Consider the following 111,736-nt stretch of genomic DNA (forward strand, 5'->3'; position numbering starts at 1 on the left):
TAGAGGCCGCGGCGAGCGGTCCGCACCAGGGCAAGGAAACAGATGACCGCCACCGACATGATCGCCGAGCGTCCGGCTTCCGCCGCCGTCCAACACTTCGACGTGCTCATCGTCGGGGCCGGGATTTCCGGCGTCGGCGCGGCCTATCACCTGCAGACCCAGCGTCCGGGGACCAGCTTCGTGGTGCTGGAAAGCAAGGACACCTTCGGCGGCACCTGGGTGACCCACAAGTATCCGGGCATTCGCTCGGACAGCGACCTCTACACCTTCGGCTACCGCTTCAAGCCCTGGACCGGCGCGCCGATCGCCACCGCCGCCGAGATCCTCAGCTACATGAACGAGGTGATCGAGGAGAACGACATCGGCCGGCACATCCGCTATGGCCACAAGATCGTCGACGCCAACTGGTCCAGCGCCGACAATCTCTGGACCGTCGACGTGGTGCGCACGGACGGCGGCACGGCGCAGTTCACCACCAACTTCCTGTTCATGTGCCAGGGCTACTACAAGCACGATCAGGGTTACACGCCGCAGTGGGACGGCATGGCCGACTTCAAGGGCCGCATCGTCCACCCGCAGACCTGGCCCGACGACATCGACCTGAAGGGCAAGAACGTCATCGTCATTGGGTCGGGCGCCACCGCCGCCACCCTGGTGCCGAACATCGCCGACCAGACCGCCCACGTGACCCTGCTGCAGCGCTCGCCGACCTGGTTCGTGCCGGGCCGCAACGTCGACGAACTGGCCGACACCCTGCGCCAGCTCCAGATCGACGAGACCTGGGTGCACGAGATCGTCCGCCGCAAGCGCCTGTTCGACGGCGCGGCCTTCACCACGCGGGCCATGGAAGAACCTGAGGCGGTCAAGGCCGAGCTGCTCGGCGGCGTGCGCGCCTTCCTGGGCGACCAGTTCGACGTCGACAAGCACTTCACCCCCAGCTACCGCCCCTGGCGCCAGCGCATCGCCTTCATCCCGGACGGCGACCTGTTCCGCGGCATCGCCTCGGGCAAGGCCTCGGTGGTCACCGACGAGATCGAGCGCTTCACCGAGAACGGCATCCTGCTGAAGTCCGGCGAGGAGCTGAAGGCCGACATCGTCATCAGCGCCACCGGCTTCGACCTCAGCGTCATGGGCGACATCCCGTTCGCGGTCGACGGCAAGCCGGTCGACTGGTCCAAGACCGTCACCTATCGCGGCATGATGTTCACCGGCGTGCCGAACCTGGCCTGGGTGTTCGGCTACTTCCGCGCCTCCTGGACGCTGCGCGCCGATCTGATGGGCGACTTCGTGGCCCGCCTGCTGGCGCACATGCAGGACAAGGGCTTCAAGACCGTGACGCCGGCCCTGCGGCCGGAGGATCAGTCCGACGCGCTGCAGCCGTGGATCGACCCCGACAACTTCAATCCCGGCTACCTGATGCGCGGCATGCACCTGCTGCCCAAGAGCCTGGATAAGCCCGAGTGGCGCCACACCCAGGACTACTGGAACGAAAAAGACGAACTGCCGAAGGTGGACCTCGACGAACCAGCCCTCGTCTACGGTTGATCCGGCCCGCGGCGCCTCCCCTGGAGGCGCCGCTTTTCATTCAGGGCCCGGTGGCCTGAGCCGCCGACTCCGGGTTTCGCCTGATAGGCCCTCAGGCTTCGCCGCACGATCCTGCCTCCGCTTCAGGAGGCGCTCATGGACATTCTCAAGGGCTGGGTGGACGGCGCTCCGCTGCTGTTGCTGGGTGTCGTAGTGTTGCTGTTGCTGGCTGCCGGACTGGCCGTCGGCATCGCCGTCCGCCACCGCCACGACCGCGACTATCGGCGAACCGACAAGGACGACGACGGCCAGGAAGGCTATGTCGTCTCGGCGGTGCTCGGCCTGCTCGCCCTGCTGATGGGCTTCACCTTCGCCCTGGCGGTCGACCGCTTCGAGGCCCGCCGCAGCCTGGTGCTTGAGGAGGCCAACGCCATCGGCACGGCCTATCTGCGCACCCAGCTGCTGCCCCAGCCGCACCGCGAGCGGATCAGCGCCTTGCTGATCGACTACACCGAGAACCGCGTCGCGCTGGGCCAGAGCTCGGCCGCGGCGAACCCGCAGATGCTCGCCAAGAACGACCGCATCGTCACCGACCTCTGGGCCGCCACTGCGGCCGGCTTCCAGTCGGTCAAGGGACTCGACTTCTCCAGCGCCTACATCGAGAGCATGAACACGCTCATCGATCTGGACACCTCGCGCAAGGCGGCGCGGTTGGTCCGGGTGCCGACCGAGGTCTTCGTGGTGCTGGTGATCTATCTGGTCGTCACCGCCGGGGTGCTCGGCTACGTCTTTGTCGGCCGGCGCGGCCGCGCCGCAGCGGTGTTCATGCTGGGCCTGCTCTGGATGTCGATGCTGCTGATCGTCGACATCGACCGCCCGACCCGCGGCGGCATCCGCGAGAGCCAGCTGCCGATGCAGTGGACGCTGCGGACCCTGAAGACCACCCCGCCGGCGACCTACGACCGCTGGCTGACGCCGGAGGTCAAAGCCGCTCCCTAGCGGCAGCGGGTGATGGTGTCGGTCTGGCCCTTGGAGCGGATCTGCCCGCCGACCAGCACCAGGGTCTGCTCGGTGTCGGCGCAGGCCTTGCGATTGCGGCCCTTGCTCTGGACGCTCGTCACCTCGCGGCCGACCAGCCGCGCGCTCGATCCGTCGCGCGAGATCTCGACCTTGTCGATCGTCCCGCGCTCGGTCGAGGTCGCTCCGGCCAGGAACTTGGCCGCCTGGGCGCGGGCCTGGGCCAGGGTGCTGCTTCCATAGGGGATCATGCCGCCGTTCTTTACGTCGCGGGTCTGGTCCACGAACACCGCGTCCGGCGTGAACAGTGCGAAGTAGGCGTCCAGGTCGCGGGCGTTCCAGGCCGCCTCCTGCTTCTGGGCGAAGGCCCGCGCCTGCGCCTCGGTCAGCCGAGGCGCAGCCAGGGCGGGCGGCGCGATCAGCGCCGCCGCCAGCAGGAGAGGGGCCAGCCTCAGCCGCCCAGACCCAGCACGCGGGCGGCGTTGCCGCCCATCCACTTCTCGCGGACGGACTGCTTCAGCGGCAGTTCGTCGGTCTCGGCGACGAGCTGGTGCAGCGGCACCATCTGGGTGCCCCAGCCGGTGGCGAAGATGATCTTGTCCTGCAGGTTGCGCGCTCCGTAATAGATCAGCGCCTCATAGCCGGCGCCGGGCGCCAGCAGGTGCTTCACCCGCTTACAGGCGAAGTCGATGTAGACGTTCTTATGGCGCGAGGCGATGGCGCAGGCCTCGTCCACCCAAGGCCAGCCGGTCAGGCCGGCGACGATCTTCAGCTCCGGGAACCGCACCGCCACCTCGTCCAGGTACTTCGGGTGCGCATAGTCGTAGGGGCGGTCCGACAGCAGGTGCAGGCCGACCGTGATCCGCACCGGGATGTTCAGCTCGACGCACTTGGCCAGGAAGGGCCAGTAGGCCGGGTCGTTGATGTAGCGCTCCTCGCGGTAGGACGAGATCTCGAAGCCCTTGCAGCCCCACTCGCGCACGCCGCGCTCCAGCGCCGCCACCCCGTCCTCGCCCTCGTCGCCCCAGATGCGGAACCACGGGATCAGCCGGTCGGGATACTCGGCCGCGAACTTGGCGACGTCCTCGTTGCTGGCCCGGCGGCCGGCGTTGCCGACGCACGCATAGCGGACCTGGGCGGTGTCGAGCATGGCGATGATGTCGGCGTGGCTCATGGCGCGGGTCATGTCGACCTCGCACAGTTTCAGCGCCAGGCTGGTCAGCCCGTCGCGTTCCTTGGCCTCGTTGAATTGCTCGACGCTCATGCCGATCTGGGCGGCCCAGCCGGGCGCCATGTGCTGGGCGTAGCCTTCCTTGTCGAACCCGCGGCCGGACTTGATGAGCCGGACGGTGTCCTCGACCGCTTCCTTGGTCGGGGTGTCGCATTCGAAATCGATGATCATCATGGGGCGTTTCGTTCCTAATGAATCGGTGGGCCTCATGGCCCTTATGCGGCGCACCCTAGCGCGGACGACCGCGGGCGAAAGCGCAGATCGACGCGCAACCGGCCGGCGGCTAGCTTGGCTGTGGCGCAGAGGGGGACGAACAATGGTCGTGTGGAAGATGCTGATGACCCTTCTGGTCGCCGCAGCGCCGATCGCGGCGCTCGCCCAAGAACCGGCGGCGCTGGCTGTGCGCTTCGCCGAACCGAAGGCCGGCTATCGCCAGCTGGGGCCGGTCGGGCCCTACTACCCGCAGGCCGCCGCCCAGCAGCGCATCACCGGTTCGGCGCTCATCGACTGCGAGGTCGGCAAGAAGGGGGTGCTGCGGCGGTGCAAGGTTGAGCAGGAGACGCCCCAGGGGGCGTTCTTCGGCGCCGCGGCGCTGCGGATGGCTCAGACGAATTGGATCACGGCCGCCGACGCCCTGCCGACCGGCGCGAGGGCGCGCTTCCAGGTGCCGTTCGACTTCGCCCCGCCAGAGGCGCGTTGATGCGCCTCTACCTCTCCTCCTACCGCTTCGGATCAGCGGTCGATCGGCTCACGGCCGTGGTCCCGGCCGGGGCGCGGGTGGCGGTGGTGTCCAACGCCCTCGACCTGGTCCCCGACGAGTCGCGCCGGTCCTATGCCCGCAATGTCCACGACCCACTGGCCGACTTGGCGGACATGGGCTTCTCGCCGTTCGACCTCGACCTGCGCCGCTGGTTCGGAAACGCGGCGGGCCTGGAGCGCGAACTGGCCGAGGTGCAGATGGTCTGGGCGGTCGGCGGCAACGCCTTCCTGCTGCGCCGGGCCATGGCTCAGAGCGGCCTCGACGCCATCCTGCGGCGGCGGTTGGGTGAGGACAGCCTCGCCTATGGCGGCTGGAGCGCCGGGGCCTGCGTCGCCGGCTCGACGTTGCGGGGGATCGACCTCATGGACGCGCCAGGCGACGTCGCCGCCGGCTACGACCCGGCCCCGACCTATGACGGTCTAGGCCTCGTCGACTTCGTCATCGTCCCGCACTTCGCCTCCGACCACCCGGAAGCCGACGCGGCGACGATCGCCGCCGCGTGGCTGGCCGAGCAAGGCCTCGCCCACCGCACCCTGCGCGACGGCGAGGCCATCGTGCGGACGGGGGACGAGGTCGAGGTCGTGGGGCGGGCTGCTTAGAAGAAGTCCGACGCCGACAGGTTGAACACGTCCACGCCCTGAAGTTTCACAACGGTGGTGATCGTGTTCGAGTTGGTCGCGTCCGCAAACAGATAGGCGTCGCCGCCGATATTGATGGCCACGAGGTCTGCCGAATTTGACGCCAGGATGTTCGTCGCCGCCGTCACCGCCGTCGCGTAATCGGACGACGCTCCGTTGATGATCGTGCCGGTGACACCGAATGAAAGCTTGGTGAACCCTGACATGAAGCCTTCGATCGTATCGACCTCAGCCATCGACACGGGAGCGTCTCCGGGCCGCAGAGTGAAGGTGGCGTTACCGAAGGGCAGGGAGACGATTTGCTTGCCGCCGCCGAAAGTGAAGTGATCGCCAAGCCCAGTGCCGACGACGCGCTCGACGCCCGACATCGTGAGAGAGCGGTACTCGTCGATCTGCTGAGCCGCGGTGTTGCCGAGGTCTAGCGTGATCGCCTTCATCCCATACGAGCTATTGAAGATGATCGTATCGAAGCCGGCGCCTCCGAGGACGTTGACTGATCCACCTGGGACAGCGTTGTCCATGAAGAACATGTCGTCGCCGTTGCCGCCATCCAGCGTGTCGTTGCCTCGTTCGACATAGAGAGCGTCGTCGCCATCCTGTCCGATCAGGTAGTTGTCGCCTGCGTCCCCACGCAATCGATCGTTGAACTTGCTGCCGTAGACGTCCTCGACACCGACGATGGAATCCCTTCCGGCCCAATCGAACAGGTCGGTCGCCATGCCCATACTCAGGTCGACGACGACGGCGCTTGCATGGTTGTCGTAACTGACGACGTCCCAGCCGTCGCCGCCGACAATCGTGTCGAAGCCGGCGCCGCCTTCGAGGTGGTCATCCCCGCCGCCGCCCTCGAGGTAGTCGTCGCGTCCGCCGCCGCTGAGAAAGTTCGCCCCCGCGTCGCCGATCAGCGTGTCGTTGAACGCCGAGCCGTACAGGTTCTCGATCCCGCTCAGCTTGTCGCGGCCGCCGCCGCCGGTTTCCTGCCAGCCGGTCAGCGAGAGGTTCACGAGGACGGCCGAGGTCGCGTCCTCGTACGCCGCCCAGTCCACGCCGGCGCCGCCGTCTAGGATGTCGGTCCCGGCGCCGCCCAGCAGGTAGTCGTCGCCGGTCCCGCCGTTCAGGCTGTCATTGCCCTCGTGGCCGGCCAGCACGTCGCTGCCGCCGCCGCCCGACAGGCTGTCGTCGCCGCCGTAGCCATAGAGGGTATCGTCGCCCGCGCCGCCCTTCAGGACGTCGCGCGCTGACTTGCCGACCAGAAACATCGCTTGCTCTCCCACTCCACCTGCGGTGTCGGAGGGCAACCTATGGGGACATGCGCGGGCAACGATATGGTCTGCAACTCCAGCGCGACCGGCCGCTTTCGCGTGAGGAGGCGCCTTAACCCTAACGGGCCGTCCGCGGGGTGGTGACGGCGCGGCTGCGGCGCAGCTAGACTTGCCGCAAATCGGGAGGGACACGAATGGAGCGGACCAATCCGCTGGCCTGGCTGGTGCTGGCCGCATCGGTGATCGCTGGCGTCAGCTATGTCGCCTCCTGGAACCTGGCCGGCTTTCCCGAATGGGCCGCGACCGCCTGGAAAGGCGCCGGCGTGGCGCTGCTGGCGGTCTATGCCTGCCTGCGCGCGCGCAGCCTCGACGGCTGGCTGATCTGCGCGGTGATGGCGTTCGGCGCGCTCGGCGACGTGCTGCTCGAGACCCATGGCCTCAATGTCGGGGCGATCGCCTTCCTGGTCGGCCACCTCGTCGCCATCGGCCTCTATCTGCGCAACCGCCGCCGGGGCCTGACCCTGGCCGACAAGCTGCTGATCGCGGTGCTGGTGCCGGGCACGGCGATCGCCGCCTATTTCCTGCCGACCGACCGGGCGCTCGGCGGCGGCGCGGCGCTCTACTCGCTCGGCCTGGCGATCATGGCTGCCTGCGCCTGGGCCAGCCGCTTCCCGCGGGCGCTGGTCGGCCTCGGCGCGCTGATGTTCGTGGTCTCCGACCTGCTGATCTTCGGCCGGGCCGGACCGCTGGCCGGCGCGGCCTGGGTCGGGCTGGCGATCTGGGGCCTCTACTACTTCGGCCAGTTCCTGATCTGCGTGGGCGTGGTCGGCGGCCTGACTCGCGGACGACGGCTCTGACGGTCAAGCTGCGACCTTTCGGCGCCCTGCCGCCGCCCACAATCCGCCCCTTTCGCCCTCAATGCAGGGCGCTCGCCGCGGTTGCGCCGCACGGACGAGCCTGTCGCCAGGGGAGGGCGAGCCGATCACCGACGACCTGCCCCCGATCGCCCGGGCCGAGCTCGCCTTGCGCGGCTGGCTGATGCGCCGCCGCCGGCCGGTGGTGCTGGCGCTCAGCGTCGTCGTCCACGGCCTGATCGTGCTGCCGATGATCCTGGCCCCGTCCGAGCCGATCGAGCCCGAGCCGCCGCCGATGGTCGTGCAGCTGGTCGAGATCCCCAAGCCGATCCCCATTCTCTCGCCGCCGGCGCCGGATCCCGAGCCTTCGCCGGCCCCGGCCGCCGCGCCGGTCGAGACGCCTAAGCCGACCCCCGCCAAGCCGCCGCCCAAGCGCCGGCCGACCCCGCGGCCGCCGCCGCCGGAGGTCGAGACCGTTCCCGCCAGCCGCGTCGAGACCGCCAGCGTCGGCTCCGGCGTCGAACTCACCGACGCCCAGATCGCCGGCGCGGCCCGCGCCGGGTCCGGCTCGGGCTCCGGCGACGGGGCCGGCGGCGGCGAGTGCGACATGCTCCGCTGGCTGCAGGCCAAGCTGCGCCAGGACCGCCGCGTGCAGGCGGCGATGGCGACCGCGCATCGCGGCCGGCCGGTGATGGTCTGGAACGGCGACTGGGTCGTGCATCCCGGCCAGGAAGGCGGCGGCCTGGCCGCCGTGCGCGAGATCATGACCTGGGAGATCGCCTACGCGCCCGAGGCCTGCCGCGCCGAACGGGTCCGCGGCCTGGTGCTGATCTCGCTGCGCGACGGCGGCGGCGGCGCCCACATCGCGCTCGGCGACGGCGACTGGACCTGGACCGACCTGATCCACGCCCGCTCGGCGGTCACCCACGGCAAGACCCTGCGGCGCTAGCGCAAAGCCCCTCCGGCGTCGTCGCCGAAGGGGCTTTGCGGTCTACTGGATGACGACCTGCGTCGGGGCCGGCGCGTCCGGCTCCAGCTTGATGGTCACCGGGTTCGGGGTCAGGTCCTGCGAGGCGCCGGTGTAGAGGTCGACGCCCAGGCCGATCACGCCGCCGACCAGCACGTTGCCGGCGACGCCGGCCGCGCCGGCCCCGGCGGTCTTGTGGGTCACCTGCACGGTCGCGGGCTTGTAGCCCGGCTTGGTCAGGGTGGCGGTGAATTCGGATTTGCGCTTCATCTTGATGGCGCAGGGCGTGGCCGCGCACTGGTGGCCGTTGGTCGTCTCGACCTTGGCGCCCGACGGCTCGCTGTTGACGACCCAGGCGTCTTCGGAGCCACGGGTGACGGTGGCGCAGGCCGCCAGCGATGATCCTGCGCACAGAACCGCGATCAGGCGCGCGATGCGCCCGCTATGATGAGCCATGGTGTTCCCCCCCAACTCTGGCACGCCACTGTGGCGCGCAGCTTATTGGTGTGAACACTCATTGGGCGAGTTCGCCAAGATTCGGTGAATCAGAACTCGACGCCTTGGGCGATGAAGGCGCTGAACACGTCGTTGTCCGCCCGCACGGAATAGCGGGTCGTGGCGCGCGGCACGTGACCGTGCGGGCTGAGGCGGATGGCCTCGAAGAAAGCCCGGTCCGATTGCATGCCCGGGCCCTGCGACCACCGCCCCAGGGTGCGCAGGGCGACCAGCTTGTCGATCATCAGGCAGTTGGGATCGACGAAGCCGCCGCGCTCGGCGAAGCGGCCGCGGTCCGGTCCTACCGAGTCCCAGCGGTCGATCCCCAGTTCGCGGCCGGTGCCTTCCTCGACCAGCATGCGCAGGCAATACGCCCAGGTCTTGCCGTCGATCGCCGCGTGCAGGGCCGACAGGTGGTCGGGCTCCCAGCTGTTGTCATCGTCGAGATAGGCCACGTGCCGGCTATTGGCCATGAAGGTCAGGATCGAGCGCAGCGCCCCGCCGTCGGTCGCGCGATGCACCCCTCCGTGCCGGATCGAGGTCGAGTAGGGCAAGGTCAGCAGCAGCACGTCGACGTGCGCTGGCCGCCGGGCCAGCAGCTCCAGCAGCGCCGGCGGCGCGGCCGTCGGCGCATCGACGCCGATCAACACCTGGATGCGGCCGGCGAGGTCTTGGCGGAAAACCGACTCCAGGCTCGTCAGCAGCGCGGGGCGCAGCACGCTCGGGGTCACCACGGCGACGTCGTAGCGCGCCTGCGGGTCGCCGGCGCCGCCGAACCAACTCCCCAACGATCCCGATTGCATGCGACGCCCCGAACGCCGCCAGACACACGCAGCGGCGCCCCGGCCTTACAGCAAACTCGGCAAGGTGGTCACGTGCGCGCGGTCGGATCGCCGAGGTCGTGGTTCAGCCGATGGGCCTCGCGGGCCAGGGCCGCGACCGTCTCCGGCGCGATGGTCTCGCCCTGCCGCAGCACGATGCGGCCCATCTCGTACTTGCCGCCGGTCTCGACCCGCGGCTCCAGGCCGGTCAGCCGCCTGCCGCGCCAGAAGCCGAGGATCACCCTGGCCTCCTCGGCGCGGATCAGCAGCGCCGGGCCGTTCGCGAAATAGACCAGGTGACCCCACTTGATCTGCTCGTCGAAGGCGCCCGCGCCGCGCACCGCCGCGCGCAGGGCGCCGACCAGCGGCCCCTGCCAGCCCGCCAGCGCGGCGACATAGGCGTCGGGGTCGGCGGCAGGCGGGGCTTTGCGCATCGGCGGTCCTCACTCGGCGAGGAAAGCTTCGGTCTCGCGCATGAATTCGTCCAGCTTGTCGTGGTGCACCCAGTGGCCGGCGCCCTCGAAGTTCACCAACCGGGCGTTGGCGAAGTTCTCGATCCGTCCGTCTTCGACCGGGTCCGAGGCCCACGACTCCATGCCGCGCATCAGCAGCACCGGGCAGGTGATGTTGCGCCACAGCTGGTGCTGGTCGGCGTGCGACAGCCCGCCGACTCCGCCCCAGCGGGCGTGGTTGTCGAACTTCCACGAGAAGGTGCCGTCCTCGTTCTGGTGCGCGCCGTAGACGGTCAGGTGGCGGGCCTGCTGCGCCGACAGGTGCGGGTTCTCCTCGGCCATCCGCGCCGTCGCCTCGTCCAGGCTGGCGTAGCGGCGCGGCGTGCGGCCGGAGTTCTCGCGGCGGTCGGCGATCCAGTCGCGCAACCGCGCGTCGACGCTCTTCTTGGCCTGCTGCGTCATCACCTTCGGCGAGGGGCCGAGGCCCTCGATGGCGACGATCTTCTTCACCTGGTCGGGGAAGGCGCCGCAGTAGTTCAGCGAGATCCCCGCGCCCATCGAGTGCGAGATGATCGTCACCGGCGCCATCGCCTTTTGATGCACGATCTGGGCGATGTCGTAGAGATAGGCGCTCATGTCGTAGCCGCCGCCGACCGCCCAGGCGCTGTCGCCGTGCCCGCGCAGGTCCGGGGCGATGATGTGGTAGCGGTCGCGCAGCCGCTCGGCGACCCAGTCCCAGTTGCGGCAATGGTCGCGTCCGCCGTGCACCAGCAGCAGCGGCGGCGCCCCCTCGTTGCCCCAGTCGACATAGTGCAGGCGCAGGCGCTGCGAGAAGTAGAAGTGCGACGTCGGCCCGTGCATGCGAACTCTCCGTGGTCGGAACGCAGGCCCTTAGCATCCCGCGCGCGGCAGGCTCCACCGCAATGCAGAGCCGCTGATCGACGAAAGCCGCCCCCCGTACGACGAAGGAGGACAAAAACACTAATTCTTACAGCGGCTTAATTGGACTATCGGCGGTCTGGAGGCGCAAATGCCGGCGCTGTTTCAGGAGCCCCAGCTATGAAGTCCCTGCTCGCCGCCGCCGCCGCCATCGCCCTGATGGCCCCCGTCGCGGCCCACGCCGACCCGGCCGCCGACGCCCTGGCCCGCTACGTCGCCTGGCGCGGCGGCGCCCCGTTCGCCGCGGCGCAGGGCGTGGCCGTGCGCGGAACCATGGACAACGGCCGCTATCAGGGAACGCTCGAGCGCCGCATCGAGCCGGGGCGCCTGGCCGAGCACATCGCCGTCGGCTCGGCCGACATGCGCCGCGCCCTGACCGCCGACGGCGGCTGGACGATCACCTTCAGCGGCCAGGTCGAGGACGCCGGCGAGGTCGCCGCGCAGGAGGCCGCCCGCCGCCGGCTCAGCGCCTTCGACGACGCCTTCGACGGCCGCCACGGACAGGTGAGCCTCGCCCCCGACGAGACCTTGGACGGCCAGCGCGTGCAGGTGCTGCGCGTGGCCTTCACCAGCGGCGGCGCCTACGAGCTGCTGCTCGACCCGGCCAGCGGCGCGCTGCTCGCCGACCGCAGCATCGAGGAGGGCGTGCCCACCACCACCCGCTTCGCCGACTGGCGCATGGTCGAGGGCGTGCGCATGGCCTTCCGCCAGGTCCAGACCACCGAGGGCGAGCCGCTGACCCTGACCACCACCCTGACCGCGGTCGACATCGACCCGGCCCCCGATGCGGCGGCGTTCGCGCGCCCGGCCTCGCGGCGGATCTACAGCTTCCCGCAGGGCCGCGCGGCGACCGCGCCGCTGGGCTTCGAGCTTTTCCTCGGCAATCGCATCGTCATCCCCGCCGCGATCAACGGCGTCGCCACCCCGGTCATGCTCGACAGCGGGGCCGAGGTCACCGTCCTCGACAAGGCCTATGCCGAAAAGCTCGGCATCAAGCCGGACGGCCTGGTCGCCGCGCTCGGCACCGGCGGGCGCGACGTCGCCGAGCTGGCCAGCGGCGTCACCCTGCAGCTCGGCGAGGTCGAGCTGCAGGGCGTCACCGTCGCGATCATGGACCTCTCGCCGATCGCCGCCGGCATCGGCCGGCCGCTGCCGGCGATCCTCGGCAAGGAGGTGCTCAACGTCCTCACCGTCCAGCTCGACTTCGCCGGCAAGACCATCACCTTCCACGACCCTGCGGGCTACCAGGCCCCGTCCGGCGCCGTCGCCGTCCCGGTCAGCAATGTCGGCGGCCTGCACGCCATCCCGGTCTCGATCGAGGGCGCGGCCCCGGTGCTGATGCACTTCGACCTCGGTAACGGCTCGCCGATGCTGGTCTATCCCAACTACTGGAAGCCGCAGGGCATGCTGAGCGGCCGCCCGGTGTCGAAGATCCTCTCCGGCGGCGTCGGGGCCGGCGGTCCGCGCACGCGCGCCATCGCTACGGTCAAGACCATCAGCCTCGGCGGCGCCCTGGTGCGCGACGTCCCGGCGGTGTTCGGCGACGAGGACAACAGCGTCTTCAACATCGGCCACACCTCCGGCAATGTCGGCATGCCGGTGCTCAGCCGCTTTGGCCTGACCACCGACTATGCCCGTAATCGCCTGCTGTTGACCCCGCGCCCCGACGCCCTGGCCGCGCCGTTCGTCAAGGACCGCGCCGGCGCCCTGGTCCGCCCCGCCGACGGCGGTCTCACCATCGCCCTGGTCGCGCCCGGCTCGCCGGCCGAGGCCGCGGGCCTCAAGGCCGGCCAGTTGATCGTCGCCGTGGACGGCCGCCCGGCCGCCGAGCTCGGCGTCGCCGGCTACAGCGCCCTGCGCACCGCCAAGGCCGGGAGCGTGATGACCCTGACCCTGGAAGGCGGCGGCCAGGCGCCGCTGACCCTGAAGGACTACTACTGAGCCGGCGCGCTCTGCGGCAGGCCCTCGGCCGCCCGGCGCTTGATCTCCAGGGCCTCGGCCTGCTCGCCGAAGCTGCGGAGCACGCCGGGCATCACCGCGACGACGAACTGGTTCTGCACCGGATCCAGGAACGTCCCGGCCTTGGCGAACTTGTTCATGAAGCTCGCGCCCGCTGCGCTGTCCATCAGCTTGCGGGTCGCCTTGGACGGCTGGGGCGCGTTCTTGCCGCCGCTGCGCAGCCCGGCCTGCACGGCCGGATCGTTCAGGATCGCCGCCCCCGCCTTCAGCTCCTCCTCGGTGAAGTGCGGCGCCGCCGCCCGCGCCACCAGCGCCACGACCAGCTCGCGGTCGCGCACGACCTGCTGGCGGAACGCCTCGCCCAGCATCCCGCGCCACTGCGGCTGCAGCGCGAACATCCCTCCGGCCTCGGCGCTGGTCAGTCCCGCCATCACCGCGTCTTGGAAGTTCACCAGGTCGATGAACTGCCGGCTGACCTGGTCGGCCAGCGCCATCTTGGCCGCGCTCTCGGCCGCCGCCGCGCCGCCGGCCCACAGCAGGCTCGCGGCCATGACGCCGCCCACGATCGATTTTCGCATGTGTATCCCCCCAAAGCTCCAGCATAGCGTGCAGCGCCAAGCCGGGCGAGCCGTCCACCATCCCGACTTCGGCGCAGCCGAAGACCGGATGGCTCAATCGTCCCCGTCCGCCAGCCCGTTCATCCAGCGCCCCCGCGACACCCGGCCGCCGTGGTCGCCGAACAGCGGGCCCGCCTCGTCTTCGCCCCTCAGCTTCACCGGCGCGGCCCGCCCGCCCGGACGATAGTGCTTGGGCGTCAGCCGCCCCAGCCGCTCCTGAAGCCGCGCCACCTCCGCCTTGGCCGTCTCCAGCTGGGTCCAGTGGCACGAGGCGGCCACGTGTTCGATCTTCAGCTCCAGCCACATGCGCTGCTCGTCGCGCGCGGCCAGGTACAGGGCCTCGAACACCGGGAACCGCTTCAGCCAGGTGTAGACCGCCTTCAGCGACGGCATGTCCGCGCGCGCGCAGATGGCGCTCAGCGCCTCGCCGGCCGCCAGCCGCTCGCACACCGCCAGCGCCGCCTCCATCGTGAAGGTGCTCTTGCGCCCGGACCCGGCCGGCCGCCGCCGCCGCAGGCCGCGCGCGATCTCCCGCTCGCGCCACGCCGCGCGCGCCTGCGCCCACGAGGCGTCCTCCCGCTGCCGCTTGCGGGCCAGCTGGCCCCGGCAGGCGTCGTACATCGCCGCGAAGTCCCAGTGCATCTTCCGCCAGTGAAAGATGGTGGCGTAGGACGGCATGGCCGGATCGGCGGCGATCTCCCTGATCGTCAGCCCGTCGCAGATCCGCTGGCAGATCTCCCAGCCGATGTCGGGGTGGTACTGGCTCCGCTTAGCGCCGCCTTTGTGGTCGATGACGGGCAGGGGCGGGCGGGGAGAATTCATTGCTGCTCATTTTGCACCGGCGCTGCGTCGAAAGCGGACGCTTAGAGACGCTACTCGCTCAATGCTGGAGCTCACCAGAAAGCGCGGACACCCAGAGGAAGCGCGCGTCGCATAGGGCCGGACGCGCAGCGTGACGCATCTCAGGGGTGGGCCTCCAGTAGGCTCAAGATATCTTGCTTCTCCTTGTTGGGGAGGCGGATGCTCTCGAGTGCCCAAGCAAGCGCAGCGCGCACCTCAGCGCGCTTAGGAGAGCCGAAGCTGCTGTGCTGTAAATGAATCTTGGCGGCCATTAGCGAAGAGACCGAGCCAGCGACACGCCAGTGGTGCAGGAGTCTGTGGCGTTTTTCGGGAAAGAATGCAGAGTTCAATCGCGCCAGCGGCCATCGTCGAGTGCTCCTCACCGAGAGGCGCGCCACCCTATCGAGTGGACCGTTCCAATACTGCCAGTCACTTGGATGGTCGGCCAACCACTCTACCCAATCGCGGGCGACATTCGTTTTGTGGTCAAGCTCGGCGAGGGGACGAGCGTGGCGGCGGGCCCAATAGACCAGCTGGTCCGCCATGAGAAGATCCTGCACGCGGATTAGATACCCGCTCACATCATAGCGGTTGTCCGCGCTGCCGAATTCGCTGAGTCGCTCGATAAACGAACTGGTGTCGTCGGTCGGCCACCGTCCTAACCCTTCGACTTTCGGCCGAACGAATGGCGGCGGGGTGAGGCGCGCATCTACGGCCCGAACTTGCTCAAGAAGTTTTGCGACATCGTGGCCCGCGTCCCTGGCCGGACGGTTGTTCATCAGGAGCAAGGCTTTTAGATATTTCTCAATGGCGTGAAGCATGGGCCACCAGAAATCTAGATAGCGTTGGTCGAAGAACGCGCCCCTAGCGCCGATATAACTTTCATCTGCGGTGTCGAGAAACATCTCGCATGCGAATCTGTATTTCCACGCGCGTATTTCAGTCGTGGGCATTTAGATCTCAAAAAGACGTGTATTCTATAACGCATGTGTTTGCTGCAGCGTAAATATACTCAATTTTCCTGGTGTCGACTGAGCTCTCGATCGAGGCCTGTTATAATTATCTCCTTCAGACGCCCGGTCCTTGTCTCTAGCGCCAGACCTTGTAGTTCGAGTAGCCCGTCGTCTGACTTTCTCGACCCGGCGTTGGCGGCGAGGCTTCGGGTAATTGCGACAACTACGGCGGGGTTTCGCGCGCTCTCGGCGAGTTCGAACGGAATTGGCCGTACGGCGTCTAGTAAAAATATTCGTCCCTTATAAGTGTTCATGTTATAGCTGGACACTCTACCAATGAAATATCCGTTAGAAGATCGTGGTTTAAGCTCCTTCATATATTCATATGTCTGTGCGGTGAAGTGGTGGCCGAGTTTATCGGCTTCTCTACTCCTGGATGTGTCGGAAAGTTCTGCAGATTGCGCAGTTTTTGATGCAACTATAGGTCGATGCATGTCGCGGACTGCAGCTTCACACTTCTCGATTACGCTTTCGAATTTGGATTTGCTTAGCGCGGGCGTTTCAACGCCCGAGGATTGAAGGGCCTCATATTGTTCGCCAAGAGATTTGTCGTAGTCGACGTGGAAGCCGAGAGACTCAGATATCACGTAGTCGTAGGCTGATGATATTAGGTGCCCAATTGGAGTGTCCTTAGGAGCTGTACCCAAAGCGTAGGTCGCCGTTCCAATTGTGGATACTGCAGCTAGTATTTTCCAGCTCCCCGGTTGCGGCGGCTGCGAGAATATCTGTGCTCCCTTCAGGGCCGGTGCCTGGGTGATCACCTCCCCGTTTAGGACCAAGTGCGTCGTAAGCGCGAGAGATCGTTGAAATCCAAGCAACGCGATAGCGGCGTCGTAGAAGTCGAGCTCGTGTTCTTCGGCCTGATTTCCATCATAGCTCAAACTTAGAAGTACTGATGACACGCGCGCCCCCTTTTCTAAAACTATCGCGCGTGTTAGGTCTTGTTGCAATCCCAATGCCAGCTACCGCCTCAGGCAAGAGCCGCGCTGGCCGCTCTGGACCACAAACGTCGAGACATCCTCGCTCGGATGCGGTCCAGATATTGCAAATCATTCGCAACTAGCCGACTGTCCTCTCATCGGCCGCGCTCCGCGGCCGCGAAGGGGCGGAGCACAACGTGAGCAAACGTGTCTGCGTCGTCGGCGCGGGGCCGTCCGGCCTGACGGCGGTCAAGACCCTGCGGCAGGCCGGGCTGGACGCGGCAGGCTTCGAGATGTCGCCGGTGGTCGGCGGTCACTGGGTGATCGACAATCCGAGCGGCCGGGCGGCGGCCTATCGCTCGCTGCGCACCAACACCACCAAGGCGATGAGCCGCTTCAGCGACTTCGAGATGCCGCCCGAGTGGCCGGCATATCCGAGCCATGAGCAGATGCGCGCCTGGCTGGAATCTTATGTCGAGGCCTTCGGCTTCCGGGACGCGATCCACACCGCCACCACGGTGACGACGGCGCAGCCGCGCGAGGGCGGCGGCTGGGACGTGACCTTGACCGGGCCCGACGGCGCGGCGCGGGTCGAGCGCTTCGACGCGCTGGTCGCGGCCAGCGGCAGCTACTGGGACCCCAAGCTGCCGGCCTGGCCCGGCGCGTTCGACGGCGTGGTGCTGCACGCCCAGGACTACCGCGACCCGACCACGCCGTTCGACGCCCGCGGCAAGCACGTGGTGGTGGTCGGCATCGGCAACACCGGCTGCGAACTGGCCTGCGAGATCGCGGCCGCCGGGGCGGCCAGCGTGCACCTCTCGGCGCGCGGCGGGACGTGGATCCTGCCCAAGACCGTGAACGGGACCCCGGCCTCCGACGGCGCGCCGATGACCCATCCGACCGACGCGGTGATCTCGCCGCTGAACCTGCTGCCGGGCTGGGCGCGGCAGGGCGCGTTCCAGGCCATCGCCAGGCGCCGGATGGCGGCGATGTTCGGGCCGCGGATGGCGCGGCTGCAGGCGCTGGGCCTACCGGCCCCGCCGGCCCATCCGCTGTCCAAGCGGCCGACCACCTCCGACGAGATCCTCGACGCGCTGGAGAGCGGCGCGGTCAAGGCCAAGCCCGGGATCGAACGGCTGGACGGGGGCCAGGCGGTGTTCGCCGACGGCTCGTCCGTCCCCGCCGACCTGGTGCTCTGCGCCACCGGCTATCGGCTGAGCTACCCCTATCTTTCGCCCGAGGTCGCCGACACCGGCGGTGAGGACATCTCGCTCTACAAAGGCGTCGTCGCGCCCGATCGCGAGGACCTGTTCTTCGTCGGCGTCAGCCGGCCGACCGGGTCGTTCTGGCCGATCGCCGAGGCCCAGGCCCAGTTCGTCGCCGCCATGCTCAGCGGCGCCTACCGCCCGCCGTCGCGGACGGTGCGGGCGCGGCGGGCGCGGCCGATCCTCGGCGTCCACGCCTGGAGCCCGGCGATCTATGGCCAGGAGCTGCGCGACGAGCTCCGCCGCGGCCGGCGCTAGGGCAGGGGCGGCGTCGCCGGGCCAAACAAAAACCCCGCCGGCTTGCGCCCGCGGGGTTTCGTTTGCTCTCCATGACCCCGCGCCCCGGCGAACCGGGACGCGAAGCTCAAGGTCTTAGTAGCCCTGGATCTTGGCGTAGCGGTCGCGGTGATACGACTGCGAACCGTAGGCCGCCTCCGCCGCACGGGCGCGCTTCATGTAGAAGCCCGCGTCGTGGGCGTCGGTCATGCCGATGCCGCCATGCATCTGGACCATCTCGTTGGAGACCAGGTGGAAGACGTCGCCCATCTTGGCCTTGGCCAGCGAGACCAGCTCCGGCACGTCGGGGCTGCCGGCGTCGATCGCCGCCAGGGCGGCTTCGACGGCCGAGCGGGCCAGTTCCAGGTCGGTGAACATCTTGGCCGCGCGGTGCTGCAGGGCCTGGAACGAACCGATGACCTGGCCGAACTGAACGCGGACCTTCAGGTAGTCGAGGGTGGTTTCGAAGGCCTGGACCGCGGCGCCGAGCATTTCGGCGCTGACGCCCGCGCGGGCGCGGTCGAGGGTCGCTTCCAGCACGTCCCAGCCCTTGCCTTCGGCGCCGAGCAGAGCGCCCGCCGCCACTTCGACGTTGTCGAACGAGATGTTCGACACGCCGCGGCTGTCGGCTTGCTTCAGGTTCTGCTTAGTCACGCCCTTGGCGTCGGCGGGGACCAGGAACAGGCTGATGCCGTCCTTGTCGCCCGGCTTGCCGCTGGTGCGGGCCGAGACGACCAGCAGGCCGGCGGCCGGACCTTCGAGCACGAAGGTCTTCTTGCCGTTCAGGGTGTAGCCGGCGCCCGACTTCTTGGCTTCCAGCGCGACCTTTTCCGGGGCGTGGTGGGCGCCTTCGTCGACCGCCAGGGTGGCGACCAGCGAACCGTCGGCGATCTTCGGCAGGTACTCGCCCTTCTGGGCGTCGTCACCGCCCAGGATCAGGGCGCTGGCGGCGGCCAGGCCCGAGGCCAGCAGCGGCGAGGCGGTGAGCGTGCGGCCCATCTCCTCGAGGATCAGGCCCATCGACAGGTAGCCGAAGTTCGAACCGCCGAAGTCTTCCGGGATGATGACCCCGGCCCAGCCCATTTCAGCCTGCTCGTTCCAGGCGGCGGCGTCGTAGCCGAGCTCGACGCCCGAGTCGCGCATCTTGCGGAAGGCGGTGACCGGGCTCTTTTCCTGGACCCAGCTCTTCGCCGCGTCGCGGAGCATGCTCTGTTCTTCGTTCAGAACGGCCATGTCTTAAATCCTATTCTCGAAAATATCTGTGGTTGTTCTGATAGTTAGTTGTTTTGCGTCAGGTCCGGCAGGCCGAGGATGCGCTTGGAGATGATGTTGTTCTGCACCTCCTGCGAACCGCCATAGATCGTGGTGGCCTTGCCGCCGAGCCACGAGCGCACGGCGCCCAGTTCTTCGCCGGTGAAGGCGTCGCCTTCCCAGCCCAGGCCCTGGTGACCCATGATCTCGAGGGTCAGTTCGGCCTTGTCCTGCATCCAGCGGGTGCCGGCGTTCTTCATGATCGAGGTCGCCGCCGACGGGCCGGAATTGCCCTTGGCTTCCATCATCGCGCGCACGGCGGTCTGCTGGAAGGCGCGGCCGTCGATCTCGTTCAGGATGATGCGGGTGCGCAGGTCGCTGTCGGCCACGCGGCCTTGCTCGTCGACGCCCACATAGTCCTTGGCCAGCTTCGGCAGGCCGCGGCCGCCGGCATAGCCGCCGCCGCCGGCGCCCGACAGGCCCGAACGCTCGTGCTGCAGCAGGCGCTTGGCGATGGTCCAGCCGCCGTTCAGCGGGCCGACCAGGTTCTTCTTGTCCGCCACGGCGTCGGTGAAGAAGGTTTCGCAGAAGGGCGAGTTGCCGGCGATCAGCGGGATCGGGCGAACTTCGACGCCCGGCTGGTGCATGGTGAACAGCACGAAGGAGATGCCTTCATGCTTCTTCGAGGTGTCCGTACGCACCAGGCAGAAGCACCAGTCGGCGTATTGAGCGCCCGAAGTCCAGATCTTTTGGCCGTTGATCACGAAGTGATCGCCCTTGTCTTCAGCCTTGCACTGAAGAGAGGCCAGGTCAGAACCGGCGCCCGGCTCCGAGAAACCTTGGCACCACTGAAGGTCGCCACGGCAGATCGGCGGGATGTGCTCTTTCTTCTGATCTTCGGTGCCGTACTCAAGCAGAGTCGGGCCGAACATCATCACGCCCATGCCGCCGATCGGGTTGTAGGCGCCGGCGCGCTGGAATTCCTGCATGACCACGCGGCCCTCGGCCGCCGACAGTCCGCCGCCGCCGTATTCGGCCGGCCAGGTCGGGGTGCCCCAGCCCTTGGAACCCACCGCCTTGCGCCAGGCTTCCTGGTCGGCGCTGGGGTTGCTGCGCTCTTCGCGCATCATCGGGTTGGGCTTGCCCTTGAGCGAAGCGGGGAAGTTGGCTTCGACCCAGCCGCGCACTTCCGAACGGAAGGCGTCGAGATCGCCGCCGCCAAAATCTGCCATTGAAATAGTCTCCTAGAAAAATCAGGTCGTTTGAAAACTCGCGGCCGTCCGCGCCATGCGAAATGACATGGCGCAAACGGCCTGGTTCGGGATCACCCTAGTGGTTCTGCGTCAGGTCGGGGAGTCCCAGGATACGCTTGGAAATGATGTTGCTCTGCACTTCGTTCGAGCCGCCGTAGATCGAGCCGGCCTTGCCCGACAGCCAGGTGCGGACTGCGGTGCGCTCCTCCTCGCTGAAGGCGTCGCCTTCCCAGCCCAGGCCCTGGTGGCCCATGACCTCGAGGGTCAGTTCGGCGCGGTCCTGGGTCGCCTTCATGAAGGCGTTCTTCATGATCGAGGTCGCCGCCGACGGGCCGGAATTGCCCTTCGACTCCAGCGCCGCGCGGACCACGGTCTGGGCCACCGCGCGCTGGTCGATCTCGTTCAGGATGATGCGGGTGCGCAGGTCCGGATCGTCCAGGCGGCCTTGTTCGTCCTCGCCGACGTACTTCTTGGCCAGCACGCCCAGCGAGACGTTGGAGCCGCCGCCGGCGCGACCGCCGTTCATGCCGCTGCGCTCGTGCTGCAGCAGGCGCTTGGCCACCGTCCAGCCGCCGTGCAGCGGCCCGACCAGGTTTTCCTTCGGCACCTTCACGTCGGTGAAGAAGGTCTCGCAGAAGGGCGAGTTGCCGGCGATCAGGCGGATCGGACGGACTTCGACGCCCGGCTGGTGCATGTCGAAGACAACAAACGAGATGCCTTCATGCTTGCGGGTCTGGTCTGTGCGAACAAGACAGAAGATCTTGTCGGCGTATTGGCCGCCGCTGGTCCAAATCTTCGAGCCGTTGACGATCCAGTGATCGCCCTTGTCTTCTGCTTTCGTCTGCAGAGAGGCTAGGTCGGACCCGGCGCCCGGCTCGCTGAAACCTTGGCACCAGCGGATCTTACCGGTGGCGATGTCGGGGATATACTTCTGCTTTTGTTCCTCGGTGCCGTATTCGAGCAGGGTCGGGCCGAACATGCCCACGCCCATGCCGCCGATCGGGTTCACCGCGCCGATCTTGGCCATCTCCTGGGCCAGGACCCGGGCTTCGGGGCCGCTGAGCCCGCCGCCGCCGTAGGCCTTGGGCCAGGTCGGAACGCCCCAGCCCTTGGCGCCCATGCGTTCTTTCCAGACCGCCTGGTCGCCGGTGGGGGCTTCCGGGCTCATCATCGCGGCGGTCTGCGCCGCGACATCCTTGCCCAGAGACTTCGGGAAATTCGCCTCGAGCCACTCCTTGGCTTCGGCGCGGAAAGCTTCCAAATCGGGGCCGCCAAAGTCAGCCATGAAAATTCTCCCTAATAATCATTATCTTAGCGACGATTATGGTTCGCGCTCCCGTTTCCGGGCAGGTCTATGAAATCACTTGGGATCGGGAAGGCCCAGCACTCGTTTCGAAACGACGTTCAGATTGATCTCCGAAGTGCCGCCTTCGATCGAGTTGCCCTTCGAGCGCAGCCAGGTGCGGACGGCCGCCAGCTCGGGGTCTTCGTAGCCTTCGCCGCCCCAGCCGGCGCCGGCCGTGCCGAGGGCTTCGACGATCAGTTCGTTGCGGTCCATGGCCACCTTGGCGCCCATGTACTTCATGATCGAGGTCGCGGCCGAGGGGCCGTTGCCGGCCTTGGCTTCGTCGGCGGCGCGGCGGACGGTCTGCTGGAAGGTCTGCACCTCCATCAGGTGCTCGGTGATGCGCCGGCGCAGGTCGCTGTCGGCCAGGCGGCCGGTGTCGTCGAGGCCGACGTACTTGGTCGCTGCGCTCTTGACGGTCAGGGCGTTGACCGGCGCGCCGATCGAGCCGCCGCCGAGGCCGGCCGAGATGTTGTCGCGCTCGAACTGCAGCAGGCGCTTGGCCACCGTCCAGCCGCCGTTCAGCGGGCCGAACAGCTGGTTCTTGGGGACGACCACGTCGGTGAAGAAGGTCTCGCAGAACGGCGAGGTGCCGTTGATCAGCAGGATCGGGCGGACCTCGACGCCCGGCGAGGTCATGTCGATCAGCAGGAACGAGATGCCCTCATGCTTCTTCGAGGTGTCCGTCCGCACCAGGCAGAAGCACCAGTCGGCGGTGTTCGCGCCGCTCGTCCAAATTTTCGAGCCGTTCACCAGGTAGTGGTCGCCCTTGTCCTCGGCGCGGGTCTGCAGGCTGGCGAGGTCGGAGCCCGAGCCGGGCTCGGAGTAGCCCTGGCACCAGCGGACGTCGCCGTTGATGATGCCCGGCAGGTGCTGGCGCTTCAGTTCCTCGGTGCCGTACTCGATCAGGGTCGGGCCGAACATCATCACGCCCATGCCGCCGATCGGGTTGCGGGCGCCGATCTTGGCCATTTCCTCGTGCAGCACGCGGGCCTGCTGGCGGCTCAGGCCGCCGGCGCCGTGCTCGGCCGGCCAGGTCGGCACGCCCCAGCCCTTGGCGCCCATGGCCTTGCGCCAGGCCTGCGCGTCCGGCGACTCGACGCCGCCGCTGGCCTTGGCGGTCTGGGCGGCCGGATCGGCGGCCAGAGCCTTGGGGAAGTTCGCCTCGAGCCAGCTCGCCGCCTCTTCGCGGAAGGCCTGCAGGTCGTCGCCGCCGAAGTCAGCCATGGGAAATCTCGCCTCTTGAAATCAGGTCGATCAAATCAAGGACGACGCCCGAAGAACAGAGCGCCGCCGTTCACACTTACTTGGGGTCGGGCAGGCCGAGAACCCGCTTGGAGACCACGTTGAGGTTCACCTCGGAGGTGCCGCCTTCGATGGAGTTGCCCTTGGAGCGCAGCCAGCCGTGGGTCGCGGTCAGTTCCAGCGGGGTGTAGGCCTCGCCGTCCCAGCCGAGGCCTTGCGCGCCCATGGCTTCGACCATCAGTTCCGAGCGCTCCTGCGCGAAGGTCGCCGCGGCGTACTTGATGATCGAGGTCGCGGCGCTGGGGCCGCTGGAGGCCTTCGACTCCGCCGCCACCCGGGCGATGGTCTTGTAGAAGCAGTCGAAGTCCATCTTGTTCTTGGTGATCCGCGTGCGCAGGTCGGCGTCGGCCAGGGCGCCGTCAGCGTCGGTTCCGACATAGGTCTTGGCGATCTGGGCCAGGTCGCCGGCCGCGCCGCCCGCGCCGCCGCCGCCGCCGAAGCCGCCGGAGATGTTCTGGCGCTCGTACTGCAGCAGCCGCTTGGCGATCTCCCAGCCGCCGTTGACCTTGCCGACCAGGGCCGCTTTGGGGATCTTCACGTCGGTGAAGAAGGTCTCGCAGAACGGGCTCTCGCCAGAGATCAGCTGGATCGGCCGGGTCTCGACGCCGGGGGTCTTCATATCAATAAGGACGAAGGAGATTCCTTCGTGCTTTTTCGAAGTATCGGTACGGACCAGGCAGAAGCACCAGTCGGCCTTGTTGGCGTAGGACGTCCACACCTTTTGGCCGTTGATCAGCCAATGGTCGCCCTTGTCCTCGCAACGGGTCTGCAGGCCGGCGAGGTCGGAGCCGGCGCCCGGCTCGGAATAGCCCTGGCACCAGCGGATTTCGCCGCGGACGATCTTGGGCAGGTACTCCTGCTTCTGTTCCTCGGTGCCGTACTCGAGCAGGACGGGGCCGAGCATCCATACGCCGAACGAGGCCAGCGGCTGGCGGTAGCGGCCGGCGCTGAGCTCCTGGTCGAGGACGCGGGCCTCCTGCGGCGAGAGGCCGCCGCCGCCGTAGGCCTGCGGCCAGGTCGGCGCGGTCCAGCCCTGCTGCGCCATGCGCTGCATCCAGACGATCTGCGGATCGTTGGAGCCGGCGAAGGCGCGGCCGCCCCAGACCGCCTCATAGTCGGTCTTGGCGTTCGGATCGCGCAGTTCGGGAGGATAGTTGGCTTCGAGCCAGGCTTTCACCTCGCCGCGGAACGCGTCGAGATCGCCGCCGCCAAAGTCGGCCATGAATTCCTCCCGCAAACGGAACGCCTTTACGCGCGGGCACATTAGCGAGCGGCGTTGCAAGAGCAAGCAGAACGAAACGCTTGTTTGACTGAAGCGGGCGCCCCTGCCCAGGCGACAAATCACGATATATACGGGCGCCAGGGGCGGCCATTTGGAGGGCGGATGAGGTTTTGGCGCGAAGTAAAGCCGGCGGCCTTCGCCGCGGCGCCGTCAACAGCGGCCATCCTGGCCCTGCTGGCCGGGATCATGCTCCTCGCCTCGGGCGCGACGCCCACCATCCCTGACCGCTTCTTCCAGATCTACGAGATCAGCCCCGTGGTGCTGATCGAAGTCAGCCACTTCCTGTCCAGCATCCTGGGCCTGGTCCTGGTGCTGCTGGCCTTCGGGCTGCGGGCCAGGCTCGACGGCGCCTGGTGGGCGACGCTGTTCACCCTGATCCTCGCCAGTCCGCTGGCGCTGCTGAAGGCCTTCGCCTGGGAGGAAGCGCTGGCGCTGGCGCTGTTCGCCGCCCTGCTGCTGCCGTTCCACGGCGCCTTCCCGCGCAAGGCGCGGCTGCTGAGCATGGAGGTCACGCCGGGCTGGCTGATCTCGGCCTTCGCGGTGATGGTCGGCGCCGGTCTGCTGGGCCTCTGGTCGTTCCAGCATGCCGACTACGGCGACAAGCCGTTCTGGGCGGTGATGGCCGACGCCGACGCGGCGCGGGCCATCCGCGGCTGGGTCGGGGCCGCGATCCTGCTGCTGGCCTTCGGGATCTGGCGGCTGTTCGCCTCGGCCGCGACGCCCAAGGTGGTCGGCGAGGACGATCCCGAGCTGGCGCGGGTCCGCGCCGTCCTGGCCAAGGCCGAGGAGGCCGAGCCCGGCTCCAACCTGGCGCTGCTGGGCGACAAGCGGTTCCTCTTCTCGCCCTCCGGCGAGAGCTTCCTGATGTTCGGCGTCCGCGGCCGTTCGTGGATATCCCTGGGCGCTCCGGTTGGGCGCCGGGACGAGTGCATGGATCTGCTGTGGCGCTTCCGCGAACTGGCCGACGCCCACGCCGCGCGCCCAGGCTTCTACGGCCTGGACGCCGAAGACCTGCCCGACGTGGTCGAACTGGGCTTTGCGATCGCCAAGGTCGGCGAGAGCGCCGCCGTGGCGCTGGACACCTTCACCATCGAGGGCACCAAGCGCGGCAACCTGCGCCGCGCCTGGCGGCAGGCGGGCGAGGCCGGCGCCACCTTCGAAGTCGTGCCGCCCGAGCGGGTGAACGAGATCATGCCGCAGCTGCAGGCGATCTCCGACGCCTGGCTGGTGCATCACGCCGGCGGCGACAAGAGCTTCTCGATGGGCGGCTTCTATCCGTCCTACGTGGCCGAGTTCCCTGTCGGCGTCGTGCGCTTCGAGGGCAAGATCATCGCCTTCGCGACGCTGTGGATCACCGCCAACAAGACCGCGTTCTCGATGGACCTGATGCGCTACATCGAGGAAGGCCCCCGGCGGATCATGGACTACCTGTTCGTCGAGCTGATCGAATGGGGCCGGCGCGAGGGATACCAGGCGATCGAGTTCGGCATGGCCCCGCTGTCGGGGCTGGACGACCGGCCGCTGGCGCCGGTGCTCTCGCGGGTGGGGGCGCTGATCTTCGAGCGCGGCGAGGAGATCTACAACTTCCAGGGCGTGCGGGCCTACAAGGGCAAGTACGATCCGGTCTGGCGGCCGCGCTACATGGCGGCCCCGAACAAGTGGGCGATCCCGCTGCTGTTGGCCGATATGGGCCTGCTCACCTCGGGCGGAGTCGCGGGCCTGGCCAAGCGGCCGAAGAAGGTCGAAGAGACGACCGGGCTGCCGACCGCGGCGTAGGGCTTGGCCGCTCAGCGGCCGGTCTTCACCCCCAGCAGGTTCACGGCGTGGACGATCATGAACAGCGCGAATGCGCTGGCCGTCACCATGATGAAGCGCCAGGGCATCAGCCGCGGCCCTTTGAGCGGGTCGGACGGCTTCGAGCCGCGCCAGCCGGCGAAGGCGGCGAGCGCGAGCAGGACGCCGCATAGCGCCAGGGTGACGTTCAGATCCATTTTCGTGCGCCTACAGCAGGCCGATGGCGGGTGCAAAGGTGAACCCGTCATTAACGCTTAACCGCCCCTTAACCACGTTGAGGCTTGTTTTCCCTAGGGGTCCCGGCGCCATCCACAGACTTTCGCGGCTGGCCCAATATCTAGTGTTAACCTTCCGTTTACACACCAGGGATCGGTGGTAGCGTCCAGAATGGGCTGGGAGAACGATTCGATATGACGTCGGGTGCGCCCTGGAGCGTCAAGGGGATCGACCCTAAGGCGAGAGAGGTCGCGAAGGACCTTGCACGCCGGTCCGGCATGACCCTCGGCGAATGGTTGAACCGCATGATCCTCGAGGATGACGCGCCCGAGGAAATCACCTCGCAATCCTATTTCGAGGAACGTCCCGCACGTTCCGACCGCGCCTATTTCGAGACCCCGCGCGCGCCGGACGCCGCGCCGGTGACGGTGATGGAGCCGCCCCCTGGCCGCTATGAGGCGGCCCAGCATCCTGGCGATGAAATGGGACGTGTGGCGATGGCGCTCGACCGCCTGAGCGGAAAGTTCGATCGCGCCGAGCCGCGCCTGACCCCGGAATCCATTGCGGCCGAAAGCGTGCTGCGCGAAGCCATGGCCCGCATCGAGGCCGCCGAGCGCGACGCGGTGGCCGTCGCCGCCCGCTTCGAGGGCGCCGTGCAAGAGGCGCGCGCCGAGAACACCCGCCTGGCCGAACGCCTGCGCCGGGTCGAGGCGGAGGCCGCCGGCCCGCGGTCGGCCGAGGCTCTGCGCTCGCTGGAAACGGCGCTCGGCAAGGTCGCCAGCCATCTCTACGAAGGCGAAGGCCGCACCCGCGACAGCCTGCAGGCCATGGAACAGCGGATCGACCAGATCTTCGCCTCCGGCGGCGGCGATCCGGCCAGCCTGCTCGAGGAAGTGGTCGATCGCGTCGATGCGCGCCTGACCGACGCCGAAACGCGGACGTCGGAAGCTCTGGTCAATCTGGGCCAGGCGTTCGCCAATCTCGACAGCCGCATGGGCGTCGCCGAAAAGGCCGTCGGGCCCGAGGTCGAGCGCCGGATCGAGGCGCTGGCCGCGACCCTGTCTCGCCGCGTCGAGGACGTTCGCGGCGAGATCGCGAAGGGTCTGCAGGACGTCGGCGGCGGCCGCTTCGAGCGCATGGAGCGTCAGCTCGGCGAAATGGCCGAGACGGTGCGCAAGTCCGAGCAGGCCTCGGGCGAGGCCATCGAACGGATGGGCCGCGAGGTCCTGACCGTGGCCGATACGTTGAACCGCCAGGTTCAGGCCGCCGAACATCGCAGCGCCGACGCGATCGAACAGGTCGGTGGCGAGGTCGCCCGCATCGCCCAGGCGATGGAGCAACGGCTCGGCCGCTCCGAGGGCGCGCACGCCGAGGCGCTGGAGAAGCTGGGCGCGGAGATCGGCCGCATCACCGACCGCCTGACGGAACGCATCGGCAGCTCGGAGCGCCGCGCCGCCCAGGCCATCGACGACGTCGGCGAACAGGTCGCCCGCGTCAGCGAACGCATCAGCCAGCGCCAGGAGCGTTCGGCCGAGGATCTCGCCGACCGCATCCGCCAGAGCGAGGAGCGCACTGCGCGCCTGCTCGACGAAGCGCGCGAGAAGATCGACCGCAGCCTGGCCGAGTCGCATCGCCGGATCAGCGAGCAGGCCCTGGCCGCCCCCGCCCCGGCTGCGCCGCGACTGACCCGCGAGGAACCGGCCGCGACACCGTTCGACCACGATCCGTTCCGTGAACTCGGCCCCGTCGCCGCCCCCAGGCCGGAAGGCCTGGCGCTGCAGGCCTTCGCCGCGCCCGAGCTGTCGGCCGGCGCGTTCGGCGAGGCCGCGCGCGCCGCCGAGCCCGGCGAGGAAGACGTCGACCAGCCGGTCGCCGCAGAGTTCCCGCAGACCGCCAACGCGCCTGTGTTCGACGCGGTTGATTTCGAGGCCGCCGACGGCTTCGATCCGATCGAGGAGGCCGCCGCAGCGCCGGTCGAGACCGAGATCGAAGCCGAAGTCGAACTTGAGGCCGAACCCGCAGTCGTCGAGGCGGCCGTCGAGACGCTGGACGTTCCAGAGCCGCCGACGAACGCTGACCCGTTCGCCGCCGCCGCCTGGATGTCGCCGGCCGCTTCGGAGCCGGCGCCCGCGGTCGACGTCGTCGCCGAAGTCCCGGAACCGGCCGGCGCCGGGGAGCCCGCCGAGCCGAACCGTCCGCTGTCGACGCGTGAGGTCATCGAGCAGGCGCGTGCCGCCGCACGCGCCGCCTCCAGCCCAGTCGAAGCCAAGCGCAAGGGCGGCGGCAAGATCGAGAAGCTGCCCCGCAAGGAGAAGGAGGGCGGCCGCTCGCTGTTCTCCGGGCTGAGCCTGCGCAAGCGGGCGGTCGGATCCTCGTCGCTGCAGACCGCCCTGCTGGTGGCCGGCGGCGCGGCGTTCCTGAGCCTCGGTGCGGCCAGCTACTTCGTCGCCGACGGCGAACCCGGCGGCGCGCCGCCCCAGCGGGTGGCCGACGCCCTGGCGGTGTTCGCCAGCGACCAGGCCGGCGAGATCACCGGCGGCGAAGCCGACACCAGCCCGAGCCCGGCCCCTGTCCGCGCCGCCGTGGCGCTGGCGCCGCAGCCGATCACTGCGCCCGGGACCCCGGCCCCGGCCGCCGCTGCGTCGGTCGAGGACCCCGCCGCCGTGGCCAGCCTCTACGCCGAGGCGCTGCGCGCGCTGGAGAGCTCCGAGCCCGGCGGCTTGGACAAGCTGCGCAAGGCCGCGAACCTCGGCCACTCGCCGGCCCAGTTCTACCTGGCCAAGCTCTACATGGACGGCGGGTCCGGCCTGAAGAAGGATCCCGTCGAGGCGCGTCGCTGGACCGAGCGCGCGGCCGAAGGCGGCAACCGAGCGGCCATGCACAACCTGGGCATCGCGCTGGCCCAGGGGACGGCCGGGACCAAGAACCTGACCCTGGCCGCCGAGTGGTTCCGCAAGGCGGCGGATCTTGGCCTGGTCGATAGCCAGTACAATCTCGGCGTCCTCTACGAGCAGGGGCGCGGCGTCACCCAGAACGCGGCCGAGGCCTACAAGTGGTACCTGATCGCGGCCCGCAGCCGTGACGAGCTGGCGCTCGACAACGCCGCGCGCGTGCGTGCGGGGCTGTCGGCTGAAGCCCGCGCGGTCGCCGAACGGTCGGCCCAGGGGTTCCGGCCGGTGACGCCGAGCACCGCGGTCGCAGCCACGCCGACCACGTCGAGCAACGACGTCGCCACCGCCCAGCGGGCGCTGTCGCGGCTGGCCTACTACCAGGGCCCGACCGACGGCGCCGTGTCGCCGGCGCTGACCATGGCGATCGCCGCCTATCAGCGCCATCAGGGCATGGCGGCGACCGGTTCGCTCGATCCCGTCACGCTTTCGCGGCTTCAGGTCTTCACGCGGTGACGCGCGCCGGGTAAGGGGCGCCCTTGGATTTCTACCTCCCCATTGCGGAAGTCTCCGTCAACGCGCCTCTGCTGATCGCGCTGGGCGCGGCGGTGGGGTTCATCTCGGGCCTGTTCGGCATCGGCGGCGGCTTCCTGATGACGCCGGTGCTGGTGTTCCTAGGCATCCCGCCGGCCGTGGCGGTGGCCAGCGAGGCCAACCACGTCGCCGCCTCCTCGACCTCCAGCGTGATCTCCTACACCCGGCGCAAGGCGGTCGACTTCCGCATGGGTGGGGTGCTGGCCGCCGGAGGCGCGGTCGGGTCGCTGCTGGGCGTCGAGGTGTTCCGCTGGCTGCGCCTGCTCGGCCAGGCCGACCTGGTCGTCTCGCTGTCCTATCTGATCTTCCTGGGCGTGATCGGCGCGCTGATGCTCTGGGAGTCGCTGGGCTCGATCCTGCGCCGGCGTCGCGGCGATGCGCCCAAGCCGCGCAAGGACCGGCGGCCGCCCTGGCTCTACGGCCTGCCGTTCAAGGTGCGGTTCCCGCGCTCGCGGCTCTATATCAGCGTCATTCCGCCGATCCTGCTCGGCGTGTTCGTCGGCATCCTGTCGGCGATCATGGGCGTCGGCGGCGGCTTCGTGCTGGTCCCGGCGATGGTCTACATCCTGCGGATGCCGGCCGGGGTGGTGGTCGGCACCAGCCTTTTCCAGATCATCATCACCACCTCGCTGACCAGCGTGCTGCAGGCCGGCCGCAACCAGACGGTCGATGTCGTGCTGGCGACCCTGCTGCTGGTCGGCGGCGTGCTGGGCGCGCAGGTCGGCGCGCGGGCGTCGTCGCGATTCCGGGCCGAGGAACTGCGGGCGCTGCTGGCGATCATCGTGCTGGCCGTGGGCCTGCGGATGGGCCTGGGGCTGTTCTTCACGCCGTCGGAGCCCTTCGTGCTGATGGCGGGGAACGGCTGATGGCGCTCGACGCAGGCCCGCCCGCACTGCCGCCTCCGGCGCAGCCGCCGGCCGCCGTGTCGGCCGCGCTGACCACCACCAATGTGCGGGTGACCTCGAGCTTCCGCGGCGCGCGCATCGTTCTCTATGGGGCGGTGCTCGATCCCGCCCAGAAGCCCAGCGACGTGGTGGTGATCGTCCGCGGCCCGGAGGCGCCGGTGCGCATGGCGCGCAAGACCCGCATCGCCGGGGTCTGGGTCAATTCCCGGCCGGTGGTGTTCGAAGGCGCGCCGGGCTTCTACATGGCCGCCTCGACCCGCCCGCTGGACGAGATCGCCAGCTTCAGCACGCTGCGGCGGCTGGGGGCGGGGATCGACCACCTGCGGATCAACGCGCCGATGGAGCAGCGCACCGAGAGCCGCTACGGCGTGCGCGACGTGGTGGTCAGCGGGCTGGGGGCCGACTATCTCGACTGGCGACGCGCGGTGGTGCGGCTGAAGGAGGCCAGCGGCCTCTACGCCGCCGACTCCCGCGGGGTCAGCTTCGTCGACAAGGGGCTTTTCAAGGCCGAGATCGACCTGCCGACCGGGGCGCCGATCGGGGTCTATTCCGCGGACATCTACCTGTTCCAGGACGGCCAGCCGGTGTCGAACCGGACCCGCGGCCTGACCGTCGAGAAGGCCGGCGTCGAGCGGGCGCTTTACCTGTTCGCCCATCAAAGGCCATGGTCGTACGGTCTGGCTTCGGTGGCGATCGCGCTGGCCGCGGGCTGGGCCGCCTCGGCGGCCTTCCGGAGGAACTGACCGCTTGGAAACCAACGGCCACGTGCACGCCGAGACCGCCGCGCCGCGTCCCCTCTGGGTGATCGCGCTGTTCGGGTTGGCGCCGTTCCCGATCTCCGCCCTGACCTATGTCTACGGCGACGCCGACATGAGCGGGCCGGCGCTGACTGTGCTGCTGACCTGGTCGGCGATCGTGCTGGGGTTCCTGGGCGGCATCCGCTGGGGGCTGGAGAGCGGCCGGGCGAGCCCGCGCTGGACGCGGCTGGCGACCTCGGTGGTGTCGCCGACGGTGGCCTGGACGCTGATCTTCGCCCGCGGCTCGGTGGAGACCGCCTGGCTGCTGTGCGGCTTCCTGGCCGCGTTCATCCTGCAATGGCTCTACGACCACGCCGCGCCCGACGTGCCGGCCCGGTTTCCGCGGCTGATGACCACCCTGACGCTGGGCGCCTGCCTTTCGCTGGCCCTGGCGCTCGAACAGGCGATGCGGATGTAGCTAGTCGCCGGCGACGGACCGCCAACCCACGGCGTGCACCCGGCCGGCCCCCAGCGCCCCGCAGAGCGGCGGGCGCGCGAACAATCCCGAGAACGCTTCGTCGCGGATGCTGAGGCCGCCGGCATAGGCGCCGAAGGCCGGCACCACCATCCGGGCGCCGTCGGTGACGAAGCAGCGGCGGCGCACGCTGCCGCGGGAGGCGACGACGCGGGCGCAGGGATGCAGGTGGCCGGCGACCTCGCCGTCCTGGCGGCCCGCGGTCGGTTCGTGCCGGAGGATCAGGCTCTCGACGCCGATCTCGTCGGCGACCTCGCCGGGCAGATGGCGCGGGCCGTCGGCGTCGTGGTTGCCGACCACCCATATCAGCCGGGTCAGGCCCGAGAGCGCGCGCAGGCCCTCGGCGTCGTCGCGGGCCAGCCGGTCCTCGGAGGCGCGGTCGTGGAAGGTGTCGCCGAGCAGCACGACGGCGTCCGGCTGGGCGGCGACCACTTCGGCCTGCAGGCGGCGCAAGGTGTCGCGGGTGTCGTAGGGCGGCAGCATCTGGCCGCGCATGGCGTAGGCCGAGCCCTTCTCCAGGTGCAGGTCGGCGACCACCAGCATGCGCGCCGCCTCGATCCACAGCGCGCCGCTGGGCCGCAAGGTCACGGCGGTTCCGTTCAGACCGGTGCGCAGGCCGCCGCAGGGGCTGGCCGCGAAGGCGTAGGGGGCGGGGGAGGCCAGCGCGCTCACGACATCGCCTCGGCGATCAGGTCGTCCTGCGCCTCGGCCAGGATCAGCTCGCCGGCGTCGCCGGGCGAGCGCTCCTTGCCGATCTCCAGCAGGATCGGCACCGCAAACGGCGACAGGTGCTCCAGCGGCGCATGGCGGATGGCGCCCTTGATGCGGGCGAGCATCTGGCCCAGGCGGGCGACGTCGATCATGCCGGTGGCGGCGTCCTCGCGCGCGCAGCGCAGCAGCAGATGGTCGGGTTGGTGGCGGCGCAGCACGTCGTAGATCAGATCCGTCGAAAAGGTCACTTGGCGGCCGGTCTTCTCGTGACCCGGGAAGCGCCGCTCGATGAGTCCCGAGATGATCGCACAGCCCTTGAAAGCCCGCTTCATCATGAAGCTCTCGGCGAGCCAGGCCTCCAGATCGTCGCCGAGCATGTCCTCGCCGAACAGCTCGTCGAATTCGAGGCCGTCCATGGGCTTCAGCGCCCAGATCGCCATCGCGTAGTCGTTGCAGACGAAGCCGAGCGGGGCGGCGCCCAGCCGCTCCAGCCGCCGGGTCAGCAGCATGGCCAGCGTCGTGTGGGCCAGCCGGCCCTCGAACGGATAGACCACCAGGAAGAAGCGCTTCCCGCGCGGGAAGGTCTCGAGCAGCATCTCCTCGGCCGGCGGGATCAGCGACAGGTCGCGCTGGGCCTCAAGCCATTCGCGCACGTCGGGCGGCAGCACCCGCCAGTGTTCCTGGTCGAACATCAGCTCGCGCACGCGGCCGGCCAGGAAGGTCGAGAGCGCGAACTTCGAGCCGCCCCAGGACGGCATCTTCGGGTCTTTGTTGACGGCCGGGCTGACCAGCACCTCGGTCCCGGTGACCGCGACCAGGGCCCAGACCTGGCCGGCGAAGACGAAGGTGTCGCCGGGGTCGAGCATCTCCAGCATGCCCTCCTCGACCTCGCCGATCTTGCGGCCCGCGCGGCCGCGGCCCATCGAGATGCGCACCGCCAGCATGGCCGGCGAGACGATGGCCCCGACGTTGAGCCGGTGGCGCTGGGCGGTTTCGGCGTTGCGCACGGTCCAGCGGCCGTCGAGGGTCTTCACGATCCGGCGGAAGCGGTCGTAGGTCTTCAGCGCGTAGCCGCCGGTGGAGACGAACTCGACGACCTGCTCGTAGTCCTCCCAGGCGAGGTCGCGATAAGGGCCGGCGCTGGTGATCTCGTCGTAGAAGGCCACGAGGTCGAAGGGCTCGGAGCAGGCGCAGCCCATGACGTGCTGGGCCAGCACGTCGAGCGCGCCGATGCGGCTGGCCTCGCCGTCGAAGCGGTTCTCGGCGATCGCCTCGCGGGCGGCCTGGCACTCCAGCATCTCGAAGCGGTTGGCCGGCACGAACAGCGCGCGCGAGGGCTCGTCGAGGCGGTGGTTGGCGCGGCCGATGCGCTGGACCATGCGGCTGGCGCCCTTGGGGCTGGCCAGCTGGATGACCAGATCGACGTCGCCCCAGTCGATGCCGAGGTCGAGGGTCGAGGTGCAGACCACGGCCCGCAGCTCGCCCCGCGCCATCGCCGCCTCGACCTTGCGCCGCTGCTCGGCGGCCAGGCTGCCGTGGTGCAGGGCGATCGGAAGATTGTCATCGTTCAGCCGCCAGAGCTCCTGGAAGGCGAACTCGGCCTGGAAGCGGGTGTTGACGAAGACCAGGGCGGTGCGGGCGCCCTTGATGGCCTCATAGACCTCGTCCATGGCGTGCTTGGCGGTGTGGCCGGCCCAGGGGACCTTGCCCTCCGACAGCAGCATGTCGACGATCGGCGGCGCGCCGGCCGGGCCGCGGACCAAGGCGACAGCCTCGTGCGTGTCGGCGGCGCGGCCATAGCCCATCCAGCGGCGGATGACGTCGGGATCGTCGACCGTCGCCGACAGCCCCACGCGCCGCAGGTTCGGCGCGAACTGCTGCAACCGCGCCAGGTCGAGCGCCAGCAGGTCGCCGCGCTTGGAGCCGTGCAGGGTATGGATCTCGTCGAGGATCACGCAGGACAAGCTCTCGAAATAGAGCCGCGCGCCCTCCCAGGCGCAGAACAGCGCCAGCTGCTCGGGCGTGGTCAGCAGGATGTCCGGCGGCTTGACGCGCTGGCGCTGGCGGCGCGAGATCCCGGTGTCGCCGGTGCGGCTCTCGGCGACGATGGGCAGGCCCATCTGGAGGATCGGCGCCATCAGGTTGCGCTCGACGTCGACGGCCAGCGCCTTGAGCGGCGAGATGTAGAGGGTGTGGATGCCGCGCGGCGCATTGGCCGGCGGCCGCTCGGCCAGCTCGATCAGGCTGGGCAGGAAGCCGGCCAGGGTCTTGCCGCCGCCGGTCGGGGCGATGAGCAGGGCGTCGCGCCCTTCGCGGGCCTGGGCGACCATGTCCAACTGGTGCGCGCGCGGGCTCCAGCCGCGACCCTCGAACCAGGCGGCGAACCTTGCGGGCAACAGATCAGGCGGGCTCGCCGGGCTATCGGCCATGTCCCGCCTATAGCATGTTCCCGTTCCGTTTCAGCGAATTCTTGCGCCCCTGAGTCGGTGGTCGGCGTGCGCGCGGGGCGTAGACTTCGCGCCGTCACGCACAAGCTGACAGGAGCCGAGCATGTCTCAGACGTATCCGGGGGAGTGCTTTTGCGGTTCAGTAAAAATCGAGGTCACGGGCCAACCGGCAGCCATGGGCTATTGCCATTGTCGATCCTGCCGATCGTGGTCCGGCGGGCCGGTCAACGCCTTCAGTCTCTGGGAGCCATCGGCCGTAAAGGTCGTGGCCGGACAGGAATACGTGGCGACCTTCGCCAAGACCGAGATGAGCGAGCGCAAGTATTGCAGCAAGTGCGGCGGCCACCTGATGGCCAATCACCCGCCGCTGAAGCTGGTCGATGTGTTCGCCGCCACGATCCCGACGCTCGAATTCGCGCCCGGCGTTCACGTCAACTACGCCGAGACCGTGCTGCGGATGAAGGACGGCCTGCCGAAACTGAAGGACTTCCCGGCCGAGTTCGGCGGCTCCGGCGAGGCGATCGGCGAGTAAATGCGGCCGATCGGCAGGTTTTCAACGTTCCCTTTCCGTTTCCTGCCGAAAGCCGCTAGCAAGGCGGTGTGAACGCCCCGACACCGAGTCTGGATCTTGCGCCCGCCCTGGTGGTGTTGCCTGGGCCCCGGGGCGGCGTCGCCGACGCGACCGGCGGCCAGGCGATCCGCGCGCCTGACGCCCGCGATCTGCTGCAGCGCGGACCGGTGCTGGTCGCCCACGCCTCGATGACGGCGCGGCGGCTGGGTCTGAACGCGCCGCCGCGGATGCCCGGCCTGTTCGACGCCCTCGAGCTCTACGCCTTCGCCCGGCCCGCGACCTTCTGCGCGCCATCGTCGGTGGGCCTGGCGCTGGCGCTCGGCCAGCCCGAGCCGAAAGGCGCGCAGGCTCAGGCCGAGGCCTTGCGCGCGGCCTGCACGCAACTGCTGAACGAGATCGCCGCCAGCCCGCAGCCGAGCCGGGAGGAGGCGCTGGCCATCGCCGAGACGATGATGCGCGCTGGCTGGGCCTGGGGGCCCGCGGTGGTCGCCGCCCTGCGCTCGGCCCCGGTCGGCAACCAGTTCCGCACCTCGGGCCTCGACGTCTGGACCCGCATCATGGAGTGGGAGGATCAGGCGCCGCCCGGCGAGGCCAGCTCGCGCCCCATCGCCCCGGAGGACGCCGGCAAGCGGCTGGCCGAACTGCTGCAGCGCTCGGGCCTCGACGAGACCCGTCCGGCCCAGGCCGAGTACGCCCAGGAGGCGGCGTTCGCCTTCGCCCCGCGAGAGCGCGAAGGCGAGCCGCGGATGATGCTGGCCGAGGCCGGGACCGGGGTCGGCAAGACCCTCGGCTACCTGGCGCCGGCCTCGCTGTGGGCCGAGGCCAACGGGCCCTCGGTCTGGGTCTCGACCTACACCCGCGCCCTGCAGCGGCAGATCGAGCGCGAGAGCCATTCGATCTTTCCCGACCCCAAGGTGCGGGCCAAGAAGGCCGTGGTCCGCAAGGGACGCGAGAACTATCTCTGCCTGCTGAACTTCCAGGACCTGGCCAACACCGCCCAGCTCGGCGGGGCCGACCTGATCGGCATGGCGCTGACCGCGCGCTGGGCGCGCGCCACCCGCGACGGCGACATGACCGGCGGCGACTTCCCGGCCTGGCTGCCGACCCTGTTCGCGGTCCCGGCGGCGGGGCAGGCCAGCGCCGCCAACCTGGTCGACCGGCGCGGCGAGTGCGTCCACACCGGTTGCCAGCATTACCGGGCCTGCTTCGTCGAGAAGGCGATCCGCGGCTCGCGCAAGGCCGACCTGGTGATCGCCAACCACGCCCTGGTCCTGACCCAGGCGGCGTTCGACGGCGCGCGGGCCGCGCGCGGCTCGAAGGCCGACGGCGAGACCACCCAGCTCAAGCGCATCGTCTTCGACGAGGGCCACCACCTGTTCGACGCCGCCGACGCGGCCTTCGCCGCGGCGCTGTCGGGGCAGGAGACCGCCGAACTGCGCCGCTGGATCCGCGGGCCTGAGGGGCGCGGCCGCCGCGGCCGCGGGCTGGAAGCGCGGCTGATGGACATGCTGGGCGACCGCGAGGACGCGCGCGAGGCGCTGGTCTCGGCGATCCAGGCCGCCGCCGCCCTGCCGGGCGAGGGCTGGTCGGGCCGCATCGCGCCGCCCAACGGCGAGGTCAATCCGATCGGGCCGATCGAGTCCTTCCTGGTGGCGGTGATCGAGCAACTGCGCGCGCGCGCCGCGCCGTCCGACGTCGGCATGGAGTGCGCCGCGCGCCCAGCCCTGGACCTGGTCCGCGCCACCGCCCGCGACGCCGCCGTCGCCCTGGCCAAGATCGAGGCCCCGCTGCTGGCTTTGGCCCGGCACCTGGAGGACCTGCTGGACGAGGAAGCCAGCCAGATCGTCACCAGCGACCGCGGCCGGATCGAGGGGGCGCTGCGCGGCCTGGACCGCCGCTGCCGGATGCTGCTGCCGGCCTGGCGCTCGATGCTGCGGGCCATCGACGAGGACGCCGAGGACGATCCGGACTTCGTCGACTGGTTCGACGCCACCTTCCTCTATGGGCGGGTGGTGGACGCCGCGTGCCGCCGCCACTGGGTCGATCCGACCGAGCCGCTGACCAACGCGGTCATCGCCCCGGCGCACGGGGTGCTGGTGACCAGCGCCACCCTGACCGACCCGACCCTGGACGACCCGTTCGCCCTGGCCGAGATGCGGACCGGCGCCGCGCGGCTGCCGGACCGGCCCAAGACCCTGAAGCTGACCTCGCCGTTCGACTACGCCGCCAATGCGCGGGCCTATGTGGTCACCGACATCGGCCGCGACGACCCGCGCCAGGTGGCCGCGGCGATGCGCGAGCTGTTCCTGGCCGCCGGGGGCGGGGGCGTGGGCCTGTTCACCGCTATCCGCCGGCTGCGCGCGGTGCACGAGCGGATCGCCGCGCCGCTGGCCGACAAGGGGCTGGCGCTCTACGCCCAGCATGTCGACCCGCTGGAGGTGGGCGCCCTGGTCGACATCTTCCGCGCCGAGGAGGACGCCTGCCTGCTCGGCACCGACGCCGTCAGGGACGGGGTCGACGTCCCCGGCCGCTCGCTGCGGCTGCTGGCCTTCGACCGCGTGCCGTGGCCGCGGCCCGACATCCTGCACAAGGCGCGGCGCACCCGGTTCGGCGGCAAGGTCTATGACGACAACGTCGCCCGCGCCCGCATCTCCCAGGCCTTCGGCCGGCTGATCCGCCGCGCCGACGACAAGGGCGTGTTCGTGATGCTGGACGCCGCCGCCCCGACGCGGCTGTTCTCGGGGTTGCCAGAAGGCGTGCGCGTCGACCGGCTGGGCCTGGTCGAGGTGATCGAGGCGGTGACGGAGTTCCTGGGGACGGGGGCGGCGAGCTCGGCGGAGTAAGCGCTCGGTATCTTGGTCACGGCTGTTTGCTGCGCCCTGCGGGTGACCACAGGGTGTCATCCCGGAAAGCGCGTCAGCGCTTGTCCGGGACCCATTCGCGTGGCGGCGGCGGATGAGGCGTGGCCGCGCCGAGGTTTGGTCCATCCGGTGGGTCCCGGTCTTGCTTCGCAAACCGGGATGACACCTCAGAGCTACTGGCCAGCCGCCAGCCAGCCGTCTTCGCGCAGGCGGCCGACGCGGGCGCGGGAGACGGGGGCTTGCAGGCCGCCCTTGAGGCTCAGGCGGAGGTTGCGGCCGTCCTCAACCACGCCGGCGATGGCCGAGCGGGCGACCCACCAGGAGCGGTGGGTCTGGACGCCTTCCAGATCCTTCAGCCCCTCCATCGCCTGGGAGAGCGACATCAGCACCAGGGCCGAGCCCTGGGGCGTGTGCACCCGGACGTAGTGATCCTCCATCTTCAGGCACAGCACCGTGCGGCCGAGATGCGCGGGGAGGCGCTCGCGCGGGTCGGCGGAGGTCGGGTTCGGAGCGTCGGCCGCGGCGCGTGGGCGGGTCGTCCAGAGCACGGCGGCGGTGATCAGGGCGCTGATCAGCAGGCACTGGGCGTACCATTCGAGCCAATGGACCTGCCCGACTACGGGCCAGAGCCGCACGGCCAGGGCGCGGCTGACCACGGCGGGCAGGACGGCCAGCAGGGCGATCGCCGGCGGCGTCCAGAGCCACAGCGGGACGCCGCGCTGGGCGGCCCAGGCGGACAGCCGCGGCAGGGCGAAGCCGAAGGCCAGCCAGCCGATCCACAGGTTGGCGGTCCAATAGGCCATGCGCACGGGCGCCGCGCCGTTGAGGTAGCTGCCGAACGGCCCGATGGCGCCGAGGACGAGACCCAGCGCGGTCGCCGCGGCGAAGCCTATCGCCGCCGTCCGCCATTTCGCCTGATCGCCGCCCGTCGATTCCATCGGTCGACCCTAGCAAAGGCGTGACTGCGCCGCAGCCGGCTCGCCCGCCGGCGAACCCGTTCGCCCGTTCACGCAGAAGCGCTGGTCTGCAAGCGGACCGGCCGGCACACCGCGGTCGGTCAACGTCCTTTCGAGAGCCCGTCTAAATGCCGCTGCTGCCCCTGATCGCCGCCCTTGTCTTGTCGTCCGCCTCGCCTGGTCCTGTCTCGAGCCCGGCGCCAGCGCCTGCCGCGAGGCCCGCCGATGCGGTGGTGTTCTCGCGGCTGACGGTTCCCGACGGGGACGGCCCGGCCATCGAGGCTGGCGTGTGGTCGCCGCCCGGCGGGGGACGCGGCCTGCCGCTGGTGGCGATCTCGCACGGCAACGGCGGCGACTTCCGCAGCCATGAGGACACTGCGCAGGCCCTGGCCGCCGCCGGCTTCGTGGTCGCGGCGCTGACCCACACCGGCGACAACTGGCGCGACCAGAGCCGGGCGACCGACGTGGCCGGCCGTCCGCGGCAGCTGTCGGTGCTGATCGACTACATGCTGACGGCTTGGGACGGACGGGCGGCGGTCGACCCGCAGCGGGTCGGCGCGTTCGGGTTCTCGGCCGGCGGCTTCACGGTGCTGACGGCGGCGGGCGGGCAGGCCGACCTGTCGAGCATCGCCGAGCATTGCCGGGTCAATCCGGGCTTCTACGACTGTCGGCTGATCGCCGGCCATCCGGTCGCGGCGCAGGCGCCCCGCTGGAGCCACGATGCGCGGATCAAGGCCGCGGTGGTCGCCGCGCCGGCGCTGGGGTTCGCCTTCACCCGCGAGGGGCTGGCCGGGGTGACGCAGCCGGTGCAGCTGTGGCAGGCGGGGCGCGACCAGGTGCTGCCGGCGCCGTGGTACGTCGAGCCGGTCCGTGCCGCGCTGCCGGCGACGCCGGAGTTCCACATGGTCGATGGCGCGGGGCACTTCGACTTCCTGCGGCCCTGCACGCCGCAGCTGGCGGCGGCCGCGCCGGCGATCTGCGCGCCGACGCCGGGGTTCGACCGAACGGCCTTCCACGAGCGGTTCAACGCGGAGGTGGTGCGGTTTCTGAAGGCGCGGCTGTGAGGTCGGGGGTTTCCTCTCCTGCGTAGCGGGGGAGGAATATACTTAGCTTCGGCGGAAAGTTTTTCTTGCCAGCGCCAGCGGCAGATAGTTAGCTGTGTTGGAAACTATCGTTCCGAGGAGCCGAGCCGATGAGCCTGGTGCTGCACTTCCATCCGCTGTCGTCCTACTGCCACAAGGTGCTGATCGGGCTCTATGAGCGCGGGACGCCGTTCGAGGCGCGGGTGGTGGATCTTTCGCAATCGGCGGGCGGCGAGTTCAAGGCGTTGTGGCCGACGGCGAAGATCCCGCTGCTGGTGGACGGCGCGCGCGCCGTGCCGGAGACCAGCATCCAACTCGAGTATCTCGACGCCCATTATCCGGGGCCGCCGATGCTGCCGGCCGACGCCGAGGCGCGGCTGGAGGCGCGGCTGTGGGACCGGGTGTTCGACCAGTACGTGATGACGCCGATGCAGAAGATCGTCGCCGACCGGCTGCGGGCCGACGGCGAGAAGGACCCGCGCGGGGTCGAGAACGCCCGCGAGATGCTGGCGATGGCCTACGACCTGATCGAGGGACACATGGCGGTGCGGACCTGGGCGGCGGGCGAGGCGTTCAGCCTGGCCGACTGCGCGGCGACGCCGGCGCTGTTCTATGCCGGGATCATCGAGCCGTGGGGCGAGGCGCGGGCCGAACTGAGCGCCTATTTCGAGCGGCTGCTGGCGCGGCCGTCGGTGGCGCGGACGCTGAGCGAGGCGCGGCCGTTCTTCGAATACTTCCCGTACCGCGAGCTGATGCCGGCGCGCTTCCTGGAGGAGGCGTGAGCGAGGGGCTGGACCGGGTGTTCACGGCGCTGGCCGATCCGGGCCGGCGGGCGATGATCGACCGGCTGGCGGCGGGGCCGGCCTCGGCCAGCGAGCTGGCGGCGCCGACCACCCTGGCGCTGCCCTCGGTGATGAAGCACCTGGCGGTGCTGGAGGCCAGCGGCATGGTCTCCTCGCAGAAGGCCGGGCGGGTGCGGACCTACCGGCTGGCGCCCGATGCGTTCAGCGGGCTGGAGGCCTGGGTCGCGCAGCGCAAGCGGGCGTGGAACGCGCAGTTCGACCGGCTGGACGCCTATCTGGCGCAAACCAAGGATGGAGGCGGTCGATGAGGTCGGCGAGCCATACGAGCTTCGTGATCGAGCGGCGGTTCGCCGCCTCGCCCGCGGCGGTGTTCGGCGCCTGGGCCGACCTGGAGGCCAAGAAGCGCTGGTCGGACTGTCATGTCGACGAGGGCGAGACCGAGCTGACGATGGATTTCCGGCCCGGCGGCCGCGAGAGCTATCGCGCGCAGCTGCCCGGCGGGGTGAGCCAGCGGGTGGAGAAGGTGTTCTTCGACATCGTGCCCGATGCGCGCATCGTCTTCGCCTACGACGTCGAGATCGGCGGCAAGCGGCTGTCGGCCTCGCTGGTGACCGTGGAGTTCAGCGCCGAGGGCGAGGCGACCTTCATGCGGATGACCGAGCAGCTGGCCTATTTCGACGGCCACGACGACCTGGCGGACCGCATCGAAGGCACCCGAGAGGGGATCGAGCGGCTGGCGCTGGAGGTCGAGGCCGCCGGCGCCCACTGACGCCGGATCAGTGTCCGGAGCTCTTGGAGAAGACGTTGATCACCAGGACGCCGAGCAGGATCAGGCCCATGCCGACCAGGGCCGGGGCGTCGAGCTTCTGCTTGAACAGCACCCAGGCGATGGCGGTGATCAGCACGATGCCGACGCCCGACCAGATCGCGTAGCCGATGCCGACGGGCACGGTCTTCATCGAGTGCGACAGGCACCAGAAGGCGAAGCCGTAACCGACCGCGGTGACCAGGGAGGGGACCAGCCGGGTGAAGCTGTCGGAGGCCTTCAAGGCGGTGGTGGCGATCACCTCCGCGACGATGGCCAGGCCCAGCCAGACGTAACCGTTCATCCCAACTCCCTAAGTGAACTCGGCGCTTGTGCAGATCGCACGGCGGGTGGAAGCATATAGGCGGTCGGGGTCACAAGCGCCCGCTGCCAGAGGCGGGCGCCCTCACGTTTGGGAGGGCCCTAGGATGGGCAGACCAGGTTCCGGCGCCGCACGCGCCATCGCCCTCGTCGGCGCGGCGGGAGCCGGTAAGACAACCCTCATGGAAGCCATGCTGTTCGCGGCCGGCGCGATCCCGCGCCAGGGCGAGGTCGGCTCGGCCAGCGTCGGCGACGCCAGTCCCGAGGCGCGGGCCCGCGGGCAGTCGATTGAGTTCAACGTCGCCGGCTTCGAGTTCATGGGCGACCGCTATGCGGTGATCGACTGCCCCGGCTCGCCCGAGTTCGCGGGCACCGAAGACTTCGTGCTGCCGGCGGTGGATCTGGCGATCATCGTCGCCGATCCGAACCCGACGCGGGCGCACCTGCTGCAGCCGATCTTCAAGGAGCTCGAGGCGCGGCGCACGCCGCACGCGGTGTTCGTCAACAAGATCGACCAGGCGCGCGGCGGGCTGGACGAGCTGATGGCGGCGATGGCGCCGGCGTCGGGAAACCGATTGGTCGCCCGGCAGATCCCCATGGTCGAGAAGGAGCACGTGACCGGGTTCGTCGACCTGGCGCTGGAGCGGGCCTTCGTCTACCGGCCGGGGCAGCCGAGCCAGCAGATCGACCTGACCGGCGACGTCGCCGCGGCCGAGGCCGACGCGCGCTTCCACATGCTGGAGCAGCTGGCCGACTTCGACGACACGCTGATGGAGCAATTGCTGTCGGACCTCAGCCCGGAGCGGGACGCGGTGTTCGCGGACCTGGTGGCGGATCTGGCGCAGGGGCTGATCACGCCGGTGTTCTTCGGCTCGGCGCTGAACGGCTTCGGGATCCGGCGGCTGCTGAAGGCGCTGCGGCACGAGACGCCGGACGTGGTGGCGGCCGCCGCGCGCATGGGGCTGGACGGGCCGTGCAGCTACATCTTCAAGACCTCCTACGCCGGGCAGGCGGGCAAGATCGCCTATGCGCGCGTCATGCAGGGCGAGCTGGCCGACGGTCAGGAGCTGACCCTGGGCGGCGGCGACAAGGCGCGGGCTGGCGGGCTGACCAGCTTCGCCTCGCCGAGCGGCAAGAAGACCGACAAGGCCGGTGAGGGCGAGGTGGTGGCGATCGGCAAGCTGGAAGCGGCGATGCCGGGCATGGTCGCCTCGATGGACGGCAAGGCGCGCAGCCTGGCGCAGCCGGCGTTCCCGCCGGCGACGCTGTACTCGATGTCGATCTCGGCCAAGGACCGCAAGGACGACGTGCGGCTGTCGGCGGCGCTGAACAAGCTGGCGGAGGAGGACCCGGCGATCGTCATCGCCCAGGATCCGACCACCCAGGAGACCATCGTCTCCGGCCGCGGCGAGGCGCACCTGCAGGTGCTGCTGGAGCGGCTGAAACGCCGGTTCGGGGTCGAGGCGGCGACCAACCGGCCGAAGGTCTCGTACCAGGAGAGCTTGCGCAAGCCGGTGACCCAGCGCGGGCGGCACAAGAAGCAGACCGGCGGTCATGGTCAGTTCGGCGACGTGGTGCTGGAGATCAAGCCGCGGGCGCGGGGCGAGGGCTTTTCCTTCACCCAGAAGATCACCGGCGGGGTGGTGCCCAAGCAGTGGATCCCCTCGGTCGAGCAGGGCGTGCGCGACGCCATGGAGCGCGGCGCGTTCGGGTTTCCGGTGACCGATGTCGAGGTGGTGCTGGTCGACGGCTCCTATCACAGCGTCGACTCCTCGGAGATGAGCTTCCGGGCGGCGGGCCGGCTGGCGATGAGCGAGGGGCTGCGGGCCGCCGCGCCCTACCTGCTGGAGCCGGTCGAGAAGCTGATCATCCACGCGCCGCAGGCCTCGACCTCGAAGATCACCCAGGCGGTGACCGCGCGGCGCGGGCAGATCCTCGGCTTTGCGCCGCGCGAGGGCTGGAGCGGCTGGGACGAGATCGAGGTCTGCCTGCCCCGAGCTGAGCGTCAGGACCTGATCCAGGAACTGCGCGGCCTGACCCAGGGACTGGGCGAGTTCACCGCGGAATTCGACCACATGGCCGAACTGCCCGGCAGGCTGGCCGAGCAGCTAACCAAGGGCGAGCAGCACGCGGGGTGAGGAAATCCTCCCCTTCCGGTGCTCAGTGCTTGCCGCGGTCGCGGCCGAAGTTGGGCTCGGCGCTTTCCTGGCCGGCGGCGATGATGCCGCGGCGGATTTCGCGGGTGCGGGTGAACAGGTCGTAGAGCTTGTCGGACTCGCCCCAGCGGATGGCGCGCGAGAGCGCCTGGAGGTCTTCGGTGAAGCGGCCGAGGATCTCCAGCACCGCGTCCTTGTTGGCCACGAACACGTCGCGCCACATGGTCGGATCGGAGGCGGCGATGCGGGTGAAGTCGCGGAAGCCGCCGGCCGAGTACTTCATCACCTCGGCCTGGGTGACCTCCTCCATGTCGGCGGCGGTGCCGACGATGTTGTAGGCGATCAGGTGGGGCAGGTGGCTGGTGACGGCCAGCACCAGGTCGTGGTGGCCGGCGTCCATCTGCTCGACATTGGCGCCCAGCGCGCGCCAGAACTCGGCCAGGCGGCCGGCGGCCTCGATATAGGCCGCGTCGTCGCGCGGCTGGGGCGTCAGGATCACCCAGCGGTTCTGGAACAGCTCGGCGAGGCCGGCGTCGGGGCCGGAGTGCTCGGTGCCGGCGATCGGGTGGCCGGGGACGATGAAGACGTTCTCGGGCAGGGCCTTGGCGAGGGCGTCGGCGACGCTGCCCTTGACCGAGCCGACATCGGTGACGGTCGCGCCGGGCTTCAGCGCCGGCGCGGCGGCGGCGGCGGCCTGGCCCATGGCCAGCACCGGGACGGCCAGGACCACGAGGTCGGCGTCCTTGACGGCCTGCGCGATGTCGCCGGTGACCTCGTCGGCGTAGCCGAGCTCGGCGATGCGGGCGCGGTGGGCCTCGCTGGCGTCGGCGACGAAGACGTGGCCGACGGCGCCGGCCTCGCGGGCCGCGCGGATCACCGACGAGCCGATCAGGCCGCAGCCGATCACCGCCATGCGCGGATAGATCACGCTCACTGCGCGGCTCCCTTCATGAACTCGGCCAGGGCCTCGACGACGGCGCGGTTGTGCGCCTCCAGGCCGATGGTGATGCGCAGGTGGTTGGGCAGGCCGTAGCCGGCCACGTAGCGCACGATCAGGCCGCGGGCGCTGAGGAAGGCGTCGGCCTCCTTGGCGGTCTTGCCCGGGGTGGCCGGGAAGCCGACCAGCACGAAGTTGGCGGCCGAGGGCAGCGGCTCGAGGCCGAGGCCGCCCAGCTGTTGGGCCAGCCAGGGGCGCCACTGGTTCACCAGGTCGAGCGAGCGGCGCTGGAAGTCCTCGTCGCCGAGCGCGGCGACGGCGGCCAGCTGGGCCGGGATGTTGACGTTGAACGGCAGGCGGATGCGGTCGACGGCGGCGGCCATCTCCGGCGGCATGTAGGCCCAGCCGACCCGCAGCGCGGCGAGGCCGTGCAGCTTGGAGAAGGTGCGGGTGACGACGACGTTCTCGAACTCGCGGACCATCGACATGCCGTCCTCGTAGGCCGGGTCGTCGCAGAACTCGGCATAGGCGCCGTCGAGGCAGAGCACGACGCTGGGCGGCAGCCCCGCGTGCAGGCGGCGGATCTCCTCGCCCGAGTTCCAGGTGCCGGTCGGGTTGGCCGGGTTGGCGACGAAGACGATGCGGGTGCGCGCGTCGACCAGCTTGAGCAGCTCGTCGACGTCGATGCGGTAGCCGGGCTCGGGGGCCATGCGGACTTCCGCCTGGCAGGCGCGTGCGCCGATGGCGTAGGCGCCGAAGCCGAACTCGCCCTGGACGATGTTGTCGCCCGGCTCGAGGAAGGTCTGGTTGAGCAGCTGGAAGATCTCGTCCGAGCCGCAGCCGAACAGCAGGCGATCGGGCTCCAGGCCGTAGGTCGCCGCCAGCGCCTCGCGCAGGATCGTCGAGCGCCCGTCGGGGTACATCTGCAGCTGGTCGAAGGCGGTCGAGAACGCCTCGCGGGCGGCGGGGCTGGAGCCGAGGATGTTCTCGTTGGCCGACAGCTTCAGCGGATGCTCGACCCCGTCGACCTTCGACTTGCCCGGCACATAGGGGGCGATGTCGAGGATGCCCGGCTTGGGCGTCGGGCGCGGGGCGGAGGCGCGGTCGAGAACGGTGTCGGACATGGGTGCGGCGGCGATGGGAGGGAGCGCCGTCTTACACGTCGATCGGCGCCGGCGCAGCCCCGATGACTCCGGTCAGGCGGCCAGGGGCGCGGGCCAGGCGCTCGTCGCCGGCCTGGTAGAAGCCCATCAGCGCGAACAGCTTCAGACCGCCGGCCTCGGCGATCAGGTCGCCGGCGACGCCGTCGCGGCCGAGCGCGTTTTCGATGGCCTGGGCCGTGCCGCCGGCGTCGGTGACCCAGTAGGTCAGGTCGGCGCCGGTGGGTTCGACCTCGACCTCGGCGACGGCCAGGGCGACGTTCGGCCCCCAGGCCGACAGGCACGGCAGGGCGGCGAACACCTTGAGTTTCGGCTCGGCCAGCAGACGGCCCCACCAGGGGGTGTCGGACGAGAGGGCGAGCACGGCGACGCCGCCGAGGGTCTTAGCGCCGGCGATGGCGTCCTCGGGGCGGGCCACCTGGCGCAGCGAGGGGGCGGCGCCGAAGCGCAGGCGCGCGCCCTCGACCGCGCGGCCGGGATCGCGGCCGCCGAAGACCGAGATGTGGAACGGCCCCTGGCGCGAGAGGCTGTCGCCGATCAGCTCGCGCCAGATGCGGACGACGAGACTGGGACGGGCGGCGTTGCGCGGCTTGTCGAGCAGGGTGCGGATGAGCTGCGCCTCGCGGCCGGGGCGCAGAGCGAACTTGTCAGCGTCGCCGGCCGCGGCCTTGGCGGCGGCGACCTGGACGGCCAGGCCCGCGCGCTCGTCGACCAGGGCCAGCAGCTGCGCGTCGATCGCGTCGATGCGCGCGCGCACGGCCTCGAGGGTAGGCGGAGCGGACTTGGGATCGGCCTTGGCCATACTTTCCCCCGAAAACGAAGTTTCGGCGCATAGGTCATCGCAGACGATGGCGCAATAGGCCCCTTCGCCGCAAAAAAGTTGCACGGGAAACCTGTTGCGGCGTGAGGCGCCGGGATGACTGCGCGACGGGGTTAGCGGGGTTTGCGGAACACCAGGGTGAACTGGTCGGTCTTGCCGCGGATGGACGGGTCGAAGACGTTGGTGGTGTGGGGATCGGCGGCGTCACGGTACAGCGGGCTTTCGCTCTCCAGCACGAAGCCGGCGGCCTTCAGGTCGCTCTTCACCGCCTCCGGGTCGATGCGGTGCAGGCTGTCGGCGGCGCTGATGCCCGAACCCGGCAGGGCGGCGTGGTCGACGACCAGCAGCACGCCGCCGGGCTTAAGCGATTTGAAGAGCTCAGCGTCGACCTTGGCGGCGGTCCCGGACGGAAACGGCTTCAGGTAGAGGTCGTGATAATTCTGGACGGTGACGATGGCGTCGAGGCCGTCCGGCAGATCGAGCTGCTGGAAGCTGGCGTCGAGCGGCGTGACGTTCTTGTAGGCGTCGGCGACCTTCTTGAGGTTCTCGCCGTACGAAGCCTGGAACTTGATGAATTCGCCGGGCTGGTAGGCGTAGACGTGGCCGGTCGGGCCGACCGCGGCCGACAGGATGCGGGTGATGTAGCCGCCGCCGATCACGAAGTCGGCCACCTTGTCGCCGGTCTTGATGTCGGCCAGGGCCAGCAGGTCTCCCGGCTTGCGGGCGGCGTCGCGGACGACATCGGCGGCCGGTCGGGCCGGATCGGCCAGGGCCGCGGCGATGTTGGCCGGCGGCGCGGCGAGCGCGGGGACCGCCAGGCCGGCGGCGAGCACGAGGGCGAGGATGCCGGTGCGCGTGGTCATGGGTGACGCCTCTCCGTTTTGCGGCAGGCTAGCGGGGCGCGGCCGCTTCGGGAATATCGATGTTATCGGTTGGAGCGAGTCGGCGGCGCAGCTCAGATGGGCGCGTGGGCTGACGGGCGCCGGGGGGACGACTTTGGATCGACGGAATTTCCTGGCCGGAGCGGCGGTCACGGGGCTGGCGCTGAGCCTCGGCGGCGCGGCGGCGGCGCAGGTCGAGGGTCTGAGCAAGATCACCGGCGGCGCGGTCCCGATTTCGCAAGCCGAACGGCTGGCGCGGATGGCCAAGGTCCAGGGCCTGATGAAGGCGCAGGGGCTGTCGGCGCTGGTGGTCGAGGCCGGCGCGTCGCTGACCTATTTCACCGGCGTGCGCTGGTGGCGCAGCGAACGGGTGACCGCCGCGATCATCCCGGTCGAGGGCGAAACCCTGATCGTCACGCCGCACTTCGAGGAACCGTCGGTGCGCGAGACCCTGGCGGTCCCGGCGCAGGTGCGGGTCTGGCAGGAGGACGAGGACCCGGCCTTGGTGGTCGCCGACTGGCTGAAGGCGAAGAAGCTGGCGGCCGGGAAGATCGGCGTCGAGGAGACCGTGCGGTTCTTTGTCCACGACGGCCTGGCGCGGCGGATGCCCGACGCGAAGTTCGTCTCCGGCGCCGACGTCGTGCGCGGCTGCCGGATGATCAAGTCGCCGGCCGAGTTGGCGCTGATGCAGCTGGCGGCCGACGTGACGCTCGCCGCCTATCGCTACACCCACGGCAAGGTCGAGCGCGGCATGACCCACGCCGACGTCGGCGCGATCATGAACAAGGCCACCCGCGCGCTGGGCGGATCGCCCGAGTTCGAGATGGTGCTGGTCGGCGCGGACGCGGCCCTGCCGCACGGCTCGGAGAAGCCGCAGGTCGTGCGCGAGGGCGAGATCGTGCTGATGGACTGCGGCTGCACGGTCGAGTGCTATCAGTCCGACATCTCGCGGACCTTCGTGTTCGGCGAGCCGACGGCGGCGCAGCGCAAGGTCTGGAACGAGGTGGCGCGCGGCCAGCAGATCGCCTTCGAGACCGCCCAGATCGGCGCCCCGGCCGGCGGCGTCGACGACGCCGTGCGGCGCTACTACGAGAGCCTGGGATATGGACCGGACTACGGCCTGCCCGGCCTGTCGCACCGGACCGGGCACGGCATCGGCATGGAGGGCCACGAGCCGATCAACTTCGTGCGCGGCGAGGCGACCAAGTTGGCGGCGGGCATGTGCCTGTCGAACGAGCCTGGCCTCTATCTGCCTGGCCAGTTCGGGGTGCGGCTCGAAGATTGCCTCTACATGACCGAGCAGGGACCGCGCTGGTTCTCCAAGCCGCCGACCTCGATCGACAAGCCGATGGGCTGACATCCTGCTGACAGGTTTTGGCGCCGGAAGCGGCGATGATGCGTTTCGTCATCGCGGGTCTGGAGTATCGCCATGGGCAAGCACATCGCCTTCATCGTCATCGACAATTTCGCCGACTGGGAGCACGCGCAGCTCAGCGCCGCGGCTCGCGCCTATTTCGACGGGGCGACGTCGTTCCACACGCCGGGCGGACGGCCGGTCACCTCGATGGGCGGCATGACCATCGATCCGGGATCGGCCATCGAGGACCTGACGCCGGACGCCTACGACGCCCTGGTCGTGGTCGGATCGGACGGCTGGACCGGCGACGACGCGCCCGACATCGCCCCGGTGCTGCGGGCGGCCGACGAGGCCGGCAAGGTGGTCGGGGCGATCTGCGCCGGGACAGTGGCGGCCGCGCGCGCGGGCCTGCTGGACAGCCGGCGCCACACCTCCAACGCGCTCGACTTCATGCGCTGCTACACGCCCGGCTATCGGGCCTGGGACCTCTATGTCGACACCCCGACGGCGGTGCGCGACGGGACGCTGGTGACGGCGGCCGGCTCGGCGCCGGTGACCTTCACGATCGAGGTGCTGGGCGCGCTGCATCCCGAGCGGGCCGACAGCCTGGCGCAGTTCCGGGCGATGTGCGCGGCGGAGCTGGCGGGCTAGCTCAGCCGGGAAGGCCGTCGAGCTTGGGGATGGCGTCGAGGTCGGCGTCCCAGTCGGCGCGGCTGGCCCAGCTGATGTGCGCGGTGGGGCGGATGTCGACGGGGCTGTCGAGGCTGCCGGCAGGCACCTTGACGAAGGCGCCGTCCATCTGGACGTCCGGCAGCGCCGAGCCGCACGAGGTGCAGAAGCTGCGCTCGTGGCGCGTGCCGGGCACGCGGTAGGTCTTCACGTCCGCCTCGCCGCTCAGCCAACGCAACTGCGCGCCGGCCGCGAACAGATTGGCGCCATGGGCCGATCCGCCGCCCTTCCGACAACGCGAGCAGTGGCAGAGGAAGAAGGCGTCGAATGCGCCTTCGACCTCGAAGCGCACGGCGCCGCAGAGGCAGGACCCGGCGACCTTGGGCGCAGGCATGGCTAGTAGACCTTCGGGGCCGGGCCGATGGCGACCGGTCCCAGCGTGGTCTGGCCGGCCTGGAAGGTGACGTTGGCCCGGGCGACGTCGTCATTGCCCTGGCGGGCGGCGGCGACGGCCGAGGCGGCGATTGCGGCCTCGGGGCGGATCACCCCTGTCTCGGCCATGGCGCCGAGAGCTTTGGGCGCTTCGCGCAGGGTGACGTCGAGCGAGCCGTTCAAGCGGCCGTCATAGCCGACGCTGAGCACGCCGGACTGGGCGCCGACCACCGCCTCGCCGGCGGTGATCCCGGCCTGGCGCACCGTCATGCGGCCGCCGGCGGTGGTCCAGGCGCGGACGGCTTCGGGCCAGTTGGCGCCCTGGAAGGCGCTGATCTTGGAGAGCAGCGAGTCCCACGAGATCGAGATCGGCTTGTCGCCGGCGACGCGGGCGAAGAGGCCCGAGAGCCGGGCGACGCCGGCGTCGACCTTGAAGAACACCGCGGCCTGGTCGTCGGGACCGGGCCGGAAGTGGAATTCGACCTTGTCGGCGGCCGACAGCGCGAACGGCTGGGCGCCCGGGGTCGGCGCGAAGGTCAGCTTGGTCCCTTCGAACGAGAAGCGCGGCAGCGGCTGGTCGAGGCCCGCGAGGCTGGCGTGGATCACGTCGCCCTTGATCTCGACCGGGCCGCCGACCGGGCGGGTGAAGGTCAGGCCGCCCGGCGTGGCCAGCACCCAGGTCGACAGGCCGTGCATGAACGCCTGGGCTTCGAGCTTCGGCGCAGCCAGCGCCCAGCCGGACGGCTCGCGGACCTTGGCGTCGTCGAGCTGGATGTTGAGCCGGAACGGGTAGCCGTAGATCCGCTTGTGGCTCCAGGCGACGTCGTAGCCGGCCTTTCGCAGCTGTTCGGCGCCGGCTTCGAGCCGCTTGTCCGCCTCGCCGCGGGCGTAGACCCAAAGGCCGCTCCAGCCGATGGCGGCGACCCCGGCGATGATGAACGGGATGTAGAGCGCCGCGCGTCGGGGTTTGCGGTGGTGCGCCGGATCGGGCACAGGGGAGGAAGACGGAGCGGGATTGTCGCGGCGGGCCATGTCGGTTGAGCGTTGGGTCTTCGGTTACGGGTCGCTGATGTGGCGTCCGGGGTTCGAGTTCGTCGAGCGCCAGAGCGCCACCCTACACGGGCGGCGGCGCGCCTTCTGCATCTATTCGGTGCACCATCGCGGCACCTACCAGCGGCCGGGCCTGGTGCTGGGCCTGGCGCCGGGCGGCGCGGTGCGCGGCGCGGCCTATCGGGTCGCCGAGGAGCACTGGCCGGCGACCTATGAATACCTGCGCGAGCGCGAGCAGCCGACCGAGACCTATGTCGAGGCCAAGGCCAATATCCGGCTGGCGAACGGCCATCGGGTCGAGACGCTGGTCTTCCTGTCCGACGTGCACCATCCGCAGTGGGCCGGGGCGCTGTCGCTGGAGCGGCAGGCCGAGCTGATCGCCGGAGCCCATGGGCTGTCGGGCCGCAATGTCGACTATCTGCGCGACCTGGTCGTCCACCTCTGCGAGATGGGCGTGCACGACGCGGCGATGGAGAAGCTGCTCGGCATGGTCGAGGCGCGCGAGCTGGCGCGGTGACCTTTAAATGCTCCCCCTCTGGGGGAGCTCCGGGCCGCTAGGCCCGGTGAGGGCGCATCCGCGTCGAGTCAAAGTCCCCCTCAGCCGGCCGTTCGGCCGCCAGCTTCCCCAGAGGGGGAGTATTCAAAGGGATCACAGCGTCAGCAGCGCGTTCGAGGCGGCTTCGGTGCGCTCCTGCAGGGTGCGCATGAACTCGGCGCGCTTGAGGCCCGGCTGGATCGGCTCGAGGTATTCGAAGACGATGGTGCCCGGTTTGCGGGTGAAGCCGTGCTTGGGCCAGTGGACGCCGGCGTTGGTGGCGATCGGGTGCACCGGCACGTCGATCTCGCGGTAGAGCGCGGCGATGCCGGGCTTGTAGTCGGGCGGCGCGCCGGGCGCGGTGCGGGTGCCCTCAGGGGCGATGATCACCTGGCGGTGTTCGGCGAAGCGTTCCTGGGCGTCCTTGACCAGCTTGCGCAGGGCGGCGGAGTGACCCTCGCGGTCGACGACGATCATCTTGGCCTTCATCGCGTACCAGCTGAAGAACGGGATCCACATCAGCTCCTTCTTCATGACGAAGCAGGCGTCCGGCATGAAGGCGAACTGGGCGAAGACGTCGAACATGCACTGGTGCTTGGGCGCCAGCAGGGCCGCGCCGGTCGGCATGTGCTCGCGGCCGCGGACTTCGACCTTGATGTCGCAGACGACGCGCAGCAGGACGATGATGCCCCTGGCCCAGCCGCGCATCATCTCCGTGCACCAGCTGCGCGGGGCCGGCAGGACGACGATCGCGCAGCCGACCGCGACCAGGACGGACCACAGATAGAACAGGACGGCGAACGCCAGGGAGCGGAGGGTGGTCAAGCAGGTCAGCCTTTCTTCGGCGCGGCCGGTTCGTTGCGGGGGCCGAGGCCCAGCACCGCTTCGCGGCCCAGGATCGCCAGGTACTTGCAGTACTCGGTCACCATCAGCCGGGCGGCGCCGCTGGTGCGCCACCAGCGGCCGGCGTTCATCACCGAGGTGGCGACCGGATAAGGGGTGAGGCGCTTGTCGGGCATGGCGCCGCGCAGTTCGAGCATGGCGCGCGGCATGTGGTAGTCGGCGGTGACCACGATCAGGCTGTCGAAGCGCATGGCCCGCGCCCACTCCTGGGTCTCGCGGGCGTTGCCGAGGGTGTTGGCGGCGTCGAAGCCGAGGTCGACGCAGCAGTCGTAGAGCCGGCGCACGGCGCGGCTGACCACGCGGATATCCTCACGCGAGGCCTCGCGGCTGACGCCGGAGACCAGCATGCGGCGGGCCTTGCCGTCGGCCAGCAACTCCATGGCGGCGCCGATGCGTTCGTTGGAGCCGGCGCCGGTCAGGGCGACGACGCCGTCGGCCACGGGCGGCTGCGGCGCCGGGGTCGAGCGCTCGACCCGCTCGGCGAAGGCCAGCAGGCCGGCCGCCCAGATGGCGGCGACGACGAGGAGGGCGGTCAGGCCTTTCACGAAAGCTCCCGGACCATGGCCTGGGCGGTGAAGCGCGCGGCGAGGGCCGCGACGCCGCCGGCCACCAGCGGCGCGGGCAGGACCGACAACAGATCGATCCAAGCGATCGGCAGCACCGGCGTCAAACCTTGGCCTCCACCCGCCAAACGCAACAGAGCTCCCATGATCGCCGCCCCGCCGGCTCCAAACAAGCCCGCCAGCGCCGCCATACGGGCGAAGCGAGCCTGGAACAGGCGGGCGATGAAGCTGTCTTCGGCCCCGGAGAGATGCAGCACCTCGACCACTTCGCGGCGCGCGGCGAGGCCGGCGCGGGTGGCGAAGGCGACCACCGCGGCGGCGGCCACGGCGATCAGACCGAACACCGCCAGCCCGACCCAGCGGGCGGTGCGGGCCGAACGCTGGATGTCGGCCATCCACACCGAGTGGTCGTCGACGACGGCGTCGAGGCCCTGAGCCTTCAGCGCCTGGTCGAGGGTGGCGGCGCTGGCCGGGCGCTCGCGAGTGAGTTGGACGGCGACCAGCCGCGGCACCGGCAGGTCGGAGAGATCGGCGTCGCCGAGCCAGGGGGCGATCAGCGCCTCGGCCTTCTCGCGCTCGATGGCGCGGGCCTCGGCGACCCCGTCGACCCCGGCCAGGGTCTCGGCGGCGCGGGCGGCCGCGCCGTCCGGAGTCTCGTTGGCCTTGGGCCGCACGATGATCGTCGCCTGGCCTTCGAGCTGGTCGGTCCAGTCGCGGGCGGCGCGGTCGGCGGCGAGCACCGCCAGCAGGGTCAGACAGGCCAGGAAGCAGAGCACCGCCACCACGAAGGTCAGCGAGCCGTCGCGGGCGTCGGACTCCGGCAGGAACGGGGCGGGCCGCCAGCGGGCGACGTCGAAGTCGCTCATCGCCGGGCTCCCTGCGCGACCAGGCGGCCGCGTTCCAGGTGCAGCACCGGCATGCCCGAGCGGGCGACAAGGTCCTGGTCGTGGGTGGCGAACAGCACGGTGGCGCCGAGGCGGTTCAGCTCGACGAACAGCTTGAGGATGCGCAGCGCCATCTCGGGATCGACGTTGCCGGTCGGCTCGTCGGCCAGCAGGATCTCGGGCCGGTTGACCACGGCGCGGGCGATGGCCAGCCGCTGGCGCTCGCCGCCGGCCAGGGTCGCGGGCATGGCGTGCATGCGGTCCTTGAGACCCACCCAGGCCAGCAGTTCGGCGACGTCGTCGCGATAGGTGTCGGGCTTGCGGCCCTCGATGCGCAGCGGCAGGGCGGTGTTATCGAACACCGAGAGGTGATCGAGCAGCTTGAACTCCTGGTACACCACCCCGATGCGGCGGCGCAGGAAGGGCTGGGCCTCGCGCGCGATTGTCGAGACGTCCTGGCCGAACAGGTGCATGAGTCCCTTGGACGGCTTGGCCGCCAGGAACAGAAGCTTCAACAGCGAGGTCTTGCCCGCTCCCGAAGCGCCGGTCACGAAGTGGAATGACCCCGGCTGCAGGGAGAACGTCAGGTCCTTCAAAGTCTCGGGGGCGCGGCCATAGCGCATCGACACATCATCGAAGCGGACAACGGCGTGATCGGCGTCGGTGGCGCCTGTGGCGTTCGGGTTTCTGGACATGGAGACCGAAATCGGCGACCTCGGTGGAGGTTGCTGGAGCGTCCGATTCGGCTGTCATGATACTGACCTGTCCAGACTGCGCCACCAGCTATTTCGTGGACGATTCCAAGATCCCCACGGATGGCCGGTTGGTGAAGTGCGCCAGTTGCGGCGCGCGCTGGACTGCGACCCCCGCGGATCCTGAAGACTCGCTGGAACTCGCGACCTCCGAGGAAGAGGGCGCGGTGGCGCGCGAGCCCGCGCCGGAACCGGCCGTCGAGAAGCCGGCGCGCGAACTGAGCGGCGACGAGCTGCCGCGCGCGTTCCGGGCCAAGGCCGACACCGACCGGCGCGTGCGCGAGGCGGCGGCGACCGGCGTCATCTGGGCCGGCATGGCCGCGGCGCTGGTGCTGATGATCGCGCTGGGGATCATCTTCCGCGTCGACGTCGTGCGGCTGTGGCCGCGCACGGCCAGCGCCTATGCCGGCGTCGGCCTGCCGGTGAACAGCCTGGGGCTGGTCATCGAGGGCGTGCGCTTCGAGCCGTCGCTGCAGGACGGGCATGCGGCGCTGTCGGTCTCGGGCATGATCCGCAACATCGAGAACGAGCCGGTGGTGACCCCGCCGCTGCGCATCAGCCTGCTGGACGCCGATGGCAAGCCGGTGGCGACCAAGATCGCCCGTCCGGCCGATGCGCGCATCCCGCCGGGCGAGACCCGCCACTTCGCGATCGCGCTGCTCGACCCGCCGGCGAGCGCCAAGGAGCTGGAGGTGGCGTTCGCGCCGCGCGAGCCGGTGAACCTGAACGTCAAGCAGGGCGACCCGGCCCCGGCCGCCGCCAAGCCGGCCGGCCCAACCCTGCGTCCCGCCGCCGAACCGCCTGCGCTGGCGCCGGTCGAAGCCCAACCGCTGCCGCCGGGCAGCCCCGACGCGCTGCCGACCCATGACTGACGCCCCGACCGTCCTCTTGACCGAACAGGAGGTGGCCGATCGCGTCGAGGCGCTGGCCCGCCAGATCGCGCCGGCGATCGACGACGAGACGGTGGCCGTCTGCCTGCTGACCGGCGGGCTGTGGTTCGCGTCGGACCTGACGCGGGCGCTGGCGCGGGCCGGGCGCTTCGTGCGCTTCGACGCGCTGTGGCTGGCCTCGTACGGCGACGAGCGCGCCAGCCTCGGGCGCTGCGAGGTGCGGGCCGATCTGCAGCGGCCGCTGGCCGGGCGCACGGCCCTGGTCATCGACGACGTCATCGACACCGGCCTGTCGCTGTCGGAGGCGCACCGCCTGGTGCGCGACGCCGGCGCCAGCCGGGTGCTGACCGCGGTGTTCGCCAGCAAGCCCTGGCCGACGCCGCGGGCGATCGTCCCCGACTTCGTGGCCTGGGAGGCGCCGGCCCGGTTCCTGGTCGGCTACGGCATGGACGCGGCCGGCGCGCTGCGCGGCCTGCCCTACATCGGGGCGATGGACTAGGCGGCGCTGGCCGCGAGCACGGCCGCCTGGTCGCCGCGCGCGCACCAGGCCGCGACGGTGAACATCAGCTCGGCCGGCTGGATCGGCTTGGGGTGGACGTCGTCGAAGCCTTGGGCGATCAGCCGCTCGCATTCGTCGGACATGGCGTCGGCGGTTAGCGCCAGGACCGGAACGCCGCGCGGACCGGCCTCTCCGGCGCGGATGCGGCGCAGGGCCTCGATTCCGTCCATGCGCGGCATGTGGACGTCCATCAGCACCACGTCGACATGGCGGGCGCGAAGCACGTCCAGGCCGTCGAGCCCGTCGTCGGCGAGGCTGACCACAGCACCGGCGGCCTCGAGGATGGCGCGGGCGACGGCCTGATTGACCTTGTTGTCGTCGACGACCAGCACTCGTCGGCCTTCGAGGCTGACGGTGTCGGGGGCGGCCTGGGCCGGCGCCGGCGCCGCGCCGGCGGGCAGCGGCAGAGCGACGCGGAACGTCGATCCCGAGCCCGGCTCGCTTTCCACCGAAATCGCGCCGCCCATCATTTCCGCCAGCTGGCGGCAGATGGAGAGGCCAAGCCCGGTCCCGCCATAGCGGCGGGTGGTCGAGACCTCGGCCTGCGAGAAGGCCTGGAACAGCTTCTCCTGCTGGTCGCGGCGCATGCCGAGGCCGGTGTCGGTGACGATGATCTCTATCCCCTGCGGGGCGAGACCGGCGATGCGGACGGCGACCGAGCCCTGCTCGGTGAACTTCAGGGCGTTGGAGATGAGGTTGAGCAGGATCTGGCGCACGCGCACCGGATCGCCGACCAGCCAGGTCGGCGCGTCGGCGTCGATGTCGAGCGACAGCTCGAGGCCCTTCTGACGGGCGGTCTCGCCCCAAAGCAGGAAGGTCTGACGGCCCATCTTCTCGAGGTCGAAGGCGACGCTTTCGAGGTTCAGCTTGCCGGCCTCGATCTTCGATAGGTCGAGGATGTCGTTGAGGATCGCCATCAGGCCATCGCCGGACTGGATGATCATGTCGAGATAGTCGGTCTGCTGGCGCCCGAGTTTTGTGCCGGCCAGGGCGTGCGCCATGCCGAGCACCCCGTTCATAGGCGTGCGCAGCTCGTGGCTCATCATGGCCAGGAAGGCCGACTTGGCGCGGCTCGCTTCCAAGGCCTCGGCCTGGGCCTTCTCGAGCGCGAGGGCGTTGTCGCGTATGGTTCGGGCGACGTTTACGACGCAGGCGGCGAGGGCGACGAGCGAGAATGCTACGATCGCCAGGTCCAGGCCCTTGAACCCACCGAACAGGAGCGGCGGCAGGCCGAGAGCCAGCAGCGGGAAGGGGGCCAGGAAGATGAACGAGGCACGGCTGAGCGAAGTGTACTTGAGCGAGGCGATCAGTAGGCCGAACAGCATCAGCAACGCGGCGAACTGGATGGGCGGGCTGCCCCAGGTCCAACAGATGGCGGCCATCGCCGACCACGACGCGCCGTAGAGCACGACCGGAGCCAGTCGCTCGACACGCGACAAGGCCCGGCCTCCGCGCTGGAAGCGGGCGCGAGCGATTATCAGCCAAGCCTCAAGGACGGCGCTGGCGGCGGTCCAGCAGAGCACGGCGACGGACCCTAGCGCCACGAACAGCAGCATGCCGGCCATCGCCGACATGACGACGCGGTGTTTCCAGCTCTGCTTCGTCATGTCCAGGGTGACGCCCGGACGGCCGTCGTCGACGATCTCTTTCCAATGCACTTGCAGGGCCTGCCGCTGTTACCCCGCGACCATATGGCCAAGCTCGTGTGGTAAGCATTAATCCTCGGCAGGCTGCGAAGCCGGAAGGTCGCTGGGCTCCTTCAGCCCTTGCCTTGTTATTGCCAGGGCGCCGACGCCTCGCGGGCCAGCATGTCCTCGTAGGTCGGGCGCGGGCGCACGACGGCGTAGGCGCCGCCCTTGACCAGCACTTCGGGGACCAGCAGGCGGCTGTTGTACTCGCTGGACATCACCGCGCCGTAGGCGCCGGCGCTGAGGAAGGCGACGAGGTCGCCGGCCCGCAGCGGCGGCAGGGCCCGCTCGCGCGTGAAGGTGTCGCCGGTCTCGCAGATCGGCCCGACCACGTCATAGACCACCGGTTCGCCCTCGCGCGGGTGGACCGGGACGATCTCGTGGTAGGCGTCGTACATCGCCGGGCGGATCAGGTCGTTCATCGCCGCGTCGAGCACGACGAACTTCTTGCCCTCGGGCCGCTCGTGGATGTGCTGCACGCGGGCCAGAAGGACGCCGGCGTTGGCCGCGATCATGCGGCCGGGCTCGAAGGCGTAGCCGACGTCGAGGCCGTTCATGGTCTTGGCGATCATCCGCGCATAGTCGGCGGGCGAAGGCGGTTCGGGCTGATTGAAGTAGGGCACGCCGAGGCCGCCGCCGAGGTCGAGGCGCTTGACCGCCAGACCCTCGCCGCGCAGGCGCTCGACGAGGCCGCGCATCTTCGCGAAGGCCTGGGCCATCGGTTCGAGGTCGGTGATCTGGCTGCCGATGTGGCAGGTGACCCCGACGGGATTGAGGCCCGCGTCGTTGGAGGCGTTGGCGTACAGCCGCTCGGCCTCGGAGAACGAGACGCCGAACTTGTTGTCGGACTTGCCGGTGGAGATCTTGGCGTGGCCGCCGGCCGAGACGTCCGGATTGACGCGGATGGCGATGGTGGCGCGGGTCCCCAGCGACTGGGCGACCTGGCTGGCCAGGCGCATCTCCGGCTCGGACTCGACGTTGATCTCGCCGACCCCGGCCTTGAGCGCGAAGGCGAGTTCGCCCTCGGTCTTGCCGACCCCGGAGAAGACGATCTTCTCAGGAGGAATGCCGGCGGCCAGGGCGCGGCGGACCTCGCCCTCGGAGACCGTGTCGGCGCCCGCGCCCAGCTTGGCGAGGGTCCGCAGCACGGCGAGGTTGGAGTTGGCCTTGACCGCGAAGGCGATCAGCGGGTCGCCGCCGTCGTCGCCCTTGATGCCTTCGGTCACCAGGGCGTCGCGCAGCACGGTGTAGTGCCGCTCGAAGGTGGCGGTGGAATAGACATAGACCGGGGTGCCGACCGCCGAAGCGACGTCGGCCAGGGACACGCCCTCACAGAAGAGCTCGTCGCCCTTCAGCTCAAAATGATTCATCGCGGGTTCGCGTACGGGTCGGGCAGGGCGCCTTGCGGGGCGCTGGCGGTCGGGTTCTGGGCGGAGTCGATCGGCAGGGTGCGCGGCGGCGCGGGCCGGTCGTCGCGGGTGCGCGGGTCGACGGTGCGCACGGCGCGGGCCGGGTCGGCGCCGGCGTCGGCGCCCGAGCCCTTGCCGAACATCGGGCCGGGGCGTTCGAGCTCGCCCATCTTGCCGCAGCCCGCCAGGGCGGCCGCGCCGATCAAGGCGATCGCGGCGAGGGGATGAAGGTTCATCAGAGCTTCTCCTTCCAACGCGCGATCTGGGCGCGGACCTGTTGCGGCGACGTTCCGCCGTAGCTCATGCGGCTGGCGGCCGACGCCTGCGGCGTCAACACGTCAAAGACGGCCGCGGTGATCCGCGGCTCGATGGCCTGCAGTTCGGCGAGCGGCAGGCCGGGCAGATCGACGCCCAGGCCCTCAGCCTTCTTCACGGCGGCCCCGGTCACATGGTGGGCGTCGCGGAACGGCATGTCGAGGGTGCGCACCAGCCAGTCGGCCAGATCGGTCGCGGTCGAGAAGCCGGCGCCGGCGGCGGCGGCCATCCGTTCGGCGTTCGGCTCGAGGTCGGCGACCATGCCGGCCATCGCGGCCAGCGACAGCTCCAGCGCGTCGAAGGCCTCGAAGGTCGGGACCTTGTCCTCCTGCATGTCCTTCGAATAGGTCAGCGGCAGGCCCTTCATGACCACGGTCAGCTGGGTCAGCGAGCCCAGCACCCGGCCGACCTTGGCGCGGATCAGCTCGGCGGCGTCCGGGTTCTTCTTCTGCGGCATGATCGACGAGCCGGTGGTGAACGCGTCGGTCAGCTTCACGAAGCCGAACTGCGGCGTCATCCAGATCACGATCTCTTCGGCCAGGCGCGAGAGGTGCACGGCGCAGAGGCTGGCGGCCGACAGGCTCTCGATCGCGAAGTCGCGGTCCGAGACGCTGTCCAGCGAGTTGGCGGTCGGGGCGGCGAAGCCCAGGGCCTGGGCGGTGGCGTGGCGGTCGATCGGGAACGGCGAGCCGGCGAGGGCGGCGGCGCCCAGCGGGCACTCGTTCATCCGCGCCCGGGCGTCGGCGAAGCGCGAGGCGTCGCGGCCGAACATCTCGACATAGGCCATCAGGTGGTGGCCGAAGGTCACCGGCTGGGCCGGCTGCAGGTGGGTGAAGCCCGGCATCAGGGTCGCCGCGTGCGGCTCGGCCTTGGCGATCAGGGCGCGCTGCAGCGCCTGGATCTGGTGGACCGTGCGGTCGCAGGCGTCGCGGACCCAGAGCCGGAAGTCGAGCGCCACCTGGTCGTTGCGCGAGCGGGCGGTGTGCAGCCGGCCGGCCGCCGGGCCGATCAGCTCGCGCAGCCGCGCCTCGACATTCATGTGGATGTCTTCGTACTCGTCGCGGAACGGGAAGGTCCCGGCGGCGATCTCGGCCTCGATCGCCTGCAGCCCGCCCTGGATGGCGGCCTCGTCCTCGCTTGTAATCACGCCCTGCTTGAGCAACATCGCCGCGTGCGCACGGGAGCCGGCCAGGTCCTGGGCCGCAAGCCGCTTGTCGAAGCCGATGGAGACGTTGATCGCCTGCATTAGTTCGGCCGGCTTGGACGAGAACCGTCCGCCCCACATGGCCTGGCCCCCGTCTTGGGGCGCTTGCGCCGCGCCGTCGGCGCCAGTCGAGGAAGAGTGCGTCATATGAACGAGAAGTCTGCCGAGAAAGCCGCTGGAGAACCCAAGGCCTTCCCGTTGAAATGGGCGCTTCGGGGCGTCGCCGTCGCCGGCGTCGCCGCGGTTGTCTACATCATCGCCCAGGCTTCCATAAACCCCCAGCGGGAAACCGACCTGAAGTCTCTCGCCAAGGGCGAGATGGCCAAGTTCGTGACACCGCTCGAAGCGACTTCGCCGCCGGCCACCAGCTTCCTGGACGCCAACGGCGCGCCCAAGCGCATCGCCGACTTCAAGGGGCAGGTGACGATCGTCAATCTGTGGGCCACCTGGTGCGGGCCGTGCGTGATCGAGATGCCGACCCTGGCCAAGCTGGCCGCCAGCTATGAGGGCAAGCCCGTCCAGGTGGTGGCGATCAGCGTCGACCGCCCGCAGGACGCCGACAAGGCCCGCGCCTTCATCGCCAAGCACGCGCCGCTGGCCTTCTATCACGACCCGAAGATGGCCCTGCCGTTCGCCTTCAAGCCGCCGGCGGCGGGCATGCCGACGACGGTGATCTATGGCGCCGACGGGGTCGAGCGCGGCCGGCTGGCCGGCGATGCCGATTGGTCGGGCAAGGACGCCAAGGCCCTGATCGACAAAGTCCTGGCGGAAAATTGACCCGCGTTCTCTGTTGACCGCCCAGCCTGGCCGTGTGCAAAAATTTGGCCCGCAATCCGGACTTGGGCCTGCAGACGTTCATTCCCCCCGCCTTTGCGGACCGAACCAGCCTTCCCAGACTTGAGATTGTTGCGGGGCGCGCTGTGCGCGCGTCCTGTTTGGACGCTAGTCAGGGAGACGAAAGCGTTATGGCCACCGGGACGGTCAAGTGGTTCAACACCACCAAGGGTTACGGCTTCATCCAGCCGGACAACGGGGGCAAGGACGTTTTCGTCCACGTCTCCGCGGTCGAACGTGCGGGCCTGCGCGGCCTGAACGAGGGTCAGAAGCTGGAGTTCGTCGAGCGTGAGGAACGCGGCAAGATCGCCGCGGTCGATCTCAAGCCGCTCTAGACGCCAGCGACATATAAAGATGCGACGACGAGCGCCGGTCTGATAGGGCCGGCGCTCGTTTCGTTCAGGCCACTTCCTTCTGGCGCGTCCGCTGGCCGGCCTCGGGGTCGGTCATCACCCGCAGCAGATTGACCAGGGAGGACCTGGCTTCCTGCGGCAGGCGTTCGAAGGCGCTCAGCAGCTCCAGCGCGCCTGGCGTGCGCATCCGGCTGAGCAGGTCGACGTCGCCTTCGCCGGCCGGGGTGTCCAGAACGTCCATCAGGTCCACAACCCGGCATCGCAACGCGCGTGCAATCTGAACGAGCCGGGAGAACGAGATCCGGTTGGCGCCGTTCTCGTATTTCTGGATCTGCTGGAAGCTTACGCCGCACTGCTCGGCAAGCGCTTCTTGCGACATGCCGATTGTCCTTCGCCGGATCCGGACCGCCGCGCCGAGCGCCACGTCCATGGGATCGGGAGTCTTGTTTGAAGGTTCAGCAGACATTGTGGTCTCCTCACCCAAAGGTCCGCCGGCGGAGTGAAGGCTCCGAGGATCGCTTTGGATTCAAAGGAAGTTAAGGCCCATAATTCTCCTTTGAAAAGAGTACTGTTGGCGCGTTGGCCGACGACAGCCGAGCATGCTCAGCGAACGCGTTCTGCGGCTCTCGAGTACTCGCGCTCCGAAAGCTTGGATCGGCGAATAAATCGGGGCGTGCAGACCGCGGAAAGGCGAGATATCGGCCGATTTCGCCTCAGGATCGGCGCCTTGCGGCCTCAGTCTCGGTTGTGCTCGCGGGTCTGGGCGGGTTGAGCGCGTTCACGCGTCTCGGCGGACTTCTCGCCCTATGGCTGAATTCGGCGACGATTTGAAGCAGAGCTGTAGATTGCCGCCGAGCCCCGGCCGGGTTGCAATTTTCGCAATTTACGCAACTTGCGGACAGCCGTTGCTAGCGCTGCTAGCCGGCGCCACCTAGGCGGGAGCGTGGGCGGTCTCGCTGCGTCGAGCTGGGCGGCCGCGTGATTTACTCGCCGGGTGAAATCGCCATACTCGGGGCATGTCCAAGTCTGGGTCGAGATGATTAGAGCCTCGGTCGCGTGCGTCGGCGCTCTGCTGCTGGCGGGTTGTGCTTCCAACAGGATCGACGTGGTCGAGAGCGGCGCACGGCCGGATCTGCGGGCCCGCGGCTTGGCGCTGGCGCCCGACGACGGCGCCGGCCGGCCGGTGGCCGAGAAGCTGCAGGCTGCGGGCCTGGCCGTGCGCGAGACGCCGGGCGACGGCTATCTGGTGGAACTGAGCTACAGCGAGCGACCGCAGAAGGTCGGGGCCTATGCCGGCCCCCGACCAGCCGCCGACGCCGCGCCCGCCGCCTGGGTCGCGCCGCCGCAGGAACGCCCGTGGTGGGCGCCGCGCAGCCGCCAGCTCTGCACGCTGACGGCGCGGGTCGTGGAGGCGGCCAGCGGCGCCGAGGCCTATCGCGTGCGCGCCAGCGTCAAGGGCCGCGCGCCTGACTGCGGCGAGGCCTCGGAGAGTCTAAACACCGCGGTGGCTGGGGCGCTGGCCCCGGCGCCCTAGGCGCGCGCCAACGGCAGACGGACGGTGAACCTGGAGCCCTGACCCAGGGTGCTGGCGCAGTCTATGCGCCCGCCGTGCCGCTGGATGACGGCGTGGACGAAGGAGAGGCCCAGACCGACCCCGTCGATGCGCTCGCCGCCCTTGGGGCGGACGCGGTGGAAGCGCTTGAACAGGTTGGCGACCTGGACGGGGGTCATGCCCTCGCCCTGGTCGGAGATGGTGCAGACCGCGCTCTCGCCCTCGACCCGTACGGCGCAGTCGACCCGGCCGCCGGGCGGCGAGTACTTGATGGCGTTGTCGACGAGGTTGATCAGGGTGCGGGTCAGCAGGGCGCGGTCGCCTTCGACCAGCACTTCGCCGTCGGTCTCGGCCGCCACGACGCTGACCTGGCGGGCCGAGGACTGCGGCCAGAGATCGTCGACCGCATCGAGCAGGACGTCGCCGAGATCGAGCACCTCGACCGTATAGGCGTCGGCTTCGGCGCGGGCCAGATTCACGAAGTTGTCGGCCAGCGACAGGGTGCGCCGCGCATAGCCGGCGATGCGGTCGGCGACCGGGGCGGCGACGGCGGCCTTGGCCTCCGAACTGCCGAGCAAGGTGAGGATCGAGACCTGCGGCGAGCGCATGTCGTGGGTCAGCAGTTCGAGGATGTGCTCGCGCTGGCGACCGGCGTCCTTCAGGGCCGTGACGTCGGTGAAGCGGACGATCCAGCCGACCTGGGCGCCGCCGGCCTCGCTGAGCGGGGTGCGGCGGATTGCGAAGCTGCGGCCGTCGGGGACCGACATTTCGACGTCGGCGGCCTCGGCGGCGAGGTCGAGGGCCGGCGCCTCGCTCGACAGGCCGGCGATGAGATCGGCGACCGGGCGATCGACAGGGTCGCCGCCGAACAGGGCCTCGGCTTCGCGGTTGGCGATCAGCACCTGGCCGTCGAGGCCGGTGACCAGGGTGGCGTCGGGCAGACCCTGCAGAGCGTCGAGCACCTGGCGGCGCAGGTCGCGGGCGCGGTCGATGGCCGCGTGCATCAGCGCCACCTGGCGGTCGATGACGTCGGTCGGCGGGCCGCCGCGGCGCTGAGCCAGGGCCGAGAGCAGGTCGGGCTCCTGGGAGAAGGCGCGCAGCTCCTGCAGCATGTAGGCGCTGGTCGCCTCGAGCCGCCGCCAGCTCCACAGCGGATAGACCAGCAGCAGGCCGGCGAGCGCGGCGGTGGGCGGGGCCCAGACCTGGGCCTGGAGCAGCAGCATGGCGCTGGCGACGATGGTCGCGACCAGCAGGCCGCCGCCGAGCAGCAGGTTGGCGCGCGGCCGCAGCAGCAGGAAGCCGGCCAGCGCCAGGCCCAGCGGGGTCAGCGAGAAGGCCAGCAACTGGCCGGGGCCGGCCGGGGCGATGGCGCGCCCGGTCAGCAGGGTGTCGAGCAGGTTCGCCTGCAGCTCGATGCCCGACATGATCTCGGTGTGGTGCGACAGCGGCGTGGCGTAGCGGTCGCCGAGGCCGTCGGCGGTGGCGCCGACCAGGACCAGCTTGTCCTTGAGGAAGTCGGCCGGCGTGGCGCCGTTGACGACGTCGACGAAGGAGACGGTGCGGAAGTGGCCGGGCGGGCCGGCGAACGAAATCAGCAGCGGCTGTTCCCGGATCAGCGGGGCGCGGGCCGGGCCCGGCGCGACCCCGGCGCTGGCCGGAAGCGCGCTCCCGGCGGCGGCGGCCTGCATGAACGCCATCAGGTGCGGCCAGGCCCGGGCGCCGTCGCGCTCGAGCATGTAGGTGCGGCGGATGACGCCGTCGCTGTCGAAGTCCACGTTGACCTGACCGAGGCCGGCGGCCCCGGCGGCCAGCGGCGCGATGGGGCCAAGCACTTCGAAGGGCGCGCCGTTCGGCCCGGGGACGTCGAAGGTCAGCGGCAGGAAGACCGGCGGCCCGGCGCCCAGCGCCCCGGCCAGGGCGTGGTCGGCGCCCGGCGTCGGGTCGGGCTCGACCAGCAATACGTCGTAGGCGATCGCGCGCGGACCGTAGCCGGCCAGGGTTTCAAGCAGCGCCTGGTGGCGGGCGCGCGGCCAGGGCCAGCGGCCGAGCTCGGCGATGCTGCGGTTGTCGATGGCGACGACGACGATGTCCTCGTGCGGCGCGCGCACGCCCCAGCCCGAGACGGTGTCGAAGACCACGTTGTCGGCGCGCTCGGTCGCCCGGGTCAGCACCAGGACCGCGACCAGGGCCGAGACGGCCAGCGCCACCAGCGCCCACTCGGCGATCACCCGCCGGCGCGCGGACCAGGCCGCAGGCTTGCCGGCGCGCGGGCTCAACGGCCGATTTCGAACCGCTCGAGGGGCGTCCATTTCTCGTAGTAGCCCCCGCCGGCGAAGGTCCGCGACATCACGCGCCAGTTGTACACGCCGGGCGCCAGGTCGGTGACGGTCAATTCCTGCAGGGTCAGGCCGGCCTCGTCGACGACGGGCGCGTCTGCGCCTTCGCGCAGGAGCTGGAGCCGGTAGGTGCGCTCGCCGGCGCCGCCGGCCTGCCAGCGGAACTTGTAGCGGCGCACGCCGCCGTCGCGCGAGGCGACGGGCGTGTCGGCGCGCAGGGTGTTGAGTCGCCGCTGGAAGGCGTAGGTGGCGGGCAGGCCAAGCAGGCCGTTGTCGTCCAGCGCCGTCAGCCGCAGGAAGTAGACGCCGTCGGGCAATTCGCCGAGCGTCACCGTTTGGCCCTCGGCGGCGGTCTCCTCGAGCACCTCCACGAAGCCGGCGTCAATGGCCACGCGCACATGGTAGCCGCGGGTCGTAGCCGGCGCGGCGATCTGGAAGCGCACCGCCTGCTCGTCCTGGACCTTGCCCGGCTCGGCGAGGGTCGGCGCGGGCGCGAGCACGATCGGATCGGAGACGCCGTCAGCGGTGGCGACCGCGCCATGGGCGGCGGCGACGTCGGCGCCGTCGTGGTCGGCCCTGACCGCGACCAGGCCTTCGATGACCTCGGTGCTGGCCCGGCCAGCCTGTTCGTCATAGGCGACGCGGAACTCGGTGCCGCGCACGGCCGAGACCGACATCGGCGTTCGCACGGTGTAGCTGTCGCGCGGATCGCGCAGCGGGGTGACGTCCGATTCCAGCCGCCCGCCCTGGACCTGCAGGTCGCGGCGGACGACGCCGGTCATCTCGACGAGGGTCATCTTGCCCAGCCGCACCCGGCTCTGGGAGGGCAGCGACAGGTGCGTGCCGTCCGGCAGGTCGAGGCGCAGGAAGGCGTTGGGCCCGGTGGCGACGACGGCGCCTTCCTTGAGCATCATTCCGGTGGAGACCGGCAGGGTGCGGCCGCCGGCGGTGACCGTGACCGCCCCGCGGAAGCCGGCGACGCGGGCTTCGATCGGGGTGATCTTCAGGAGACGCGCCGGCACCTTGAGCTGGCTGCCGACCTTCAGCCGGCGCGGATCGGCGACGCGGTTCAGGCGCTGGACGGCGCGGTAGTCGCCGCCGGCGAAGTAGCGTCGGCCAAGTTCGTAGAGCGTGTCGCCCGGCTGGACGACGTAGCGTTCCACCGGCTCGGCCGCGAGGGCGGGCGCCACGGCGAGCGCGTGCAGCGCCAGGCCGGCGACCGCCGCCGGTTTCCAGATCATTCCGCGGCCTCTTCCGGAGCCTCTTCGGTCAGCCGTTCGAGCCGGTAGCCGTAGCTGTAGACCGGCGCCAGGCGGTAGCCGTTCTGCGGACGCAGCTCCAGCTTGGAGCGGATGCGCGAGATGTGCATGTCGAGCGTGCGGGTCGGCAGGTCCGGGTTGCGGCCCCAGATCGCCTCGAGAATGTGGCCGCGCGACAGCGCCCGGTGGACGTTGCGGAACATCAGCAGCGCCAGGCCGAACTCCTTGGCGGTCAGCGGCACGGGCTCGCCGTTTCGGGTGACCTGCTCGGCCGGGAGGTTGAAGCGGTACTCGCCGTGGGTCTCGATCCCGCCGGTGGCGCGATCCGGATAGCTGCGGCGGAGCAGGGCGTTGACGCGGGCGAGCAGCACGCCCGACTGCACCGGCTTGACCACGTAGTCGTCGGCGCCGCCGTTCAGGCCGGCGACGACGTCGGCCTCGGCCGAGCGGCTGGTCAGCAGCAGGATCGGTGGGCAGGGCGTCAGGTTCTTGTGCGCCCAAGCGACCACGTCCAGCCCGCTCATGTCGGGCAGGTTCCAGTCGAGCACAAGCAGGTCAAAGGTTTCCCGACGCAGCGCCGCGATCAGCGGCGTGGCCAAGTGAAAACACTGACAGTTATGCCCGCCGCTCACCAACAGGCGAGCGATCGCCTCTCTCTGGGCGTCGTCGTCTTCCAACGCCGCAATTCTCATACGCATGCTCGATCGAGATCGTCATCGACGCCGCAAATGATCAGCGCCACATTGAGAACTACAGCCATGGTCCGGCTTGGGCTGGTAAACAAGTGTAAATGCGCCGGAAGTTTACACCTGTCGGCCAGGGTCCTGGACTACCCATGGGGCGAGTTTCGTCTACCCCCGTGTGTTTCCATGAGTATCGCCGCCTATATCGCCGGCCTGTCGTTGGTCTGGCTTGTCATGGTGTTGTCGCTGGGATTCGCCCTCAAGCGGTGCCTCGCCAGCGGCCCTCCGGCGGACAATCCCTGACGTGGCGGCGTTCGTGGACGCGCCTTATCCGGGCCTCTCGCAGCAGGATCAGCTGACCTACTGGCTGCTGCGGCTGAGCGAGTCGCTGCATCGCCTCAACGAGGGGCTGCTGTGGGCCGGCGCTTCACCCGGCGAGTTCGGCCGCCTGATGACTGCGCCGCAGTTCGAGGCCAGTCCCCTGGCCATGGACGTCGCCCACGCGTCGCGGGCGATGCGCCGCTTCGCCGACCTGATGTTCGTGTCGGACCCGCACGGCGGGCCCGACAACGACCGCTCGATCTGGGAAGACCTGATGCTGGCGCTGCGTGTGCTGCTGGCGACCTGCGCCGAGAACAGCGAGCTATGGGTGGTCGACCCGGACGAGACGCTCAACCCGGTCCTGACCCGCGAACTGCGGACCACGGTCTATGCGGTCGAGCGGCTCTGCGGCCACTTCGAGCGCGTGCACTAGGCCGCGGTCACCGGCGGCAGGCGATAGTCGCCTTCGAGCATGGCGGCCTTGGGCAGGTAGGCGCGCATGAAAAGCGCGAACGGCCCGTCGGGGGCCGGCAGCCAGTTGCTTTCGCGGCCCTCGCCCGGATGGGCGTGGCCGATCCAGATGTCGAGCGAGCCGTCCTCGTTGTAAGTCAGGCCCTGGGTGCGGTCGCCGATCGCGTATCGGTCGATGGGATTGTCGGCGAAGAAGAACTGCCCCTCGGGCGTCGCCTCGTAGAGGCTGAGCGACCAGAAGCTGTCCACGGCCGGCAGCCGGTCGGCCGGGAAGTGCAGGCGCCAGGCCTTGGCGCCGTCGTAGAGCCCGCGGCTCTCGCCCTTGCCGCGCATGTACATCGCTTCGACCGGCGGCAGCGCCGCAAGGCCAGCCAGGGCGACGGCGGCGCGATAGCCGTAGCTCTGGCCGAAGTCGCCGAGGTCGGAGCGCGGATAGGACCAGCCGTCGACCCAGTTCACGCCGCCGATGCCGGAGGTGCGGATCATGGTGCGGGCCTGAGCGATGCCGGCCTCGATGGCGGCCGCCTCGTCGGCGCTGAAGCGCGAGGCGTCGAACTCGCCGCCGCCGAGACCAAGCACGGCGATCCGGCGCAGCAGGGCCAGATCGGTGACCGGCGGCGGGTTGGCGACCAGCAGGGCGTCGAGGCTGGCGAAGTACTCGTTCCAAGGCGCGCTGCGGCGGGCGTGAACTGGCGCGGCGGACGCCGGCGGACCCTGTAGCGAAATGCCGGACTGGACGGCGCGGGCGGCTTCCAGGTCGAACGGACCGTCGACCAGGATGCGGGCCAGGGCCCAGACATGGTTCGTCGGCGAGCGCAGGGTGTTGGGGCCCTCGCTGGTGTCCTGCGGGCCGATCAGGCGGAAGGTCACCGCGTCCGGACCGGTGGTGCGGGTGCCGAGGATCGCGAAGTTGTTGGTGTAGGCGTCCATCAGGGCCAGCGAGAGATAGCGCTCGCCCGAGGCCGGAAGCGAAATGGTCACCGGGCCGTCGCTGAGGTCGATTTGGGCGCTGGTGTAGAGGGTGTCGTTGTTGGGCGTGGTGACCGCCCGCATCTTGTGATTGGCCAGGTTGCGCATGTGGCCGAAGGTGTTCAGCGACCCGCCGAAGCCGACGCTGCTGCCGCGCGTGGCGGCGATCTCGATGAGCGGAAGACCATAGATCCAGGCCTCGCAGGCGGCCTCGCGCAGACGGTCGAGTTCGCTGGACGGCGAGGAGGCTTGGGCGCCAGACATCGATGGAATCTCCCTGGCCGCATGGTGTTTCGAAGCGGCGGCCCTGCGGCTGGGCGACCGGGCCGCGCAAACTGCCCGCGGCCGCCAAGCCTGGCAATGTGCGGAAGCGCGGCGCTAGACTTTGCGCAGCCAGAAGGACGCGCCGTAGAGGTTCAGCCCCTCAAGCGGGCCGCCGCGGAACAGGCTGGCCGCGTGATCCGACAGGGCTGGGTCCTGGCCGGCGTACCAGGCCGGGAACAGGATTTCGAACGCCCCCGCACCGAACAGCAGCGCCGCGGCCAACAGGTACTGCTCGTTCCAGAGCCGCTCGACGTGGCCGCCGATGTAGTCGTCGGGGAGATAGATGTCGTGGATCTGGACGATCACGCCCGGCTTCAGGCGCGGCAGGATGTCGAGGAAGAAGGCGGTGACGTCCGAGCCCTGGAAGGCGCGGTGCGACGAGTCGAGAAAGAAGATGTCGCCGGGATCGAGCACGTCGAACATCGCCGGGTCGCAAGTCTCCAGCGGCTTGCGCAGGACCTGGTCGCAGATGCCGTCGATCTCGTTACGCGGCTGCGGGTCGATGGAGATGAGCTTGGTCCGCAGGCCATAGCGACGCACCGCGCGGCGCGCGAACTTGGTCGACACGCCCGACCCGACCTCGACGAAGCGGTTGGGGTTGAACTGGCGCAGCATGCTGGTCAGCAGCATGCCGTCGAGCGGCGGGAACCAGCCGTTCATCCAGAACGGTTCGGTGGAGTCGTAGTGGCCGTTCCAGGCGATGTCGGCGAAGTCGGCCTGGATCTCGGCGATGGCTGCGAACTGCTGGACGTAGCTGTCGCGCCGCGCGTCGATGAGTTCCATCAGCCGCGGGTGCGAGGGGCGTCCTGCGCCGTAGCGCACGATGGCGCGATACGGATAGTCCGAGAGCTTGAACTCGTGCACCGCCCGCTCGGTGGCGAAGGCGATATCGGCCGGCGGCGGCGTCGGCGGCCCGTGCACGGCGCGGCCATAGGCCTTGGCCGCCTCGTCGTCGGCGCCCATCCGGTGAAGGGCGGCGGCCAGGTCGCCCCAGGCCTTGGGCGGGGTGTCGGGATCGGCGGTGGCCTGCCGCAGGAGCTCGACGCCCTCGTCGCGGCGGCCGAGCTTGAAGAGGGTCACGCCGAGGAACCGCTGGGCGTGCGGGTGCTCAGGGGTCTCGGCCAGCATCTGGCGGAAGATCTGCTCGGCGTGGTGCAGGAAGTGCTCGCGGAGCCGCAGGATCCCCAATTGCAGCAGGCGCTCCAACCGTGGGGGATCCGGCTCGGGCATGCTCAGGCCCTACGCCGTTCCAGTTCCTGCTCCCAGCGCAGGGCGTCGGCGACGATGACCGACAGTTCGTCATAGCGCGGCCGCCAGGCGAACTCGGTCCGGATGCGCGCATTGTCGGCGATGACCGAGCCGAGGTCCCCTGGGCGGCGGCCGCCGATGACGTAGGGGATCTGGCGGCCGGCGGCGGCGCTGACCGCGCCGACCACGTCGAGCACCGAATGACCGCGGCCGTATCCGCAGTTGAGCACGTGGCTGACGCCCGGCTCGTCGAACAGACGCTGGAGGGCGAGGATGTGCACGGCGGCCAGGTCGCTGACGTGGATGTAGTCGCGCACGCCGGTGCCGTCGTGGGTGGCGAAGTCGTCGCCGTGGACGATGAGCGCGTCGCGCTTGCCGACCGCCACCTCGACTGCGGCCTTCATCAGATGAGTGGCGCCGATCCCGGACGGACCGGCCCGGCCGAGCGCGTCCGCGCCCGCGACATTGAAGTAGCGCAGCGCGCAATAGTTGAAGTCCGCCTTCGCGGCGGCGACGTCGGCCAGCATCCGCTCGGTCATGAGCTTTGAACGGCCGTAGGGGGTCTCGGGTTCGACCCGATCGCGCTCTGTCACCGGCCGTTCGGGCGTTACGCCATAGACGGCGGCGGTCGAGGAGAAGACGAAGTGGCGGACGCCCTCGCCGATCACGCTCTCCAGCAGTGCGCGGCTGGCTGCGGTGTTGTTGCGATAATACTTGAGCGGGTCGGCGACCGACTCCGGCGCGACCGTGGACCCGGCGAAGTGCAGCACGCCGCCGATGGCGTGTTCGCGCAGGGTGCGGCGGACCAGCGCGTCGTCGTCGATGGCGCCCTGGACGAAGGTCGCGCGCGGATCGACCGCCCATCGGAAGCCGGTGACCAGGTTGTCGATGACGACGGTCGGATAACCGGCGTCGAGCAGTTCGAGGACCGCGTGGCTGCCGATGTAGCCGGCGCCGCCGCTGACCAGGATGGCGGGCTTGGCCCGACCGACCTCAGTCGCCATTGACCTTCCTCCCCAGGGCGCGGATCTCCGCCTCGACCGTCGCGCCCCAGACGTTCCAGCGCAGACGGTTCTCGAACGCCGCGCGGGCCGCGCGGGTCATGGCCAGGTAGCGGGGCTCGTCGGCCCAGATCTCACGGATGCCGTTCACGTAGTCCTGGACGTCGGCGTCAGCCGCGAACAGCAGGCCGTTGGAGCCGTTCTGGACGATGGCGCTGACCCCGCCGGTATCGCGGGCGACCGACGGCAGACCAAAGGCGCAGGCCTCGCAGTAGACCAGTCCGAAGGCCTCCTGCTGGCTGGGCATGAACAGGAAGGACGAGGTGCGGAACAGGTTCTCCAGCTGCGCCGCCTGCTCGGGGTCGGTCTTGCTGAGATGGCCGTGGTGGACGACGCCGGCGACGCCGAAGGTCTCGGCCGGCTTGCAGCCGACGATGTGCAGTTCGGCGTCTTCGATGTGCCGGCGCAACTCGCGGAACACCTGCAGCACCAGGGCGCCGCCCTTGCGCGGCCAGTCGTAGCCGACGAACAGGAGCTTCAGCTTGTCACCTTGGGAGGCGCGCGTGTAGGCGGCCGGCTCGACATCGAAGTTCGCGCCCAGCGGGGCCACGCCGAACCGCTCGGTCGGGACGTCGTAGTACTCCGCCGCCGACCGCGCCGCCCAGTCGGAGGTCAGCATGATCGGCTGGTTGCGATTGATCAGGTGCCGCTGCAACGCGTTGCCGATGCGCCGGCTGCGCCCGTTGAGCGGCCGATACTTCGGATAGTAGTCGACCAGCGGGCCGAACAGGGCGTCGGCGACATGCAGCACCGGCCACTTGGGATCGATGTAGGCGACCTTGTGGGCCGCGCCGATCGAGATCACGGCGTCGGCGTCGGTTTCGGCCAGGCGCTTGTCGAGCCAGTGGCCGAAGGCGCGGGTGACCATCGGTTCGCGCGAGACCAGCACCCCGATCGCCGCCAGGCTGGAGGCGTAGCGCAGGCTCTCATCGAGGCGCGGGGTGTCGATGACGGTGAGGTCGTTGAAGCGCCGGCTCAACTCGCGCAGCGCGTAATAGGGAATGCCGCTCCAAGAGGAGCGGTTGAAGGGACTTCCCAGCGAGACAAAGGCGATACGCACAATGACTCCCGCTCACCAGCACATTGGCTCTAGGCCGAAGGCGATCAAAGGTATTTGAATAGTGTAGTTCGAAATCTGCACGTTTTCACCGTGAAGTTGGATCATGCCGAACCTGATCTCTGTCGTCGTGCCCGCGTACAACGCCACCCCGACCCTGGCTGAAACGCTGAGGTCGGCGCTGCGGCAGACCCACGCCGAACTCGAGGTCATCGTCGTCGACGACGGGTCGAAGGACGGCACCCGCGCGATGGCGGAATCCATCGCGGCGCAGGACGCCCGGGTGCGGGTGATCTCCAAGCCGAACGGCGGCGTGGCGGCGGCGCGCAACACCGGCATCGACGCAGCGCGCGGCGACTTCATCGCGCCGCTGGACGCCGACGATCTGTGGCATCCCGACAAGCTGCGGCTGCAGCTCGAGCGCTTCACGAACGGTCCGGCCAGCCTTGGCCTCGTCTACAACTGGTACCGCCGCATCGACACGTCCGGCCGCATCATCGACGCGTCCGCCGCGCCGGTGGTCGAGGGCTGGGTGCTGTACCGGCATCTGGACTGGAACTTCGTCTCCAACGGCAGCACGCCGCTGATCCGGCGCAGCGCGCTGGGCGACCTGCGCTACGATCCGGGGCTCAACGCCGCGAACGCCCAGGGGTGCGAGGACTACCTGATCCAGTTGCAGGTCGCGCTGAAGCACCAGTTCGCCTGCGTTCCGGCCTACCTGACCGGCTACCGCCGGACCGATGGGGCGATGACCGAGGACGTCGGGCGCATGATCCGCTCGCACATCCAGATGTACCGGGTGATGTGGCCCGAGCTCGACGACACGGCGCGGGGCCTGGCGCGGCGGCGGATGGCCACGTTCTTCGCCGAGTACGCCCGCAACCGCGCCCGGCGCGGCCTGGCCGGCGAAGCGTTGGGCGCGGTCGGCGAAGCGTTCACGCACGACCCGCTGGGCGCTCCGCTCAAGCTGGTTGAGCAGGCGCGTCTGGCGTTCGTGTACCTGGGCCGTCGGAGCGGCGGGGACGTGGTGCGGGCGATCGACCCGCGCCACTTCGACGCCTACTCCGACACCGAAGTCGACACGGCCTGGGATTCGAGGCGCCGGCTTCAAAGGTTCAGAAGCCTGGCTGCGCTCGACGCCGCGTACGATCCGCGCATGGTGGGACGCCCCGTTAGCTAGGACCCATGAGCAGCGGCGCGGGCGCGAGCGCCGGCGCGGTCGTCTGCTGGCCGATCTGCAGCTTGAACCATTCGAGGGTGCGGCGGATCCCGTCTTCGTAGGGGATGTCGGCCGACCAGCCGGGCAGAATCTGGTTCATCCGGGTCAGGTCCGGCCGGCGGTTGGTCGGGTCCTGCGGGACCGGCGGCAGGAACTCGATCGACGAGCCGGGCACCAGCTTGGTGATGTATTCGGCGACTTCCAGCACCGAGATCTCGCGGTCGTTGCCGACGTTGAGCGGGCCCGGATAGCTGATCTGGTCACGCCAGAAATAGCGCTCGAGCGCGTCGATGATGTCGTCGACATACCCCCAGCTGCGCGATTGCAGGCCGTCGCCATAGACGGTGAGCTTGCCGGTGGTCAGCGCCTGGCCGAGGAAGTTCGACACCGCGCGGCCGTCGTCGATCCGCGTGCGCGGGCCATAGACGTTGAACAGGCGCACGATGCGGATGTCGATGCCGTAGACGCGGCGGCATTCGAACAGCAGCGACTCCGTGCAGCGCTTGCTTTCGTCATACGACGAGCGCGGGCCGGTGCAGTCGACCGAGCCGCGATAGTGCTCGGGCTGCGGCGAGATCAGCGGATCGCCGTAGACCTCGGAGGTGGAGGCGAACGAGAAGCGGCCGCCCTTGGCCATGAGGTTGCGGAGGTTCAGCGCGCCGCCCAGGTTGGCCTGAATGACGCCGACCGGGTCGCGCATGTACCACGGAGGCGAGGCCGGCGAGGCGAGGTGGATGATTTCGTCGAAGCGATCGGAGGTGGAGAAGTGCTCCGCCGACGCGACCTCAAGGTGGAGGCGCGGATCCGAGATGTGCTTGAGATTGTCCCGCGTGCCGGTCCAAAGGTTGTCCACCACGACGATGCGGTCGACATCGGACCTCAGCAGGAGGCGATCGATCAGGTGCGAGCCAAGGAAGCCACACCCACCGGCAACGAGTACTGCCTTTCCCACATTCACCCCCAGTTGTGAACGGTAGAGCCAAGCACCACCCAGCAACAAGCCGGCTCGACAACCCGCTGAGTAGGGGCGTCGACTTCCCGAAAAGGGGTGGAGCCAAAGGTACGCGATAATCCGAGACTTATAGACTGTACATTAGTCGATTTACGATCGGATACATCCAGAAAAAACGTCATTCTCCATTTCGGAGAATTCCGATCGAATGCACACCTTAGCCGTCAGGGGTTTCTGAGCGGTTACAGTCGAGGTCGAATCCGCGCCGGCCTCCTCGGGAGTCATTGCCTGGACTCTTCTTCACCCAACTACTTGCAAGCAGCCGCTCGGCTCCGATGAAACCCGGATAAACTTTGCTGCACGGATTGGGGGAATTTTTAATATCTCATAGCGAAGATTGCTTTCATCGCCGACGCGTGGGGGCGCGCGAGAGTTGAGTGTGGTCTGGCTGAGCTGTAGCCGGCCGATATCACACATTATCGGGGCGAGATATGGCGGCAGAATTATCGCGTGGGTTGTCAATTGTAACAAGTGGCGATGACGCTGATGTCAGTATTCTTTTAATTACCTATAACCACGCTGATTATATTTCCTCTGCTCTTGACGGTGTGCTGGCTCAGCGCACCGATAGGAGGGTCGAAGTGATTGTCAGCGAGGACAGTTCGACGGACGCCACCCGCACAATCCTGGCCGGTTATGTCGATCGGCATCCGCAGATCCGCACGCTGATGTCGCCGCAAAACCTGCGCTCCAACGAGGTGGTCGCCAGGGCGATCCGGGCGGCGCGCGGTCGCTACATCTGCCTGCTGGACGGCGACGACTACTGGACCGATCACGACAAGGTGCAGCGTCAGGCCGACCTGCTCGACGCCGACCCGACGCTCTCCGCAGTCTTTCACAACGCTTTGGTCGACGACGGCGAGGGGCCGCCGTCGCGTCGCTGGACGCCGGCCGACCAGAAGGCGCTCAGCGACATCGACGATCTCTGGAACGGCAACCCGTTCGCGACCTGCGCCGGCATGCTGCGGCGCGAGGCGCTGAGCGGACTTGGCGACTGGTACGCGGACTTTTTCCCGATCACCGACTGGCCGCTCTACATCCTTTGTGCGGCGTGGGGGCCCATCGCCTTCGTGGACGAGCCGATCGGCGGCTACCGGCTGCATCCGGGGGGCATGTTCTCGTCGCTGCCCGGCCCGGAAAAGCTTGACCGCATCGAGGGGTTCTACCGGCGCATGCGGGCGGTCTCGCCGCCCGATCAGCAGCGCGCCGCTCGTGGCGGCGCGAGCCGCTACTTCTTCGAGTGGGCCGAGGTCTACGCCGAGCGCGGCGAGACTGCGATGGCCCGCGACTGTCTCTGGCGGGCGCTGCGCGCCGGCGGCGCCAGACAGCTCAGCGCGCGCAGCTTGCTGCGCGTATCCCGGCGCGTGTGGGGGAGTGGAGAAAGACGATGAATACCTCCCTTCAGCGCGCCCAGATCGAACCGATCATGGACAACCTGCCAAGACCCGACTGGTCGGTGATGATCCCGACCTACAACTGCGCCGGCTATCTGGCCGAGACCCTGCGCAGCGTGCTCGATCAGGCGCCAGGTCCTGACGAGATGCAGATCGAGGTCGTCGACGACGGCTCGGTCGATGACCCCGAGGCGGTCGTTCGCGCCATTGGCGGCGATCGCGTGAGCTTCTTCAGGCAGCCCCAGAACGTCGGGCACATCCTCAACTTCGCGACCTGCCTGACCCGTGCGCGCGGGCGTTACGTGCACCTGCTGCATGGCGACGACCGCGTCGAGCCCGGCTTCTATCAGGCCTTGCAGCAAGGCTTCGAGAGTTCTCCGGACGTCGGAGCGGCCTTCTGCCGGCACCGCTACATCGACGGCGAGGGCCGCGAGCTGTCCATTCCGGACGCAGAGCAGCCGCGGGCCGGGATCCTGGTCGGCGGCGTCGAGCGGCTGGCCGAGGAGCAGCGGATCATGACCCCGTCGATCACGGTCCGGCGCGAGGTCTATGAAGAGCTGGGCGGCTTCGATCCGCGGCTGGTCTGTTCCGAGGACTGGGAGATGTGGGTGCGTATCGCGGCGCGCTATCCGGTCTGGTACGAGCCCGAAGTGCTCGCCGGCTATCGCATGCACCAGGAGTCGAACACTGGTCGTCACTTCCGCATGGCCGAGGAGCTTGGCTACACCCGGCGCGCCATCGAGATGTTCACCTCGTATCTCCCGCGGGAGCGGGCGCGGGACATCGCCCGTCGGGCGCGGTTGACCTATGCCGACACCGCCCTCAACAATGCCCGCAGGTTCGCGCGCAGCGGAGATCGGCAGGGGATGCAGGCGCATTTGCTTGAGGCGGTCAGGATGAGCGCGACGCCTGGCGTTCTGAAGCAGGCCGCCAGTATCGCCCTTAAGGGCGGCTTTCCGGCCGGTAACGCGGAAGCTGCATGATCCGTATCGGATTGTCGGGATGCGGTGCGGTCAGCGCGCGCTATTACGCGCCCGCGCTGACCGCACTGGCGGCCGCCGGGGAGGCGCGGTTGGTTGCAGTCTTCGATCCCGATGCTGCAGCGATGCAGGCGATCTGCGATCGCCTGCCCGGGGCGCGCGCATGCGCAAGTTATGACGAACTGCTGGCCGCCGGCCTCGACCTCGTCCTGGTCGCTTCGCCGCCGCGACGCCATGCCGAGCAGACCCTAGCCGCGCTCGCCAAGGGATTGGCGGTGCACTGCGAAAAGCCGTTGGCGATGTCGGGAGACGAGGCGGCGGCGATGATGGCCGCCGCGCAGGCCGCCGGCCGGCCGCTGACCGAGGGACTGATGCGCCGACAGTTCCCGTCGGTGCGCGCCATCGCCGATCTTCTGCGGCGGCGGGTGATCGGCGAGCTGATTTCGGTGGACGTGTTCGAGGGCGGTCCGTTCGACTGGCCGGTGAGCTCGCCGCGGTACTTCAGCCGCGCCGAGAGCGGCGGCGGGGTGTTGCGCGATCTCGGGCCCCATGTCTTCGACCTGCTGATCGGCTGGCTGGGGGCGCCGCAGCTGGTCTCCTGCGCCGACGACGCCCGCGGCGGCGTCGAAGCCAATGCCCGGGTCGAGCTGGATTTCTCGGGCGTGCGGGCGAACGTCCGCCTCAGCCGCGACTGGGCGCGGCCCAACCGTTTCGTCTTTCACGGCGCGTCCGGCGCCGTCGTCTGGACGCCCTATGAGACCGACCGGCTGGAACTGCGCCTGGACGGTCAGACGGCGGCGTTGATCCTGGAGGGCGCCGGGGATTTCCAGGACGCCTTCACCGCCCAGCTGCGCGCCGCCATCGCCGGTCCCGCCGTCGCCGTCCGGGGCCAAGCGCCGGGCGTCGAGGCCCTGCGGCTGATCGATCTCTGCTATGCGCGCCGCCAGCCGATGGCCGAACCCTGGATCGGGGGCGAACGCGCGGCATGACCCACATCGCCATCGTCGGCGCGAACGGCTTCGTCGGAAACCGCGCCGTCGAAATGCTGCATCTCTCGGGCCAGGCTCAGGTGCGCCCGATCGTGCGTCGCGCCAGCGCCGCAGCCCTGCCGCGGCGGTTCGATCTGGACGTGCGGGTGGCCGACGCCGGCGACCGCGCCGGCATGGCCGCCGCGCTGGAGGGCTGCGACGTGGTGGTCTCGGCGGTCGCCGGAGATCCGCAGACTATCGTCAGCGCCGTCGAGCCGATTTATCGCGCCGCCGAGGACGCCGGCGTCCGGCGGTTGATCTATCTCAGCAGCGCCTCGGTTCATGGGCAGGCGCCCGCCGCCGGCGTCGACGAGGACAGCCTTCTCAGCGACCGTCAGCCGATGGACTACAACAACGCCAAGGTGCGCGCCGAGCGGCTGCTGACCGAGCTGCGCCGTGGCGGCCGCGTGGAGACCGTGGTCCTGCGCCCCGGCATCGTGTTCGGGCCGCGCTCGCAGTGGGTCGGGGGCTGGGCCGACGAGCTGCTGGCCGGCGAGGCCTATGTCGTCGCTGGCGCGCGCGGCGCCTGCAACTCGATCTATGTCGACAACCTGGTTCACGCGATCAGGCTGGCGGCGACCGCCGAGCGGGCCGACGGGCGGACCTATCTGTTGGGCGATCGCGAGCAGCCGACCTGGCGCGACCTGTATGGGCCCATCGCCGCGGCGCTGGGCGTCGACCTGGACGCCCTGCCCGACATGCCGGCCTCCGCCGCGCGGGTTCCCGCGCCGCCTTCGAAGCTGGAGCGGCTGCGGCGCTGGGGACCCGTCAAAGGACTGGCCGGCGCGCTCCCGCGGCCGGTCCGCGTCGGGATCGGGGCCGGGCTGAAATCCTACCGTGCGCGCCGCTCGCCGCCCTCCGGCGGCGGCGCCCGAGGTCCCGACGTGTCGCTGGAACGGGCCTTGCTGCAGACCGGCGGGGTCTGGCTTCCGTGGGCTCGCGCCGAGGTGGAACTTGGTTACGTTCCTGTCGTATCGTTCGATGAGGGGCTACGCCGTTCCATCGCGTGGCTCGAGTACGCAGGGTATCCAGTCGTTTCGTAAGAGGACAGGGTGGGGCGATGTCAGCCAGCGTAGCGGTGATCATACCGACCTATAATCACGCGCATTATCTGGCCGCGGCGATCGAGAGCGCGCTCGGCCAAACCACGCCGCCGAAGGAAATCATCGTCGTCGACGACGGGTCGCGCGACGACCCGGCCGCGGTCACCGCCGCCTATCCGTCCGTGAAACTGATCCGCCAGGAGAACCAGGGCCTGTCGGCGGCGCGCAACACCGGCATGCGCGCGGCCAGCAGCGAATACCTCGTCTTTCTCGATGCGGACGACCAGTTGATGCCCGACGCCCTGGCCAAGCAGTTGGAGCTGTTCGCGCAGCATCCCGACTGCGGCATGGTCTATGGCTCGTACTGCTATGTCGACGCCGTCACCCGGCAGATCACGCCGGTGACGCTGTTCCCGCCGGGCGAAGATCCGTTCGCGACCTTCCTGCGCTGCAACTGCATCGGCATGCATGCGACGGTGATGTACCGCGCCGACCGCCTGGAAGCGGTAGGGGCGTTCGACGCCTCGCTGCGCGCCTGCGAGGACTACGACACCTACCTGCGCATGTCGCGGAACTACGCCATCGCCGCCCGGCCCGAGATGATGGCCGAGTACTGGCAGCACGATCAGAACATGTCGCGCGACAGCGCGATGATGCTGCGCTCGGTGCTCGGCGTCGTGCGCCGCTATCGGAGCGCGGCCGACGAGCGGCCCGAGTGGCGGGCGGCCGTCAGCGACGGCGAGGCGCGCTGGATCCGCTTCTATTCCGACACCTGGCTGATGAACCTGCTGGCGAACCGCAAGCCGGCCGGGCTTGGGCCGCTGATGCGGCAGGCGATCGGGATCACGCAAATCGCGCCGCGAGCCCTTCCGGCCAGCGCCGCCCGCATGGCGATCTCCAATGCGCGCGAACGGCTGCGCTCGGCCCGCTCGGCGTTCCGCCGCCGCCGCGCGCAACGGGCCGGAGGTCCGCATGGCCCCGCCTAGGGTCAGCGTCATCATCATCGTCTACAACGGTGAAACCTACCTGGCCGAAGCGATCGACAGCGTGCTGGCCCAGAGCTGGCCGGACTTCGAACTGCTGGTGGTCGACGACGGGTCGAGCGACGGCAGCCGCGAACTGACCCAGAGGTACGTGGACGCCTACCCGCAGCGCGTGCGGCTGTTGCGCCATCCGGGCGGCGTCAACCGGGGCATGAGCGCGACCCGCAACCTGGGCCTGGCCCACGCCCAGGGCGAGATGGTCGCGTTCCTCGACGCCGACGATGTCTGGGCGCCCGGCAAGCTGGCCGAGCAGGTCGCGATCCTGGACCAGCGGCCCGAGGCCGGGATGGTCTATGGGCGGGCGCTGATCTGGCACGCCTGGCGGGCCGACGCCGCCGAAGCCGATTTCGTCTACGACCTCGGGGTGGAGCCTGAGCAGCTCTACCAGCCGCCGCACCTGTTTCATCTGCAGCTGAAGAACGTCTACCAGACGCCCACCTCAAGCGGCTCGCTGCTGCGCAAGTCGCTGGTAGACGGGGTCGGCGGCTTCGAGGCCGCCTTCAAGGGCATGTTCGAGGACCAGGTGTTCTACGCCAAGGCGCTGCTGGCCGCGCCGACCTATGTCGGCGACGCGGTGTGGTTCAAGTATCGGCAGCATCCGCAGAGCGCGACGGCCGAGTCCGCCGCGGCGGGCGCCGACGACCGGGCGAGGCTGCGCTATCTCGGCTGGCTGTCGCGCTACCTGACGGCGCAGAAGGCGGACCCGCAGGCGCGCCTGGCGGTGCGGAACACGATCGCCGAGCTGCGCCTGCGGATGGCCAAGAACGTGGTCAGGCGCCTGCTTGGAAAGGTGCCCCGCTGATGGCCGAGGTGTCGGTGATCACGCCGTTCTTGAACGCCGAAGCCTATATCGAGCAGGCGATCGCCTCGGTGCAGGCCCAGACCTTCGGCGACTGGGAACTGCTGCTGGTGGACGACGGGTCGAGCGACGCCAGCCCGCAGATGGCGGCGGCGGCCGCCGCCGCCGACGGCCGGATCCGGGTCATCGCGCCCGATCCTGCCCGGCGCGGCGCGGCGGCGGCCCGCAACCGTGGCATGGACGCCGCGCGCGGGCGGTTCGTCGCCTTCCTGGACGCCGACGACCTGTTCGAGCCGACGAAGCTCGCCTTCGAACTTGCCATGCTGGAGCGGGCTCCGGACGCGGCGTGGGTGTACGGGCCGACGCTCTGGTGGTGGGAAGGTGAGACCCCCCGCACCTGGACCGAGACCATGCGCCGCTTCGCCGGACGGGCGCATCCGGCCCCGGCGTTGTTCAACGCGGTGCTGCTGGGCCAGCAGGGCGACGTGCCCTGCACCTGCGCGGTGATGATCCGCCGCTCGGCGCTCGAGGAGGTCGGCGGCTTCGAGGAGCAGTTCGCGCTCTACGAGGACCAGAGCCTCTGGGCCAAGCTGCTGCTGCGCTATCCGGTCTATGTCGCGGACCAGTTCCAGTCGCGCTATCGCCAGCATCCGGACTCGACCTCGAACAAGGCGACCGAGGGCGGCGACTATGACCGCTACCGGCCGCATGCGGCGCGGATCGCGTTCCTGAACTGGGCGGCGGAGCACGCCCGGAAGCACGGGCTGATGACGCCGCAGACCGAGCGCGCCTTTCGGCTGGCCTTTGCGCCCTATGATCTGCCTGAGTGGCCGCTGGGCCCCGGCGACCGCATCGCCCTGGCGACGCGGCGAGCCTCCGAGGCGGCCGTGCGCGCCCGCCGCAGCCTGCGGCGGTCGGTGCGCGGCATGGTCGGGCGTTAGTCGCGCCGCGATCCGGTCAGGTAGAAGCCCAGTCCCGAGAGGTAGCCGCGAACCTCCAGGTCGAGGAAGCGGTCGCGCGGCTGCGAGCGGCGCAGCGCGCGGCGTCCATAGCGCACCGGGAGGCTGACGAAGGCGCGTCGCAGGTCGCCCAGCCGGCGGTTGCGTTCGAACTGGACCAGCAGCGCGGCGGAGTGGCCGCGCATGTAGCTGAACAGTTGGCGGGCCAGGCCCTCGTCGGAGTCGCGGTGATAGTGGAAGGCGACCGAGGACGGCTCGTAGCGGCAGACGTAGCCGTGGGCGAGCAGCCGGTGCCAGAACTCGGAGTCGCCCGAGCAGCCGGCGCGGCCGACATCGAGCCGCTCGTCGAACAGTCCGGCCTTGGCGAACACCTCGCGGCGGAAGGCCATGCTGGCGCCGGCGCCGATGTCCCAGGCGGGAAAGGCGCGCCGTTCGGCCTTGAAGGCCTCCGGCGTGTAGTCCTTCGGCGCGTAGCCGCGCGCGAAGCTCCAGTAGGTCTCGAAGTGCAGCTGGGCGGGGGTCGCCAGTTCGGCCGGCAGGACCAGACCGGTCACCGCCCCGATCTCCGGCGCGTCGAAGGCCGCGACCAGGTTCTGCAGCCAGTTGGGATGCAGCAGCACGTCGTCGTCGGTGTAGGCGACGATCTCGCCGCGGGCGGTCGCTGCGCCGGTGTTGCGGGCATAGTCGAGGCCTGGCCGATCTTCCCGGACATAGACGACGCCGGCGTCGAGCGCGACGCCGCGGGTGGCGTCGCTGCTCGAGGCGTTGTCGACGACGATCACTTCCAGCGGCCGCAGGCTCTGCGCCGGCAGCGAGGCCAGGCAGCGGCGAAGCTCTTCGGGGCGGTCGCGGGTGCAGATGACCACGCTCACCGACGGCGGCTGGGGCGGCAGGCGTGGAGGGGCCGTCCGTGCGATCGGCTGCGTGCGACGCGTGACGCCGTCGCTGCCGGTCAGGGCCTGGGCGACGGGCAGGCCCTGGTCCCAGAAGACGGTCATGGCGGTGGCCGCGTCGGGCTCGGCCGACAGCGGGCGATGGCTGACGCCCCGCGTGGCGACGCCGGGGCCGATGAGGTCGCTGGAAAGCGGGCGGGTCACCGTCGGCCGGCCGGCGGGATCAGGCGACCACGGCCGGCGCAGCCTCGGCGCGCCATTCGAACCGGGGACGCAGGACGCCTTCCCATTCGCCGTACCAGCCGTCGCGGTCGCGGTCGCTGTCGAGCACCTCGAAGGTCATGGCGTCGGGCAGGTCCAGCACCTCCTCGCCGCCCTGGAGCAGGGTGAGGTGAAGGCGGTACTCGTCGGCGTTCAGCAGGTCGGCGGGGATCAGGCAACTGACCCGGTGGCGCCCAGGGGTCTGGGCCCAGGTCGACTTCGAGCTGCTGATGAAGAAGACCACGACGCCGCTGCGATTGAGGACCCGGATGTCGAAGCGCAACGGCTGCGAGCCGCCGGTCCACTCGTAGTCGAACGCGATCTGGAACGGGGTGTGGATGTCGATGTGATGCTGGCGGTCGGCGTCGAACGAGATCGCCTGGATCGCGTGGATCTTGGCCGAACCGCCGGTCGGGGCGTCCTCGGGGGCCCAGATGCGGACGCCGGAGGGACCCTCGGCGCCGGCCCGGAGATAGGCGTTCAGGACGTCGTGCGTGCGCCCGTCGGCGGCGATCTTGCCGCCCTGAAGCAGGATCGCGCGCGGGCAGAGCGACTGGATGGCGGTGATGTTGTGGCTGACGAACAGCACGGTGCGGCCGTCGTGCGCCATCTCGCCCATGCGGGCCAGGCACTTCTGCTGGAAGCCGATGTCGCCGACGGCGAGCACTTCGTCGATCAGCAGGATGTCGGTCTCCAGGTGCGCGGCCACCGCGAAGGCGAGGCGCGTGTACATGCCGCTGGAGTAGCGCTTGACCGGCGTGTCGATGAAATCGGAGACCTCGGCGAAGGCGACGATCTCGTCGAACCGGCGGGCGATCTGCTGGCGCGACATGCCCAGAATGGCGCCGTTGAGGAAGACGTTGTCGCGGCCGGAGAGTTCGGGATGGAAGCCGGTGCCGACTTCGAGCAGCGAGCCGACGTGGCCGCGGAAACGGACTTCGCCCGAGGTCGGCTCGGTGATCTGCGACAGGATCTTCAGCAGCGTGCTCTTGCCGGCCCCGTTCTTGCCGACGACGCCGACGATTTCGCCGCGCTTGATATCGAAGGAGACCCCCTTCAGCGCCCAGAAGTCCTCGGGCCGCGGGCGCTGTTCGCCGCGCAGAAGTTCGGGCAGGCGCTTGACGCCCTGCGAGATCGTCTGGCGCAGGTTCGTCGAGCCGGCCCCGCCCAAGCGATAGCGCTTGGTGAGGTCGTCGACCTTAATCGCCCATGGCCGCTCGTTCTTCATATGATGTCCGCGAAGCTGCTCTCGATCCGTCGGAAGACGAAGAGACCTATGATCAGCATGACCAGCGCGCTGGCGGTGGACAGGGCGACCAGATCAAACGGGAAGGGGCCGGTGTTCAGCAGCGCCCAGCGATAGCCTTCGACGACGCCGGTCATCGGGTTGAGGCCGAGCAGGGTGCGCCACTTCTCCGGCGCCATGCTGGCCGGATAGGCGACCGGGGTGGCGAACATCCAGAGCTGGACGAGCAACGGCATCATCTGACGCACGTCGCGGAACCGGACGTTGATCGCCGCCAGCCCTGCGCCGACGCCGACGGTCGCGATGATGGCCAGCAGAGTGAAGGGAATGACGAACACGACCTTCCACGTCGGCCAGACGTTGTAGAAGGCCAGCATCGCGATCAGAAACGCGAAGGAAATCGCCAGGTCGGCCAGGCCGCGGACCACCGCGGCGATCGGCAGGATCAGGCGCGGGAAGTAGACCTTCTCGATCAGCTGGGTGTTGCCGATCAGGCTGTTCACGGCGCCGGTCACCGCCTGGCTGAAATAGGTCCAGATCACCAGGGCGGTGAAGCTGAACAGCGGATAGGGGACGCCGTCCGACGGCAGCTTGGCGAGCTTTCCGAACACGACGGTGAAAACGACCATCGTCGCCAAGGGCTGGATGATCGCCCAGGCGCTGCCAAGGATGGTCTGCTGGTAGCGGACCTTGAGGTCGCGCCAGACCAGGAACATCAGCAGGTCGCGATAGAGGAACAGTTCGCCGAGATTGAGCGAGCGCCAGCCGCTGGTCGGGCGCACGACCGTCTCCCGCAGCAGGTGCGGGGCGGGCGCCTCATGGTTCGGGACTACGGCGCTGTCAGCCATGTCGTTACGAACTCCTTCGCGGTTCCCGAGCATTGGCCGGACCGGGCGTCCACATCAAGACTCCAGTTGCCAAGGCATTGACCATGACCGATGCTTAGGGAGTGTTAATATTGAAGCGCGATAGTCAATTGCTGCTTCGCTATTGTGAATTTCCCCGCCGCTTTTGAGGAATGCTGTGTTGACCGACAGCCGCCGGCGCCATGCCTTGATGTCGAAAATCGACCGCCGTATCGGCGCGGGCCTGTTCTTGAGGTTCCTCAGCACAGAACCGGTGAGCCGGGAATTCGGCTATGATCGCGGCACGCCGGTCGATCGATACTACATCGAAAACTTCCTGGCCCGGCAGTCCAGTGAAATCCGCGGTCGGGCGCTGGAGATCGGCGACGCCGCCTATTGCCGCCGCTTCGGCGGCGCGCAGATCACCCAGCAGGAAGTGCTGCACATCAATCCCGGCAATCCGGAAGCGACGATCGTCGGCGACATCTCCGTGCCGGGCGTGCTGCCCGAAGCCGGACTGGACTGCATCGTGCTGACCCAGACGCTGCACCTGATCTACGACATGAAGGCCGCGGTCGAGGGCATGCGCCGCGGGCTGAAGCCGGGCGGGGTGGCGCTGGTGACTGTGCCGGGCATCAGCCCGGTGGCCGAGGACGAGTGGGGGGCAACCTGGTACTGGTCGCTGACGACCCTGGCGGCCACGCGGCTGTTCGGCGACGTGTTCGGGGCCGAGAACGTCGAGATCGAGACCTTCGGCAACGCCTATGCGGCCACGACCTTCCTGCAAGGTCTCGCCCACCAGGAGGTCAGCAAGCGCAAGCTCGACGTCGTCGACGACCGCTATCCGGTGATCATCACCATCAAGGCGCGCCGCGGCGCCGCCTAACGACTAGGCGCTGAGCGCAGCGCTCAACCGCCGGGCCGGCCAGTCGCCGACCTGCAGCCGCGGCAGGCGCAGGTGGTTGGCGCCCTTGCGCACCACGTCGGCGTCGGTGGTGACGGCGACGGCGAAGCCCGCCTCGCGCACCACGTCCACGGTCACGTCGCTGTAGTCGCCGAACGGATAGGCGAAGGTCGACGGCGTCGCGCCCAGCAACTCGGCGCAGACCTCACGACTGGTTTCGATTTCGGTGCGCTGCTCCTCGCGGCTGAGCTCGCTGAGCGCCGGGTGGTTCACCGAGTGCGCACCGAAGCTGATCACGCCCTCGGCGGCCAGGGTCTGGATTTCCTGGCGGGTCATGCTGCGATGGCTGGAGCGGCCGGCCGCCGGCATGCCGTGGCGAAGCGCGAGGTCGGCCAGCAGCGCCCGGCGCTCGACCGGGTCGAGCAGGCGCATCGCCTGCCAAAGGGCCTTGTAGGCGGCCTGGCGTTGCGGGTTGGGGGCGTGAAGGTCGCCGACCGGGCCGAGGTCGAACGCATGGCGCTGGCCGTCGATCTCGATATCCATGGAGGCGACGGGCGCGCCGACGACGATGCGTTCCAGGTCGTCCCACCAGTATTCATGGTCGGCCGAGATCGCGCTGGTGGCCAGGAAGACGGTGGCCGGCAGGCCGTGGGCGGCCAGCAGCGGCGCGGCGTTGAGCCCGTTGCAGGCGTAGCCGTCGTCGAAGGTGATGGCGACCGCGTCGCGCGGCAGGTCGCCGCGGGCGTGGCGCTCGGCGAACTCGACCAGCGGCAGCACCGTGCGTCGGCGCTTGAGCCAGGCGAGCTGTTCATCGAAGTGGGCCGGCGTGACCGCCAGCTCCCACGGATCGTAACCGGGCTCGTTGACGCGGTGATACATCAGGATGGCGGGGCCGGCAGGCAGGCCAAACGCGCGGCGGCCGGCCGTCGCGAGGCGGTTCCTGACCTTGCGCGCGATACGTCTGATCCTGGACATCCGAGACCATTTCCCAGCACAGCGATGCCTGCCGGCGAATTAAACGCCCAAATGCCTTAGTTGAGAATGAAGTTCGCGCGGCCTTGCGCGATGCGCCAAAGAAACGGCCCGGAGCGTGAGCTCCGGGCCGTTCCCTTATCGGTCGATGAGGCTCGCTTAGGCGAACTGGTTCATCGTGTTGTGGACGCCGCCGGCCTTCAGCGCGGCTTCGCCGGCGAAGTATTCCTTGTGGTCGTCGCCCAGATCCGAGCCGGACATGTTCTGGTGCTTCACGCAGGCGATCCCTTCGCGGATCTCCTTGCGCTGGACGCCCTTCACGTAGCCCAGCATGCCTTGCGAACCGAAGTACTCCTTGGCCAGGTTGTCGGTCGACAGGGCCGCGGTGTGGTAGGTCGGCAGGGTGATCAGGTGGTGGAAGATGCCCGCGCGCTTGGCGCCGTCCGCCTGGAAGGTGCGGATGCGTTCGTCGGCTTCGGCCGCCAGTTCGGTGGTGTCGTAGTCGACGCTCATCAGGCCGGCGCGGTCGTAGGACGAGACGTCCTTACCGGCGGTCTTCCACGCGTCGTACACTTGCTGACGGAAGTTCAGGGTCCAGTTGAACGACGGGCTGTTGTTGTAGACCAGCTTGGCGTTCGGGATGACTTCGCGGACGCGGTCCATCATGCCGGCGATCTGCTCGACGTGCGGCTTTTCGGTTTCGATCCACAGCAGGTCGGCGCCGTTCTGCAGCGAGGTGATCGAGTCCAGGACGCAGCGGTCTTCGCCGGTGCCTTCGCGGAACTGGAACAGGTTCGACGGCAGACGCTTCGGACGCAGCAGCTTGCCTTCGCGGTTGATGATGACGTCGCCGTTCTTCAGGTCGGCGGCGGCGATCTCTTCGCAATCCAGGAAGCTGTTGTACTGGTCGCCCAGGTCGCCCGGGGTGTGGCTGACGGCGATCTGCTTGGTCAGGCCGGCGCCCAGCGAGTCGGTGCGGGTGACGATGATGCCGTCGTCGACGCCCAGCTCGAGGAAGGCGTAGCGGCAGGCGCGGACCTTCGCGAGGAAGTCTTCGTGCGGCACGGTGACCTTACCGTCCTGGTGACCGCACTGCTTTTCGTCCGAGACCTGGTTTTCGATCTGCAGGGCGCAGGCGCCCGCTTCGATCATCTTCTTGGCCAGCAGGTAGGTGGCTTCGGCGTTGCCGAAACCGGCGTCGATGTCGGCGATCACCGGCACGACGTGAGTTTGGTAGTTGTCGACCGCGTCGATGATCGACTGTTCCTTGGCCTTGTCGCCAGCGGCGCGCGCGGCGTCGAGGTCGCGGAACATCATGCCCATTTCACGGGCGTCGGCCTGGCGCAGGAAGGTGTAGAGTTCTTCGATCAGGGCCGGGACCGAGGTCTTCTCGTGCATCGACTGGTCCGGCAGCGGGCCGAATTCCGAACGCAGGGCGGCGACCATCCAGCCCGACAGGTAGAGGTAGCGGCGATCGGTGTTGCCGAAGTGCTTCTTGATCGAGATCAGCTTCTGCTGGCCGATGAAGCCGTGCCAGCAGCCCAGCGACTGGGTGTACTTGCCGGCGTCCAGGTCGTAGGCCGCCATGTCGCGACGCATGATCGCGGCGTTGTACTTGGCGATCTCCAGGCCGGTCTTGAAGCGGTTCTGCAGACGCATGCGGGCCACGGATTCGGCGCTGATGCCGTCCCAGGTGCCGTTCTTGCTTTTGATGAGCTGGCTCATCTCGATGATGTGGTCTTGATAAGACATGTGCCTCTTCCGCGATCAGCCGGGGGAACTCGGCCCGGTGCTGGCGCTCACCTAAGGCGGACGTGCGCTGGTGTGGAGTCGCTCTGAGGTGCGGATGTAAGACTTTACGGGCGATCTCTGTAATGCTGTAATGTCTCGACAACATCCGGAGTAAGAAATGGCCGCCGAGCGCCGCCTCTATGTCGGGCCGAGCCTGCGCCGCCTGCGCCGGGACCATGGCCTGACCCAGGCGGACATGGCCGCGGACCTGGAGGTCTCGCCCTCGTACATCGCGCTGCTCGAGCGCAATCACCGGCCGCTCAGCGCCGAAATGCTGCTGCGGCTGTCGCAGACCTACAAGATGGACATGGCGACCCTGGCCGGCGACGGCGGGTCGGACGACGCGGCGCGGCTGCAGGCGGTGCTGAAGGACCCGATGTTCGGCGACATCGACCTGCCGACGCTGGAGAGCACCGACGTCACCACCAACTTCCCGGGCATCACCGAGGCGCTGCTGCGGCTCTACACCGCCTACAAGGAAGAGCAGCTGGCCCTGGCCGACCGCGGGGCCGAAGGCCCGGCGGGCGACGCCGCCCAGGGCCCGGACGCCGCCGACCCCGTCGCGGAATCCCGGCGGTTCCTGGCCGCGCGGCGCAACTCCTTCCCAGTGCTGGACGATGCGGCCGAGCGGCTGGCCCAGCAGGTCGCTGCCCACGACAGCATCGCCGCCTATCTGAGGGCGCGGCACAATCTGCGCGTCCGGCGCATTCCGTCCAACTTCATGGTCGGTTCGATCCGGCGGCTCGACTGGCATCGCAAGGAACTGCTGCTCGACGACTCGCTCGACACCGCCAGCCAGGTGTTCCAGCTGGCGCTGCAGCTGGCCTATCTGGAGATGCGCGAGGATGTCGACGCGGTCGCGGCCGAGGGGACCTTCGCCAGTGAGAGCGGCGAGCGGCTGACCCGCCGGGCGCTGGCCAGCTATGCGGCCGCCGCGATCCTGATGCCCTACACCGCCTTCGCCAAGGCCGTGGAGGCGCGGCGCTACGACGTCGAGGCGCTGGCCCGCCAGTTCGGGGCCAGCTTCGAGCAGACCGCGCACCGGCTGACCACCCTGCAGAAGCCCGGCCACGAGCGGGTGCCGTTCTTCTTCATCCGCGTCGATCCGGCCGGCAACGTCTCCAAGCGCCTGGACGGGGCGGGGTTTCCGTTCGCCCGCCACGGCGGCGGCTGCCCGCTATGGTCGGTGCACCAGGCGTTCAAGACCCCGCGCGAGATCGTCACCCAGTGGCTGGAGCTGCCGGACGGTGAGCGGTTCTTCTCGATCGCCCGAACCGTGACCGCCGGCGGCGGCGCGTTCGGCACCCCGCGGGTCGAGCGGGCGATCGCGCTGGGCTGCTCGGCCGAGCACGCGCACCGGCTGATCTACACCCAGGACCGGCCGGGGCCGGAGAGCGCCACGCCGATCGGCGTCACCTGCCGACTCTGCCATCGCACCGAGTGCACCGCACGCTCGGCCCCGCCGATCGGCCGCCAGATCCTGGCCGACGACATCCGGCGGACCAGCGCGCCATTCGGCTTCTCGGACGCCTAAGGCAAATTCTGCCCCTGACGCGCCAAAGCGTCGCCCCTCGCGAACAAAACGCTTCAAACCGACGCGCTTCCGTGCAGTAAAGCGCCGGAATGGTCCGGCTCGCTGCACTGCGGCGAAGCCCAGGGACGCTTTAGTTGGGGACACGGGTCGCATGAACATCAGCAAATCCCTCACGGTCGACGATATGCTGCACGCCTTCGTGGAGGGCGAGCTTCTGCCCGGCACGGGCGTAGCGTCCGACGCCTTCTGGGCTGCGCTGGAAAACGTGCTGGCCGACTTCACCCCGCGCAACGCCGCGCTGCTGCAGCGCCGTGACGAGTTGCAGGTCCAGATCGACAGCTGGTGGCGCGAGCGCCGCGGCAAGCCGCTGGACGTCGCCGAGGAGACCGCCTTCCTGCGCGAGATCGGCTACCTGCTGCCCGAGCCCGACGCCTTCCAGATCGGCACCCAGAACGTCGATCCGGAGATCGCCTCGATCGCCGGGCCGCAGCTGGTGGTGCCGGTCTCCAACGGTCGATTCGCGCTCAACGCCGCCAATGCGCGGTGGGGCAGCCTCTATGACGCGCTCTACGGCACCGATGCGCTCGAGCCGCCGACGGGCGGCAAGGGCTACGACCCGGTGCGCGGCGCCAAGGTCGTGGCGTTCGCCCGCGGCTTCCTGGACCGCGCCGCGCCGCTGGCCGCCGGCTCGCACGCCGACGCCGCAGCTTATGTGGTGGCGGGCCAGAACCTGGTCGTGCGCCTGAAGGACGGCCAGGAGGTCGCGCTGGCCAACCCGGCCCAGTTCGCGGGCTATCGCGGCGAGGCGGCCGCGCCCGCCGGCGTGCTGCTGACCCACAACAGCCTGCATCTCGAGATCCTGATCGACCGGGCTCACAACATCGGCAAGGACGACGCCGCGGGCGTCGCCGACGTGCTGGTCGAAGCGGCGCTGACCGCGATCCAGGACTGCGAGGACTCGGTCGCCGCCGTCGACGCCGAGGACAAGACGGGCGTCTACCGCAACTGGCTGGGCCTGATGCGCGGCGACCTGACCGCGACCTTCGCCAAGGGCGGTCAGACCGAGACCCGCCGCCTGGACGAAGACCGCACCTACACCGCCGTCTCCGGCGGCGCGCTCACCCTGCGCGGCCGCAGCCTGATGCTGGTGCGCAATGTCGGGCACCACATGCTGACCGACATCGCGACCTTCAACGGCCAGCCGGTGTTCGAGACCGTGGTCGACGCCCTGGTCACTGTCGCCGCGGCCCTGCACGACCTGAAGGGCGCGCGCCGCAACAGCAAGGCCGGCTCGGTCTATGTGGTGAAGCCGAAGATGCACGGCCCCGACGAGGTGGCGCTGGCCGTGCGCCTGTTCGACATGGTCGAGGACGCCCTGGGCCTGGAGCGCAATACCGTGAAGCTGGGCATCATGGACGAGGAGCGCCGCACCAGCGCCAACCTCGCCGCCTGCATCCACGCTGCGCGCGATCGCATCGTGTTCATCAACACCGGCTTCCTCGACCGCACCGGCGACGAGATCCACACCGCGATGGAAGCGGGCCCGGTGGTCCGCAAGGACGCCATCAAGGCCGAGGCCTGGCTGCCGGCCTATGAGAAGCGCAACGTCGAGATCGGCCTGGCCACGGGCTTCCCCGGCCGCGCCCAGATCGGCAAGGGCATGTGGGCGGCGCCCGACATGATGAAGGACATGCTGGCCGCCAAGGTCGGCCACCCGAAGGCCGGCGCCAACACCGCCTGGGTGCCGTCGCCGACCGCCGCCGTGCTGCACGCGCTGCACTACCACGAGGTCGACGTGCCGGCGCTGCAGGCCTCGATGCTCAAGTCGGCGACCAAGACCGGGACCGACGACCTGCTGACCCCGCCGTTGGCCAAGTCCAACTGGAACGCCGCCGACGTCCAGCAGGAGCTGGACAACAACGCCCAGGGCATCCTCGGCTACGTGGTGCGCTGGATCGACCAGGGCGTCGGCTGCTCGAAGGTGCCGGACATCCACGACGTCGGGCTGATGGAAGACCGCGCGACCCTGCGGATCTCCAGCCAGCACATGGCCAACTGGCTGCACCACGGGGTCTGCACCGAGGCGCAGGTGCGCGAGACCTTCGGCCGGATGGCCAAGGTGGTCGACGCCCAGAACGCCAACGATGCGGCCTATCAGGCGATGAGCCCGGACCCGGACGCCAGCATCGCCTACCAGGCCGCGCTGGAGCTGGTGTTCGAAGGCCGCGTGCAGCCGAACGGCTACACCGAGCACGTCCTGACCCGCCGCCGCCGCGAGCGTAAGGCGCAACTGGCCGGCGGCTGACGCCGGACGAGGTCCGCGCCGCGGCTTTGGTCTGTGGCGCGGCCTGACCTAGGCGCGGGGGGCGAGCAGCCGCGCCAGCAGGGCCGGGCGGACGGTCAGGGTCGTCACCACGACCCCGGCCGCCAGGCCCGCGCCGAGCACGCCGGCGACGATGCCGACGCCGCCGCCGATCATCCCGAGCAGGACGGCCAGCACGAACAGCGCCTTGCTGGCCAGCCGCAGCCGCGAACGGCGGGCGGGCGGACAGGCCTGGCCGGCCACCTGGCGGTGGTGGCGGTCCATCGACAGCGCCGCGCAGATGAAGGCGGCGAAGGCGAGCGGGGCGCTGGCGAGGCCGAGAACTTCCATGACGCTTACTCCGCCGCCGCGCGCGCGGCCCGGCGCGGGACCGGCGCGGCGACGCGGCTCGCCCGGCGGGCCATGAACAGGAAGCCGCCGCCCAGCGCGACCAGCGTCAGATCGAGGGCCACCATGGCCCAGTCGCCGGCCGCGGCGCTGGCGGCCAGGTTGCGTCCGCCGGTCGCGGCCGAGAGCAGCGGGATGGCGGCGAAGGCGAAGGCGGCGAGCCAGGCGGTGTCGGCCCAGGCGCGCCTCTGCGGGCGCACGGCGCTGTAGACGATGGTCGCGGCGATGGTGGCCAGGAAGATGCGGCCCTCGACCGCGGGGCGCTCGGCCAGTCCCGCCGGCAGCAGCCGGTCGGCCCAGAAGAAGCCGGCTATGGCCAGCGGCAGGCCCATGACCGCGCCGACGTTCATCACCTCGACCAGCCGGAAGCCGAAATAGGGCTTGGCCGGATCGGGCAGCTTGCGGCGGCGCGAGACCGTCCATAGCACCAGGCCCGAGGCGATCAGGCCGCAGCCCGACAGCCCGGCGAAGAAGTAGAGCCAGCGAAGGGCCGGTCCGGCGAACTCGGCCATGTGCAGGCCGTAGAGCAGGTCGTTGGTCGCCATGGCCGGACCCGGCGGCGGGGAAGAAACCAGCAGCTTGCCGGTGACCCCGTCGAACACCGCGGCGACGGCCGGGCGGCTCAGCCGGCCTTCGTTGTCGCGATGCAGGGTGACGCGGGCCGAGGCGTCGCCGGGATTGTTGACCGTAAGGCGCAGCACCTTGCCGCCCAGCTGGCGCTCGGCGACGGCGATCATCGGGCCGAGCGGGGCCATGACGGCCGGCTTGCCGGCGCGCTCGGGCATGCCGCGGGTTTCGGGCGCGCTGTCGGCGTAGAACGCTGCGAGGTCCTTGCCGTAGCCGCCGACCATGCCGAACGGCATGAAGGTCGTGGCCAGGGTGATGATCCCGGTCAGAGCGATGAACAGGTGGAACGGCAGGGCCAGGACGCCGAGGACGTTGTGGCCGTCGAGCCAGGCGCGCTGGCCGCCCTTCTCGGGCCGGAAGGTGAAGAAGTCCGAGAAGATCCGCTTGTGGGTGATGACCCCGCTGACCACCGCGCTGGCGAAGAACGCCGCCGCCAGGCAGGCGGCCAGCCGCCCGAAGGGGTAGGGGGCCATCAGCTCGAAGTGGAAGCGGTAGAACATCTCGCCGCCGCCGGTCGGCGGGTCGGCGACCGGCGCGCCGGTGGCCGGATCGAGTTCGGCCTGACCGTAGGTCCCGTCGAGATTGGACCAGTAGGTCTGCATGTCGCGTTCCTGGCGGCTCGGCGCCTGGACGCCGAACAGCGTCGCCTGCGGGGCGGCGGTCAGCAGGTGGTCGTAGGCCCGTTGCAGGCCGGCCGCCGGATCGGGGCTGGCGCTGAGCGAGGGGCGGGTCCAGGCCTCGATCTCGTGCCGGAACACGGTCGCCGTGCCGGTGGCGAAGATGGCGAACACCAGCCAGCCGCAGATCAGGCCGGTCCAGGTGTGCAGCCAGCTGGTCGATGCGCGCAGCCCGCCCTTCATGCCGGCGCTCCCGCCAGCCAGGCGCCCGCCCAGAGCACCGCGGCGAGGCAGGTCATGACCAGGGTCGGCTTCCAGGCGCTCTTGGCCGCGAAGACGAAGATCGGAACCACCGGCATACCCAGGATCGCGACCAGGGTCGCGGCGACCGCGGCCTCGACGCGGCTCATGCCGACCAGCGGCAGCACCCGGGCCAGCGCCGTGGCGGCCAGCGCGCAGAGGGCGTAGTTGGCGACCACCGACAGGACGGCGCGCCAGGCGACCGCCAGCCGGTAGGCCGCGCCGACTTTAACGGCGGCGGCCATCAGGACCGGAGAGTCTCGGCGAGCGGGGAGACGAGGCGGCGCAAGGAGTCTCTCCAACGAGGGTGCGAATACGAATGCGAGGCGTTCGCATCGATTTGCGCCCTCATACGCCCGCGGCGGGATCGGCTCAAGCGATCCTCGTTACGCGGTCGGTGCGACCGAACCGCTCAACGCGGTCAGCCGCCGGCGACGACCTCGATAGTCAGCCGATCGCCGCCGCCGGCGATCTCGAGCAGGCGGTCGATGTTGGGGTGCGCGCCGGGCCGGTTGCGGGCGTCGGCCGTGTGTTCGCCGAAGACGGCCAGACCATGTTCCGCGGCCTTCGCGTCCAGCCCGCCGAAGGTCTGGTTCAGGTACTGATAGACCGCCAGCGAGCCTTGCTTGCCCGGCTGGTTCTCGATGCTGGCGACCACGGTCCCGTTCGCGTCCACGAGGTCGATGCGCTGCACGTTGTCGATCGGCGGCAGTTGCTGAAGGTTTTCCTTGAAGGCCGCACCAGGTTGAATCATCGCCAGACCGTCTCGTGTTGGGGTGGATCGCAGAAGTATGCGGGCGACCCCATAGCATCTGCCGGCGTCTTTGTAGCTCTGCGGAAACCCTTCAAACGTAACGCCACCGTTGCGCGGGCCGACACGGCTCAGCCCCGCTTTCGCCCAGCGCCCTGGCTCCCTTGCCGGCGACTTGGGAGGGCGACCTTGGAACGCGTGCGACTGGCCTGGCGGGACCTGCAGAACGACCTGTCGAGCTTCCATCTGCTCAAGTACCGTAGGTCGGTCGACGGGTTCCTGGTGTCGTCCAAGAACTCGGGCACGCACTGGGCGCGCTTCATGCTGAGCGCGGCGATCGCGCATCATCTGGGCCTGCCGCCGGTCGCGCATTCCAGCGGGCGCAAGAGCGACGACTTCATCGGCCACGCCAAGCATCCGCGCGTGCACGCCGGTGCGCCGCGGATCGGCAGCTCCCACAACGTCCCGTCCCGGCTGCTGACCGTTCTGGCGCGGCTGCGTCTCTACCGCCCGCCGCCGATCGTCCTGCTGATCCGGGACATCCCGCCGGCGATGCTGTCGTACTACGAGAAGTGGCGCGCGCCGTATCGGCTCGGCAGTCTCGAGGACTATGTCCGCCGGCCCGCGCCCGGCGTTCGCGGCATCGACGACGTCTGGTGGTTCATCCGGTTCGCCAAGCGATGGGCCGAGATGCGGCATGTCCTGGGCGGCGCGGTCCTGGTCGTTCGCTATGAGGACGTCGCCGCGCACCCTGAGTGCTGGATCCGGCGGATCTGGCGCCACTGGGGCTTGGAGCTGCACGACGCCGATGTCGCCGCGGCGCTGAGCGTGGCATCCCGCCAGGCGGTGGCCAGATCCCTCGACCCTCATTGCCGGGAGGCGATCGTCCGTATGGCGGGCGACGGCGACGCCGCCGCCAGCGATCTTTCTGTGCTGCTGGAGACGCTCGACCGCCACCTCAGCCCATTTCATCGGCAGCTCTTCACGCGGCCCGGGCGGATCGAAGCGCCGCCCAGGCGCGCCCGCCGGCGCGCCGTTCAAGCGGAGGCCGCGCGTCCGTATGACCGCGGCGTCGCTCGTCTGAAGATCCGCCGCCGGGTGTAGATTTTCGCGGTCCTGGGCGGACCGATCCAAACCCTACGGGAATGTGGCGGGCCTGCGATACAGCCGCCACATTTGTGCATCAGTTGTCGAGCTGTGGAAACGCTGCCTGACGCCGACCTGTACCCCCACCTGCTCATCGTGGACGACGACGCCGATCTCCGCGACAGCATGGCCGCCTATCTGTCCCAGCACGGCTACATCGTGCGGACCGCCGCCGACGGCGTGGCGATGGAGGAGGTGCTGGCGGAGGGCTCCACCGACCTGGTCGTCCTCGACGTGATGATGCGCGGCGAGGATGGATTGTCGATCTGCCGCCGGCTGCGGCAGAACGGCGGCCCCCCGATCGTCATGGTCAGCGCCGTGGGCGACGAGATCGACCGTGTGCTGGGGCTTGAGCTCGGGGCCGACGACTATCTGGCCAAGCCCTGCAGCCCGCGCGAACTGCTGGCCCGTATTCGCGCCGTGCTGCGGCGTGGCGAGGATCGGTCGCTGGCGCTCGCCATCCGCTCCCGGGCCTTCTACTTCCAGGGTTTCACGCTGGATGGCGCGCGCCGCCAGCTGCGGGCGCCGAACGGCCTGACCATCCTGCTGACCAGCGGTGAACTGGCGCTGCTGACGGTCTTCCTGGAGAATCCGCAGCGGGTGCTGTCGCGCGACGAGCTGATCGGCAAGGCCCGCGGCGGTCAGAGCGAGGTCTTCGACCGGGCCATCGACGTGCAGATCAGCCGCCTGCGGCGCAAGTTGCACGACTGCTCGCCCAAGGAGATCATCAAGACCCATCGCGGCGCGGGCTATCTGTTCGACGCCCACGTCTCGCGGCCCTGATCGCCCGGCGAACGCTCCGTTTCGATCGTCGCCCGAATGTTGCGTCCTGCAATCTGGCCGCAGCAGACGTGAAGGCGTTCGGCCCCAATGCGGTCGACCGAGGGGCGCTCAATTCCCAGGCTGGTCCGGCGCAGTTCCGGGCCGCCGACTTCGGGCCCGAGCCATGCTTCGACAAGGGACCTGACAGGCTGCGAGAGCCTTCACGCTCGCCGCAGCGTCTACTGCCTCCTCCGCGGCGGGGCCGCGGAGGAGGCCTCTTGGATCAGGGGCGGCCGCGACCTGCCGCCGGCGCACGCGCCAACGGAATGCGGGTGACGGCGACGAGCCCCGCCGGGGTCGATCGAAGCGTGAGCTCGCCGCCGTGCCCGCGGGCGATGGACCGCGCGACCGCCAGGCCCAGACCAACGCCGCCCCCGTCGAGGGTGCGAGCCGCCTCGGCGCGGTAGAACGGTTCGAAGACGCGTTCGATCTCGCTGTCGGAGAGGCCGGGGCCGTCGTCGGCGATCTCGACCACGGCGTCGTCGTCCTGGGTCCAGAGGCGGATGCGGGCGCGCTCGCCATACTTCACGGCGTTGGCGACGAGATTGGCGAACAGGCGCTGGAGGCCGAGCAGGTCGCCCTCGACCGCCGCCTGCTGGCCCTGGGTCACCTCCACGTCGTGGCCGATCGCGCTCTCGTCGTCGGCCAGGCACTCCAGCACCGACAGCAGGTCGATGCGTTGCCGGGGCTGGGCGACGGCCCCGTCGCGGATGAAGTCGAGCACCGAGCTGACCATCTGTTCGATCTGTTCGACGTCGCCCAGCACTCGGTCGCGCAGGTCCTGCGGCGCGTCCTCCATCTTGAAGCGGATGCGCGCGAGCGGCGTGCGCAGGTCGTGGGAGATCGCCCCGACCATGCCCGTGCGATCATCGACATAGCGCTTGAGCCGCGTCTGCATGTCGTTGAAGGCGCGGGCGGCCATGCCGATCTCGGCCGGACCGGTCAGGGTCATCTGCGGAGCCGTCGGATCACGGCCCAGGGTCTCGGCGGCCTCGGCGAAGGCGCGCAGCGGCGCGGTGATCCGGCGCGCGAAGACGTAGCCGAGCGGCGCGACGAGCAGGAAGCTGCCCGCGTACCAGAGGAAGATGCGGCGCTGCCAATCGGTCGGGAAGCGCTCGGGCGACGGATGGACGACCAGCCACCTGCCGTCCGTCCGACGCACGCCGGCGACGAAGTCGTCGGTGAGCGGGCGCGAGGCCGCAGCGAAGCCGGCCGGTCCGGGCGCCATCCAGGGGGGCGCGGCGCCCGGGCCTGGCGGCGGCCCGGGGTGGTGCGCGCCGCCGCCCGCATCGTTCGGGAACGGCGGACCAGGGCCGCCCTCGAACCGGGGCCGCGCCGGCGAGCGAACGCCGAACGGCCCCATCCTCGGCGGCCTCAGCGCCAACTGCACATCGGTGGGGTTGGCGCCCAGCAAGGCGGCGAGATCGCGCCCCAGCCATGCCCGCAACGGCGTGCGGCCGCCTTCGGCAGGCGGCTCGTCCTGCACCGTCCGGATCAGGTGGCGCCCGTTGCGTTGGGCCAGGTCGCCGCCGCGCAGCGCCTCGGCCACTTCGGAGAGCGAAAACACCGAGCGCGGCGGCGGCGGCGTCACCGCCGCGACGAGGAAAATCATGAGCTGGGCCACGCCCAGGCTGATCAGCAGCAGCAAGGCCAGTTGCAGGGTGATCGGCAGCCGCCCCCCGCTTTTGCGCCAGATGCGCTTCATCCTGCCCGAGCCTCGTCGTCGAGCGGACGATCCGCGCCGCGTTCACCCGCGCCAGACTGCGTGCCGATTGTGGCCGATCTGGCCCTCGGGCCTGCAACACTTGAAACATGGCCGCGGCGCGGGGCGGAGGTCTCGCGACCGCCACATCTGACACATAGGCGAAACCGACCGGCCCTGATGCGGTCGCACGGCCGTCGGAAAAGGTCATTGCTCGGGAAGAGCGCCACCCACAGGCGCCCAGTCCGTCGCGGAGAGCGGTCTCCCTCACTCCACCTGCCCCCCAGCCCGAGGGGGACCGCTCCCATCTTCTGCTCTTCTAGGCGGCCTTGGCCTCGTCGCGCGCGCCGAGCGCAGCGGCGAGCTCGGCGGCGCTGAGCACGCCGTCGCCGTCGCTGTCGAGCCCGCCGAACGCGCTGGACGCGTCGTCGCTGACGCCGATCTGGCTGAGGCTCGACTGGACCTCTGCCAGGCTCAAGCCGCCGTCGTCGTCGGCGTCGAGCTGGTCGATCAGCGAGGCGGCGACGTCTTCGCGGCTGGGGGGGCGAGGCGGCGGCCCCTTGGCATGCAGGGCGGTTTCCAGTTCGCCGCCGCTCAGCTTGCCGTCACCGTCCTCGTCGAGGCGCGAAAGGGCGTCGCTGAGCTGCTCGCCTGCGGTCGGCAAGGCGGCCTGCAGTTCTTCGAGGCTGAGCGAGCCGTCGCCGTCGCTGTCGGCCGACTGGATCAGGCTCTGGGCCAGGCTCTGCGAATCTTCCTCCTGGACGCTGAGCAGGCTGGCGAGCGTCTTGTTCGCCATCTGGCCGCCGGCCTGACCGGGCGGCGGTCCGGGCGGGGGAGGCGGGCGCCCGCCCGAGGCGGCGTCCGCGCCCTGGGCTCCGCCGTCGCTGGCCGGCTGCACCTGGAGAAGTCCGGCCAGCAGGCGCTCGGCCTGCCCTGCGCCGGATAGAAGGGATGTTGATGTCACCTGCATCGAGGTTCCTTCGGGGTTCCACGCCCCACGGTCGGGGCGCGCGTGCCGATGCAAGATCTGCGGCCATGCCGAACGGTTACGAGCGCGTCGTTACGAGCGGTTCGCGACCGATCCCCGACATGTCGGCGAACCGCTCGTCATGGAGCTGAAACAGACGAAAGGTTCGCCGCTTTTCGGCCTTGCTGCCCCCGGCAGGACTTGCAGCGTCTCGTGCCGTCAGGGCGTCGGCGCGTCCGCGCCTCCGACCGCCCGGTAGAGATCGACGCGGTTGACGGCGGCCGCAAGTTGGCTGGCGACATAGGCGCTCTGGGCGGTGAAGAGCGAGCGCTGGGCGACCAGGTTGGCGAGGAAGGTGTCGACGCCGCCGCGATAGCGGGCCTCGGTGAGGGTCATGGTGTCCTGGGCCGCGTCGAGCTGGGTGCGGGTGGCGGCGAGTTCCTCGGCCAGGGTGCCTTGTCGCGCCAGGGCGTCGGCGGTTTCGCGGAAGCCGGACTGAATGGCCTTTTCGTACGCGGCCAGCGCCGCGTCGCGCTGGGCATTGGAGGCGGCCACCCCGGCGAGGCCGGCCCCGGCCCGGAAGATCGGCAGCGTCACGGACGGGGTGAACGAGCGGGTGAAGGTCCCGTCGTCGAACAGCGACGAGAGCGCGGGACTGGCGTAGCCGAGCGCGCCGGTCAGCGAGATGGTCGGGAACAGCGCCGCCCGGGCGGCGCCGATCTCGGCGTTGGCGGCGCGTAGGCCGTACTCGGCCTGGAGCACGTCCGGCCGCCGCAGCAGCACGTCGGACGGCAGGCCGACCGGCAGGGTCTTCAGGCCTTGGCTGGCGTCCTGGATCGAAGCTGGCAGCAGGCTCTGGTCGACCGGCGATCCGAGCAGCAGCTGCAGGGCGTTGATGTCCTGGGCCAGCGCCGTGCGCAGCGAGGCGACGTCGGCCTGGGCGGCGGCGAGCACGGTCTCGGCCTGGCGCAGATCCGTGCGCGGGGCGATGCCGCCCTGCAGTCTGGACCTGGTCAGTTTGACGCTGCTTTCGGCGCTGACGACGGTGTCCTGGGCGATCTTCAGACGGCTGGCGTGGGCCCCGTAGGTGAGCCAGACCTCGGCGACGTCGCCCAGCAGGGTCAGGCGGGTGGCGCGTGCGGCCGCCTCGGTGGCGAAGTAGCGGTTGAGCGCCGCGTCGCTGAGAGAGCGCACGCGGCCGAACAGGTCGAGTTCGAAGGCGGTGACGCCGACCTGGGCGGTGTAGGCCTCGACGTTGGGCGCCGAGCTGCCGCCGGTCCGGGTGTAGCGGCCGTCGACGTCAACCTGGGGCAGGCGCTCGGCGCGCTGGATGCGGTACTGGGCGCGGGCCGCCAGGATGTTGGCGCTGGCCGCCCGCAGGTCGCGGTTGTTGGCCAACGCCTGGTCCATCAGCGTCAGCAGGCGTTGATCGGTGAACACGTCGTGATAGCCGATCTTCGGCAGCTCGGCCTCGCTCTGCGCGAGATAGGCGTCGCCCGCTGGCCACGACGCGGGGGTGGGCAGTTGCGGCTGCACGTAGCGGGGCGCCATGGAGCAGCCCGCCAGGCTCACAGTCGCCAGAAGGATGAGGGCGCGTCTCATGCCGGCTCCAGTTCGTTGGCGCCGCCTGGGCCCTTGCGCATCGCGCGGAAGCCTCGCCGGACCATGACGAAGAACAGCGGGACGTAGAAGATCGCCAGGATGGTCGCGGTCAGCATGCCGCCGATGACCGCGGTCCCGATCGCGATGCGGCTGTTGGCGCCGGCGCCGGTCGAAATCGCCAGCGGCAGGACGCCGAATATGAAGGCCAGGCTCGTCATCAGGATCGGCCGCAGGCGGGTGCGCGCAGCGCCGATCACCGCCTCGATGGCGGACGCCCCGCGCCTCTCGGCCTGCTCGGCGAACTCGACGATGAGGATGGCGTTCTTGGCCGCCAGCCCCATGGTCGTGAGCAGGCCGATCTGCAGATAGACGTCGTTGATCAAGCCCCGCAGCGTGACCGCCATCACCGCGCCGACCAGTCCGAGCGGGACCACGAGCAGCACGGCCAGCGGGATCGACCAGCTCTCGTAGAGCGCCGCCAGGCAGAGAAACACGACGAGCAGCGAAAGCCCGTAGAGGATCGGCGCCTGGCCCGAGGACAACCGCTCCTGGAAGGAGAGGCCCGACCAGGCGATGCTGGTGCCCGGGATGTCGGCGGCCAGCTTCTCGATCGCGGCCATGGCCTGGCCCGAGCTGCCGCCCGGCGCGGCCGAGCCCTGGAATTCATAGGACGGGATGCCGTTGAAGCGGGACAGCGTCGTCGGCGCCTGCGACCAGGAGATGCTGGCGAAGGATGAGAACGGCGCCATCTGGCCGTTCGAACCGCGCACGTACCACTCCTCGAGGTTCGACGGATCGGCGCGATAAGGCGCGTCGCCCTGGACGTAGACGCGCTTGACCCGGCCGCGGTCGACGAAGTCGTTGACGTAGCGCCCGCCCCAGGCGGTCGACAGGGTGGAGTTGACGTCGGCCTGGCTGAGGCCGAGGGCCGCCAGTTTTCGCGCGTCCATGTCGATCTTCAGCGTCGCGATGTCGGGCAGTTCGGTCAGGCGGACCGAGGCCAGGGCGGGGTCGCGGCGGGCGGCCTCGAGCAGCTTGTCGCGGGCGGCGTTGAAGTCGGCCTGGGACATGCCGCTGGCGTTCTGCAACTCCATGGTGAAGCCGTCGGATTGGCCCAGGCCGCGAATGGCCGGCGGGATCAAGGCGAACACGCGGGCGTCGCGGAAGTTCTGGAAGGCGGCCGAGGCGCGGGCGACGACGGCGTCGGCGGTGTTGTCCTTGCCCTTGCGTTCGGACCAGTCGACGAAGTTGAGGAAGCCCTGGCCGGTGTTCTGGCCGCTGGCGCCGCCGCCCCCGCCGCTGACCGTGAACATGGTGCGGACGTTGGCGTCCTCGTGCTCGCGGAAATAGCTCTCGATCTGGCGTTGGACCTCGACGGTCCGCGCCTGGGTGGCCCCGGCCGGGAGCTGGAACTGGACGCTGGCGGCGCCCTGGTCTTCGGTCGGCAGGAAGCCGGTCGGCAGCCGGATGAACAGCCCGCAGAGCAGCGCCACGATCACGCCGTAGACGCCGAGCGCCAGGACGCGGCGGCCGAGGATCGCGCGCACCGAGCGCCGATAGGCGTCGGCCATTCGCTCGAAGCCGGCGTTGAAGCCGGTGGACCCGCGGTGGATCAGGCTGGCCGCGGCCGGAAAGCGGCGTCCGAACCAGCCGTCGTGAATTTCGTGGGCCGCGCGCTTGCGCTTCAGCAGGTTGGCGGTGATGGCCGGGCTCAGCGTCAGGGCGACGAACACCGACAGCAGCATGGCCGAGATGATGGTCAGCGAGAACTGCCGGTAGATCACCCCGGTCGAGCCGCCGAAGAAGGCCATCGGCAGGAACACCGCCGACAGCACCAGGGCGATGGCGACCAGCGCCATGGTGATCTCGTCCATCGAGCGGATCGTGGCTTCGCGCGGGGTCAGCTCGGGGTCTTCCTCCATCAGCCGCTCGACGTTCTCGACCACCACGATGGCGTCGTCGACCAGCAGGCCGATGGCGAGCACCAGGCCGAACAGCGTCATGGTGTTGATCGAGAAGCCGGCGACGTAGAGCACGGCGAAGGTGCCCAGCAGGACTACCGGGACGGCGATCGCCGGCACCAGGGTCGCGCGCCAGCTCTGCAGGAACACGAACATCACGATGACGACGAGGACGATCGCCTCGGCCAGGGTCTTCACGACCTCGCTGATCGACAGCTTGATGAAGTCGGTGGTGTCGTTGGCGTAGGCGAACGTCAGGCCGGGCGGGAACTCCTTGGAGAGCTCCTCGACCCTGGCCTTGACGAGGTCGGCGGTCTTGAGGGCGTCGGCGCCTGGGGCAAGCAGGATCGCCAGGCCCGCTCCGGGGTGCTGGTTCACCCGGCTGCGGGCGTTGTAATTCTCGGAGCCCAGCTCGACCCGCGCGACGTCGGACAGCACGACGGCCGCGCCGTTGGACTGGCTCTTCAGGACGATCTTGCCGAACTGCTCGGGGGTCTGCAGCCGCGACTGGGCGGTCACGGTCGCATTCAGCATCTGCGAGTCGGGCTGCGGCTGGCCGCCGATCTCGCCGGCCGCAACCTCGGTGTTCTGGTTCTGGATGGCGGTGACGACGTCGCCCGGCGTCAGCTGGTAGCTGGCCAGCCGGTCGGGGTTGAGCCAGATGCGCATCGCGTACTGGGAACCGAAGACGTTGGTGTCGCCGACCCCCTTCAGCCGCGAGATCGGGTCCTGGAGGTTGGAGACCAGGTAGTCGGAGACGTCCCGGTTGGTCATCCGGTCGGTCTCGTCATAGACGCCGACGATCAGCAGGTTGTCGGGGTTCGACTTGCGGACGACCAGCCCCTGCTGCTGGACCTGGGTCGGAAGGCGGGAGACGGCCTGCTGAACCTGGTTCTGCACCTGCACCTGGGCGATGTCGGGATCGACGCCCTTGTCGAAGGTGACGGTGATCGTGACCTGGCCGCGGGAGGTGGACGAGGAGCTGAAATAGAGCAGGCCGTCGATGCCGGTCAGCGACTGCTCGAGGACCTGGGTGACGCTGTTCTGGATCGTTTCGGCCGAAGCGCCGGGATAGGTGGCGCGGACTGACACCTGTGGCGGGGCGACGTCGGGGTACTGGGCGACCGGCAGGAACCGGATGGCGCCGAGGCCCGCCAGCATGATGATGATGGCGATGACCCAGGCGAAGATCGGCCGGTCGACGAAGATGCGCGAAAGCATGTCAGGCGCCCCCTGCGGCGGCGCCCTTGGCCTGCCCGCCGGATTTGCCGGCCGGGCTCTGGATGACTTGCGGCGTTTCGGCCGGAACCGCCTTGAGAGGCTTGCCGGGCTGCACGTTGGCCAAGCCCTGCGTGATCACCTTGTCGCCGGGGTTGAGGCCCTTGCGGACGACCCAGTTGGCGCCGTCGGTCCGATCGGCGGTGATGGTGCGCTGCTCGGCCTTGCCGTCGGCCCCGACGACGTAGACGCTCGCCGCGCCCTTCGGATCGCGCGCGACGGCGGTCTGGGGCACCAGATAGGCGGCGGTGGCGACCGCCTGGTTGAAGCTGGCGCGGACGAACATGCCCGGAAGCAGGACGCCCTTGGGATTGGCGATGCGGGCCCGGAGCGTGACCGTGCCCGTCGACTCGTCGACGACCACTTCGGAAAACTCGACGGCGCCGACCTGATCGTAGGTGCTGCCGTCTTCGAGCGTCAGCTTCACCGCGGCGCTTCCCGGCGCCAGTCCGCCCGCAGCCAGCGCCCGGCGCAGGGCCAGGAGATCGCCGCTCGACTGCTGGATGTCGACGAACATCGGATCGAGCTGCTGGATGGTGGTCAGCGGATCGGCCTGGCTGGTCGTCACCAGCGCGCCGACGGTCGAGAGCGAACGCCCGATTCGGCCGCTGATCGGGGCGGGGACGGTGGTGAACCGCAGATTGATCCGGGCGGTGTCGAGCGCGGCGCGCGCCTGGGCGACCGACGCCTTGGCCTGCGCGGCCTGCGCCGCGGCGTTCACATAGTCCTGCTGGCTGACCGCCTCGATCGCCGCGAGCGGCTTGTAGCGGTCGGCCAGGGCCGACGCGGCCGAGAGATTGGCCTCTGCGCTCTGGACGTTGGCCAGCGCCTGGCTGACCGCGGCCTGATAGAGGCTCGGGTCGATCTGGTAGAGCGGCTGGCCTCGGGTGACGAGGGAGCCTTCCGTGAACAGGCGCTTCTCGATCACGCCGGCGACCTGCGGCCGCACCTCCGAGCTCTGATAGGCGACGACGCGGCCGGTGAGTTCGTTGGTCAGGTCGACGCGGGTGGGCTGGACGACGACATAGCCGACGTTCGTCGGGCCGTTGTCGTGTCCGCCCTTGTGGGCGTCGGTCTTGGCCCCGCAGGCCGCCAGCAGGCTCATGCTCGCCAGCGTCGCGAGGATCGCGCTGCGCCGCTTCAAGATGCAGCGTCCGGCGAGGTCGGATTGGCGGACCAGATCTGGCCGCAAGACGCTCTCGACGCTGGGGGGCGCATTGGCATGTATCCGTCTTCCTGGCTGGTTGACGCAGTCGTCCGAAGGCACGTCTTCGCTAAGCTACAGAGAACTCGCGCCACGTGCTCAAGGTTCTCTAGCGGCCGGAAAGCACGAGCATATGACCCTACGTCACGAGCTTGAAATCTATGCGCCACATGAAGGCCGGTTTGTAGAGGGGGCGTCAGCTCGGCGTAGCTGGCAGGGGGCCCCGAGGCGACGCCTCACCGCAGATAGACGCTCAAGCCGAACGGACACGGATGCAATCCGCTTGCGGTATTGCAATATTGTTCCTATCGGAATTATAGGAATAGAAAGCGGGTTCCTTAGGAGCGAGAGTTTCATGCGCCAGACGCCTGTCGGCCTTGGATTGGTGGCGCAGAGCGTCACCCTCCAGGATTTTTTGAACACAGCGCGCCTGGAGGCGGCTCGTGCGTTCAGGGTCCTGCGGGACGTGGGTCACGTGCATCCCGCCGCCGAACTCGATTTCATCCTTCGCGGTCCGGAGGACGGTCAGATCGTACGGCTCGGGCATCCCGGTCTGTGGTCGGTCTCGCTGGAGCCCAAGGTCACGGTCCTGGGCCTGGAGGGCCAGCTGGTGGCCGGAGAGCGGGCGGCGCGCGCGCCCGTCGAGGAGTTCATCGACCTCTTTCGTCGGCGGGAAGAGCTCACTGCGATCGCCCGCTTCAGCAGTCCGCGGCTGGACGCCTGGGCGCGGGGCGGGCGCACCCTTCCGTTCGCCCATATGCCGCTGGCTCGCTCGAGCCTGCACCAAGGCGTGCAGGTCTATCGCTACGGCTCGGCCGCGGCCGCCCTGGAGCCGGCCCTGAACAACAACTACGCCGGCGTCGTCCATGAGCAGGGCGGCGCGGTGCTGGCCGGCGCGAGCGTGACGCAACTCACGGAACTCATGCTGCAGGTCGAGCAGGCCGCTCAGGTCGAACTGCTGTCGGCGGTCTGGCGAGGCGACGAGCGCGACGGACAGCAGGCCCCCGAAGCCCGGGCGATCCTGTCGTGGGCCTAGTGCAGCCTTTGCCACAGGTTTCACCGCGCTTGGACGCGGCGCGGCTGCGGGACGGCATGGCGCGGCTGGCCAGCGGCGTGACCCTGATCACCTGCTGGGCAGACGGCGTCCCGCTCGGCCTGGCGGCGACCTCCCTGGTCAGCCTGTCGGTCGATCCGCCGCGCTTGCTGTTCAGCGTCCGGCGCGCGGCCTCGGCCCATGACGGGCTGCTGAAGGCGGGGCGCTGCGCGGCCGTGGCGCTCGCCGAGGACGATCTGGACGAGGCCCAGTTGTTCGCGGTCTCCGACGCCCAGAGCCAACGGTTCAAGTCCGCCGCCTGGAACCTGAACGACGACTTCGCGCCGCGTTACGCCGGGGGCGTGGCCCGGTTCGACCTGGCCATCGAGCATCGGATCCGCGCCGCCGACCACACCATTCTCATCGCCGAGGTTCTGGACGTCGCCAGCCAGCCCGGCGCGCCGCTGCTCTACTTCGAGCGCAGCTTCTCAGGCCTGGCTCAGGCCCCGCAGCCGGTCGCGTAACCGGCCGCCAGTTCACGTTTGAGGTCGTTCATGTTTTCCCGTCGCTCGCTACTGTCGCTCATCCCCGTCGGCGGAGCTGGAATAGCGCTGGCCGCGTGCGGGGGCGGGGAGAAGGCGGCTAGCGGCGGTGGCGGCGCCGGCTCGCTGACCGCGACGACGGGCTATCCCGAGCCTCACACCATGTTTGCGCCGGGCGGCGGCGGCGGCGGCCCGGGCTTTACGGGGTCGAAGGTGCTTGAGCGCCTGGCCCGCTACAACCGCGACCAGACCTTCTCGCCGGTGCTCGCCGAGAGCTGGAGCATCGCGCCGGACCATCGCTCGGTGACCCTGAACCTGCGGCCGAACGTGACATGGCACGACGGCAAGCCGTTCACCGCCGACGACGTGGTCTGGACGATCCAGGAGTACTGGAAGCCGTTCTTCCCGCAGACGATTCTCGACTTCCTGGCGGGCGTGGAGGCCACCGGCCCGCTCGGCGTCGTGGTCCGCTTCGACCGCCCGGTGCCGGAGTTCAGCGTCGGCTATCTGCTGAGCGACGGCGCCAACTACATCCTGCCCAAGCATCTCTACGCCGGCACGGACCTGCTCCTGAACCCGGTGAACAACGCTCCGGTGGGCACGGGCCCGTGGAAGTTCTCACAGTGGGTGCGCGGCTCGCACGCCGAGTTCGTGAAGAACTCGACCTACTGGATCCCCGACCAACCGAAGTTGGACCGGCTGATCGTCCGCTGGTGGCGCGAGCCCGCCTCGCGGGCCGCGGCGTTCGAGACCGGCCAGCTCGACATCGGGGTGCACAACCCCGCACCGCTCGGGGACCTGAAGCGGCTGCAGGCCAATCCCCAGCTCGCGGTCAGCTTTGAGGATCAGGGCGCGCCCCTCGGGCTGCACTTCAACACGCGCAATCCGGTGGTCTCGGACGCTCGAGTCCGGCGCGCCCTGCTGCACGCGGTCGATCGCGATTTCATCGCCCGCACGGTCTACTACGGCTACGCCAAGCCGGCGGCTGGACCGATCCTCAGCAGCAACCGCCTGTACTTCGATCCGGACATCCCGACGTATCCGTACGACCCGGCCCTGGCCGACAAGCTGCTGACCGAGGCCGGTTTCCCGCGCCGCGCCGGCGCCGAGCGCTTCAAGCTGAACCTGCTCGCCTCGGGCTGGTCGGAGGAGAACGGCAAGTCCGGCGCGTACCTGAAGCAGGCCTTCGAGGATCTTGGGATCACGACCACCCTCAAGGTCCCGGACCGGGCCAATTCGCTGAAGGCGCTCTACACCGACTATGACTTCGACGTGGCCTACAGCCAGGGCGGGGGCACCTACAACGACCCGATCCCCGATCTGCCCCTGGTGTTCGGGACGGCAGGGATCAAGAAGGGGCTCATCTTCCGCAATTCGGCGCGCTATTCGAACGCCGAGCTGGACGCGATCTTCGACCAGATCAAGCAGGAGGTCGATCCGGCCCGCCGCAAGGCCGAAACCTTGCAGGCGACCCGCATCATCCTGCGCGACGCCCCGATCGTTCCGCTCGTCGAGTGGCCGACGCACATCATCCAGAAGAGCTCTGTGAAGATCGCCTCGACCGCCGCCAGCGTCGCGACAGACTCCTGGGGCGACATCTCGAAGAGCTGACCTCCTTCTCCGACCCGAGCGTGTTTTCACCCGCCCGCCATTTGGCGCGGCGGGCAAAACGCGTGCGCCTTCGGCGTGGAGGTGGGGGATAAAAAACTAAACGATATCAAGAGGAAAACTAGTGTTCGAACCCTCTTCTCGCGGCCGAATTTAAACTCTATCCAGCAGGTATGAATTCGGGGGGCCGCAGGGCCTGACAACGGATGCGGCGGCGTGGGCAAGCGCGCCGAACCATCCGGCATGTGGAGAGCGTATGAGTATGTTGCGGCCCGTTCCTGGTCGGTGGTCCTCATCGACGGCGATAGCTTTGGTCCTGGCGGCGGGCGCCGCGGGGCCAGCCCTGGCGGAGGAGGCGCGCGACGCCGCTACGGTCGAGGAAGTCCTGGTCACGGCCGAGTTCCGTGAAGCCAAGCTTCAGGACACGCCGATCGCGATCACGGTGGTGACGCCTCAGACCCTGGAGCTCCGCGCCGTCGAAAACCTTCGCGACGTCGTGACCCGCATCCCGGGCCTGGCGGCGCCGACGGCGCTGCAGCACTCGCAGACCAGCTACTACATCCGCGGCATCGGGGAGTCGGACTCGATCGCCAACCAGACGGTCGGCACCTATGTCGACGACGTCTACATCTCGCGGCCGATCGGCGGCACCTTCGAACTGAACGACGTGCAGGACGTGCAGGTGCTGCGCGGACCGCAGGGCACGCTCTACGGGCGCAACTCCTCGGCCGGCGCCATCAAGGTGACGACGCGGCTGCCGGACAATGACCTGAAGACCTTCTTCGAGGTCGGCGCGGGC

The 111,736-nt window shown here is 69.6% G+C and carries 104 protein-coding genes (1 of these 104 running past the window's edge); 46 read left to right on the forward strand and 58 right to left on the reverse strand.

What is annotated here, in order from left to right:
* The first annotated feature begins 42 nt into the window (after window positions 1-42).
* Both AC1Q87_RS13735 and AC1Q87_RS13740 read left to right on the forward strand, forming a co-directional pair.
* The gene (locus tag AC1Q87_RS13735; protein ID WP_492609484.1) at window positions 43-1,545 is read left to right on the forward strand and encodes a flavin-containing monooxygenase; all 1,503 of its coding nucleotides are present in this window, start codon (window positions 43-45) and stop codon (window positions 1,543-1,545) included.
* 135 nt (window positions 1,546-1,680) lie between these two features.
* Window positions 1,681-2,523 (forward strand): bestrophin-like domain, encoded by an 843-nt coding sequence (locus AC1Q87_RS13740; RefSeq protein WP_492609485.1) that lies wholly within the window; start codon window positions 1,681-1,683, stop codon window positions 2,521-2,523.
* Here AC1Q87_RS13740 and AC1Q87_RS13745 read toward each other — a convergent pair.
* Together AC1Q87_RS13745 and AC1Q87_RS13750 are read right to left on the reverse strand one after the other, a co-directional pair.
* A complete protein-coding gene (locus AC1Q87_RS13745) occupies window positions 2,520-3,038 on the reverse strand; it encodes a YybH family protein (protein WP_492609486.1) in 519 nt (172 codons plus the stop codon). The genes AC1Q87_RS13740 and AC1Q87_RS13745 overlap by 4 nt on opposite strands.
* Complete coding sequence (locus AC1Q87_RS13750; protein ID WP_492609487.1) at window positions 2,993-3,946, reverse strand: amidohydrolase family protein; 954 nt, start codon at window positions 3,944-3,946, stop codon at window positions 2,993-2,995. Before AC1Q87_RS13750 ends, AC1Q87_RS13745 begins: the two co-directional genes overlap by 46 nt.
* Window positions 3,947-4,109: 163 nt before the next feature.
* Between AC1Q87_RS13750 and AC1Q87_RS13755 the strand changes: the two genes are divergently transcribed.
* Entirely contained in the window at window positions 4,110-4,472 is a 363-nt protein-coding gene (locus AC1Q87_RS13755; RefSeq protein WP_492609488.1) for a TonB family protein, read from the forward strand.
* Complete coding sequence (locus AC1Q87_RS13760; protein WP_492609489.1) at window positions 4,472-5,131, forward strand: Type 1 glutamine amidotransferase-like domain-containing protein; 660 nt, start codon at window positions 4,472-4,474, stop codon at window positions 5,129-5,131. Before AC1Q87_RS13755 ends, AC1Q87_RS13760 begins: the two co-directional genes overlap by 1 nt.
* On the opposite strand, the gene AC1Q87_RS13765 is transcribed toward AC1Q87_RS13760, so the two are convergent.
* Entirely contained in the window at window positions 5,128-6,429 is a 1,302-nt protein-coding gene (locus tag AC1Q87_RS13765) for a calcium-binding protein (RefSeq protein WP_492609490.1), read from the reverse strand. The two genes, AC1Q87_RS13760 and AC1Q87_RS13765, sit on opposite strands and share 4 nt — an antisense overlap.
* 197 nt (window positions 6,430-6,626) lie before the next feature.
* Between AC1Q87_RS13765 and AC1Q87_RS13770 the strand changes: the two genes are divergently transcribed.
* On the forward strand, window positions 6,627-7,289 hold the full coding sequence (locus tag AC1Q87_RS13770) for a lysoplasmalogenase family protein (protein ID WP_492609491.1): 663 nt from the start codon (window positions 6,627-6,629) through the stop codon (window positions 7,287-7,289).
* Between the two features lie 61 nt (window positions 7,290-7,350).
* Window positions 7,351-8,235 (forward strand): hypothetical protein, encoded by an 885-nt coding sequence (locus AC1Q87_RS13775; protein WP_492609492.1) that lies wholly within the window; start codon window positions 7,351-7,353, stop codon window positions 8,233-8,235.
* 42 nt (window positions 8,236-8,277) lie between these two features.
* On the opposite strand, the gene AC1Q87_RS13780 is transcribed toward AC1Q87_RS13775, so the two are convergent.
* From AC1Q87_RS13780 to AC1Q87_RS13795, 4 genes are all read right to left on the reverse strand, one after another.
* Complete coding sequence (locus AC1Q87_RS13780) at window positions 8,278-8,709, reverse strand: PEGA domain-containing protein (RefSeq protein WP_492609493.1); 432 nt, start codon at window positions 8,707-8,709, stop codon at window positions 8,278-8,280.
* An 89-nt stretch (window positions 8,710-8,798) separates the two neighbouring features.
* A complete protein-coding gene (locus AC1Q87_RS13785) occupies window positions 8,799-9,551 on the reverse strand; it encodes a hypothetical protein (protein ID WP_492609494.1) in 753 nt (250 codons plus the stop codon).
* Between the two features lie 68 nt (window positions 9,552-9,619).
* On the reverse strand, window positions 9,620-10,003 hold the full coding sequence (locus tag AC1Q87_RS13790) for a DUF1801 domain-containing protein (RefSeq protein WP_492609495.1): 384 nt from the start codon (window positions 10,001-10,003) through the stop codon (window positions 9,620-9,622).
* A gap of 9 nt (window positions 10,004-10,012) precedes the next feature.
* The gene (locus AC1Q87_RS13795; protein WP_492609496.1) at window positions 10,013-10,882 is read right to left on the reverse strand and encodes an alpha/beta fold hydrolase; all 870 of its coding nucleotides are present in this window, start codon (window positions 10,880-10,882) and stop codon (window positions 10,013-10,015) included.
* Between the two features lie 198 nt (window positions 10,883-11,080).
* Between AC1Q87_RS13795 and AC1Q87_RS13800 the strand changes: the two genes are divergently transcribed.
* Window positions 11,081-12,901, forward strand: a complete 1,821-nt coding sequence (locus AC1Q87_RS13800) for an aspartyl protease family protein (RefSeq protein WP_492609497.1) — start codon at window positions 11,081-11,083, stop codon at window positions 12,899-12,901.
* Here AC1Q87_RS13800 and AC1Q87_RS13805 read toward each other — a convergent pair.
* The 4 genes from AC1Q87_RS13805 to AC1Q87_RS13820 form a co-directional block, all read right to left on the reverse strand.
* A complete protein-coding gene (locus AC1Q87_RS13805; protein ID WP_492609498.1) occupies window positions 12,895-13,497 on the reverse strand; it encodes a hypothetical protein in 603 nt (200 codons plus the stop codon). The two genes, AC1Q87_RS13800 and AC1Q87_RS13805, sit on opposite strands and share 7 nt — an antisense overlap.
* Window positions 13,498-13,590: 93 nt before the next feature.
* Window positions 13,591-14,358, reverse strand: coding sequence for a terminase small subunit-like protein (locus AC1Q87_RS13810; protein ID WP_492609499.1), 768 nt, complete (start codon window positions 14,356-14,358; stop codon window positions 13,591-13,593).
* A gap of 140 nt (window positions 14,359-14,498) precedes the next feature.
* Window positions 14,499-15,281, reverse strand: coding sequence for a hypothetical protein (locus AC1Q87_RS13815; protein WP_492609500.1), 783 nt, complete (start codon window positions 15,279-15,281; stop codon window positions 14,499-14,501).
* Window positions 15,282-15,388: 107 nt separating this feature from the next.
* A complete protein-coding gene (locus AC1Q87_RS13820) occupies window positions 15,389-16,291 on the reverse strand; it encodes a DUF7946 domain-containing protein (protein WP_492609501.1) in 903 nt (300 codons plus the stop codon).
* 215 nt (window positions 16,292-16,506) lie between these two features.
* Here AC1Q87_RS13820 and AC1Q87_RS13825 point away from each other — a divergent pair, with 215 nt between their 5' ends.
* Complete coding sequence (locus AC1Q87_RS13825; RefSeq protein WP_492609502.1) at window positions 16,507-17,832, forward strand: flavin-containing monooxygenase; 1,326 nt, start codon at window positions 16,507-16,509, stop codon at window positions 17,830-17,832.
* Between the two features lie 114 nt (window positions 17,833-17,946).
* Here the strand turns inward: AC1Q87_RS13825 and AC1Q87_RS13830 are convergent, their stop codons facing one another.
* The 5 genes from AC1Q87_RS13830 to AC1Q87_RS13850 form a co-directional block, all read right to left on the reverse strand.
* Complete coding sequence (locus AC1Q87_RS13830; protein ID WP_492609503.1) at window positions 17,947-19,083, reverse strand: acyl-CoA dehydrogenase family protein; 1,137 nt, start codon at window positions 19,081-19,083, stop codon at window positions 17,947-17,949.
* Between the two features lie 44 nt (window positions 19,084-19,127).
* Window positions 19,128-20,333, reverse strand: a complete 1,206-nt coding sequence (locus tag AC1Q87_RS13835; protein ID WP_492609504.1) for an acyl-CoA dehydrogenase family protein — start codon at window positions 20,331-20,333, stop codon at window positions 19,128-19,130.
* Window positions 20,334-20,430: 97 nt separating this feature from the next.
* A complete protein-coding gene (locus tag AC1Q87_RS13840) occupies window positions 20,431-21,639 on the reverse strand; it encodes an acyl-CoA dehydrogenase family protein (RefSeq protein ID WP_492609505.1) in 1,209 nt (402 codons plus the stop codon).
* Between the two features lie 75 nt (window positions 21,640-21,714).
* Window positions 21,715-22,926, reverse strand: coding sequence for an acyl-CoA dehydrogenase family protein (locus AC1Q87_RS13845; RefSeq protein ID WP_492609506.1), 1,212 nt, complete (start codon window positions 22,924-22,926; stop codon window positions 21,715-21,717).
* Window positions 22,927-23,002: 76 nt separating this feature from the next.
* Window positions 23,003-24,226, reverse strand: a complete 1,224-nt coding sequence (locus AC1Q87_RS13850; RefSeq protein WP_492609507.1) for an acyl-CoA dehydrogenase family protein — start codon at window positions 24,224-24,226, stop codon at window positions 23,003-23,005.
* A gap of 162 nt (window positions 24,227-24,388) precedes the next feature.
* On the opposite strand from AC1Q87_RS13850, the gene AC1Q87_RS13855 reads away from it, so the two are divergent.
* Window positions 24,389-26,062 (forward strand): phosphatidylglycerol lysyltransferase domain-containing protein, encoded by a 1,674-nt coding sequence (locus AC1Q87_RS13855; RefSeq protein ID WP_492609508.1) that lies wholly within the window; start codon window positions 24,389-24,391, stop codon window positions 26,060-26,062.
* Between the two features lie 11 nt (window positions 26,063-26,073).
* Here the strand turns inward: AC1Q87_RS13855 and AC1Q87_RS13860 are convergent, their stop codons facing one another.
* Window positions 26,074-26,277 (reverse strand): hypothetical protein, encoded by a 204-nt coding sequence (locus tag AC1Q87_RS13860; protein ID WP_492609509.1) that lies wholly within the window; start codon window positions 26,275-26,277, stop codon window positions 26,074-26,076.
* 297 nt (window positions 26,278-26,574) lie between these two features.
* Here AC1Q87_RS13860 and AC1Q87_RS13865 point away from each other — a divergent pair, with 297 nt between their 5' ends.
* The 4 genes from AC1Q87_RS13865 to AC1Q87_RS13880 are packed head-to-tail and all read left to right on the forward strand — an operon-like array spanning window position 26,575 to window position 31,898.
* Window positions 26,575-29,700 carry an SEL1-like repeat protein gene (locus AC1Q87_RS13865; RefSeq protein ID WP_492609510.1) on the forward strand — a complete coding sequence of 1,042 codons (3,126 nt, stop codon included), beginning with the start codon at window positions 26,575-26,577 and terminating at the stop codon, window positions 29,698-29,700.
* Between the two features lie 23 nt (window positions 29,701-29,723).
* Entirely contained in the window at window positions 29,724-30,644 is a 921-nt protein-coding gene (locus AC1Q87_RS13870; protein ID WP_492609511.1) for a sulfite exporter TauE/SafE family protein, read from the forward strand.
* Window positions 30,644-31,426, forward strand: coding sequence for a TIGR02186 family protein (locus AC1Q87_RS13875; RefSeq protein ID WP_492609512.1), 783 nt, complete (start codon window positions 30,644-30,646; stop codon window positions 31,424-31,426). Before AC1Q87_RS13870 ends, AC1Q87_RS13875 begins: the two co-directional genes overlap by 1 nt.
* 4 nt (window positions 31,427-31,430) lie before the next feature.
* Entirely contained in the window at window positions 31,431-31,898 is a 468-nt protein-coding gene (locus AC1Q87_RS13880) for a DUF3429 domain-containing protein (protein WP_492609513.1), read from the forward strand.
* On the opposite strand, the gene pdeM is transcribed toward AC1Q87_RS13880, so the two are convergent.
* Window positions 31,899-32,627 carry a ligase-associated DNA damage response endonuclease PdeM gene (gene pdeM, locus AC1Q87_RS13885; RefSeq protein ID WP_492609514.1) on the reverse strand — a complete coding sequence of 243 codons (729 nt, stop codon included), beginning with the start codon at window positions 32,625-32,627 and terminating at the stop codon, window positions 31,899-31,901.
* Window positions 32,624-35,095: a ligase-associated DNA damage response DEXH box helicase gene (locus AC1Q87_RS13890; RefSeq protein WP_492609515.1), complete on the reverse strand. Its 2,472-nt coding sequence runs from the start codon at window positions 35,093-35,095 to the stop codon at window positions 32,624-32,626. Before AC1Q87_RS13890 ends, pdeM begins: the two co-directional genes overlap by 4 nt.
* Before the next feature lie 121 nt (window positions 35,096-35,216).
* Here AC1Q87_RS13890 and AC1Q87_RS13895 point away from each other — a divergent pair, with 121 nt between their 5' ends.
* Entirely contained in the window at window positions 35,217-35,645 is a 429-nt protein-coding gene (locus AC1Q87_RS13895; RefSeq protein WP_492609516.1) for a GFA family protein, read from the forward strand.
* 68 nt (window positions 35,646-35,713) lie between these two features.
* Entirely contained in the window at window positions 35,714-38,527 is a 2,814-nt protein-coding gene (locus tag AC1Q87_RS13900) for an ATP-dependent DNA helicase (protein ID WP_492609517.1), read from the forward strand.
* Between the two features lie 191 nt (window positions 38,528-38,718).
* Here AC1Q87_RS13900 and AC1Q87_RS13905 read toward each other — a convergent pair whose 3' ends face one another.
* Entirely contained in the window at window positions 38,719-39,483 is a 765-nt protein-coding gene (locus tag AC1Q87_RS13905) for a LytTR family DNA-binding domain-containing protein (protein ID WP_492609518.1), read from the reverse strand.
* A 146-nt stretch (window positions 39,484-39,629) separates the two neighbouring features.
* Here AC1Q87_RS13905 and AC1Q87_RS13910 point away from each other — a divergent pair, with 146 nt between their 5' ends.
* From AC1Q87_RS13910 to AC1Q87_RS13925, 4 genes are all read left to right on the forward strand, one after another.
* Window positions 39,630-40,565 carry an alpha/beta hydrolase family protein gene (locus AC1Q87_RS13910; protein ID WP_492609519.1) on the forward strand — a complete coding sequence of 312 codons (936 nt, stop codon included), beginning with the start codon at window positions 39,630-39,632 and terminating at the stop codon, window positions 40,563-40,565.
* 128 nt (window positions 40,566-40,693) lie between these two features.
* Window positions 40,694-41,365, forward strand: a complete 672-nt coding sequence (locus AC1Q87_RS13915; protein ID WP_492609520.1) for a glutathione S-transferase family protein — start codon at window positions 40,694-40,696, stop codon at window positions 41,363-41,365.
* Window positions 41,362-41,694, forward strand: coding sequence for an ArsR/SmtB family transcription factor (locus tag AC1Q87_RS13920; RefSeq protein WP_492609521.1), 333 nt, complete (start codon window positions 41,362-41,364; stop codon window positions 41,692-41,694). The genes AC1Q87_RS13915 and AC1Q87_RS13920 overlap by 4 nt, the downstream gene beginning before the upstream one ends.
* Window positions 41,691-42,155 (forward strand): SRPBCC family protein, encoded by a 465-nt coding sequence (locus AC1Q87_RS13925; RefSeq protein WP_492609522.1) that lies wholly within the window; start codon window positions 41,691-41,693, stop codon window positions 42,153-42,155. The genes AC1Q87_RS13920 and AC1Q87_RS13925 overlap by 4 nt, the downstream gene beginning before the upstream one ends.
* A gap of 7 nt (window positions 42,156-42,162) precedes the next feature.
* Here the strand turns inward: AC1Q87_RS13925 and AC1Q87_RS13930 are convergent, their stop codons facing one another.
* Window positions 42,163-42,495: an SMR family transporter gene (locus tag AC1Q87_RS13930; protein ID WP_492609523.1), complete on the reverse strand. Its 333-nt coding sequence runs from the start codon at window positions 42,493-42,495 to the stop codon at window positions 42,163-42,165.
* 124 nt (window positions 42,496-42,619) lie between these two features.
* Between AC1Q87_RS13930 and AC1Q87_RS13935 the strand changes: the two genes are divergently transcribed.
* Window positions 42,620-44,650, forward strand: coding sequence for an elongation factor G (locus AC1Q87_RS13935; RefSeq protein WP_492609524.1), 2,031 nt, complete (start codon window positions 42,620-42,622; stop codon window positions 44,648-44,650).
* 22 nt (window positions 44,651-44,672) lie between these two features.
* On the opposite strand, the gene AC1Q87_RS13940 is transcribed toward AC1Q87_RS13935, so the two are convergent.
* The 4 genes from AC1Q87_RS13940 to AC1Q87_RS13955 all read right to left on the reverse strand — a co-directional run bounded on the left by AC1Q87_RS13940 (window position 44,673) and on the right by AC1Q87_RS13955 (window position 48,448).
* A complete protein-coding gene (locus tag AC1Q87_RS13940; protein ID WP_492609525.1) occupies window positions 44,673-45,602 on the reverse strand; it encodes a prephenate/arogenate dehydrogenase family protein in 930 nt (309 codons plus the stop codon).
* Window positions 45,599-46,729, reverse strand: coding sequence for a histidinol-phosphate transaminase (hisC, locus tag AC1Q87_RS13945; protein WP_492609526.1), 1,131 nt, complete (start codon window positions 46,727-46,729; stop codon window positions 45,599-45,601). The genes AC1Q87_RS13940 and hisC overlap by 4 nt, the downstream gene beginning before the upstream one ends.
* Window positions 46,730-46,760: 31 nt before the next feature.
* Entirely contained in the window at window positions 46,761-47,567 is an 807-nt protein-coding gene (locus AC1Q87_RS13950; protein ID WP_492609527.1) for a chorismate mutase, read from the reverse strand.
* A gap of 131 nt (window positions 47,568-47,698) precedes the next feature.
* Window positions 47,699-48,448: a class I SAM-dependent methyltransferase gene (locus AC1Q87_RS13955; RefSeq protein ID WP_492609528.1), complete on the reverse strand. Its 750-nt coding sequence runs from the start codon at window positions 48,446-48,448 to the stop codon at window positions 47,699-47,701.
* 133 nt (window positions 48,449-48,581) lie between these two features.
* Here AC1Q87_RS13955 and AC1Q87_RS13960 point away from each other — a divergent pair, with 133 nt between their 5' ends.
* Complete coding sequence (locus AC1Q87_RS13960; protein WP_492609529.1) at window positions 48,582-49,823, forward strand: M24 family metallopeptidase; 1,242 nt, start codon at window positions 48,582-48,584, stop codon at window positions 49,821-49,823.
* A gap of 72 nt (window positions 49,824-49,895) precedes the next feature.
* Window positions 49,896-50,474, forward strand: a complete 579-nt coding sequence (locus tag AC1Q87_RS13965; protein ID WP_492609530.1) for a DJ-1/PfpI family protein — start codon at window positions 49,896-49,898, stop codon at window positions 50,472-50,474.
* A 1-nt stretch (window position 50,475) separates the two neighbouring features.
* Here AC1Q87_RS13965 and AC1Q87_RS13970 read toward each other — a convergent pair whose 3' ends face one another.
* A complete protein-coding gene (locus AC1Q87_RS13970; RefSeq protein ID WP_492609531.1) occupies window positions 50,476-50,886 on the reverse strand; it encodes a GFA family protein in 411 nt (136 codons plus the stop codon).
* Window positions 50,887-50,888: 2 nt separating this feature from the next.
* Window positions 50,889-51,956, reverse strand: a complete 1,068-nt coding sequence (locus tag AC1Q87_RS13975; RefSeq protein ID WP_492609532.1) for a DUF2125 domain-containing protein — start codon at window positions 51,954-51,956, stop codon at window positions 50,889-50,891.
* Between AC1Q87_RS13975 and AC1Q87_RS13980 the strand changes: the two genes are divergently transcribed.
* Window positions 51,955-52,491: a gamma-glutamylcyclotransferase gene (locus tag AC1Q87_RS13980; protein ID WP_492609533.1), complete on the forward strand. Its 537-nt coding sequence runs from the start codon at window positions 51,955-51,957 to the stop codon at window positions 52,489-52,491. The two genes, AC1Q87_RS13975 and AC1Q87_RS13980, sit on opposite strands and share 2 nt — an antisense overlap.
* Before the next feature lie 132 nt (window positions 52,492-52,623).
* On the opposite strand, the gene AC1Q87_RS13985 is transcribed toward AC1Q87_RS13980, so the two are convergent.
* From AC1Q87_RS13985 to ftsE, 4 genes are read right to left on the reverse strand one after another with little or no spacing between them, the layout of a single operon-like run.
* Window positions 52,624-53,334, reverse strand: a complete 711-nt coding sequence (locus tag AC1Q87_RS13985; protein WP_492609534.1) for a lysophospholipid acyltransferase family protein — start codon at window positions 53,332-53,334, stop codon at window positions 52,624-52,626.
* A 5-nt stretch (window positions 53,335-53,339) separates the two neighbouring features.
* The gene (locus AC1Q87_RS13990) at window positions 53,340-53,957 is read right to left on the reverse strand and encodes a YdcF family protein (protein WP_492609535.1); all 618 of its coding nucleotides are present in this window, start codon (window positions 53,955-53,957) and stop codon (window positions 53,340-53,342) included.
* The gene (locus tag AC1Q87_RS13995) at window positions 53,954-54,841 is read right to left on the reverse strand and encodes a cell division protein FtsX (RefSeq protein ID WP_492609536.1); all 888 of its coding nucleotides are present in this window, start codon (window positions 54,839-54,841) and stop codon (window positions 53,954-53,956) included. The genes AC1Q87_RS13990 and AC1Q87_RS13995 overlap by 4 nt, the downstream gene beginning before the upstream one ends.
* The gene (ftsE, locus tag AC1Q87_RS14000) at window positions 54,838-55,554 is read right to left on the reverse strand and encodes a cell division ATP-binding protein FtsE (RefSeq protein ID WP_492609537.1); all 717 of its coding nucleotides are present in this window, start codon (window positions 55,552-55,554) and stop codon (window positions 54,838-54,840) included. The genes AC1Q87_RS13995 and ftsE overlap by 4 nt, the downstream gene beginning before the upstream one ends.
* Before the next feature lie 56 nt (window positions 55,555-55,610).
* On the opposite strand from ftsE, the gene AC1Q87_RS14005 reads away from it, so the two are divergent.
* On the forward strand, window positions 55,611-56,483 hold the full coding sequence (locus AC1Q87_RS14005; protein WP_492609538.1) for a DUF3426 domain-containing protein: 873 nt from the start codon (window positions 55,611-55,613) through the stop codon (window positions 56,481-56,483).
* Window positions 56,476-57,000, forward strand: coding sequence for a phosphoribosyltransferase (locus AC1Q87_RS14010; RefSeq protein ID WP_492609539.1), 525 nt, complete (start codon window positions 56,476-56,478; stop codon window positions 56,998-57,000). The genes AC1Q87_RS14005 and AC1Q87_RS14010 overlap by 8 nt, the downstream gene beginning before the upstream one ends.
* On the opposite strand, the gene AC1Q87_RS14015 is transcribed toward AC1Q87_RS14010, so the two are convergent.
* From AC1Q87_RS14015 to argH, 4 genes are all read right to left on the reverse strand, one after another.
* Window positions 56,997-58,718, reverse strand: a complete 1,722-nt coding sequence (locus AC1Q87_RS14015) for an ATP-binding protein (RefSeq protein WP_492609540.1) — start codon at window positions 58,716-58,718, stop codon at window positions 56,997-56,999. The genes AC1Q87_RS14010 and AC1Q87_RS14015 overlap by 4 nt on opposite strands.
* A gap of 116 nt (window positions 58,719-58,834) precedes the next feature.
* Window positions 58,835-60,118, reverse strand: a complete 1,284-nt coding sequence (lysA, locus tag AC1Q87_RS14020; RefSeq protein ID WP_492609541.1) for a diaminopimelate decarboxylase — start codon at window positions 60,116-60,118, stop codon at window positions 58,835-58,837.
* Complete coding sequence (locus AC1Q87_RS14025) at window positions 60,115-60,393, reverse strand: hypothetical protein (protein ID WP_492609542.1); 279 nt, start codon at window positions 60,391-60,393, stop codon at window positions 60,115-60,117. Before AC1Q87_RS14025 ends, lysA begins: the two co-directional genes overlap by 4 nt.
* Window positions 60,393-61,823 carry an argininosuccinate lyase gene (gene argH / locus AC1Q87_RS14030; protein WP_492609543.1) on the reverse strand — a complete coding sequence of 477 codons (1,431 nt, stop codon included), beginning with the start codon at window positions 61,821-61,823 and terminating at the stop codon, window positions 60,393-60,395. The genes AC1Q87_RS14025 and argH overlap by 1 nt, the downstream gene beginning before the upstream one ends.
* Here argH and AC1Q87_RS14035 point away from each other — a divergent pair, their 5' ends adjacent.
* A complete protein-coding gene (locus AC1Q87_RS14035; protein ID WP_492609544.1) occupies window positions 61,824-62,453 on the forward strand; it encodes a TlpA family protein disulfide reductase in 630 nt (209 codons plus the stop codon). It begins immediately after the preceding gene.
* A gap of 188 nt (window positions 62,454-62,641) precedes the next feature.
* Window positions 62,642-62,845: a cold-shock protein gene (locus tag AC1Q87_RS14040; protein WP_492609545.1), complete on the forward strand. Its 204-nt coding sequence runs from the start codon at window positions 62,642-62,644 to the stop codon at window positions 62,843-62,845.
* Window positions 62,846-62,909: 64 nt separating this feature from the next.
* Here AC1Q87_RS14040 and AC1Q87_RS14045 read toward each other — a convergent pair whose 3' ends face one another.
* The gene (locus AC1Q87_RS14045; protein WP_436060193.1) at window positions 62,910-63,329 is read right to left on the reverse strand and encodes a helix-turn-helix domain-containing protein; all 420 of its coding nucleotides are present in this window, start codon (window positions 63,327-63,329) and stop codon (window positions 62,910-62,912) included.
* 528 nt (window positions 63,330-63,857) lie between these two features.
* Here AC1Q87_RS14045 and AC1Q87_RS14050 point away from each other — a divergent pair.
* A complete protein-coding gene (locus tag AC1Q87_RS14050; RefSeq protein WP_492609546.1) occupies window positions 63,858-64,397 on the forward strand; it encodes a hypothetical protein in 540 nt (179 codons plus the stop codon).
* Here the strand turns inward: AC1Q87_RS14050 and AC1Q87_RS14055 are convergent.
* Genes AC1Q87_RS14055 through AC1Q87_RS14065 form a run of 3 tightly spaced genes read right to left on the reverse strand, consistent with a single transcriptional unit; the run spans window position 64,394 to window position 68,708 of the window.
* Window positions 64,394-66,691: a CHASE2 domain-containing protein gene (locus AC1Q87_RS14055; protein WP_492609547.1), complete on the reverse strand. Its 2,298-nt coding sequence runs from the start codon at window positions 66,689-66,691 to the stop codon at window positions 64,394-64,396. The two genes, AC1Q87_RS14050 and AC1Q87_RS14055, sit on opposite strands and share 4 nt — an antisense overlap.
* Window positions 66,688-67,992 (reverse strand): FecR domain-containing protein, encoded by a 1,305-nt coding sequence (locus AC1Q87_RS14060; protein ID WP_492609548.1) that lies wholly within the window; start codon window positions 67,990-67,992, stop codon window positions 66,688-66,690. Before AC1Q87_RS14060 ends, AC1Q87_RS14055 begins: the two co-directional genes overlap by 4 nt.
* Entirely contained in the window at window positions 67,989-68,708 is a 720-nt protein-coding gene (locus AC1Q87_RS14065) for a response regulator transcription factor (RefSeq protein WP_246370814.1), read from the reverse strand. Before AC1Q87_RS14065 ends, AC1Q87_RS14060 begins: the two co-directional genes overlap by 4 nt.
* A gap of 289 nt (window positions 68,709-68,997) precedes the next feature.
* Between AC1Q87_RS14065 and AC1Q87_RS14070 the strand changes: the two genes are divergently transcribed.
* A complete protein-coding gene (locus AC1Q87_RS14070) occupies window positions 68,998-69,447 on the forward strand; it encodes a hypothetical protein (protein ID WP_492609549.1) in 450 nt (149 codons plus the stop codon).
* On the opposite strand, the gene AC1Q87_RS14075 is transcribed toward AC1Q87_RS14070, so the two are convergent.
* The 4 genes from AC1Q87_RS14075 to AC1Q87_RS14090 all read right to left on the reverse strand — a co-directional run bounded on the left by AC1Q87_RS14075 (window position 69,444) and on the right by AC1Q87_RS14090 (window position 74,147).
* On the reverse strand, window positions 69,444-70,718 hold the full coding sequence (locus tag AC1Q87_RS14075) for a DUF1254 domain-containing protein (protein ID WP_492609550.1): 1,275 nt from the start codon (window positions 70,716-70,718) through the stop codon (window positions 69,444-69,446). The genes AC1Q87_RS14070 and AC1Q87_RS14075 overlap by 4 nt on opposite strands.
* A gap of 114 nt (window positions 70,719-70,832) precedes the next feature.
* The gene (locus AC1Q87_RS14080) at window positions 70,833-72,008 is read right to left on the reverse strand and encodes a class I SAM-dependent methyltransferase (protein WP_492609551.1); all 1,176 of its coding nucleotides are present in this window, start codon (window positions 72,006-72,008) and stop codon (window positions 70,833-70,835) included.
* A 2-nt stretch (window positions 72,009-72,010) separates the two neighbouring features.
* The gene (galE, locus tag AC1Q87_RS14085; protein WP_492609552.1) at window positions 72,011-73,030 is read right to left on the reverse strand and encodes a UDP-glucose 4-epimerase GalE; all 1,020 of its coding nucleotides are present in this window, start codon (window positions 73,028-73,030) and stop codon (window positions 72,011-72,013) included.
* Window positions 73,020-74,147 carry a glycosyltransferase family 4 protein gene (locus tag AC1Q87_RS14090; protein WP_492609553.1) on the reverse strand — a complete coding sequence of 376 codons (1,128 nt, stop codon included), beginning with the start codon at window positions 74,145-74,147 and terminating at the stop codon, window positions 73,020-73,022. Before AC1Q87_RS14090 ends, galE begins: the two co-directional genes overlap by 11 nt.
* A gap of 103 nt (window positions 74,148-74,250) precedes the next feature.
* Between AC1Q87_RS14090 and AC1Q87_RS14095 the strand changes: the two genes are divergently transcribed.
* Entirely contained in the window at window positions 74,251-75,324 is a 1,074-nt protein-coding gene (locus AC1Q87_RS14095) for a glycosyltransferase family 2 protein (RefSeq protein ID WP_492609554.1), read from the forward strand.
* Here AC1Q87_RS14095 and AC1Q87_RS14100 read toward each other — a convergent pair.
* Complete coding sequence (locus tag AC1Q87_RS14100; RefSeq protein ID WP_492609555.1) at window positions 75,317-76,321, reverse strand: NAD-dependent epimerase/dehydratase family protein; 1,005 nt, start codon at window positions 76,319-76,321, stop codon at window positions 75,317-75,319. The two genes, AC1Q87_RS14095 and AC1Q87_RS14100, sit on opposite strands and share 8 nt — an antisense overlap.
* Window positions 76,322-76,806: 485 nt before the next feature.
* Here AC1Q87_RS14100 and AC1Q87_RS14105 point away from each other — a divergent pair, with 485 nt between their 5' ends.
* The 7 genes from AC1Q87_RS14105 to AC1Q87_RS14135 are packed head-to-tail and all read left to right on the forward strand — an operon-like array spanning window position 76,807 to window position 83,603.
* Window positions 76,807-77,766, forward strand: coding sequence for a glycosyltransferase (locus tag AC1Q87_RS14105; RefSeq protein ID WP_492609556.1), 960 nt, complete (start codon window positions 76,807-76,809; stop codon window positions 77,764-77,766).
* Window positions 77,763-78,752 carry a glycosyltransferase gene (locus AC1Q87_RS14110; RefSeq protein WP_492609557.1) on the forward strand — a complete coding sequence of 330 codons (990 nt, stop codon included), beginning with the start codon at window positions 77,763-77,765 and terminating at the stop codon, window positions 78,750-78,752. The genes AC1Q87_RS14105 and AC1Q87_RS14110 overlap by 4 nt, the downstream gene beginning before the upstream one ends.
* Entirely contained in the window at window positions 78,749-79,738 is a 990-nt protein-coding gene (locus tag AC1Q87_RS14115; RefSeq protein ID WP_492609558.1) for a Gfo/Idh/MocA family protein, read from the forward strand. The genes AC1Q87_RS14110 and AC1Q87_RS14115 overlap by 4 nt, the downstream gene beginning before the upstream one ends.
* Entirely contained in the window at window positions 79,735-80,820 is a 1,086-nt protein-coding gene (locus tag AC1Q87_RS14120) for an NAD-dependent epimerase/dehydratase family protein (protein ID WP_492609559.1), read from the forward strand. The genes AC1Q87_RS14115 and AC1Q87_RS14120 overlap by 4 nt, the downstream gene beginning before the upstream one ends.
* A gap of 17 nt (window positions 80,821-80,837) precedes the next feature.
* Entirely contained in the window at window positions 80,838-81,806 is a 969-nt protein-coding gene (locus AC1Q87_RS14125) for a glycosyltransferase family 2 protein (protein ID WP_492609560.1), read from the forward strand.
* Complete coding sequence (locus AC1Q87_RS14130; protein ID WP_492609561.1) at window positions 81,793-82,665, forward strand: glycosyltransferase family 2 protein; 873 nt, start codon at window positions 81,793-81,795, stop codon at window positions 82,663-82,665. The genes AC1Q87_RS14125 and AC1Q87_RS14130 overlap by 14 nt, the downstream gene beginning before the upstream one ends.
* Window positions 82,665-83,603, forward strand: a complete 939-nt coding sequence (locus AC1Q87_RS14135) for a glycosyltransferase family 2 protein (protein ID WP_492609562.1) — start codon at window positions 82,665-82,667, stop codon at window positions 83,601-83,603. The genes AC1Q87_RS14130 and AC1Q87_RS14135 overlap by 1 nt, the downstream gene beginning before the upstream one ends.
* Here AC1Q87_RS14135 and AC1Q87_RS14140 read toward each other — a convergent pair.
* The 3 genes from AC1Q87_RS14140 to AC1Q87_RS14150 are packed head-to-tail and all read right to left on the reverse strand — an operon-like array spanning window position 83,600 to window position 86,869.
* A complete protein-coding gene (locus AC1Q87_RS14140) occupies window positions 83,600-84,718 on the reverse strand; it encodes a glycosyltransferase family 2 protein (protein WP_492609563.1) in 1,119 nt (372 codons plus the stop codon). The genes AC1Q87_RS14135 and AC1Q87_RS14140 overlap by 4 nt on opposite strands.
* A 19-nt stretch (window positions 84,719-84,737) precedes the next feature.
* Complete coding sequence (locus AC1Q87_RS14145; RefSeq protein ID WP_492609564.1) at window positions 84,738-86,003, reverse strand: ABC transporter ATP-binding protein; 1,266 nt, start codon at window positions 86,001-86,003, stop codon at window positions 84,738-84,740.
* Window positions 86,000-86,869 (reverse strand): ABC transporter permease, encoded by an 870-nt coding sequence (locus tag AC1Q87_RS14150; RefSeq protein WP_492609565.1) that lies wholly within the window; start codon window positions 86,867-86,869, stop codon window positions 86,000-86,002. The genes AC1Q87_RS14145 and AC1Q87_RS14150 overlap by 4 nt, the downstream gene beginning before the upstream one ends.
* A 208-nt stretch (window positions 86,870-87,077) precedes the next feature.
* Here AC1Q87_RS14150 and AC1Q87_RS14155 point away from each other — a divergent pair, with 208 nt between their 5' ends.
* Window positions 87,078-87,752: a methyltransferase domain-containing protein gene (locus AC1Q87_RS14155; protein ID WP_492609566.1), complete on the forward strand. Its 675-nt coding sequence runs from the start codon at window positions 87,078-87,080 to the stop codon at window positions 87,750-87,752.
* 3 nt (window positions 87,753-87,755) lie between these two features.
* Here AC1Q87_RS14155 and AC1Q87_RS14160 read toward each other — a convergent pair whose 3' ends face one another.
* Window positions 87,756-88,745: a polysaccharide deacetylase family protein gene (locus AC1Q87_RS14160; RefSeq protein ID WP_492609567.1), complete on the reverse strand. Its 990-nt coding sequence runs from the start codon at window positions 88,743-88,745 to the stop codon at window positions 87,756-87,758.
* A 156-nt stretch (window positions 88,746-88,901) separates the two neighbouring features.
* On the reverse strand, window positions 88,902-90,494 hold the full coding sequence (locus AC1Q87_RS14165) for an isocitrate lyase (RefSeq protein ID WP_492609568.1): 1,593 nt from the start codon (window positions 90,492-90,494) through the stop codon (window positions 88,902-88,904).
* 157 nt (window positions 90,495-90,651) lie between these two features.
* On the opposite strand from AC1Q87_RS14165, the gene AC1Q87_RS14170 reads away from it, so the two are divergent.
* On the forward strand, window positions 90,652-92,067 hold the full coding sequence (locus AC1Q87_RS14170; protein WP_492609569.1) for a helix-turn-helix domain-containing protein: 1,416 nt from the start codon (window positions 90,652-90,654) through the stop codon (window positions 92,065-92,067).
* A gap of 151 nt (window positions 92,068-92,218) precedes the next feature.
* The gene (locus AC1Q87_RS14175) at window positions 92,219-94,372 is read left to right on the forward strand and encodes a malate synthase G (protein WP_492609570.1); all 2,154 of its coding nucleotides are present in this window, start codon (window positions 92,219-92,221) and stop codon (window positions 94,370-94,372) included.
* A gap of 48 nt (window positions 94,373-94,420) precedes the next feature.
* On the opposite strand, the gene AC1Q87_RS14180 is transcribed toward AC1Q87_RS14175, so the two are convergent.
* From AC1Q87_RS14180 to AC1Q87_RS14195, 4 genes are all read right to left on the reverse strand, one after another.
* On the reverse strand, window positions 94,421-94,720 hold the full coding sequence (locus AC1Q87_RS14180; RefSeq protein WP_492609571.1) for a DUF3325 family protein: 300 nt from the start codon (window positions 94,718-94,720) through the stop codon (window positions 94,421-94,423).
* 5 nt (window positions 94,721-94,725) lie between these two features.
* Entirely contained in the window at window positions 94,726-96,264 is a 1,539-nt protein-coding gene (locus AC1Q87_RS14185) for a PepSY-associated TM helix domain-containing protein (RefSeq protein WP_492609572.1), read from the reverse strand.
* Entirely contained in the window at window positions 96,261-96,566 is a 306-nt protein-coding gene (locus AC1Q87_RS14190) for a hypothetical protein (RefSeq protein ID WP_492609573.1), read from the reverse strand. Before AC1Q87_RS14190 ends, AC1Q87_RS14185 begins: the two co-directional genes overlap by 4 nt.
* 176 nt (window positions 96,567-96,742) lie before the next feature.
* Entirely contained in the window at window positions 96,743-97,075 is a 333-nt protein-coding gene (locus AC1Q87_RS14195) for a DUF2322 family protein (protein ID WP_492609574.1), read from the reverse strand.
* Between the two features lie 195 nt (window positions 97,076-97,270).
* On the opposite strand from AC1Q87_RS14195, the gene AC1Q87_RS14200 reads away from it, so the two are divergent.
* The gene (locus AC1Q87_RS14200) at window positions 97,271-98,176 is read left to right on the forward strand and encodes a sulfotransferase domain-containing protein (protein WP_492609575.1); all 906 of its coding nucleotides are present in this window, start codon (window positions 97,271-97,273) and stop codon (window positions 98,174-98,176) included.
* Between the two features lie 93 nt (window positions 98,177-98,269).
* Window positions 98,270-99,001: a response regulator gene (locus AC1Q87_RS14205; protein ID WP_492609576.1), complete on the forward strand. Its 732-nt coding sequence runs from the start codon at window positions 98,270-98,272 to the stop codon at window positions 98,999-99,001.
* Window positions 99,002-99,263: 262 nt separating this feature from the next.
* On the opposite strand, the gene AC1Q87_RS14210 is transcribed toward AC1Q87_RS14205, so the two are convergent.
* The 5 genes from AC1Q87_RS14210 to AC1Q87_RS14230 all read right to left on the reverse strand — a co-directional run bounded on the left by AC1Q87_RS14210 (window position 99,264) and on the right by AC1Q87_RS14230 (window position 107,694).
* Window positions 99,264-100,745 carry an ATP-binding protein gene (locus AC1Q87_RS14210; RefSeq protein ID WP_492609577.1) on the reverse strand — a complete coding sequence of 494 codons (1,482 nt, stop codon included), beginning with the start codon at window positions 100,743-100,745 and terminating at the stop codon, window positions 99,264-99,266.
* A gap of 316 nt (window positions 100,746-101,061) precedes the next feature.
* Window positions 101,062-101,712, reverse strand: a complete 651-nt coding sequence (locus tag AC1Q87_RS14215) for an EF-hand domain-containing protein (protein WP_492609578.1) — start codon at window positions 101,710-101,712, stop codon at window positions 101,062-101,064.
* A 216-nt stretch (window positions 101,713-101,928) separates the two neighbouring features.
* Entirely contained in the window at window positions 101,929-103,311 is a 1,383-nt protein-coding gene (locus AC1Q87_RS14220; RefSeq protein WP_492609579.1) for an efflux transporter outer membrane subunit, read from the reverse strand.
* Window positions 103,308-106,493 carry a multidrug efflux RND transporter permease subunit gene (locus AC1Q87_RS14225; protein ID WP_492609580.1) on the reverse strand — a complete coding sequence of 1,062 codons (3,186 nt, stop codon included), beginning with the start codon at window positions 106,491-106,493 and terminating at the stop codon, window positions 103,308-103,310. Before AC1Q87_RS14225 ends, AC1Q87_RS14220 begins: the two co-directional genes overlap by 4 nt.
* A 1-nt stretch (window position 106,494) precedes the next feature.
* Window positions 106,495-107,694 carry an efflux RND transporter periplasmic adaptor subunit gene (locus tag AC1Q87_RS14230; protein ID WP_492609581.1) on the reverse strand — a complete coding sequence of 400 codons (1,200 nt, stop codon included), beginning with the start codon at window positions 107,692-107,694 and terminating at the stop codon, window positions 106,495-106,497.
* 415 nt (window positions 107,695-108,109) lie between these two features.
* On the opposite strand from AC1Q87_RS14230, the gene AC1Q87_RS14235 reads away from it, so the two are divergent.
* The 4 genes from AC1Q87_RS14235 to AC1Q87_RS14250 all read left to right on the forward strand — a co-directional run.
* Entirely contained in the window at window positions 108,110-108,790 is a 681-nt protein-coding gene (locus AC1Q87_RS14235; RefSeq protein ID WP_492609582.1) for a class II aldolase/adducin family protein, read from the forward strand.
* A 29-nt stretch (window positions 108,791-108,819) separates the two neighbouring features.
* A complete protein-coding gene (locus AC1Q87_RS14240) occupies window positions 108,820-109,311 on the forward strand; it encodes a flavin reductase family protein (protein WP_492609583.1) in 492 nt (163 codons plus the stop codon).
* A gap of 30 nt (window positions 109,312-109,341) precedes the next feature.
* Window positions 109,342-110,940: an ABC transporter substrate-binding protein gene (locus AC1Q87_RS14245; RefSeq protein WP_492609584.1), complete on the forward strand. Its 1,599-nt coding sequence runs from the start codon at window positions 109,342-109,344 to the stop codon at window positions 110,938-110,940.
* Between the two features lie 307 nt (window positions 110,941-111,247).
* On the forward strand, window positions 111,248-111,736 hold the 5' portion of the coding sequence (locus AC1Q87_RS14250) for a TonB-dependent receptor (RefSeq protein WP_492609585.1). The gene runs 1,638 nt beyond the window's last position; the window shows 489 of its 2,127 coding nt (coding positions 1-489); the start codon lies at window positions 111,248-111,250; its stop codon lies beyond the right edge, outside the window.

The organism is Phenylobacterium sp. GW823-FHT02A09 (genome assembly GCF_058797775.1).

Coding starts and splice junctions, on each gene's coding strand:
- AC1Q87_RS13735 (WP_492609484.1), top strand. CDS start 43: ATGACCGCCACCGACATGATCGCCGAGCGTCCGGCTTCCGCCGCCGTC.
- AC1Q87_RS13740 (WP_492609485.1), top strand. CDS start 1,681: ATGGACATTCTCAAGGGCTGGGTGGACGGCGCTCCGCTGCTGTTGCTG.
- AC1Q87_RS13750 (WP_492609487.1), bottom strand. CDS start 3,946: ATGATGATCATCGATTTCGAATGCGACACCCCGACCAAGGAAGCGGTC.
- AC1Q87_RS13755 (WP_492609488.1), top strand. CDS start 4,110: ATGACCCTTCTGGTCGCCGCAGCGCCGATCGCGGCGCTCGCCCAAGAA.
- AC1Q87_RS13760 (WP_492609489.1), top strand. CDS start 4,472: ATGCGCCTCTACCTCTCCTCCTACCGCTTCGGATCAGCGGTCGATCGG.
- AC1Q87_RS13765 (WP_492609490.1), bottom strand. CDS start 6,429: ATGTTTCTGGTCGGCAAGTCAGCGCGCGACGTCCTGAAGGGCGGCGCG.
- AC1Q87_RS13770 (WP_492609491.1), top strand. CDS start 6,627: ATGGAGCGGACCAATCCGCTGGCCTGGCTGGTGCTGGCCGCATCGGTG.
- AC1Q87_RS13775 (WP_492609492.1), top strand. CDS start 7,351: ATGCAGGGCGCTCGCCGCGGTTGCGCCGCACGGACGAGCCTGTCGCCA.
- AC1Q87_RS13780 (WP_492609493.1), bottom strand. CDS start 8,709: ATGGCTCATCATAGCGGGCGCATCGCGCGCCTGATCGCGGTTCTGTGC.
- AC1Q87_RS13785 (WP_492609494.1), bottom strand. CDS start 9,551: ATGCAATCGGGATCGTTGGGGAGTTGGTTCGGCGGCGCCGGCGACCCG.
- AC1Q87_RS13790 (WP_492609495.1), bottom strand. CDS start 10,003: ATGCGCAAAGCCCCGCCTGCCGCCGACCCCGACGCCTATGTCGCCGCG.
- AC1Q87_RS13795 (WP_492609496.1), bottom strand. CDS start 10,882: ATGCACGGGCCGACGTCGCACTTCTACTTCTCGCAGCGCCTGCGCCTG.
- AC1Q87_RS13800 (WP_492609497.1), top strand. CDS start 11,081: ATGAAGTCCCTGCTCGCCGCCGCCGCCGCCATCGCCCTGATGGCCCCC.
- AC1Q87_RS13805 (WP_492609498.1), bottom strand. CDS start 13,497: ATGCGAAAATCGATCGTGGGCGGCGTCATGGCCGCGAGCCTGCTGTGG.
- AC1Q87_RS13810 (WP_492609499.1), bottom strand. CDS start 14,358: ATGAATTCTCCCCGCCCGCCCCTGCCCGTCATCGACCACAAAGGCGGC.
- AC1Q87_RS13815 (WP_492609500.1), bottom strand. CDS start 15,281: ATGTTTCTCGACACCGCAGATGAAAGTTATATCGGCGCTAGGGGCGCG.
- AC1Q87_RS13830 (WP_492609503.1), bottom strand. CDS start 19,083: ATGGCCGTTCTGAACGAAGAACAGAGCATGCTCCGCGACGCGGCGAAG.
- AC1Q87_RS13835 (WP_492609504.1), bottom strand. CDS start 20,333: ATGGCAGATTTTGGCGGCGGCGATCTCGACGCCTTCCGTTCGGAAGTG.
- AC1Q87_RS13840 (WP_492609505.1), bottom strand. CDS start 21,639: ATGGCTGACTTTGGCGGCCCCGATTTGGAAGCTTTCCGCGCCGAAGCC.
- AC1Q87_RS13845 (WP_492609506.1), bottom strand. CDS start 22,926: ATGGCTGACTTCGGCGGCGACGACCTGCAGGCCTTCCGCGAAGAGGCG.
- AC1Q87_RS13850 (WP_492609507.1), bottom strand. CDS start 24,226: ATGGCCGACTTTGGCGGCGGCGATCTCGACGCGTTCCGCGGCGAGGTG.
- AC1Q87_RS13855 (WP_492609508.1), top strand. CDS start 24,389: ATGAGGTTTTGGCGCGAAGTAAAGCCGGCGGCCTTCGCCGCGGCGCCG.
- AC1Q87_RS13860 (WP_492609509.1), bottom strand. CDS start 26,277: ATGGATCTGAACGTCACCCTGGCGCTATGCGGCGTCCTGCTCGCGCTC.
- AC1Q87_RS13865 (WP_492609510.1), top strand. CDS start 26,575: ATGACCCTCGGCGAATGGTTGAACCGCATGATCCTCGAGGATGACGCG.
- AC1Q87_RS13875 (WP_492609512.1), top strand. CDS start 30,644: ATGGCGCTCGACGCAGGCCCGCCCGCACTGCCGCCTCCGGCGCAGCCG.
- AC1Q87_RS13890 (WP_492609515.1), bottom strand. CDS start 35,095: ATGGCCGATAGCCCGGCGAGCCCGCCTGATCTGTTGCCCGCAAGGTTC.
- AC1Q87_RS13895 (WP_492609516.1), top strand. CDS start 35,217: ATGTCTCAGACGTATCCGGGGGAGTGCTTTTGCGGTTCAGTAAAAATC.
- AC1Q87_RS13905 (WP_492609518.1), bottom strand. CDS start 39,483: ATGGAATCGACGGGCGGCGATCAGGCGAAATGGCGGACGGCGGCGATA.
- AC1Q87_RS13910 (WP_492609519.1), top strand. CDS start 39,630: ATGCCGCTGCTGCCCCTGATCGCCGCCCTTGTCTTGTCGTCCGCCTCG.
- AC1Q87_RS13915 (WP_492609520.1), top strand. CDS start 40,694: ATGAGCCTGGTGCTGCACTTCCATCCGCTGTCGTCCTACTGCCACAAG.
- AC1Q87_RS13925 (WP_492609522.1), top strand. CDS start 41,691: ATGAGGTCGGCGAGCCATACGAGCTTCGTGATCGAGCGGCGGTTCGCC.
- AC1Q87_RS13930 (WP_492609523.1), bottom strand. CDS start 42,495: ATGAACGGTTACGTCTGGCTGGGCCTGGCCATCGTCGCGGAGGTGATC.
- AC1Q87_RS13935 (WP_492609524.1), top strand. CDS start 42,620: ATGGGCAGACCAGGTTCCGGCGCCGCACGCGCCATCGCCCTCGTCGGC.
- hisC (WP_492609526.1), bottom strand. CDS start 46,729: ATGTCCGACACCGTTCTCGACCGCGCCTCCGCCCCGCGCCCGACGCCC.
- AC1Q87_RS13950 (WP_492609527.1), bottom strand. CDS start 47,567: ATGGCCAAGGCCGATCCCAAGTCCGCTCCGCCTACCCTCGAGGCCGTG.
- AC1Q87_RS13955 (WP_492609528.1), bottom strand. CDS start 48,448: ATGACCACGCGCACCGGCATCCTCGCCCTCGTGCTCGCCGCCGGCCTG.
- AC1Q87_RS13965 (WP_492609530.1), top strand. CDS start 49,896: ATGGGCAAGCACATCGCCTTCATCGTCATCGACAATTTCGCCGACTGG.
- AC1Q87_RS13970 (WP_492609531.1), bottom strand. CDS start 50,886: ATGCCTGCGCCCAAGGTCGCCGGGTCCTGCCTCTGCGGCGCCGTGCGC.
- AC1Q87_RS13980 (WP_492609533.1), top strand. CDS start 51,955: ATGTCGGTTGAGCGTTGGGTCTTCGGTTACGGGTCGCTGATGTGGCGT.
- AC1Q87_RS13975 (WP_492609532.1), bottom strand. CDS start 51,956: ATGGCCCGCCGCGACAATCCCGCTCCGTCTTCCTCCCCTGTGCCCGAT.
- AC1Q87_RS13995 (WP_492609536.1), bottom strand. CDS start 54,841: ATGAGCGACTTCGACGTCGCCCGCTGGCGGCCCGCCCCGTTCCTGCCG.
- ftsE (WP_492609537.1), bottom strand. CDS start 55,554: ATGTCCAGAAACCCGAACGCCACAGGCGCCACCGACGCCGATCACGCC.
- AC1Q87_RS14005 (WP_492609538.1), top strand. CDS start 55,611: ATGATACTGACCTGTCCAGACTGCGCCACCAGCTATTTCGTGGACGAT.
- AC1Q87_RS14010 (WP_492609539.1), top strand. CDS start 56,476: ATGACTGACGCCCCGACCGTCCTCTTGACCGAACAGGAGGTGGCCGAT.
- lysA (WP_492609541.1), bottom strand. CDS start 60,118: ATGAATCATTTTGAGCTGAAGGGCGACGAGCTCTTCTGTGAGGGCGTG.
- AC1Q87_RS14025 (WP_492609542.1), bottom strand. CDS start 60,393: ATGAACCTTCATCCCCTCGCCGCGATCGCCTTGATCGGCGCGGCCGCC.
- argH (WP_492609543.1), bottom strand. CDS start 61,823: ATGACGCACTCTTCCTCGACTGGCGCCGACGGCGCGGCGCAAGCGCCC.
- AC1Q87_RS14035 (WP_492609544.1), top strand. CDS start 61,824: ATGAACGAGAAGTCTGCCGAGAAAGCCGCTGGAGAACCCAAGGCCTTC.
- AC1Q87_RS14040 (WP_492609545.1), top strand. CDS start 62,642: ATGGCCACCGGGACGGTCAAGTGGTTCAACACCACCAAGGGTTACGGC.
- AC1Q87_RS14045 (WP_436060193.1), bottom strand. CDS start 63,329: ATGTCTGCTGAACCTTCAAACAAGACTCCCGATCCCATGGACGTGGCG.
- AC1Q87_RS14060 (WP_492609548.1), bottom strand. CDS start 67,992: ATGATCTGGAAACCGGCGGCGGTCGCCGGCCTGGCGCTGCACGCGCTC.
- AC1Q87_RS14065 (WP_246370814.1), bottom strand. CDS start 68,708: ATGCGTATGAGAATTGCGGCGTTGGAAGACGACGACGCCCAGAGAGAG.
- AC1Q87_RS14075 (WP_492609550.1), bottom strand. CDS start 70,718: ATGTCTGGCGCCCAAGCCTCCTCGCCGTCCAGCGAACTCGACCGTCTG.
- AC1Q87_RS14080 (WP_492609551.1), bottom strand. CDS start 72,008: ATGCCCGAGCCGGATCCCCCACGGTTGGAGCGCCTGCTGCAATTGGGG.
- galE (WP_492609552.1), bottom strand. CDS start 73,030: ATGGCGACTGAGGTCGGTCGGGCCAAGCCCGCCATCCTGGTCAGCGGC.
- AC1Q87_RS14095 (WP_492609554.1), top strand. CDS start 74,251: ATGCCGAACCTGATCTCTGTCGTCGTGCCCGCGTACAACGCCACCCCG.
- AC1Q87_RS14105 (WP_492609556.1), top strand. CDS start 76,807: ATGGCGGCAGAATTATCGCGTGGGTTGTCAATTGTAACAAGTGGCGAT.
- AC1Q87_RS14110 (WP_492609557.1), top strand. CDS start 77,763: ATGAATACCTCCCTTCAGCGCGCCCAGATCGAACCGATCATGGACAAC.
- AC1Q87_RS14115 (WP_492609558.1), top strand. CDS start 78,749: ATGATCCGTATCGGATTGTCGGGATGCGGTGCGGTCAGCGCGCGCTAT.
- AC1Q87_RS14120 (WP_492609559.1), top strand. CDS start 79,735: ATGACCCACATCGCCATCGTCGGCGCGAACGGCTTCGTCGGAAACCGC.
- AC1Q87_RS14125 (WP_492609560.1), top strand. CDS start 80,838: ATGTCAGCCAGCGTAGCGGTGATCATACCGACCTATAATCACGCGCAT.
- AC1Q87_RS14130 (WP_492609561.1), top strand. CDS start 81,793: ATGGCCCCGCCTAGGGTCAGCGTCATCATCATCGTCTACAACGGTGAA.
- AC1Q87_RS14135 (WP_492609562.1), top strand. CDS start 82,665: ATGGCCGAGGTGTCGGTGATCACGCCGTTCTTGAACGCCGAAGCCTAT.
- AC1Q87_RS14145 (WP_492609564.1), bottom strand. CDS start 86,003: ATGAAGAACGAGCGGCCATGGGCGATTAAGGTCGACGACCTCACCAAG.
- AC1Q87_RS14150 (WP_492609565.1), bottom strand. CDS start 86,869: ATGGCTGACAGCGCCGTAGTCCCGAACCATGAGGCGCCCGCCCCGCAC.
- AC1Q87_RS14155 (WP_492609566.1), top strand. CDS start 87,078: ATGTCGAAAATCGACCGCCGTATCGGCGCGGGCCTGTTCTTGAGGTTC.
- AC1Q87_RS14160 (WP_492609567.1), bottom strand. CDS start 88,745: ATGTCCAGGATCAGACGTATCGCGCGCAAGGTCAGGAACCGCCTCGCG.
- AC1Q87_RS14165 (WP_492609568.1), bottom strand. CDS start 90,494: ATGTCTTATCAAGACCACATCATCGAGATGAGCCAGCTCATCAAAAGC.
- AC1Q87_RS14170 (WP_492609569.1), top strand. CDS start 90,652: ATGGCCGCCGAGCGCCGCCTCTATGTCGGGCCGAGCCTGCGCCGCCTG.
- AC1Q87_RS14175 (WP_492609570.1), top strand. CDS start 92,219: ATGAACATCAGCAAATCCCTCACGGTCGACGATATGCTGCACGCCTTC.
- AC1Q87_RS14180 (WP_492609571.1), bottom strand. CDS start 94,720: ATGGAAGTTCTCGGCCTCGCCAGCGCCCCGCTCGCCTTCGCCGCCTTC.
- AC1Q87_RS14185 (WP_492609572.1), bottom strand. CDS start 96,264: ATGAAGGGCGGGCTGCGCGCATCGACCAGCTGGCTGCACACCTGGACC.
- AC1Q87_RS14190 (WP_492609573.1), bottom strand. CDS start 96,566: ATGGCCGCCGCCGTTAAAGTCGGCGCGGCCTACCGGCTGGCGGTCGCC.
- AC1Q87_RS14195 (WP_492609574.1), bottom strand. CDS start 97,075: ATGATTCAACCTGGTGCGGCCTTCAAGGAAAACCTTCAGCAACTGCCG.
- AC1Q87_RS14210 (WP_492609577.1), bottom strand. CDS start 100,745: ATGAAGCGCATCTGGCGCAAAAGCGGGGGGCGGCTGCCGATCACCCTG.
- AC1Q87_RS14215 (WP_492609578.1), bottom strand. CDS start 101,712: ATGCAGGTGACATCAACATCCCTTCTATCCGGCGCAGGGCAGGCCGAG.
- AC1Q87_RS14220 (WP_492609579.1), bottom strand. CDS start 103,311: ATGAGACGCGCCCTCATCCTTCTGGCGACTGTGAGCCTGGCGGGCTGC.
- AC1Q87_RS14225 (WP_492609580.1), bottom strand. CDS start 106,493: ATGCTTTCGCGCATCTTCGTCGACCGGCCGATCTTCGCCTGGGTCATC.
- AC1Q87_RS14235 (WP_492609582.1), top strand. CDS start 108,110: ATGCGCCAGACGCCTGTCGGCCTTGGATTGGTGGCGCAGAGCGTCACC.
- AC1Q87_RS14245 (WP_492609584.1), top strand. CDS start 109,342: ATGTTTTCCCGTCGCTCGCTACTGTCGCTCATCCCCGTCGGCGGAGCT.